77 protein-coding genes and 6 tRNA genes (1 of these 83 only partly in view) are annotated in these 103,352 nt (G+C 70.5%); 32 read left to right on the forward strand and 51 right to left on the reverse strand.

The annotated features are described in order from the left end of the window. From KRR26_RS21085 to KRR26_RS21105, 5 genes are all read left to right on the forward strand, one after another. Positions 1–844, forward strand: the 3' portion of a protein-coding gene (locus tag KRR26_RS21085; protein WP_217080661.1) for an alanyl-tRNA editing protein. Its footprint begins 359 nt before the window's first position; the window shows 844 of its 1,203 coding nt (coding positions 360–1,203); its start codon lies off the left edge, out of view; the stop codon is at positions 842–844. A 276-nt stretch (positions 845–1,120) separates the two neighbouring features. Further along, positions 1,121–1,558: an RNA polymerase sigma factor gene (locus KRR26_RS21090; RefSeq protein WP_120209279.1), complete on the forward strand. Its 438-nt coding sequence runs from the start codon at positions 1,121–1,123 to the stop codon at positions 1,556–1,558. Positions 1,559–1,725: 167 nt separating this feature from the next. Then, a complete protein-coding gene (locus tag KRR26_RS21095; RefSeq protein WP_120209280.1) occupies positions 1,726–2,304 on the forward strand; it encodes a sigma-70 family RNA polymerase sigma factor in 579 nt (192 codons plus the stop codon). Beyond that, a complete protein-coding gene (locus KRR26_RS21100; RefSeq protein ID WP_217080662.1) occupies positions 2,301–5,231 on the forward strand; it encodes a CHAT domain-containing protein in 2,931 nt (976 codons plus the stop codon). The genes KRR26_RS21095 and KRR26_RS21100 overlap by 4 nt, the downstream gene beginning before the upstream one ends. A 27-nt stretch (positions 5,232–5,258) precedes the next feature. After that, a complete protein-coding gene (locus KRR26_RS21105; protein WP_217080663.1) occupies positions 5,259–5,777 on the forward strand; it encodes a hypothetical protein in 519 nt (172 codons plus the stop codon). 131 nt (positions 5,778–5,908) lie between these two features. Here KRR26_RS21105 and KRR26_RS21110 read toward each other — a convergent pair whose 3' ends face one another. Both KRR26_RS21110 and KRR26_RS21115 read right to left on the reverse strand, forming a co-directional pair. Then, positions 5,909–9,712, reverse strand: a complete 3,804-nt coding sequence (locus KRR26_RS21110; RefSeq protein ID WP_236068924.1) for an AAA family ATPase — start codon at positions 9,710–9,712, stop codon at positions 5,909–5,911. 144 nt (positions 9,713–9,856) lie between these two features. Beyond that, complete coding sequence (locus KRR26_RS21115) at positions 9,857–10,996, reverse strand: hypothetical protein (protein WP_236068926.1); 1,140 nt, start codon at positions 10,994–10,996, stop codon at positions 9,857–9,859. A 304-nt stretch (positions 10,997–11,300) separates the two neighbouring features. Here KRR26_RS21115 and KRR26_RS21120 point away from each other — a divergent pair, with 304 nt between their 5' ends. The 10 genes from KRR26_RS21120 to KRR26_RS21165 all read left to right on the forward strand — a co-directional run bounded on the left by KRR26_RS21120 (position 11,301) and on the right by KRR26_RS21165 (position 23,519). Next, positions 11,301–13,316, forward strand: a complete 2,016-nt coding sequence (locus tag KRR26_RS21120; protein ID WP_120209283.1) for a YgiQ family radical SAM protein — start codon at positions 11,301–11,303, stop codon at positions 13,314–13,316. 161 nt (positions 13,317–13,477) lie between these two features. Beyond that, entirely contained in the window at positions 13,478–13,966 is a 489-nt protein-coding gene (locus KRR26_RS21125; RefSeq protein ID WP_217080664.1) for a hypothetical protein, read from the forward strand. Between the two features lie 59 nt (positions 13,967–14,025). Further along, positions 14,026–15,018, forward strand: coding sequence for a ChaN family lipoprotein (locus KRR26_RS21130; RefSeq protein WP_217080665.1), 993 nt, complete (start codon positions 14,026–14,028; stop codon positions 15,016–15,018). Between the two features lie 553 nt (positions 15,019–15,571). Beyond that, on the forward strand, positions 15,572–16,504 hold the full coding sequence (locus tag KRR26_RS21135) for a hypothetical protein (RefSeq protein ID WP_120209286.1): 933 nt from the start codon (positions 15,572–15,574) through the stop codon (positions 16,502–16,504). Positions 16,505–16,597: 93 nt separating this feature from the next. Continuing rightward, entirely contained in the window at positions 16,598–17,380 is a 783-nt protein-coding gene (locus KRR26_RS21140) for a hypothetical protein (protein ID WP_217080666.1), read from the forward strand. 92 nt (positions 17,381–17,472) lie between these two features. Further along, the gene (locus KRR26_RS21145) at positions 17,473–19,059 is read left to right on the forward strand and encodes a S8 family serine peptidase (RefSeq protein ID WP_120209288.1); all 1,587 of its coding nucleotides are present in this window, start codon (positions 17,473–17,475) and stop codon (positions 19,057–19,059) included. A gap of 121 nt (positions 19,060–19,180) precedes the next feature. Then, positions 19,181–19,999, forward strand: a complete 819-nt coding sequence (locus KRR26_RS21150) for a hypothetical protein (RefSeq protein ID WP_217080667.1) — start codon at positions 19,181–19,183, stop codon at positions 19,997–19,999. Between the two features lie 11 nt (positions 20,000–20,010). After that, on the forward strand, positions 20,011–21,339 hold the full coding sequence (locus tag KRR26_RS21155) for an SBBP repeat-containing protein (protein WP_120209290.1): 1,329 nt from the start codon (positions 20,011–20,013) through the stop codon (positions 21,337–21,339). A gap of 35 nt (positions 21,340–21,374) precedes the next feature. Continuing rightward, positions 21,375–22,322, forward strand: coding sequence for a Hint domain-containing protein (locus KRR26_RS21160; RefSeq protein ID WP_120209291.1), 948 nt, complete (start codon positions 21,375–21,377; stop codon positions 22,320–22,322). Positions 22,323–22,409: 87 nt separating this feature from the next. Next, complete coding sequence (locus tag KRR26_RS21165) at positions 22,410–23,519, forward strand: Hint domain-containing protein (protein WP_217080668.1); 1,110 nt, start codon at positions 22,410–22,412, stop codon at positions 23,517–23,519. A 94-nt stretch (positions 23,520–23,613) separates the two neighbouring features. On the opposite strand, the gene KRR26_RS21170 is transcribed toward KRR26_RS21165, so the two are convergent. Beyond that, positions 23,614–24,795 carry a hypothetical protein gene (locus KRR26_RS21170; RefSeq protein WP_120209293.1) on the reverse strand — a complete coding sequence of 394 codons (1,182 nt, stop codon included), beginning with the start codon at positions 24,793–24,795 and terminating at the stop codon, positions 23,614–23,616. Between the two features lie 253 nt (positions 24,796–25,048). Between KRR26_RS21170 and KRR26_RS21175 the strand changes: the two genes are divergently transcribed. After that, positions 25,049–27,010, forward strand: a complete 1,962-nt coding sequence (locus tag KRR26_RS21175; RefSeq protein WP_217080669.1) for a HEAT repeat domain-containing protein — start codon at positions 25,049–25,051, stop codon at positions 27,008–27,010. A gap of 49 nt (positions 27,011–27,059) precedes the next feature. Continuing rightward, on the forward strand, positions 27,060–28,295 hold the full coding sequence (locus KRR26_RS21180) for an MFS transporter (RefSeq protein ID WP_120209295.1): 1,236 nt from the start codon (positions 27,060–27,062) through the stop codon (positions 28,293–28,295). Positions 28,296–28,298: 3 nt separating this feature from the next. Here KRR26_RS21180 and KRR26_RS21185 read toward each other — a convergent pair whose 3' ends face one another. From KRR26_RS21185 to KRR26_RS21230, 10 genes are read right to left on the reverse strand one after another with little or no spacing between them, the layout of a single operon-like run. Beyond that, positions 28,299–29,378: a M20/M25/M40 family metallo-hydrolase gene (locus KRR26_RS21185; RefSeq protein ID WP_120209296.1), complete on the reverse strand. Its 1,080-nt coding sequence runs from the start codon at positions 29,376–29,378 to the stop codon at positions 28,299–28,301. Next, positions 29,365–30,231: a [LysW]-aminoadipate kinase gene (locus tag KRR26_RS21190; protein ID WP_120209297.1), complete on the reverse strand. Its 867-nt coding sequence runs from the start codon at positions 30,229–30,231 to the stop codon at positions 29,365–29,367. Before KRR26_RS21190 ends, KRR26_RS21185 begins: the two co-directional genes overlap by 14 nt. Beyond that, a complete protein-coding gene (locus KRR26_RS21195; protein ID WP_120209298.1) occupies positions 30,228–31,001 on the reverse strand; it encodes an SDR family oxidoreductase in 774 nt (257 codons plus the stop codon). The genes KRR26_RS21190 and KRR26_RS21195 overlap by 4 nt, the downstream gene beginning before the upstream one ends. Beyond that, positions 30,979–31,926, reverse strand: coding sequence for a sulfotransferase (locus KRR26_RS21200; protein WP_120209299.1), 948 nt, complete (start codon positions 31,924–31,926; stop codon positions 30,979–30,981). The genes KRR26_RS21195 and KRR26_RS21200 overlap by 23 nt, the downstream gene beginning before the upstream one ends. Before the next feature lie 2 nt (positions 31,927–31,928). Beyond that, complete coding sequence (locus KRR26_RS21205; protein ID WP_120209300.1) at positions 31,929–32,786, reverse strand: family 3 encapsulin nanocompartment shell protein; 858 nt, start codon at positions 32,784–32,786, stop codon at positions 31,929–31,931. A gap of 12 nt (positions 32,787–32,798) precedes the next feature. Continuing rightward, the gene (gene argC / locus KRR26_RS21210; protein WP_217080670.1) at positions 32,799–33,839 is read right to left on the reverse strand and encodes an N-acetyl-gamma-glutamyl-phosphate reductase; all 1,041 of its coding nucleotides are present in this window, start codon (positions 33,837–33,839) and stop codon (positions 32,799–32,801) included. Next, positions 33,836–34,678 (reverse strand): RimK family alpha-L-glutamate ligase, encoded by an 843-nt coding sequence (locus KRR26_RS21215; RefSeq protein WP_120209302.1) that lies wholly within the window; start codon positions 34,676–34,678, stop codon positions 33,836–33,838. Before KRR26_RS21215 ends, argC begins: the two co-directional genes overlap by 4 nt. Before the next feature lie 7 nt (positions 34,679–34,685). Continuing rightward, complete coding sequence (lysW, locus tag KRR26_RS21220) at positions 34,686–34,880, reverse strand: lysine biosynthesis protein LysW (RefSeq protein ID WP_199723886.1); 195 nt, start codon at positions 34,878–34,880, stop codon at positions 34,686–34,688. Then, positions 34,881–35,918 (reverse strand): transketolase family protein, encoded by a 1,038-nt coding sequence (locus KRR26_RS21225; RefSeq protein WP_120209303.1) that lies wholly within the window; start codon positions 35,916–35,918, stop codon positions 34,881–34,883. Continuing rightward, positions 35,915–36,742 carry a 1-deoxy-D-xylulose-5-phosphate synthase N-terminal domain-containing protein gene (locus tag KRR26_RS21230; RefSeq protein ID WP_120209304.1) on the reverse strand — a complete coding sequence of 276 codons (828 nt, stop codon included), beginning with the start codon at positions 36,740–36,742 and terminating at the stop codon, positions 35,915–35,917. Before KRR26_RS21230 ends, KRR26_RS21225 begins: the two co-directional genes overlap by 4 nt. A gap of 196 nt (positions 36,743–36,938) precedes the next feature. On the opposite strand from KRR26_RS21230, the gene KRR26_RS21235 reads away from it, so the two are divergent. The 6 genes from KRR26_RS21235 to KRR26_RS21260 all read left to right on the forward strand — a co-directional run bounded on the left by KRR26_RS21235 (position 36,939) and on the right by KRR26_RS21260 (position 59,606). After that, positions 36,939–38,618, forward strand: a complete 1,680-nt coding sequence (locus KRR26_RS21235; protein WP_217080671.1) for an AMP-binding protein — start codon at positions 36,939–36,941, stop codon at positions 38,616–38,618. 46 nt (positions 38,619–38,664) lie between these two features. Continuing rightward, a complete protein-coding gene (locus KRR26_RS21240) occupies positions 38,665–42,657 on the forward strand; it encodes a non-ribosomal peptide synthetase (protein ID WP_217080672.1) in 3,993 nt (1,330 codons plus the stop codon). 41 nt (positions 42,658–42,698) lie between these two features. Then, positions 42,699–42,968: a phosphopantetheine-binding protein gene (locus tag KRR26_RS21245; RefSeq protein ID WP_217080673.1), complete on the forward strand. Its 270-nt coding sequence runs from the start codon at positions 42,699–42,701 to the stop codon at positions 42,966–42,968. 77 nt (positions 42,969–43,045) lie between these two features. Beyond that, positions 43,046–56,671 (forward strand): amino acid adenylation domain-containing protein, encoded by a 13,626-nt coding sequence (locus KRR26_RS21250; RefSeq protein ID WP_217080674.1) that lies wholly within the window; start codon positions 43,046–43,048, stop codon positions 56,669–56,671. 9 nt (positions 56,672–56,680) lie between these two features. Continuing rightward, positions 56,681–58,306, forward strand: coding sequence for a DHA2 family efflux MFS transporter permease subunit (locus KRR26_RS21255; RefSeq protein ID WP_120209308.1), 1,626 nt, complete (start codon positions 56,681–56,683; stop codon positions 58,304–58,306). Positions 58,307–58,310: 4 nt separating this feature from the next. Then, on the forward strand, positions 58,311–59,606 hold the full coding sequence (locus tag KRR26_RS21260) for an HlyD family secretion protein (RefSeq protein ID WP_217080675.1): 1,296 nt from the start codon (positions 58,311–58,313) through the stop codon (positions 59,604–59,606). 10 nt (positions 59,607–59,616) lie between these two features. Here the strand turns inward: KRR26_RS21260 and KRR26_RS21265 are convergent, their stop codons facing one another. Continuing rightward, positions 59,617–62,322 carry a M1 family metallopeptidase gene (locus KRR26_RS21265; RefSeq protein WP_217080676.1) on the reverse strand — a complete coding sequence of 902 codons (2,706 nt, stop codon included), beginning with the start codon at positions 62,320–62,322 and terminating at the stop codon, positions 59,617–59,619. Between the two features lie 196 nt (positions 62,323–62,518). On the opposite strand from KRR26_RS21265, the gene KRR26_RS21270 reads away from it, so the two are divergent. Further along, entirely contained in the window at positions 62,519–62,704 is a 186-nt protein-coding gene (locus KRR26_RS21270) for a hypothetical protein (protein ID WP_120209311.1), read from the forward strand. Positions 62,705–62,719: 15 nt separating this feature from the next. Here KRR26_RS21270 and KRR26_RS21275 read toward each other — a convergent pair whose 3' ends face one another. Beyond that, a complete protein-coding gene (locus KRR26_RS21275; protein WP_120209312.1) occupies positions 62,720–65,176 on the reverse strand; it encodes an ABC transporter permease in 2,457 nt (818 codons plus the stop codon). Between the two features lie 230 nt (positions 65,177–65,406). Here KRR26_RS21275 and KRR26_RS21280 point away from each other — a divergent pair, with 230 nt between their 5' ends. Then, positions 65,407–67,029 (forward strand): sigma 54-interacting transcriptional regulator, encoded by a 1,623-nt coding sequence (locus tag KRR26_RS21280; protein WP_217080677.1) that lies wholly within the window; start codon positions 65,407–65,409, stop codon positions 67,027–67,029. Here KRR26_RS21280 and KRR26_RS21285 read toward each other — a convergent pair. After that, positions 67,001–67,369, reverse strand: coding sequence for a hypothetical protein (locus tag KRR26_RS21285; protein WP_217080678.1), 369 nt, complete (start codon positions 67,367–67,369; stop codon positions 67,001–67,003). The two genes, KRR26_RS21280 and KRR26_RS21285, sit on opposite strands and share 29 nt — an antisense overlap. 192 nt (positions 67,370–67,561) lie before the next feature. Here KRR26_RS21285 and KRR26_RS21290 point away from each other — a divergent pair, with 192 nt between their 5' ends. Further along, the gene (locus KRR26_RS21290; protein ID WP_120209315.1) at positions 67,562–68,164 is read left to right on the forward strand and encodes a 2,3-bisphosphoglycerate-dependent phosphoglycerate mutase; all 603 of its coding nucleotides are present in this window, start codon (positions 67,562–67,564) and stop codon (positions 68,162–68,164) included. Between the two features lie 144 nt (positions 68,165–68,308). Then, positions 68,309–69,097, forward strand: a complete 789-nt coding sequence (locus KRR26_RS21295) for a DUF4476 domain-containing protein (protein ID WP_217080679.1) — start codon at positions 68,309–68,311, stop codon at positions 69,095–69,097. A gap of 65 nt (positions 69,098–69,162) precedes the next feature. Here KRR26_RS21295 and KRR26_RS21300 read toward each other — a convergent pair whose 3' ends face one another. From KRR26_RS21300 to KRR26_RS21315, 4 genes are all read right to left on the reverse strand, one after another. Next, positions 69,163–69,690 carry a hypothetical protein gene (locus KRR26_RS21300; RefSeq protein WP_217080681.1) on the reverse strand — a complete coding sequence of 176 codons (528 nt, stop codon included), beginning with the start codon at positions 69,688–69,690 and terminating at the stop codon, positions 69,163–69,165. 114 nt (positions 69,691–69,804) lie between these two features. Next, on the reverse strand, positions 69,805–70,200 hold the full coding sequence (locus KRR26_RS21305; protein WP_120209318.1) for a hypothetical protein: 396 nt from the start codon (positions 70,198–70,200) through the stop codon (positions 69,805–69,807). A 38-nt stretch (positions 70,201–70,238) separates the two neighbouring features. Then, positions 70,239–71,348 (reverse strand): cytochrome-c peroxidase, encoded by a 1,110-nt coding sequence (locus tag KRR26_RS21310; protein ID WP_120209319.1) that lies wholly within the window; start codon positions 71,346–71,348, stop codon positions 70,239–70,241. Positions 71,349–71,474: 126 nt separating this feature from the next. Continuing rightward, positions 71,475–72,044, reverse strand: a complete 570-nt coding sequence (locus KRR26_RS21315; protein ID WP_120209320.1) for a hypothetical protein — start codon at positions 72,042–72,044, stop codon at positions 71,475–71,477. Between the two features lie 127 nt (positions 72,045–72,171). Between KRR26_RS21315 and KRR26_RS21320 the strand changes: the two genes are divergently transcribed. Continuing rightward, positions 72,172–73,269: an acyltransferase family protein gene (locus KRR26_RS21320; RefSeq protein WP_233577370.1), complete on the forward strand. Its 1,098-nt coding sequence runs from the start codon at positions 72,172–72,174 to the stop codon at positions 73,267–73,269. A 15-nt stretch (positions 73,270–73,284) separates the two neighbouring features. Here KRR26_RS21320 and KRR26_RS21325 read toward each other — a convergent pair whose 3' ends face one another. Continuing rightward, on the reverse strand, positions 73,285–74,469 hold the full coding sequence (locus KRR26_RS21325) for a tRNA-uridine aminocarboxypropyltransferase (RefSeq protein WP_217080682.1): 1,185 nt from the start codon (positions 74,467–74,469) through the stop codon (positions 73,285–73,287). A 155-nt stretch (positions 74,470–74,624) separates the two neighbouring features. Here KRR26_RS21325 and KRR26_RS21330 point away from each other — a divergent pair, with 155 nt between their 5' ends. Next, entirely contained in the window at positions 74,625–75,371 is a 747-nt protein-coding gene (locus KRR26_RS21330; protein WP_217080683.1) for a 16S rRNA (uracil(1498)-N(3))-methyltransferase, read from the forward strand. 52 nt (positions 75,372–75,423) lie between these two features. Continuing rightward, positions 75,424–76,968 carry an aminopeptidase P family protein gene (locus KRR26_RS21335; protein ID WP_217080684.1) on the forward strand — a complete coding sequence of 515 codons (1,545 nt, stop codon included), beginning with the start codon at positions 75,424–75,426 and terminating at the stop codon, positions 76,966–76,968. A 13-nt stretch (positions 76,969–76,981) separates the two neighbouring features. Here the strand turns inward: KRR26_RS21335 and KRR26_RS21340 are convergent, their stop codons facing one another. The 15 genes from KRR26_RS21340 to KRR26_RS21410 all read right to left on the reverse strand — a co-directional run bounded on the left by KRR26_RS21340 (position 76,982) and on the right by KRR26_RS21410 (position 92,619). Beyond that, positions 76,982–78,385, reverse strand: coding sequence for a DUF2914 domain-containing protein (locus KRR26_RS21340; RefSeq protein ID WP_217080685.1), 1,404 nt, complete (start codon positions 78,383–78,385; stop codon positions 76,982–76,984). Between the two features lie 64 nt (positions 78,386–78,449). Beyond that, positions 78,450–78,770, reverse strand: coding sequence for a Grx4 family monothiol glutaredoxin (gene grxD / locus KRR26_RS21345; RefSeq protein WP_120209324.1), 321 nt, complete (start codon positions 78,768–78,770; stop codon positions 78,450–78,452). 18 nt (positions 78,771–78,788) lie between these two features. Then, on the reverse strand, positions 78,789–79,046 hold the full coding sequence (locus KRR26_RS21350; RefSeq protein WP_120209325.1) for a BolA family protein: 258 nt from the start codon (positions 79,044–79,046) through the stop codon (positions 78,789–78,791). Further along, positions 79,046–79,591 (reverse strand): YqgE/AlgH family protein, encoded by a 546-nt coding sequence (locus KRR26_RS21355; RefSeq protein ID WP_120209326.1) that lies wholly within the window; start codon positions 79,589–79,591, stop codon positions 79,046–79,048. The genes KRR26_RS21350 and KRR26_RS21355 overlap by 1 nt, the downstream gene beginning before the upstream one ends. Positions 79,592–79,636: 45 nt before the next feature. Further along, positions 79,637–80,095: a response regulator gene (locus tag KRR26_RS21360; RefSeq protein ID WP_120209327.1), complete on the reverse strand. Its 459-nt coding sequence runs from the start codon at positions 80,093–80,095 to the stop codon at positions 79,637–79,639. 91 nt (positions 80,096–80,186) lie between these two features. Further along, positions 80,187–81,008 (reverse strand): ABC transporter permease, encoded by an 822-nt coding sequence (locus KRR26_RS21365; RefSeq protein WP_120209409.1) that lies wholly within the window; start codon positions 81,006–81,008, stop codon positions 80,187–80,189. Further along, on the reverse strand, positions 81,005–81,889 hold the full coding sequence (locus KRR26_RS21370) for an ABC transporter permease subunit (protein WP_120209328.1): 885 nt from the start codon (positions 81,887–81,889) through the stop codon (positions 81,005–81,007). The genes KRR26_RS21365 and KRR26_RS21370 overlap by 4 nt, the downstream gene beginning before the upstream one ends. 3 nt (positions 81,890–81,892) lie before the next feature. Then, positions 81,893–83,563: a peptide ABC transporter substrate-binding protein gene (locus KRR26_RS21375; RefSeq protein WP_217080686.1), complete on the reverse strand. Its 1,671-nt coding sequence runs from the start codon at positions 83,561–83,563 to the stop codon at positions 81,893–81,895. A gap of 156 nt (positions 83,564–83,719) precedes the next feature. Next, positions 83,720–86,176 carry an endopeptidase La gene (gene lon / locus KRR26_RS21380; protein WP_120209329.1) on the reverse strand — a complete coding sequence of 819 codons (2,457 nt, stop codon included), beginning with the start codon at positions 86,174–86,176 and terminating at the stop codon, positions 83,720–83,722. A gap of 195 nt (positions 86,177–86,371) precedes the next feature. After that, positions 86,372–88,558 carry a prolyl oligopeptidase family serine peptidase gene (locus KRR26_RS21385; protein ID WP_120209411.1) on the reverse strand — a complete coding sequence of 729 codons (2,187 nt, stop codon included), beginning with the start codon at positions 88,556–88,558 and terminating at the stop codon, positions 86,372–86,374. Positions 88,559–88,779: 221 nt separating this feature from the next. Next, positions 88,780–90,060: an ATP-dependent Clp protease ATP-binding subunit ClpX gene (gene clpX, locus KRR26_RS21390; protein ID WP_120209330.1), complete on the reverse strand. Its 1,281-nt coding sequence runs from the start codon at positions 90,058–90,060 to the stop codon at positions 88,780–88,782. Positions 90,061–90,285: 225 nt separating this feature from the next. Then, on the reverse strand, positions 90,286–90,903 hold the full coding sequence (clpP, locus tag KRR26_RS21395; protein ID WP_120209331.1) for an ATP-dependent Clp endopeptidase proteolytic subunit ClpP: 618 nt from the start codon (positions 90,901–90,903) through the stop codon (positions 90,286–90,288). A 36-nt stretch (positions 90,904–90,939) separates the two neighbouring features. After that, a complete protein-coding gene (gene tig / locus KRR26_RS21400) occupies positions 90,940–92,217 on the reverse strand; it encodes a trigger factor (RefSeq protein WP_120209332.1) in 1,278 nt (425 codons plus the stop codon). 102 nt (positions 92,218–92,319) lie between these two features. Continuing rightward, positions 92,320–92,401 (reverse strand) — tRNA-Leu (locus KRR26_RS21405). 145 nt (positions 92,402–92,546) lie between these two features. Continuing rightward, positions 92,547–92,619, reverse strand: a tRNA-Lys gene (locus KRR26_RS21410). Positions 92,620–92,954: 335 nt separating this feature from the next. Here KRR26_RS21410 and bet point away from each other — a divergent pair. After that, positions 92,955–93,983, forward strand: a complete 1,029-nt coding sequence (gene bet / locus KRR26_RS21415) for a phage recombination protein Bet (RefSeq protein ID WP_217080687.1) — start codon at positions 92,955–92,957, stop codon at positions 93,981–93,983. Positions 93,984–94,201: 218 nt separating this feature from the next. Here the strand turns inward: bet and KRR26_RS21420 are convergent. The 14 genes from KRR26_RS21420 to KRR26_RS21480 form a co-directional block, all read right to left on the reverse strand. Then, positions 94,202–94,275 (reverse strand) — tRNA-Arg (locus tag KRR26_RS21420). 21 nt (positions 94,276–94,296) lie between these two features. Then, positions 94,297–94,370, reverse strand: a tRNA-His gene (locus KRR26_RS21425). Positions 94,371–95,029: 659 nt separating this feature from the next. After that, positions 95,030–95,103: transfer RNA gene (locus KRR26_RS21430), tRNA-Arg, on the reverse strand. 39 nt (positions 95,104–95,142) lie between these two features. Continuing rightward, positions 95,143–95,216 (reverse strand) — tRNA-Pro (locus KRR26_RS21435). 72 nt (positions 95,217–95,288) lie between these two features. After that, the gene (gene rdgB / locus KRR26_RS21440; protein WP_120209334.1) at positions 95,289–95,879 is read right to left on the reverse strand and encodes an RdgB/HAM1 family non-canonical purine NTP pyrophosphatase; all 591 of its coding nucleotides are present in this window, start codon (positions 95,877–95,879) and stop codon (positions 95,289–95,291) included. Continuing rightward, positions 95,876–96,589, reverse strand: coding sequence for a ribonuclease PH (gene rph / locus KRR26_RS21445; protein WP_120209335.1), 714 nt, complete (start codon positions 96,587–96,589; stop codon positions 95,876–95,878). The genes rdgB and rph overlap by 4 nt, the downstream gene beginning before the upstream one ends. A gap of 48 nt (positions 96,590–96,637) precedes the next feature. Then, entirely contained in the window at positions 96,638–97,447 is an 810-nt protein-coding gene (locus KRR26_RS21450; protein WP_217080688.1) for an N-acetylmuramoyl-L-alanine amidase family protein, read from the reverse strand. An 86-nt stretch (positions 97,448–97,533) separates the two neighbouring features. Continuing rightward, positions 97,534–98,592 (reverse strand): selenide, water dikinase SelD, encoded by a 1,059-nt coding sequence (gene selD / locus KRR26_RS21455; RefSeq protein WP_120209337.1) that lies wholly within the window; start codon positions 98,590–98,592, stop codon positions 97,534–97,536. A gap of 11 nt (positions 98,593–98,603) precedes the next feature. Beyond that, a complete protein-coding gene (locus KRR26_RS21460; RefSeq protein WP_120209338.1) occupies positions 98,604–99,551 on the reverse strand; it encodes a DUF4388 domain-containing protein in 948 nt (315 codons plus the stop codon). Between the two features lie 37 nt (positions 99,552–99,588). Then, positions 99,589–100,311: a tetratricopeptide repeat protein gene (locus KRR26_RS21465; RefSeq protein ID WP_120209339.1), complete on the reverse strand. Its 723-nt coding sequence runs from the start codon at positions 100,309–100,311 to the stop codon at positions 99,589–99,591. A gap of 38 nt (positions 100,312–100,349) precedes the next feature. Beyond that, positions 100,350–101,075 (reverse strand): hypothetical protein, encoded by a 726-nt coding sequence (locus tag KRR26_RS21470; protein ID WP_217080689.1) that lies wholly within the window; start codon positions 101,073–101,075, stop codon positions 100,350–100,352. Next, on the reverse strand, positions 101,072–101,848 hold the full coding sequence (gene bamD, locus KRR26_RS21475; RefSeq protein WP_120209341.1) for an outer membrane protein assembly factor BamD: 777 nt from the start codon (positions 101,846–101,848) through the stop codon (positions 101,072–101,074). The genes KRR26_RS21470 and bamD overlap by 4 nt, the downstream gene beginning before the upstream one ends. A 15-nt stretch (positions 101,849–101,863) precedes the next feature. Then, positions 101,864–101,998, reverse strand: a complete 135-nt coding sequence (locus KRR26_RS37850) for a hypothetical protein (protein WP_407931729.1) — start codon at positions 101,996–101,998, stop codon at positions 101,864–101,866. 3 nt (positions 101,999–102,001) lie between these two features. Continuing rightward, positions 102,002–102,370, reverse strand: coding sequence for a regulatory protein RecX (locus tag KRR26_RS21480; RefSeq protein ID WP_328707184.1), 369 nt, complete (start codon positions 102,368–102,370; stop codon positions 102,002–102,004). 35 nt (positions 102,371–102,405) lie between these two features. Between KRR26_RS21480 and KRR26_RS21485 the strand changes: the two genes are divergently transcribed. Continuing rightward, positions 102,406–103,143 carry a hypothetical protein gene (locus KRR26_RS21485; RefSeq protein WP_120209343.1) on the forward strand — a complete coding sequence of 246 codons (738 nt, stop codon included), beginning with the start codon at positions 102,406–102,408 and terminating at the stop codon, positions 103,141–103,143. Positions 103,144–103,146: 3 nt separating this feature from the next. Here the strand turns inward: KRR26_RS21485 and KRR26_RS21490 are convergent. Continuing rightward, a partial coding sequence (locus KRR26_RS21490; protein WP_217080690.1) for a hypothetical protein occupies positions 103,147–103,352 on the reverse strand: 206 nt, incomplete at its 5' end.

Below are 103,352 nucleotides of genomic sequence, written 5' to 3' on the forward strand. Positions count from 1 at the left end.
CGCGGCCACGGTGTCCTCGCGGCTGGGCGAGACGCTGTGCACCCTCGACACGGACCTGGACGCGCTCGATGAGCGGCGAGTGGCCGAGGCCGAGGCGCTCGTCAACGCGGTCATCGACGACGACGTGCGGATTCGCGCCTTCTTCCCCACCCCGGAGGAGCTGGCCGCGCTGCCGCTGCGCCGGGCGCCCAAGGTGAGCGCCTCCATCCGCATCATCCAGATTGGCGACTTCGACGTGTCCCCCTGCGGCGGGACCCACTGCACGGGCTCGGCGCAGGTGGGGCTCGTGCGCGTGCTGGGCGTGGAGCGCTACAAGGGCAAGGGGCGCGTCCTCTTCTCCGCGGGGCCACGCGCGCGCCGCGAGCTGTGGGAGGAGGCCGGCGTCCTCAGGAGCCTGGGCCGCGCCTTCAGCTGCGGCCCCGCCGAGGTCCCCACCGTGGTGGACAAGCTCCAGCGCGACCTCACCACCGCCCGCGAGGCCCTGGGCGCGGCCCGCGCGCGGCAGGCCGAGCACACCGCCCGGCAGTTGGCGGAGCAACTGGCGCGCGCCGACGATGCCCGCGTGGTCGCGGTGCTGGACACCGCCGGCCCGGAGGAGCTGCGCGCCGTGGCCGCCCGCCTCCTCTCCCACCCCAAGGCCGTGGTGCTCCTGGCGGGGCGCACGCCCGAGGGCATGCCGGTGCTGGTGGCCCGAGGCCCCCAGTCCACCTTCGCCTGCGGGGCCTTCCTCAAGCGCGCCGCCGAGGCCGCGGGAGGCCGGGGCGGCGGACGCCCCGAGCACGCGGAGGGTCGCCTGCCCCTCACCACCGACTGGCCCGCGCTCGTCGCCAGACTCTGGGAGTGAGGGTTTCGCAGCCTGCCAGCGCAACGCCGGAGGTGGATTCGCGAAAATGTTTCATCCACCTGATTCATCGTCTCACAGGGTGGGAGGACTTCACCCCATGGCGGGTTCAGACCCACCCAGGTTTCCCTCTGAGAGCGCGGGTAATTTGACTCTTCGCACCATGTGTTTTGATCCAAGATTCAGCATGGTGAGCGTTGTATCGGACGCGACCCCAGCAGGTGCGTCAGGGCTGGAGCGTAATGTGCACGGCATCAAGAAGGGGCTGGGGGGACTTGGATGAAGTTGAACGGCCGTTTGAATGCCTTTGGTGATTTCGTCCGTGAGTACCGACCGGACCTGGAGCGCCTGGCCGCGCGGTTGTGCGCGGGCAGCAAGTTCGATCCGGAAGACCTGGTGAGCGAGACCCTGGAGCAGGCCCTGCACGTCTTCGAGACGCTGGAGGACCGGAACGCCAGCGCCGTGCGCGGCTGGCTGCTCACCACGATGCACCAGTGCTTCCTGGAGCAGTGCAGCCGGCAGGTCTCGGACGCGCGCCCGGTGGCGCCGCCCGTGCCGCTGGAGCTGGCCCGGCTGTCCGCGCCGGCGCTGGATGAGGGCGTCAAGAAGACCCTCGAGATGCTGCGCGCCCGCTTCCGCGAGGTGTACGCGAAGCCCGCCTCCGCCACGGAGCCTTCCCCCCTGCCGAGCGGTGGCGCCACGCACTGGCGGATGTAACGAAGACAGCGGCCTCCCCACACCCGAGCACGGGCACAGCCCCCCAGGGCCGCCCAGAGCCGGTGTGGGTGGTGAGGCCCCGGCCCCTGGGCCGTGACGCGTCCTGGACTTTCCCGCGAAGAGACTTCACGTTCGGCGTTCATACGGCCGGAGGGGGCACTCCAAGCTTGGACCGACGCGAATTCAGGGAGACGAAGAACGGGCCTGCCGCCCCGCCAGTCGACCGTCGTCGGTTCGAGGCGTTCGCGCGTGCGCGGCGGCCGGGCCTGCTGCGCATGGCCATGCGGCTGTGCACGGGCGGCGGCATCGACGCGGAGGACCTGGTGCAGGAGACCCTGGAGCGCGCCTATCGGCATTTCGACCAGTTGGAGGGAGAACCCGTCGGCGCGATCGCCGTCTGGCTGAGTACCACCCTGAGCAACCGCTTCCTGGACCACTGCCGTCGCCGGCGCACCGAGGCGCTGGGCCAGCCCGCCCTGCGCGTGGTGCAGCTCGCCGAGACCTCCTCCGAGCCCACGCCCCATGAGCAGTGGGAGCGCGTCTCCCGCGAGGACTTCGAGCGCGCCATCGAGGCGCTCCCCGAGCCCCAACGCACCGCCTACCGCCTGCACGCCTCCGGCCTGCGCTACCGCGCCATCTCCCGCCAGTTGGAAGGCGTCCCGGAAGGCACCGTGGGGCGCTGGCTGACCGAGGCGCGCCAGTCCCTGCGCCTCCAGCTGTCCGCCGACGACGGGTCCACGCCATGAGCGCCCCCTGCGACAAGCTGGAGTCCTTCGTCGATGGGGAGCTGCCCCCGGTGGACGCGGAGAACTTCCGCCACCACCTGGCCCAGTGCGGCACATGTCCACCGCGCATGCAGGAGCTGCTCGCCCTGGAGCTGCTGGCGGATGACGTCCTGCACCCCGCCGAGGTCAAGGAGCCCCCGAGGCCGCTGCGCGCTCGCGCCCGTTGGGCGTGGGTGGCGGCGCCGCTGGCGCTCGCGGCCAGCCTCGCGGTGGTGATGGTCGTCTCCCGCCGCGCGGACGAGCGGGCGGGCTCCGCGCTGTGGCTCGCCCAGGCCCCCACGCGCTCGCTGGAGGCGCGCCTGACGCACCCGGGGGCGGACCGCCACCGGCCCTACGAGGTGATGCGCGGCGCCCCCGACGCATCCCAAGCGCTGTCCCTGCGAGAGCTGGCCCGCTTGGAGGACGCGGGAGACAAGCGGGGCATCGCGGCCGCCTACCTGCTGCGCGGCGAGTTGGTCCAGGCGGCGCCCTTCCTCGACGCGCTGGCGCCTTCGCCCGACGCGAGCAGCGACCGGGCCGTGCTGGCCCTCGCGCGCGGCGCGCCAGAGGAGGCGCTGGCGCTCGCGGAGCAGGCCCTCAAGGAGCGGCCTCAGCATCCCCAGGCCCTGTGGAACCGCGGGCTCGCGCTGCGCGCCCTGGGCCTGTTCATGACGGCGGCCGGGGCCTTCGAGCAGGTGGCCGCCCTCAAGGAGCCCGGGTGGAGCGACGAGGCCGCGCGGCGCGCCGTGGAGCTGCGCACGCGGGCCCAAGAGGAGAAGAAGTCCTGGGAGGGCGCGTGGGAGTCCTGCCGCCGCATGGTGACGGGCGGCACGCCCATGTCCGTCCAGGAAGCGCGGACGGTCCCCGGCATGGCGCGGCTGTGCCTCTATGACGGCCTGCGCACCGCGGACTCGCCCGAGCGCGCCGAGGCGCTGCGCGAGCTGGCCGCGGCGCTGGACGCGCATGACGGCGGCTCGGACCTGGAGGACGCCGTGCGCCGCACCGCGTCCCGGCGCGACTTCGCCATCCGGCGTCCCCTGGCCCAGGCCTATGCCCAGCTGTCCGTGGGGACCCTGCCCCCCGGCGAGCTGACCGCGCTGCTCCCCCGCCTGCGCGAGGCCCGGCAGGAGGATCAGCTCCTGGGCGCGCTCGTGTTCGTGCAGGATGCGCGCACCCACCTGGCGGAGTACCAGGCGCTGGCCCGCGAGGCCCGGGACCCGTGGTTCACCTTGCTGGCGCTGGAGCGACGGACGCGGGCCGCGGTGATGGCGGGCGAGCCCAGGCGCGCCCAGGCGCTCACGCCCGAGGTGCTGCGCGCGTGTGGCGAGGATGCGCGGCCCGCGTACCGCTGCATCACGCTCTTGCGCGAGCTGGCGCTCTTGGAGGGAAACCTGCACCACCTCGTGGAGGCGCACGCCCACGCGCTCTCCGCGCTTCAGCGAGCCCGCGCGGGCCACGAGTGGGGCCAGGAGCTGCGCCTGCTCCAGGAGCTGGGGCAGACCGCGCGCATGCGGGGCGAGCTGGCCCTGGCGCACGCGTACACCGAGGAGGCCATCCAGCGCTCCCCGGACAACTGCGCCTACACGGAGCTGGCGTACACCGGGCTCGCCACGGCGTTCCACCGCGCGCTGGACTTCCCCGCCGCGCGCGCGCAGCTCGACCGCGCGGCCCGCTGCGACACCCCGCCCTCGCTCGCGCGGCTCTTTGTCCTGGCGGACCTGGCGCGCACGCCGCTGCGCCGCCCCGAGGACGAGGCCCTCCTGCGCAAGGCCCTGGACGCGCTGCGGACTCCTGGCGCGCTGGACGCGGGCGAGGACCTCCTCTTGCGCCACATCGAGGGGCGCTTCTTCCTGGAGCTGGACCGCGCCCGTGGACAGGCCCTGCTGCGTCAGACGCTGACCGAGTCCGCGCCCCTGCTGGCCACGACGCCCAACGCCCGCAAGGCGCGCGTCTACACGTACACCTCGCTCATCCTGGACGCGGCCCGCCACGGCGAGTTCGAGCAGGGAATGGCCCTCATCGCCGAGGAGCTGGGGCTGTCCACCGCGGACCGCTGCCTGCTGGGCGTGACGGTGGATGACGAGCGCACCTTCGTGGCGGCGCTCGGCGCGGACGGCCGCAGGGTGGCGCACTACGACGACCGCCGGCGCACGCCGCTCTCCGACGTGACGGGGCTCATTCCGCCGGACGTGCTGGCGGCGCTGCGCGACTGCCCGAGCATCCAGGTGGTGGCGCGCCCGCCCGTGCAAGGCCAGGCGGGCCTGCTGCCCTCGGAGTTCGCGTGGTCCTACCAGCTGGGCCCACCCCAACCTTTTGCGCCCGCCGTCGCGCCGCGCCGGTTGGTGGTGTCGGACGTGGTGCCTCCGGCGGAGCTGCGCCTGCCCGAGCTTCAGCCGTGGCACGACGCCGCGACCGAGGGAGACGCGCCCATCGTGCTGCGCGGCCCGGCCGCCACGCCCTCGCGCGTGCTGGAGGCGATGCGGGATGCCACCGAGGTTCAAATCCACGCGCACGGGCTCATCGACCCGGGCATGTCGGACGCCTCGGTGCTGGTGCTGTCCCCCGAGTCCGAGGGCGGGCGCTTCGCCCTGACGGCCGCGGACGTCCAGGCGTCTCCACTCCGTGGCCATCCGGTGGTGGTGCTCGCGGCCTGCCACGCGGCGCACGCCACGGCCTATATCCACGAGAACTTCGGCCTTCCGTTGGCCTTTGTCACGGCCGGCGCCCGCGCGGTACTGGCCGCGACGCAGGTGATTCCCGACAGCGAGGCCTCGGCGTTCTTCACGCCGGTCCTCTCGCGCATCCGAGCCGGAGAGCCTGCCGCCCCGGTGCTGCGCGACGCGCGGCGGACCTGGCTTGTGGCCCACCCTGGCGCCACCTGGGTCGAGCAGGTCTTGTTGTTCGAGTAGTCCCACCCCCACGACGAGCTACGAACCATGAAGAAGCATCTGCTGCTGCTGCCGCTGCTGCTGCTGGCGGTCTCCGGCTGTTTCTCCCGTTCCATCGAGCCAGACCGAATCCTGCCCAAGGACATCCCGGCGGGGATGGTCGTCACGGTCGTCGCCAGCAGCCCCCAGAACCCGGACCTCTACGTGGGCTACGTCGTGGACGCCAACACCGCCGCTGTTCTCCTCCAGCGCGAGTCCAGCAGCCTCGACGAGTTGGCCGTCTGGCTGCGCCGCTCGACCGGCAACACGCCGAGACTTCAAGCGCAGGCGCAGGCGCAGCACACCGCGTCCGGTGCCTCCGCGCCGTCCGCCGTGGCGACCTGCATCGACGCGGCGGGCAAGCCCTGCTCGCTCATCGCCAACGCGGGTGACGTCCCCGGCAAGGGCGGCGGCCCAGGCCCCACAGGCACCGAGTGGAGGAGGTACATCTACCAGCTCTCGCGCTTCATCATCTCCAACAACCTGCCCTACAAGACCCTGGAGCAGGTGACGCACGTCGCGAAGTAGCGCGAAAGAAAGCCCCCGGTGCCAGCGTGACACCGGGGGCTTGGGCAGGGCCGTGGTAGGGGCACTCGAAAGCGCCACGGCCCACCGCCCACAAGAACGAGGCGCGCCGCACTCCTTCGCCAGGTTCGCCGTCACTCCGTCGCGGCGCGCCCCTGGGTGAGCGCCTCGACGTAGGCCGTGGCCACCGCGAGGAACCGCCCGCCCCGCACGCCCGTCAGGTACTGGCGCTTCATGGCGCGCGTGGCCCCCACGTAGAACATGGCGCGGCGGATCCGCTCGTTCTCCCGCGCGCCGCGCTGGCGGGCCCCGGCCATCCACGCCTCGATGGCGTCCAGCGCCTCCAACCCCGCGAAGAAGACGACGGGGCACTCGTGGCCCTTGCACGAGAAGACCGTGGTGGCGCGCACATGGTCCACGCCCGTGACGCGGAAGTCCGCCGCGTCTCGGCCCCCCTTGCCACCGTAGGCCTCGGCCGGAACGCCCGCGCGCTGGAGCGCCTGGGTGAAGGTGGCCGGCATCACCGGCGCCACCACGAGGATGTCTCCCGGCTTCACGCCCTCCTCGCGCACCAGCCGCGCCACCTCCTTGGCCACCCAGCGCGCCTCGCTCGTCGTGGAGGCGAAGCCGCGCACGGTGGGCACCACGCCGCCGCGCTCGGTGGACTGCACGCGGTAGAGCCCTTCCAGCGTCTCCTCGGGGAGCCACACGAGCCCCTCGCGCGCCAATTCCCCCACCTTCATGTACTCGCGCATCCCGGGGTCACCCACGGCGTGCTGGCGCAAGGGGTCCAGCACCACGTTGAAGGCCACGTCGAGGATGTCGCGCGTGGCGCGGAACGTCTCCTTCAGCACGCGGGTGCGGCCTCGGAAGGACAGGCCCTCCGGGAGCTGCTCCTTGAGCAACTCGATGGGCACCTGGCCGTAGACGTTCTGCGAGTCATCCATGAAGAGCTGGAAGCAGCGCGCCTCCTTCCCGTCCTCGGTGAGGTGCGGGCGCACGAGCCCGTAGAGCGTGGCCAGCGCCTTGGCGTCCATGTCCTGCGCCTCGTCCACGAAGACGGCGTCGAAGCTGCCGGGCTCGGGCCGGCGCAGCGCGCCCACGTGCCGCACCGTCACCTGGGTGCGCAGCTCGCGCACCCGCTCCGCTCCCGCGCGCTGCGTGAGCGCCTCCTTCAACAGCACCTCCACCAGCGGCGCCAGCGAGCGGTTGTAGAAGGACACCAGCACACGCGCGCGGGGGTGTTCGAGCAGGTAGCGCGCCACCCAGTTCGTCAGCACGTACGTCTTGCCGCTGCCCGCCACGCCGCGCACCAGGTGGTGGCCTCCGTCGAAGTTGCGCTCGAAGAGGGACACCTGCTCCTGCGTGAAGAGCGGCTGCGAGCCCTTGGCGCCTTCAATCTCTCCCCCCAGGCCCGAGGGGACGAGGGGCGGCGGTGGAGGCGGTGGAGGACGCGGCTGCGGGGCGAGCGGCTCCAGGCGCGGCACGTCGCCGGGGTGCACGCGCACGCGAGGCAGGAGCGACAGAAAGCGCGTGGCCACGGGAGAGGCGCGGGCCTCGGCGCGAGACGCCAGCACGAGGAGATAGTCCTGCGCGCGGCTGGCGGCCACGTTGAGGATGGGCACCAGCGCGTGCGCCGGAAACGGACGCCCACCGGCCACCGTGTCCACCATCACCACGTCGTACTGGGTGCCCTGCTGCCGGTGGATGGTGGAGGCGCTGAAGACGTCCGAGCGCAGCCCCGCGGCCGTCCCCAACCGACGCAGCAGCGCGGCCTGGGCGCGATACGGCGTCACGCACAACACCGTGAGGCCCGAGCGCACCGCCTGCCGAGCCAGGGACACGGCAAGGTCCGCGGACAGCTCGCGCTGATAACCCGAGCCCGTCTCGCCGCGTCCGTGCGTGAGGCGGCGCGCGTCTCGGGTGAGGCCGTCCAACACCAGCCACGCGGCGCGCAGCGGGAAGGCAGGCACCGGCGCGGGACGCTCCGCGCGCTGACGCACGAGCTCACCATCCTCCAAGGCGCCGCCGTAACAGAACTGGCTCACGACGCGGGCAATCTCGGGGTGCATGCGGTGCTGCGTGCGCAGCAGCATCACGTCCGAGCGCGCCGCGTCTCGCACCGCGTCCTCCAGGTGCGACAGGCCGCTGGCGCGCAGCCAGCGCTGCGTGCCCTTGCCCACGCCCTCGGCCGCGCGGCTCACGGGGCCAATCTGCTTGGGGTCTCCGGCCAGCGTCACCTGACGGGCCAGCGGCGCCATGAGCGCGGTGGCCGCGCGCGTCACCATGCCGGCCTCGTCCACCACCAGCCGCGCGAAGGTCTCCGCGCCCTCCAGCTCCGACACGAGCCGCAGCGCGCGGTGCACCGTGAGCACCATGAGGGGGCTCTCGCCCTTCTCGGCCTCGCGCAGCGTGGGGTCCTTCACCCGACCGCGAAGCAGCCGCAGCTCCGCCTGCATCCGGGCCAGCTCGTCGGCGGGGCCGCCTCGGGTGCGCTCCCGTGTCAGCTCGCGCTCGCGCTCCTGGATGGAGCTGCGCAGCTTGCTCGCCTTGGCCTCCTCCAGCGCCACGGTGGGCAGCTTCGAGAGCGCCTCGCTCGCGCCGGTGCCGCCGCGGAAGATGGTGCGCGCCAACGGGCGCAGGGGGATGGGCTCGCGCTCGAGGAGCGCGCTGACGCGCATCACCAGCTCGTCCGCGGCGCGGTTGGTGGGCGCCACCGCGAGGATGCGCTCGTTCGGGAAGGAGCGCATCGCGCGGGCGATGAGGTCCGCCACCGCCGTCGTCTTGCCTGTACCGGGTGGGCCCCAGATGCTGCCCCAGGGCTGACGCCACAGCCGGTCCGCGGGCGTCCACTCCGCGTCACGGGGCGAGGGCGGCGCGGAGGGCTCCTCGCCACAGGCACGGCGCAGGGCCTGCGCCAGCGCGGGCTGACGGTCCGCGTACGCGGTCGCGGCCGTGCAGAGGGCCTCGGCGAAGTCGTAGGGCCGGTAGCACCAACGCTCCGCGACGAGCGCGCGGCGGTCCAGGTCCTCGCCCGAGTCCGACGCGGCGAACACGCGCCCCGACTCGAAGTCCAAATGGACGATGTTACCGGCGAAGACGAGCTCCTCGCCCACGAAGCCGAGCAACGAGCCGCCCGTCCAATCCGGGTCCGCCGCGGGCACGGGCTGGAGGCCCACCACGCCCGGCCCGGCCAGTCCCACGTCGCGTGCGTCCTGGATGCGCTGGGCTCGGTACTGGCTGCGCTCGGCGGCCAGGGCCTCGGCCAGTTCGGGGGGCAGGTACTCGGGCGGGTTCCACGCATCGCGGCGCCGGCCCGCGCCCACGGCCGCCTGCATCGCCTCCCGCTCGGCGCGCGTGGAGTCCACGGGGGCCGCGAGGTTCCGATCCACCTCGCGAATCTCAGGCGCCGTCACGCCCGCGTCCGGCTGGGGGAGCCTGAGAGGGCCCGTGGGCAGGCGCGGAGCACCAGACGCCTCGGCGTCGACCGCCTCTGGCTCCGCCAGCCTCCCGCCCCCACGCATCTCCGCGGACTCGCGCGGCGCAGCGGCCTCCGCGTCGAACGTCTCGGGCTCCGCCGCACGCGCTCCGGGCGCGGCGACTCCCCGCTGCCGCGCCGTGGCTCGCGGCGTGGGGACCTCGGGGTCCGTCGAGTTCTCGTCGTGCCGGGCGCCTCCGCGCGCTGTCGCGGGCGCTCGCGGAGCGGCGGGCAAATCTACGTCGAACGTCTCCGCCGAGTTCGCCTGCCGGTGCGGACCGACGTGGTCGCGTGGGACGCGGGGCTCGGCCTTGGGGCGCACGCGCAGCACGGGCGCACCGGACGGCGAGGTCGGGTCCGCGTCGTACTCGACGCGCAACACGGGCACGGCGTCATCGGGAGCGCGCTCGTCCCGGGGCGCCTCCGGATGGGCTGGGTCCTCGTGCGTACGGCGCATCATGCGGAGCTGCCTTCGGCGCCGCCCATCCGCTCGGGCGGAATCACCGGGGCGCGAAGCGAGCCAAGGTAGGGGACCCGAGGATCCCCGTCAACGCTCGTTCCGGGCGCACCGCGAGTCCCGGCGCGCCCGCCCCAACCTCGCGCCCTACAGCAGCTTGCACAGCAGGCCACCGCCCGTGTTCGGCGGACAGCCCGTGCCTCGGCAGTACACCGCCCCCGAGTTCGTGCTCGTCCCCCCCAGCGGCGACGGGATGGACACCTCGCAGGTGCTCGTGGCCACGTTGCCCGACGCGTCCCGCACCTCGTAGGTGAACGTGTAGACGCGGCCGTCTCCCAGCAGCGCCGACTCCGCCCGCACGCGCGCGGACTTCCGGTCCGCGCTGAGCTGAATGTCGTCGCAGGTGACGAGCCGCAGGACGGACAGCGCGTCCTCGGCTTCGTCCGAGGACACCCGCACAATCGTCCCCGTCTGCGCCAAGGACAGCGTCCCTCCACAGTTGTCCACCGCCGGCAGCGCGCAGTCCGCCAGCGTGACGACGCGGTAGTCAGAGGCTGGGCTGCCCGGAAGCACCACGTGCCGGCTCGCGCCCGGCACCGGGGGCAGCACATCCGTCACCGTGACCGTGGCCGAACACGCGCTGGACGCCTCGCCATCCGACACCGTGAGCTCCACCGGGGTGGTGCCCAACACGAAGGGCCCCGGCGGGTCCTGGGTCACCGAGAGCAGGCCCGGCCGCTCGTCGGGGTCAAACGAGCCCTGGTCAATGGACGCCATCGCCCGGCACGACGCATCCGCGTTGACCGTGACCGCGTGACACATCGCCGTGGGCGCCTGGTTGCTCAGGCACGCACCACTCAGCGACGCCGACGCGACGTTGTTCGTCTCATCCACCTCTGGGAAGCGCCGGTCGTCGTCCGCCACCACGAACACCTGCGTCGTGCCGGGCGGCAGCGTGACCTCCACCTGGAACGCGCGGCGCTCCTGGCCCACCAGGAAGGGAATCGACACGCTCGCCAGCCGGAGCCCGAGCGCGGGGTCGCCCGCGTACACCCCGACGGTGGAGGCATCCACGCCGCTCACGAACTCGTTGACCACCACGGCGGACACGCGCTGCGTGCCGCCCTCGCAGGTGACGACGACCTCGGACGCGCTGAAGTCCAACCCGGAGGACGCGAGCGCCGAGACGCGCAGGCCCGGCTCCGCATCGGGGGGTTCGACACCGCAGCCTCCCAAGAGCAGCAGGAGAGAGGAGGGAATCCAACGGAGGGCTCGGCGATGGCGCATGTTCGGCGTTCCTGGTGTGAGGGAATCCATCCGGACCAGGGCTCGCGGCCGGCCTCACGCCGCGCGGCCGGGCCCTGCCCCGGGGCGACCGTGTCTGGGTCCGCCCGACATTCCATCCGACTCGCGCCGAAGGCGATGGCACCCCAGTCGTAGACACCGTGCGCCGGGCTTCGCTCCGATAGGACTCTCGGGCCGGGTGAGTCGCACCCCGCCGGAATCCAGGAAACGCGGGAGCCTGGAGGGCCGCCCCCACCCAATGGGTTTGCGTCACGCCACGCCGGGGGTTTAGGAGGGGGTCCCCCCCATGGCAACTCCCGCCCGCCACGCCCACCCGTTCCTCCCCATCTCTCGCGCCGACATGAAGGCTCGGGGCTGGGAGCAGTGCGACATCATCATCGTCACGGGGGACGCCTACGTGGACCACCCGGCCTTCGGGCCGGTGCTCATCGCTCGCTTCCTGGAGGGCCGGGGCTTCAAGGTGGGCCTCATCCCCCAGCCGGACTGGCACTCGGCCGAGCCCTTCCGCGCGCTCGGGCCGCCGCGCCTGTTCTTCGGGGTCGCCGCGGGCAACCTCGACTCCATGCTCAACCGGCTGACGGCGCAGAAGAAGAACCGCTCCGAGGACCAGTACAGCCCGGGCGGGCGCACCAGCTGCCGGCCGGACCGCGCCACCATCGTCTACGCGCAGCGCTGCCGCGAGGCGTACCCCGACGTGCCCATCGTGCTGGGCGGCATCGAGGCGAGCCTGCGCCGCATCGCGCACTACGACTACTGGAGCGACAAGGTGCGCCGCTCCATCCTCTTCGACGCCAAGGCGGACCTGCTCGTCTTCGGCATGGGCGAGCGCCCCATCTGGGAGATCGCGGACCGGCTGCGCAACGGCGAGCGCGTGGAGGACCTGCGCGACATCCGCGGCACCGCGTACCTCATCAACGACGAGGCGATGCGCGCGCTGGAAGCAGACCCCGCCCGGCGCGCCGCGGACGACAAGGTCGTCGTGCTCCCCTCCTACGAAGAGGTGACGCAAGACGCGCGCGCCTTCGCGGTGATGAGCCGCGACTTCCAGATGGAGACCAACCCGGGCAACGCGCGCCCGCTCGCGCAGCGCCATGGCAACCGCGCCATCTACATCAACCGGCCCGCGCGCCCGCTGGAGGACGGCACCGGCCTGCGCCCCGGCGAGCCGAGCACCGTGGCCATGGATGAGCTGTACGACCTGGCCTTCAACCGCGTGCCGCACCCGATGTACTCCGAGCGCATCCCCGCCTACGAGACGGTGAAGCACTCCGTCGTGCTGATGCGCGGCTGCTTCGGCGGCTGCACCTTCTGCTCCATCACCGAGCACGAAGGCCGCGTCATCCAGAGCCGCTCCGCGGAGAGCGTGCTGCGCGAGGTGCGGGCGCTGCGGCGCATGGGCGACTTCCGCGGCACCATCACCGACCTCGGCGGCCCCACGGCCAACATGTACAAGCTCAAGTGCAAGAGCGAGGACATCGAGCGCCGCTGCCGGAAGCTGTCCTGTGTGCACCCGGGCGTCTGCGAGAACCTGCAGACGGACCACGGCCCGCTCATCGACGTGATGAAGCAGGTGCGCGCCGAGGCCGGCGTGAAGCACGTCTTCATCGCCAGCGGCGTGCGCTACGACCTGGCCGAGCGCTCCCCCGAGTACGTGAAGGAGCTGGCCGCGCACCACGTGGGCGGACAGCTCTCCGTGGCCCCCGAGCACGTATCGCCGCGCGTGCTGGAGAAGATGAAGAAGCCCGGCATCGAGAGCTTCGAGCGCTTCCAGCACATGTTCGCGTGCGCGAGCGAGGACGCGGGCAAGGAGCAGTACGACATCCCCTACTTCATCAGCGGCCACCCGGGCTCCACGCTGGAGGACATGGTGGAGCTGGCGCTCTGGCTGAAGGAGAAGGGCAAGCGCCCGCGGCAGGTGCAGGACTTCATCCCCACGCCCATGGCCGTGGCGACGGCGATGTACCACACGGGCTTGGACCCGCTGAAGATGGAGCCCGTGTACACGGCGAAGGGCCTGCGCGAGAAGCGGCTCCAGAAGGCGCTGCTCCTCTACTGGAACCCGGAGCACTGGCCGCTGGCGCGCGAGGCCCTGAGGCAGGCGCGGCGCGAGGACCTCATCGGACGCGGGCCCCACGCGCTCGTTCCCCCGGAGTCTCCCGCCGAGGCCGCGCGTCGCCAGCGCACCGAGGCCGCCGAGGCGCGCGACGCGGGCGAGGACCTGCCTCGCGCGGCGTATCCCCGCCCCGTGCAGCCGCGTCCCTCCGCGGGACGTCCCGCGCGTCCAGGTCCCCGCTCGCGCTGAGCGCACCCGCGTCCTCCCGCGCGCCACGGACACCGTGACGTCGGGGAGGGCCCGGTTCTCGGGGCGTGGGGGCGGCGGAAGGGCGCGGCGCACCTTCCTCAAGGCGGAGGGCTCGGCTACGGTGCGCCGCCCAACTTCCCCCACATCGAGGACACACCCCCATGGCCAGGACCTCCCAGGAGCAGACGCAGGAGCGCCACGCGTTCCTCATCGACCTCTTCCGCACCCAGCCGGAACTCTCCCGGAATGAAGCGATGGACGCCTACAAGGACAAGTTCGGCGCCAGCATCAACCTGAAGACGTTCAGCCAGCTGCGCGACCAGATTCAGAAGGAGCTCGCGGAGATGGCCGCCGCCGAGACCGCCGAGCCGGAGACGACGGAGGAGACGCCGACGCCCGCCATCCACGACCCCGCGGCCGACCTGAAGTCCGCCGCCAGCTCCGACTCGCTCGGCGCCGCCAACGCCGCGCCCGCGAAGAAGCCCAAGGCCAAGGGCCCGGGCTCGCGCAACGTGTTCGTGGACGCGCCGCAGGAGCACCTGGTGTTCCTGGAGCGCATCGTGAACCAGCTCCAGGAGGCCGGCGCCTCCAACCTGCGCATCGACCACTCCACCGACCGATGGATGGTGCTCGTCGTCGACGCGAAGTAGTCATCAGCCGCCCGGCCCGCGGGCTGCCACCGGCGCTGTCCCTGGTGTCAGATGGGTGCATGTCACGCACCCTCCTCGCGGGCCTCCTCTTGCTGTCCTCGTCGTGCGCCCATCACGCGGCCGCCCCTTCCTCGAGCGCCGCGCCCCCGAGCGCGCCCCGTGCGTGGCAGGCCCCGCTCTACCGCGACCATCCGCTGGTGGGCCGCATCTGGGACGTGGCCCAGGGCCGCTTCGTGGACGAGCCCACCCTGCGCGAGTCGCTGCGCGCCGCCCGCTTCGTCCTCCTGGGCGAGCGGCATGATCAACCCGACCACCATCAACTCCAGGCCGAGCTCGTGCGTGCCCTCGCGAAGGACGCGCGCCCCGCGCTCGCCTTCGAGATGCTGGACACCGCCCAGGCCCCCGCGGTGGCGGACGCGCTCGCCCACGCCCCGGGCGACGCGGACGCCCTGGCGCGGGCCGTGGACTGGGAGCGCAGCGGCTGGCCTGCCTGGAGCCTCTACCGCCCCGTCTTCGTCGCGGGACTGGAGGCGAAGCTGCCCATCGTCGCCGCGAACCTGCCGCGCGCCCAGGTGCGCCAGCTCGTGAAGGAAGGCCCCACCGCCCTGGAGCCCGCGCTGCGCGAGCGCCTGGGCCTGGACACGCCCGTGCCCGAGGACGAGGAGCGAGCGGTGAGGGCGGAGCTGGACCGCTCGCACTGCGGACAGCTCCCCGAAGCGATGATGGGCCCCATGGCGCTCGCCCAGCGCGCCCGGGACGCCTTCATGGCGGACCGCGTGCTCGCCGCCGCGACCGAGGCAGGCGCGGTGCTCATCACCGGCAATGGCCACGCACGCACCGACCGAGGCGTCCCCGCGCACCTCGCGCGCCGCGCGCCGCGCACGGCGGTGCGCAGCGTGGGCCTGGTGGAGGTCTCTCCTGACGCGCGTCATCCCCAGGACTACGCGCCCCTCTTCGACACGGCGCGCATTCCTTATGACTATGTCTGGTTCACCCCCGCCGTGCCGGAGGACGATCCGTGCGCGCCCCTGCGCAAAGCACGTCCTCAGTGAAAGGACACCCCACTCCGCCCACGCTGCAAAGCTTCACAAAAACAAGGTCTGCCATCAAATAACGCAAGAGCAACAATTTCAGAAATCCAAGAAACCGCCTTGCGCGCGTCTTCACTCCATGTATTATAAATCATACGGAGTGAGGGAATCGCCTTGCCGCGGCCCGTCACTCTCCCTGAGGGGGGAATTCATGACTCGGTGGAAGTCGCGCCCCGGCGCCGATTCACACGGAGTGAAGTCTAGCCAGACCCGGCCCTGTGTACCCGGGCGGGCTCCTGGAAAGGCAGACCCAGGCATTTCTCAGTTCAGCGGCCCCTGACGCCAGTCCTGGCGACTCGGCCTCGAGCGCGGGCGGCCCCCCGCAAATCCAGACATCCCGCAGACGTCGACCTGCCTCCGCCGGAGGCGTGGTCAATGACATCCCATGCCTGAGGACGCACGACGCGCACCGGACCCACCGGGGCCGTGGCGCCCCGGCGCGGGCGACGCTCCCTGTCGTCCTCACGTTCTTTGGCGACAGGGAACGTGGAACACCAAAACCGCAGGAGGAAGCATGCACAAGCTGTCTCTGCCGACCCTCGTTGTCGCCCTGGGCCTTGCCGCGCCGGCCATGGCGGCGTGGGCTCCGAGCTACTACCGCTGCACGTTCGATCAACTCAACAGCGATCAGGCCAAGGGCCGCCAGCAGTGGGCCAAGAAGTGGGCGGACGCGGATCCGTACAACATCTCCACGGGTAAGGATCAGCGCTTCTGGGCCACCGTGTATGACACGGATGCGCGCGACGCGCTGAACACCTATCAGACCTGGCTGTACCCGGTGTTCGTGGACCCCAACAACAACTACGAGCCGTGGAAGGGGCCGGGAGCTCCGGGCACCACGACCGCGGGCTTCACGGGCGATCAGATCTTCGCGCTCAACTTCAACTCCAAGCCGGTGCAGATCCTCATGGACGGCGTCTGTGAGCCGGGCTGCTACACCCCGGACCAGCAGGTGCTCTTCCAGAGCGGCGCGCTGCCCATCGAGAAGGCCCAGGCGGGCGGCGTGGATGACCTGGTCACCCTGTCCAAGGACGCCTCCATGGACAAGGTGACGCTCGCGCCCAACACCGTGGAGCGCTACACGGTGGACAAGAACGCGGAGCGCCAGGAGATCCTCCGCTTCCGCATGGCGTCCGGCGGCAAGCTGTCCGTCACGCTCGAGCACCCGCTCGTCACCACGGACGGCACGCTCAAGAAGGCCAAGGAGTTCGTCATCGGTGAGCGCCTGGTCCGCCAGGACGGCACCCCGGACGAGATTGTCTCCATCCAGGGCGAGACCTGGTTCGGCAAGGCGTACAACCTGCGCCCCACCAGCACGGACCTGACCTCCAACATCCTGGTCGCCGAGGGCTACCTCAACGGCTCCGCTCGGTTCCAGAGCGAGTACGTGGAGGAGCTCAACCGCCTCATCCTCCGCACCAACGTTCCGGACGCGCTCATCCCGTAGTCCCGGCCGCTGTCTGACTCACGCTGATCCGGACGGCTCCCGCGCTCCCCGCGGGGGTCCGTCCGCCCATTCCCAGCCATCCGAGGCCTCGCCATGGCACGCCGTGCCCGCTCGAAGTCCGTGCTGTCCTTGATTGCCTGCGCGCTGGCCGTGGCCGCGGGCTTCGCCTGGCTGCGCCTCCGCGCTCCCGAGCCCGTGCCGCCCCCCGTCGCCGTCGCCCAGACGCCCGCGCCTCGGCTGCCTTTGCCCTCGTTCGAGGGGCCCTCGCCCACCGTGCCGGGCCGCCCCCTGGACACCCCCCATCCCGTGGTCGTGGGCACGCCGCTCGAAACCCAGACACCCACGCCGCAAGCCCTGGCACGTCCCGGCTCGCCGCTGGATTCCATGCGCCAGCGCGTCATGGCCCAGAACCCGGACCTCGCCCGCTTCCGCCAATTGCAGCGCAAGGTGCTGCGCCGCGCGGACGAGACGCAATCCCTCCAGGCGCTCTACCAGGATCGCAAGGTCATCGAGGCGGCGAAGAAGGACCTGCTGTCCGAAGGACAGACGCGCTTCGATGACGACGCCCAGTTCCGCCGGCTCTATCAGGTCGAGTACCTGGGCATGAGCATCGAGTGGAAGGACAACCCCGAGCGCCCCGCGCTGATGAAGGACGTCGAGGAGCTCATCCTCGCCCAGAACATCAAGCCCGACATGGACCTGGAGCTGCGGCGCTCGCTCGCGGGCGACAAGGTCGAGCTGTTCATGGTCATGCTGCACAACGACCGGCCCCGGGCCGAGGCGCTCCTCGCGCAGGCGCAGGGCACCCGGCTGGCGCCGCTGTTGGAGAACGCCCGCGTCCGCTTCGACGCGCTGTGGGCGCTCGCGAACAAGTAGCGCCCATCCCTTTTCCCCACCCCACACCCCGACCTCGGGCCCTTCAGGGCCCGGGGCGACGGACGGCTGTAGTCACCCCAGGAGGCTGTTTCATGCAAGCAAGGACGTCGAAGAAGAGTGTCGCTTCCCGCCGGCTGATGATGGCGCTCGCCATGTCGCTGGCCCTTCCCGCCGCCGCCGCGGACACGCGCGGCACGGGCGAGCTGGCCCCCCGGCTCCTGCCGCGCAAGGGGCTGCATGACCTGCGCGCCGACGTGGCCATTCCCCGCGTCGTGGTGAAGTTCCATGAGGGCACCCACGTGCGCGTGCGCGATGGCCGCCTCTCCCAGTTCGCCGCCGAGCGCAGCGCGCGCGAGGGCAACCAGCTCACCGCCCGCGGTCTGTCCGCCTTCCAGGTCCAGTCGGACGTGGACGCGCTGGTGCGTCTGGCCGGGGACGAGCCCCGCGCGCTCGGCATGGATCGCCTGTTCAAGGCCGAGGAGCGCCTGCTGGACGCGCGCCGCAGCGAGGGCGAGCTGCGCGGTGGCCAGGAGCTGGCCGACCTGAACCTCTACGTGGAGCTGCCCATGCGCGCGGGCACCACCTTCGCGGACGTGCAGGCCCTGGTGGCCCGCCTGGACGCGCTGCCCAGCGTGGAGACGGCGTACGCCGAGCCCGTCACCGAGCCCGCGGCCCTCACCGGGCCCACGACCGCGGCGCCCTTCAGCTTCAGCGCGGTGGGCAACCTCCAGGGCAGCCAGGGCTACCTGGGCGCGGCGCCCAACGGCGTCGAGGCGCTCTACGCCTGGACCGTGGCCGGTGGCACCGCCGCGGGCGTCAACATCGTGGACGTGGAAGGCGCCTGGCGCACCACGCACGAGGACCTGCCGGCCTTCTTCCACATGGGCGGCACGCAGTTCAATGACCCGGCGTGGCGCAACCACGGCACCGCGGTGATGGGTGAGATGGTGGGCCGCAACAACGGCGTGGGCGTGACGGGCATCGCCCACGGCGCCTCGCCGGGCTTCGAGGCCATTGGCGCCCAGAGCGCCGCGAGCGCCATCGCCAACGCCGCCGTCGCGGCGGGCCCGGGCAACGTCGTCCTCATCGAGCTGCACCGCCAGGGCCCCGCGGACGCCACGCCCTGCACCTGCAACTTCGGCCAGTGCAACTACATCGCCATGGAGTACTGGCAGGCCGAGTTCGACGCCATCAGCCAGGCCACCTTGAACGGCACGTCCGTGGTGGAGGCCGCGGGCAACGGCAGCGTGAACATGGATGACCCGGCGTACGGCGGCCTCTTCAACCGCGACACGCGCGACTCCGGCGCCATCGTCGTGGCCGCCGGCTCCGCCAATGGCCGCGTGCCCATGTGCTGGACCAACTTCGGCGGTCGCCCGGACGTGAACGGCTGGGGCGAGAACGTCGTCTCCACCGGCTACGGCGACCTCTACAACGGCGGCACCGAGGACAGCTGGTACACCGGCACGTTCAGCGGCACGTCCAGCGCGTCCCCCATCGTCACGGGCACCGTGGCGGTCATCCAGGGCGCCCTGCGTGGCCACGGCCGCTTCCCGCTGAGCCCGCTCGCGCTGCGTGACGTGCTCTCCAGCACGGGCAGCGCCCAGGCCGCGGACGCGCGCCGCATTGGCAACCGCCCCAACCTGCGCGCCGCGCTCACCCGCCTCAACCTCTTCTAGTCGCTCCACGCCCCGGCGCCCCCACGCCGGGGCGTGAAGGCGGCGGCGGCCCTGCTCCCTCTCTTCCGGAACGGGGCCGCCGCCTCCCCGTCGTCCGTCCCCTGTTTCACCCGAGCCGACCATGTCCCTTCCCACCCAGCCGCCACAGAAGAAGAAGACACTCTTGGGCGTGGGGGCCGCGGGCCTTCTCGCCGCCGCGGGCTTCGCCGCGTGGAGCCTGCTGCATCCGGCCCCGCCGCCGCCCGCGCCCGAAGTGGCCACCGCCCAGGCTCCGGCTCCCGCCACGCCCAGCCCCGCGCCGCGCACGAGCCCGCGCAGCGCGCCCGAGCAGCAGCCCTCGGCCGTGGTCATCACCGAGCCGCGCCACGCGGGCGACAGCGCGGACAAGGGCCGCCCGCGCATGTTCGTGGATGACCTGCGCGACAAGATGATGGAGCGGCACCCGGACCTCGCGGAGTTCCGCACGCTCCAGCGCAAGGTGCTCCAGACGCCCGCCGAGCGCGAGCGACTCCACGCGGTCTACCGAGACCGCGAGCAGCTCGACGCGGCCAAGAAGGACCTCCTGGCCGAGTCGGAGACCACCTTCAACGACGACAACCAATTCCTGCGCCTGTACCGCACCGAGTACCTGGGCATGGCGCTCGAATGGGCCGAGAACCCCGAGCGCGCGCACGTGCTCGACACGGTCGAGTCGCTGGTGACGGCGCAGAACCTCAACGCCACCCAGGACCAGGCCCTGCGACGCTCGCTGTCCGGGGACAAGGTGGAGTTGATGATGATCCTCCTCCACAACGACCGCCCGCGCGCCGAGCAGCTCATCGCCCAGGCCCAGGCCCAGGGCAGTGAGTACGCGAACCTCCTCGTCTATGCCCGGACGCGTTTCGACGCGCTCTGGGCCCTGGCGAGGCAGCAGCAGCAACAACCGCAACCCAACCCATGAGGCGTCTCCGAATGTCTTTCAATCAGCGGTGGTGGCTTTCCTTCGGCATCCTGTGCCTCGGCACGTCGTGCGGACCGGCGTCCGAGGACGTGCAGCAATCCCTCGCACCCGTCGTCCACAGCCAGGAGCTCGGCGACGGCGTGCTGCTCCAGTTTGGCACCACCGGCACGGACCGCCCGTCGGCCGTCACCCAGGCCCCCGACGGGAGCCTCTACCTCGTGGGCAACACCGACGGCGCGCTCGGCGAGCCGTCCGAGCAGAGCGCCGGGCAGGACATCTTCATCGCCAAGCTGGCCAGCAACCTCCTGTTCACCTGGGCCCACCAGCTCGGCTCGCGCGGGGACGACTCCGCGTGGGACGTCGTCGCGGCCAGCGACGGCTCGGCCTACGTGGTGGGCCTCACCTCGGACTCGATGCCCGGACAGATGACCGCGGGCGGCTCGGACATCTTCGCCACCCGCTATGACGCCAATGGCAACCGCGCGTGGATCTTCCAGCGAGGCACCGCGGGCGAGGACTACGCGCTGAGCGCGACGCTGCGCCCCAATGACAACCTCCTGATGGCGGGGGCGGCGCAGAACGCGGAGAACTACGACTTCGACGTGGTGATGGATGAGCTGAACCTCTCGGGCCAGCCGGTGGGCCGCGCCGCGTTCGGCTCCTCCAACTTCGCCAATGACCGCGGCGAGGGCGTGTGCACGCGCGCGGACGGCGCGTCCTGGGTGGTGGGCTCCACCCAGGGCTCCATGGGCTCGAACACCGCCGCGGGCTCCACGGACGTCTTCGTCCGCCAACTCGACGGCAGCTTCGCCACCCTGTGGACCCGCCAGAAGGGCACGCCCGACATCGACGCGGCCCTGGAGGTCGCGCGTGACGGCTCCGATCGCATCTACGTGCTGGCCATGTCCTACAGCAACCTGGAGACGGGCCAGTCGGAGAACGACGGCATCCCCAATGCCTTCCTCATGCGCTACGACGCCAACAACGGCGACCTGAAGTGGGTCAAGCGCATTGGCGCGGCCAACAAGATGAGCCTCGCCACCGGCCTCGTCGTGGACGCGCAGGGCTACGCGTACGTCGCCGGCTGGACCACGGGGCAGATGACGCTCGACGCCAACCACGGCGGCACGGACGCCTTCGTCGCCAAGTTCGATCGCTATGGCAACCGCGTGCGCGCCTGGCAGTGGGGCACGAGCGCGGACGATGACGCGCGCGACATCGTGCTGACGAGCGCGACCACGGCGGTGGCGGTGGGAACGACCAGCGGAGAACTCGCCGGCCCGGGCTCCAACTCGGGCGGCCAGGACGTGTTCGCCGTGAAGTTCGCGACGACACCGTAGCAGCGCAACACCAACCAGATAGGGGAGTAGACACGATGAAGAAACTCACCGCAGTCCTCGGGGCGTTGGTGCTGTCCACGCCCGCGTTCGCAGCCTGGGCGCCCTCCAACTACCGGTGTACTTTCGATCAGCTCAACTCGGATCAAGCCTATGGCCGGCAGAAGTGGGCCAAGCGCTGGCAGCAGCAGAACCCGTACGCCACCACGCAGTGGAACGGGCTCGACATGCGCTACTGGCACTCGTCCTACTCGCAGGAGGCCAACGAGGCCGCCGGCATGGCGACGCCGGTGTGGCTGTACCCCATCTACGTCGACCCCAACAACATGTACTCGCCCTGGAAGGGCCCGGGCGCGTACGGCAGCACCACGGCCGCCTACACGGGGATGCAGATCCAACAGGACGTGCCCTACACGTTCAAGCCCGCCGCCATCCAGATGGACGGCCTCTGCGAGCCCGGGTGCTACGCCCCGGACCAGGAGATCCTCCTGTCCAGCGGCCCCATGGGCATCCAGAGCGCGCTCGAGTCCGGCCAGATGGACCTGGTGACGCTCACCCCTGACGCCACGTTCTCCGCGCTGACGTTCATGGACAACACGGTCGAGCACTACACGCTGGACCGTGACGCGGCCGACCAGGAGCTCGTCACCTTCCACACCGAGTCCGGCGGCGTGCTGCGCGTCACCACCGAGCACCCGCTCGTCGTCCCCGAGGGCAACCTCAAGCGGGCGCGCGAGCTGGGCGTGGGGGACCGCCTGGTGAACCAGGATGGCAAGTTCGAAGTCATCGTCTCGGTGGAGAAGTCCATCGAGCGCACGCGCGTGTACAACGTGCGCCCGGTCACCACGGACTACACCTCCAACATCGTCGTCGCGCAGGGCTTCCTCAGCGGCTCGCAGCGCTTCCAGAGCGAGTACGTGGAGGAGATGAACCGCCTCATCCTCCGCGACAACGTCCCGGACTCCGTCATCCCGTTCACGCCCTGAGCGCCTGTCATTGAAGGCCGGGGCGCGCCCGCGCGGGCGCTCCGGTCGCTGAACCAGACCGGGCACCGCCGTGGAGCTCCACGCGCGGTGCCCGGTCGCGTCCTGTCGTGGCACTCCCTGTCGCACCCGCCCGTCGTCCTCACCGAGGAAGCCATGCGCAATGCCTTGTCACCATCGCTGCTCATCCTGACCCTGGGTGGCTCGCTCACCGCCGCCGCCGTCGAAGCCCCTCCGCAGTCCGACCTCCCCCAAGCCTTGCTGATGCAGAGCGACCCCAACGATCCGGGAGGCGGGGGCGGCGGGGGCGGCGGCGGCACCTGGGTCCCCTACAACTACCGATGCACGTACGATCAGCTCAACATCGACCAGGGCAATGGGCGGCAGAAGTGGGCCAAGCGCTGGCAGCAGGGCAATCCCTACGGCCTCACGCAGTGGGGGGGCCTGGACATGCGGTTCTGGGACTCCGCCTTCTCGATGGAGGCGAACAACGCCGCGCTGGCGGGCACCTGGCTGTATCCGGTGTACGTGGACCCCAACAACACCTACGCCCCCTGGCCCGGGCCCGGCGCCCCGGGCTCCGCGACGGCGGGCTACAGCGGCGCGCAGATCCAGAACCTGGCCGGCACCTACAAGCCCGTCGCCGTGCAGATGGACGCCCTCTGCGAGCCCGGCTGCTACACGCCGGACCAGGAGGTGCTCCTGTCCACCGGGCCCCTGCCCATTGGCGAGGCCCTGGCCACCGGCCGGCGTGACCTGGTGACGCTCACGCCCGACGCCACCTTCGCGTCGCTCACCTTCATGGACAACCCGGTGGAGCACTACACGCTGGATCAGCGAATCTCCGAGCAGGAGATCGTCACCTTCCACACCGGGTCCGGCGGCGTGCTGCGCGTCACCACCGAGCACCCGCTCGTCGTCCCCGAGGGCAACCTCAAGAAGGCGCGCGAGCTGGGCGTGGGCGACGCGCTCGTCACCCAGAGCGGCAAGTCCGACGCCATCGTCTCCGTGGAGAAGTCACTCGAGTGGGTCCGCGCGCACAACGTGCGCCCCGTCACCGCCGACCCCACGTCCAACATCCTCGTGGCCCAGGGATTCCTCAGCGGCTCGCAGCGCTTCCAGAGCGAGTATGTGAATGAGCTGAACCGGCTGCTCCTGCGAGCCAACGTCCCGGATTCTGTCCTCCCCGCCCGCCCCTAGACATCGCCAGCATTCACCTCAAGTGCGTCAATAATTACCCTGAGACACGGCCCGGAATGACACCTTCCGGGCCGTGAAAGGACTCACCCGGGCGTCACATGCCCATGGGGTCCATGCCCAGGATCAGCGAGCCGTTGTTCGTGTACAGGTTGTAGCTCTGGTTGATACCGCCCCAGCTGGCGATGGTCAGCCACCAGGTCTTCTTGAAGATCCAGAAGCCAATCCGGACATACAGCTTGAGGGTACCGGCCAGGGCGTTCAGGTTGAGCGTGGCCTTCAAGGTCCAGTCGAGGGAGTAGAAGGGCCAGAACAGCTCGGCGTAGGCCGGCAGGTTGATGTTGATGAGGGTCAGGCTGCCCTCGACACCAAAGCCCGCGATGATGATGTCCACGCCCGCGGAGGCCGTGACGTTCGCCCAGCCACCCGGGGTGGCGGTCAGGCGGGCCACGGTGGGGCCAATCTGGCCCGTCACGGTCAGCTTCACGCCGCCGCTGACGGACGCCGCGACGCGCACGGGAACGGGGCCGACCATGAACGTCTTCGAGGCGGAGAAGAACGTGCGGCTCCAGTTGATGGGCGTGATTTCGAAGCTGTAGAAGAGGTTGCCGGACCAGATCTGCTGGCCCATGGCGTACACCTTCGCGGTGCCGCTGTTGTTGCCGCCCTGCTGGCCGGAAATCTCAGCGCGCCCTCGGACAATCTCCTTCTGGAAGCTGAACGCGGTGGCCGTCACCTTGCCTTCGGCATAGGCCTCCACGCGCTTCTCGCCCACGCCCGTGGACGGCGTGGCCGTCATGGACGCGTCGATGACATAGCCCGCGCCGAACAGGCTGTTGCCCAGGCCCTCGTTGCGGAAATAGCTCTTGGTGAAGGGCTGGTTGCCCGTGGGCAGCGACGCGCTGTCGTTGGTGACCGTCACCGCCGGCTGGACGTTCTGCGTGTTGGCCTCGGGGATGACCCCTTGGTCAATCGAGATGTTCGGCTTGCCATCCGCCGGGTCGGTGCCCAGCGTGCCGTGGGTCAGCGAGACCTCCTGATTGATGATGAGCTGCTGCTCGGACGCCGTGTAGTTGGGCGAGAACGGGTACGAGGACTTCCAGGGATAGTTGTTGTCCAGCTGGTAGCCAGACGGATACGTCGTCGCCGGGAACGCGCCGGTGTCCACCGTATAGACAACCGGATCGGAATACGACGGCACCTGCGCCAGCGCGACCTGAGGAACCACGACGGCACAAACCGCCGCGGCGACGCCGGATAACAGACGCAACTTATGCATGGGACCCCCTCCTGCTTGGTTTTGTCTCCGCTTACATTGCAAAACGCGGAAACAATGCGGGTCATACTTTCGCAACGCATGAAGTGTCAATTCGATTTCACTAAGAGTGCGTCAGTTTTATGGCGCTCCTGACAGATTTTTAAACCCTGACCGGGGCCCTCTCCTGGCATGACACCCCGCAAAAACTCGCATGAATCTTTCGAGACGCACTAGGCGTGAGGCCGGCGAGCATGCTAGCGATTGGGGCATGCGCATGCCCTGGAAGCGTCATCACAGCCTCCTGTTGTTGCTCGCCGTGGTGCTGGGAATCGTGGGCTGGTGGGGAGCGAGCCGCGCGGACGAGGACTCCGGGACTCCGCCCGTGGCGGATGCCCGGCCCACCGCGCGGCCGCCGCGGCCCGCGGCCTCACCGGATGAGCCCGAGCCCACGCGCACGCCCGATGGCACGCGCGCGTGGGTGCCGGGCCAGCAGTTCCGTTACGCGGTGGACACCACGCAGCAGGTGACGTTCGTGGCGTCGCAGGCGGGCGCCCAGGTGCCACCGGGGATGCGCTTCCATGTGCAGGGCGAGTGGCGCGTGGGCATCACCGGAGCGCGGGACACGGGGGTCGAGGCGCGGGCGGCGCTGCTGCTGACGGACCTATCCGTGACGGTGGAGGGGCGAGACGCGCTGGAGCCGCAGATGCGCGCCGCGCTGACGACGAGCCTGGCGCTGCCCATCTTCCTGACGATGGAGCGCACGGGCGCGGTGCGGACCGTCCACGTGGAGCCGGGGCTGGACGTGCTCGCCCAGGGCATCCTGCGCTCGCTGGTGGCCTCCACCCAGTTCGTGGTGGCGGGCGCGCCGAAAGAGAGCTGGGAGAGCGACGAGCAGGACGCGACGGGGCTCTACCGGGCCGCGTACCGCCGCCTGGGCGCGAAGCGCTTCGAGAAGTCGAAGCGGGGCTACACGCACGTGGCCACCTCGCAGGGACTCCAAGAGGTGGACGCGAGCAAGTTGCGCCTGGATGCGCGCACCCGCGCCGTCATCGACGTGGGTGACGACGTGTGGCCCGAGCTGCTGGAGGGCGACGAGCAGCTCGGCGTGGATGCGGGCGACGGCATGCCCAAGGTGAGCCACTCGCTGCACGTGAGCCTGAAGCTGCTGGAGCGCGGGCGCGACTCGACGCTGGTGGGCCTGTTGGACCGGGAGCGCTCGCGGTTGACCGCGGTGCCGCTCGCCAGCTTCCAGTCCGCGCCGCAGGATCCCAAGGAGCAGTACCGCCGGCTGCTCGCGGGCAAGCGCTTCGACGACCTGGTGAAGGACCTGCGCTCGCTGCCCAAGGACGAGAAGGAGCGCGACGACGCGCGCACGCACGCGCTGGAGCAGTTGCGCGCCCTGTTCCTCCTGGAGCCCAAGGAGGCGGCCAAGGTGCCCGGCCTCTTGCATGAGGGGATGGAGCCGCTGGCGGCCAGCCCGATGCTGGGCGCGCTGTCCGCGGCGAGCACCCCCGAGGCCCTGAGCGCGCTGTCCAAGGTGGTGGATGACGCCGCCGTGGGCGTGCCGGTGCGCACGGACGCGGTGGCCGCGCTCGGCATGGCGGAGACGCCGTCCACCGAGGGCATCCAGGCGTTGAGGGACCTGGGCAACGACACGCACCCGGAGCTGCGCGACACGGCGGCGCTGGCGCTGGGCAACTCCGCCTTCCAGCTGCGCGACGACGACGCGAGTGGCGCGGACGCACTGTCCCGCGAGCTGGGCACGCGCTACCGCGCGGCGAAGTCCCCCGAGGACCAGGCGCTCCTCCTGCGCGCGCTGGGCAACACGCGTGACCCGGGGGCGCTGACCACCCTCCGGGAGGCGCTGGCTTCGCCCTCCGTCCCCGTGCGACAGGCGGCGGTGGAAGCGCTGCGGCTGGTGCCCGAGGCGGAGGCGGACCGCCTGCTCGCCTCGCGCATGCTGGAGGACCCTTCGCCGGACGTGCGCAAGAGCGCCGTGTTCGCCGCGAGCTTCCGCGCCCTGCCCCCCTTGCTGCCCACCCTGGGGACGGTGCTCCAGCGAGACACCGCGGACGCGGTGCGGGCCGCGGTCGTCGGCCTCCTGGGCGCGAACCTGGGCGCGCTGCCCCAGGCGCTCCCCCTGCTGACCTGGACGAGCCAGCACGACACCAACCCCAACATCCGCCAGTCCGCGCTCGGCTTCCTGGGGGCGCTGGCGAGCGCGCAGCATCCCTGACGTTCCTGTCACGAGCGGGCGCGAGGCGGCTGCGTTAGAAGGGAGCCCCGTGTCCGCTCCTTCCTCGCCGCGCTTCGCCTCGTTCCGGGCCTTCTCGCACCGCGACTACGCGGCCATCTGGACGGGCACCCTGGTGTCCAACATCGGCACGTGGATGGAGTCCATCGCGCTGGGCGTCCACGTCACCCAGGTGACGGGCGAGGCGGCCTGGACGGGCGCGGTCGCGTCGCTGACGTACCTGCCGTCCCTCGTGTTGTCCCCGCTGGGCGGCGTGCTGGCGGACCGGTTCGACCGGCGCGCGTTCCTCTCCGTGTGCGTGGGTGCGCAGGCGTTGCTCGCGGCGTTGCTCGCGGCGCTGGCCTACACGGACCACCTCACCGTGCCGGCCATCGCCATCGTGTCGCTGCTCAATGGCAGCCTCAACAGCATCTTCGTCCCGGCGGCCACGGGCCTCATCGCCGCGGTCGTCCCCGCCGAGGACCTGCACAGCGCGCTGAGCCTGGACTCGGCGCAGTTCAACCTGGGCCGCATCGTGGGGCCCGCGCTGGCGGCGCTGGTGCTGGCCGCGGGCGGCATCACCTGGGCGCTGCTCATCAACGCGCTGTCCTTTGGCGCGGTGCTGCTGGCCATGACGCGCGTGCGCGGCGGCGCGCTCCCCGCGGCCACGCGCCGCGAGCCCCTGTGGCGAGGCCTGGCGGACGGCGCGCGACTGGCCTGGGAGGACCCGGGCATCTTCCTCGCGCTGCTCGCGGTGCTGGGGGTGGGCCTGCTCATCACCCCGTTCATCGGGCTGGTGCCCGTCTTCGCGCTGCGCGTGCTGAACCTGGGCAGCTCGGCCACCGCGATGCTGGTGACGGCGCAGGGCACGGGCGCGGTCATCGCGGCCTTCCTCGCCAGCGCGGCGGCGAGACGCATCGGACAGCGCAGGCTCCTGGAGGGCGCGCTCGTGGTGCTGGGGCCGGCGACCGCGCTCTACTGGCTGTCCCCCACCCTGCCCATGGCGACCGCGGCCCTGTTCGTCCTGGGCGCGGTGTACCTGTTGACGTTCAGCGGCTTGAAGACGGTGTGTCAGGCGCGCGCGCCGCTCGCGCTCCAGGCGCGCATCAGCAGCCTGTTCACCGTGTTCATCAACCTGGGCTACACGGTGGGCGTCGCGGGGCAGGCGGAGCTGGCGGACCGGCTGGGCGTGCGCCTCGTCACCGCCACCGCGGCGCTCGGCTTCTTCGTCCTGGTGCTGACCACGCGCGCGCTCAGCCCCCGGGGCCTGGCGTCCCTGGGCACCTGAGCCTCACGTGGGGGACGGTGTCCCCTTCGGGGGCAGCAGGGCCAGCACGCGCGTCAGCACCGCCACGCCCTCCTCGTACTCGGGCACGGTGATGTGCTCGTGAGGCGTGTGGTCCAGCGAGGAGTCCCCAGGGCCGTACGCCACGATGGGGACGTTCCACGCGGACGCCACGGTGTTCCAGTCCGAGGTGCCGGTCTTCAACCGCAGCGTGGGCCGCGCGTTCCGCTCGCGGATGGCCTGCTTGAAGGCGCGTGACAGCGCATCGTGGCCCGCCGTGGAGACCGCGGCCTTGCGCGACACCGTCCGCACGGTGACCGAGGGCACCTCGCTCAACAGCGCGAGGAGTTGCTCCACGTCGGTGGAAGGCCCCGTGCGGATGCTGACCGCGGCGGTGGCCCACTCCTCCTCGTCCGTGGCCCCGGTGTGGAAGGCGTTGAGCGAGGGGAGGTGCTGCTCGAACAAGGACGTGCGCTCGCGGTTCCACGCGTCGCACGCGCGCCTGAGCAGATTCCAGGCCTCCACCACGTGCTCGGCGGACGCGCGGTAGTCCCGACTGGCCGTGTGCCGCCGCGCCGCGCGGTGCTCCAGGTCCAAGCGCAACAGGCCCTTGTAGCCAATCGTCACCGCATGCGCGCCGCTCGGCTCGCCGTTGATGACGTAATCAGGTGCGTAGCGCTCCTTCACGTGGAAGGCGCCCCGGGTGATGGCCACCTCTTCCTCCACGCAGCCCAGGAGCAGGAACCTCTTCCCGGCGCGCTCGGACGCCGTCAGCGACTCCACCGCCTCGACGAACGCGGCGATGGCGCCCTTCGCGTCCACCGCGCCCCGGCCATAGAGCGTGTCACCGTCCATGCGGACGGGCACCTCGCCGGGAACGGTGTCGATGTGGCCCAGGAGCGCGATGACGGTGTCCCCCTCCCCGTGGCTCGCGATGGCGTTGCCCACCTCGTCGGTGTGCGCGCGCCAGCCCTGGCGGCCCAGCCGCTCGACGAGGGCGCGCGAGAAGGCCTGCTCGTGATGGCTCGGGCTGTAGTGCTCGACCATCCACCGCAACAACGCGATGCTCGGCTCACGCGCCTGCATCCGCCACCGCCCTTCCCGGCTGGGTGAACCGCGTGCCCCCCAGTCCCTCCAGCGCGCAGAACACGGGCCGCGCCGCGCGAGCGGCGCTGACATGCACCACGGGCACCCCGCCCTCCAGCGCTCGCGCCGCGGCCTCCAACTTGTAGCGCATCCGCCCACGCGCCAGCCGCATGCTGCCGCGCGCATCGTCGCTCTCGCGCACCAGCGAGGAGGGCTCCGCGGGGTCCGCCAGGAGCCCGGGCACGTTGGACAGCATCACCAGCGCCCGCGCGCCCAGCCTCACCGCGAGCGCGGCGGCCACCTGATCCGCGTCCACGTTCACCAGCACATGGTCCGCAGTGACCGCCGGGGGACAGATGACGGGCACCTGCCCCACGGACGCGAGCGCGTCGAGCAACGCGACGTTGATGTCGGTCACCTCCCCGGCCAGATGCTCCCGGTCGATGCGCACGCGCCCCTCCTCTTGGAGCTTCAGCGGAGCGCGCCGATTCGCGGTCAGCACCCGGCCGTCCGCGCCACACAACCCCACCGCGGATACGCCCCGAGCGAGCAGCGCGAGGACCACGGCCTTGTTCACCTCGCCCACCCACGCCATGGTGAGCGCGCGCAGGGTGGGCGCGTCGGTGAGGCGCACCACGTTGCCGCTCACCGTCGTCGCCTCGCGGCGCGCGAGCCCCAGCGAGGACAAGAGCCGCTCGCCCGCGTCCGAGCCCCCGTTGACGACGACCACGCGCTCGCCTCGCCGGGTCAGCTCGGCGATGTCCTCGCAGGCGCCGTCCAGGTCCACGCCCGCGGCCCCGCCAATCTTCACCACCACGGGAGGACCCGCGTGGCCAACGGACGTGGCGCTCATCCCATCACGCTCGCGCCACCATCCACGAGTTGCACCGTGCCCGTGATGAAGGACGCGCGCTCGCTGGCGAGGAACACGGCCGCGGCGGCGAACTCGTCCGCGCGCCCCACGCGCTTCATGGGGATGTGCGCGGCCATGGCGCGCAGCCCCGCGTCCAGGTCGCCCGAGGCGCCCGCGGTGCGCTCCACCGGCGGCGTGCGCGTGTAGCCGGGCGCCAGCACGTTGACGGTGATGCCCGAGTCGCCCAGCTCCTGCACCAGCGCCTGGGCGAACGCGACGATGCCCGAGCGCGCGAAGCCGGACAGCGCGAACCGGGCCACCGGGCGCACCACCGTCTCGGAGGTGATGAAGAGCAAGCGCCCCCAGCCCGCCCGCTTCATGTACGGCAGCGCCGCGAGCGCCAACCCGATGGGCGGCAGGAGCACCGCGTTCGTCGCGTCGCGGTAGTCGTCCACGTCGAAGCCCGTGGCGGGTCCCGGCGGGGGTCCCCCGCTGTTCGTCACCACGATGTGCGGGCCGCCCAGCTTGCCGGACACCAGCTCCACCCAGCGGCGCATGGCCGCCCCGTCCCGGACATCCATGGGAGAGGCGAGCACCCGACCTCGGCCCACCGCGGTGAGCATGCGCTCCGCGCGCGCGAGGCGCTCGGGGTCACGCGCCGCGATGGCCACGTGCGCGCCTTCCTTCACCAGCTCTTCGGCCACCGCGAGCCCCAGACCGCTGGAGCCTCCGGCGACGAGCGCGACCTTATTGGCGAGTCCCAGTTCCAAGCACGTCCCTCCTGGAGTCGGCGACGGGGGCGGCGCCGGAGAAGTAGCCGTAGCGCGCCATCAGCGGCCAGGCCATGGCCAGCGTGGTGGCGCGGGCCGAGGCGGACAGCTCGCCCCGCCATGCATCGTCTTCGCCGCGCAGCAACGTGGGGCCGCTGCGGAAGCGGTCCGGATTGCCGGTGACGGTGTGATTCGTTCCCAGCACCACCGTGCGCCCATCCACCGGATTGCGCGCGCGGTCCACGCCCATCCGGTCGAGCAGCGTGTCCACCGTCGCGCCCGGCGCCGCGATGAAGTCCTCGTAGCGAAGGAAGACGGACGCGCTCGGGTGGCGGCGCGTCACCTCCTCCGACGCGACGTTGAAGCCCACCCAGTACGCGGTGCTGCGGGCCGCGGACATGGGGACGACGTACTGCTTCGTCTTCGTCCACGAGTGCGTCACCGCGCGCGGGTCGCGCACCAGGTGCAGGTACAGCGGGCGAATGCCTTCCACGTGCGGGAGCAGCGCCGCCTCGGAGGGGAACTTGCCGCTGTCCACCAGCACCGTGCTGCCCGTCGCGTCCGCGATGGTGCGGTAGGTCCGCGCGAGGAAGGCCGCGTGCTCGCGCAGTGGCGTGGACTCGCCCGCCTCGTCCAGGACGCGCCACGTGTGTCGGGTGCGCACGGCGGCCTGCTGCCGCTTCACCACGTCCGCCGCGCGCGCGGGCCCCTCGAGGACGGCCTTCCAGATGGCGCAGTCCACCAACTGCGTGCCGCAGCCGCACAAGGTGTTGGAGCCGTGGCCGTACGCGTTCTTCCAGAGGAAGCTCAGCTCGCCCACGTGGAAGGCGCCCGGCAGCTCATTGAGCACGTTGCCGAGGATGGTGCTGCCGCTGCGGCACCAGCCGGTGATGTAGAGGACCGTGAGCACGGGCGCGTCCGCCATCGTCACACCAACGCGGTGACGAAGAAGTGGGTGGGCAGGTGCACCGTGAGGGCCGTGTAGACCTCGCCGTACGCGGCCAGCCCCTCGCGCGGGAAGATGCCCGGCGGCGGCTGCGCGAAGCGGATGACCGAGCGGCCGCTGTCGAACAACGTGGCTGCGGCGGTGAAGTCCCCCACGATGACGGTGCCCGGGCTCACCATGCGCGTGCGGCAGATGCGAACCCCCATGCTGGCCAGGTCACCCAGGAGCCCGTTCTGGCCCACGAGGTGCGCGTAGAAGTCGAGCGAGTTGATGATGATGCCGTCCGCGGAGCCGCCCATCTGCTCCACCTCGGCGCACGCCGCCAGGAGCGAGGCCACGGGCGTCTTGCGCGGCGGCAGGCGGCGGATGCCCGGCGTCTCCAGCAGGCCCCGCACGCGCTCGCCGCCCTTGCCGATGCACAGCGCCTGGTTCTCCGCGGTGTTGAGACGCACGAGCAGGCGGAAGTCGATGAACTGCGCCAGCGCCTCGCGGTCCTCCAACAGCGGCCGAGGCACCTGGATCCACGCGGTGGTGGGCTTCAGGGCCATCTGGTCCTGATGGAACTCGAAGGCCGCCTCGGGACGCAGCTCCACGTCCTCCACCTTCACGGTGGGCGCGGTGCGCGGGTGCGTCTCGTACCAATAGGGCACGGGGTCCTTCTCCGCGCGCGCCACCTTGAACATGCCGCGCACCGCGATGCGCGGGCGGCGTTTGAAGCCGGGGAAGGCGTCGGTGATGGTCGTGTTGAACGAGACGGACGCCTGCGCGCCTTGCTGGTGGCACGCCTCCGCGAAGGCCCTGCCGGGAGACACGTCCGCCGTCGTGACAAGCGAGCTCATGGGATTCCTTTCCTAGAGGGGATGCAGCCCCCGGAAGCCGAGTCCCTCGGTCTCCGGACGCCCGAGCATGAGGTTGAGCGCGTGCACCGCCGTGCCTGACGCGCCCTTCACCAGGTTGTCGATGGCGGCGTTGACCACGATGCGTCCGCGCTCGGCATCCACGGACACCGCGAGGTCGCAGTGGTTGGTGCCGGTCAGCGGGCCCGGCTCCGGGAACGGCGACGCGGCGGAGTTGGGGCGCAAGAGCCGCACGAACGGCTTGTCCCGGTAGGCCATGGCGAGCACGCGCGCCACCTCGGCCTCGTCCACGGGGCGCGATGCGAACGCATGCACGGTGGCCAGGATGCCGCGCACGGCCGGCACGGCGGTGGCGCTGAAGTGGACGGTGGGCCGCACGCCCGTGACGCGCGAGACGACGTCCTCCAGCTCGCCCGTGTGCCGATGCCCCACGGGCCGGAAGCAGCGCAGCGCATTGGCGCGCTCGGGATGATGCGAGGAGCGCCCCGGCGTGGAGCCGCCGCCCGACGAGCCCGTCTTCGCGTCCACCACGACCTCGGGCTTCACCACGCCCGCGCGAATCAACGGGATGAGGGCCAGGAGCCCCGCGTGCGCCATGCACCCCGGGATGCAGACGAAGCGCGCGCCCGCGAGCGACTCGCCCATCCACTCTGGCAGCCCATACACGAACGTGGGCAGGCCCGGGGGGCGCGTGTTCTGCGGGTACCAGCGCGCATGCCCCTCGGCGTCCAGGCGGAAGTCCGCGCTCAGGTCCACCACGCGCTCGGCCAGGGGGGCCACGCGCGCCCAGCGCTGGAGCAGCTCGCCCGAGGGCAGACAGCTCACCAGCACGTCGCACGGCTCCAGCGCGTCATGGGGCGCGTAGCGCAGCGCGCTCATCCCCCGGAGGTGCGGGTGCGGGAAGTCCAACCGCTTGCCCGCGAACTGGCCGGAGGTGGCCTGCACCACCTCCACGGCCGGATGCGCCAGCAAGAGGCGCAGCACCTCGCCGCCGGTGTAGCCCGCCGCGCCCAGTACCGCCACGCGCACCGTCATCGCCGGACTCCCAGCACGTGCTCGGCGATGAGGTCCGGCAGCGGGATGCCCGTCTGCTCGATGCTCCGACCGAACTCCACGCAGTGGTTCAGCTCGTTGACGTAGACCTCGCCCTCGCGCGTCTCCAGCAGGTCCACCGCAACGATGTCGCCGCCCACCGCCGCCGCGGCCTCTTCTGCCAGCTTCGCGTGCGCGGCGGGGACCTCGTAGCGCTCCGGCACCGCGCCGCGCGCCGTGTTGGTGATCCAATGCTCGGAGCGTCGGCGCATGCCGCCCACCGCGCGCCCCATCACGTACACGCGCAAGTCATAGCCCGGCTTGTCGATGTACTGCTGCACGAGCGCCACGTGGTCCTGCGCGCCGCCCGTGCCGAAGCGCGTGGACAGGATTCCCTCGGCGGCGCTGCGCGAGTCGATGCGCGCCACCATGCGACCCCACGAGCCCAGCACCGGCTTCGTCACCACGGGGTAGCCCCGCCGCTCGATCTCCGCGAGGCACGCTTCCTCATCGAAGGCCACGAACGACCAGGGCTGCCGCACGCCGCGCGCCGCCAGCGCCGCGGACGTCAGGGCCTTGTCTCCGCAAGTGGAGATGGCGCGCGCGCTGTTGAGCACGCGTGCCCCCTTCACCTCCAGGAAGGTGGCCAGGTAGCGCGCCCGCGTGAAGGACATGCTGCGCATGAGCACCGTGTCGCTCTCGGACCAGGGCCGTTTGTCCAACGACAGCACGAGGTCCGCGTCCTGGTGCATGTGCACGACGCAGTCCCGCCGGCGGAGGGCGTCGTGAATCAGCCGCTCCTCGGCGCGCAGGCGCGTGTAGACGAGGTCGATCGTCGCCATGGGCCGACTACTCGCCCCAGTCTTCCTCGACCTCGGGCGCCTCGGCCAGACGCAGTGGATTGAGCCCCACCACCTCCAGCTCCGCGTCGCAGCCCTCGCACGTCACGACCTCGCCCATCATCCGGTTCCCCCCCGGGACATCCAGCGCACACAGGGGACACGGGCTGCCACTCAGGGCGTCCATCTGCTTTTGCGGCTGCATTCAACTCCTCCTCGTGACTGGTCCAACCGCCGCCATCCGGGGACGCGGCAGCGCGCTCAACACGCGCTCCGCCACCTGCGCCCCCTCCAAACCGTGTCCGGCCAGCAACGACTCGTGCGAGCCGGCCGTCGCGTCGTAGCGGTCCTGAAGCCCCACGCGCACCACGCGCCGGCCCAGGCCCACCGCGCCCACCGTCTCGCAGACCGCGCCCCCCAGGCCGCCCAGGACGTTGTGCTCCTCCACCGTCACCAGCAGCCGCGTGCGCTCCGCCGTCTCCAGCACCGCCGCCTCATCCAGCGGCTTGAGCGTGTGCACGTTCAACACGCGCGCCGACACACCTCGCGCCTCCAACAGTCGCGCCGACTCCAGCGCCACCGCCACGCCCACCTCGCCGTGCGCCAGGAGGCCCACGTCCTCGCCCTCGCGCAGGCACTGCGCGCGTCCCAGCTCGAAGGGACCGCGGGGCACGTCGTGCCGCGTGACGCGGTTGCGCCCCAGGCGCAGGTACACCGGGCCGTCGTGCTGAAGCATCGCGCGCGTGGCCTGCACCGTCTCCAGGCCGTCCATGGGGGACACCACCGTCATCCCCGGCATGGCCCGGAGGATGGCCAGGTCCTCCACCGCGTGGTGCGTGGGCCCGAAGAACGCGCCCGCCACGCCGCCGTAATCACACACGAGCTTCACGTTCGCGCGCCCGTACGCCATGCCCAGGCGCACCTGCTCGCACGCCCGCATCACCCCGAACGGCGCGAACGAGTGGGCGATCACCACGTGGCCCACGCGCGCCATACCGCACGCCACGTCCACGAGCGTCGCCTCGCAGATGCCCAGGTTGAAGTAGCGACCCGGGTGCCGAGACTCGAAAGGGTCCGCGCCGCCGCCCAGGTCCGCCTCCAGGAAGACGATGCGCGGGTCCAGCTCCGCGAAGCGCGCCGCCGCGTGGCGGAACACGAGCCGCGAGGCCAGCTCCGGGTGCTCGCGAAGCCACACCTCGGGCGTCTCCGCCAGGTCCGCGCCGGGCCGTGACGCCGAGCTCATGACGCCTCCTCGCCCACGGACGCGAGCGCCCGGCGCAGGTGCTCTGGTGAGAACACCGCGTAGTGCGGGCCCTTGCCGCGCAGCATGGGGACGCCCGCGCCCTTCTGCGTATGCGCCACGAGGGCCCGAGGCCGCTCGCCCCCCGACTCCCGCAACGCGGCGCTCAGCGCGGTCAGGTCGTGCCCGTCCACCTCGGCCGTCTGGAAGCCAAACGCCTCCAGCCGCCGCGCCAGCGCGGCCTGCGACAGGATGGACTCCGTGGGCCCGTCGTTCTGTCCACCGTTGCGATCCACGACGAGCGTCAGCGCGGAGAGCCGATGGTGCGCGGCCACTTGCAGCGCTTCCCAGTTGGAGCCCTCGCCCATCTCTCCGTCGCCGCACACCACGAAGGTCCGATTGGGCTCGCCCTTCAGCTGGTGCCCCAGCGTGAGCCCCACGCCCAATCCCAGCCCGTGCCCCAGGCTCCCCGTGGCGAACTCCACGCCCGGCACCGCCGCGTTGACGTGGCCCGTGTAGGGACTGCCCTCCGCGTTGTAGCGGCGCACCAGCTCCTCGGCGTCGAGGAAGCCGAACTCCGCCAGCGCCGCGTACATCCCCGCGGCCGCGTGGCCCTTGGACAGGATGAGGTGGTCTCGCGCCGGGGAGAGGGGCGCGCGCGGATCCACCCGCATCACCTCTCCCAGCAACACCACCAACAGCTCCACCACGGACAGCGAGCCCCCCAGATGACAGCCAGACGGCGTGGCCGCCAGCCTCAAAATGAGCCGCCGCACCCGCCGGGCTCGCCGCTCCAATTGGGATGCATTCGCCGAGAGAGGAATCATGCCCGTTGCGTCGCTGGCGTCAGCCCTTGGCTCCGGCTGTGTGCTGGCACCCTAGGAAATCGCATCGTGTTACGTCAACGCGGATTTTCTCAATATTCGGATGTGCGAGAAAAACCTGCCTTTACCGGTGACAACGCCATCACTACCGTGCCGCTTCCCGCGCCGCGATACGTCAATTCCTGCGAGGAGATTCCAGATGGGACAGCGATTCCAGAACCCAGCGGCCCAGACGCACGGCGCCCGCTATCGGCGGCGCGGTTGGTGGCGTGACGCCACGATTGTGGATGACCTTCGGCGCGCCGTGCAATCCCATCCAGGGAAGACAGCCATCATTGCCGCACGGTATTTTTCCAAGGATGTGACACGTCTGACCTTTGCGGACCTGAGCCGTTATATGGATCGCTTCGCCGGGGCGTTGCTGTCACTGGGGGTGGGTCGCGAGGACATCGTCGCGGTGCAGCTCCCCAATGGGTGGCAGTTCTCCGCGCTGGCGCTGGCGTGCGCGCGCGTGGGCGCGGTCATCGCGCCCATTCCTCCGGACTACCGCCGGCGTGAGGTGGAGTTCATCCTCGGGCGCACCGAGGCGTCCGTGTACATCGGGCCGCAGGCATGGGCGGGCTACACGCATCGCGACATGGCGCGGGACATCGCGGGGGTGCTGCCCTCACTGCGGCACCGCGTGTTCCTGGGCGCCGAGGGCGCGCTGGCGCCGGGGGAGCTGGACTTCGACGCCACCTTCGTCGCGCGCGCCTGGGAGGAGGAGCGGCCCGCCGCGGAGCTGGACGCGCGCGAGGCCCGCGCGGACGAGGTCTGCAATGTCCTCTACACGTCCGGCACCACGGGGGAACCCAAGGGCGTCATCCACTCGCACAACACCAACTACGGCATCACCCGGGCCCTGGGGGAAACGCTGTCACTGACGGGCGACGACGTCTTCTGCCTCCCCTCCCTGCTCACCGCCTCCACGGGATTCACCTATCTGTTCCAGCTCCCGGTGCAGCTGGGCGCCACGGCCGTCTACATGGACGTGGGTGACCCCGAGCTGACCCTCAAGCTCATCGAGGAGCACCGCGTCACCTTCTCGTATGGCATTCCCACCTACCTGATGAATGTCATCGCGACGCAGCGCAAGCGTCCGCGCGACACCTCCTCGTTGCGAAAGCTGGCGACGGGCTCCATCCCCGTCCCGCCCCACCTCATCGCGGCCGTGAGGGAAATGTTCGGCATTCAACTGCACACACTGTGGGGAATGACCGAGAACGGCGCGGTCACCCTCACCCGTCAGGATGACCCGCCCGACTGGCCAGCCCACAGCGATGGCCGCCCCGTGGAGTGGATGGATGTCAGGATTGCCCCCGCCGTGGCCGAGGACGGGACGCCCTATCCAGACGGCACCGGCCGCTTGTTGGTGCGCGGTGCCAGCCAATGTCTGAGCTATTTCAAGCGTGACGACATCTATGCCGCCAGCGTGGACGCCGAGGGCTGGTTCGACACAGGCGACCTCGCCCGCGACGACGGCCGGGGTGGCATCCGCATCGTCGGTCGCCTCAAGGATGTCATCTTTCGATATGGCTATAAGATTCCCGTCGTGGAAGTGGAGTCCGCGCTGTATTCCCATTCCAAGGTGAAGGAAGTCGCGGTGGTCGCGCACTCGGATGACACGATTGGCGGAGAGCGTGTCTGTGCCGTCGTCGTGACGCGAGAGGGCGAGGGCACGCCCACCCTGGACGAGCTGCGCCAGCATCTGAAGCAGCAGGGCATGTCCAATCAGTACTGGCCGGACCGGCTGGAGCTGGTGGACGAGATGCCCAAGACGGCCACCGGCAAGGTGCGCAAACACCTCTTGCGTGAGCAGCTCAAGGCGCGCGCGCGTTAGGACAAAACGACATTCAAAGACATCCTGTTAAGGTTCGGCGGGCGCCATGACCCTCTCATCCCCCTCCGAGGCTTGGGACGTGCAGGACTCCGATGGGACACGGACGCGCGCCGCGCGCGCGCGCCGGGCCCCGCCCCTGACGGTGATTCCGCGCGAAGGGCCGCTGCGCCAGTCCTTCGCGCAGGAGCGTCTGTGGTTCCTCTCGCGGCTGGACGCGGGCGGCTTCTCCTACAACATCGCGTTCTTCGCGCGACTGGTGGGGCCACTGGACGCGGACGCCCTGGAGCAGGCCTTGCGCGCGCTGTGGCTGCGCCACGAGTCGCTGCGCACCACGTTCGGCGAGGAGGGCGGCCAGCCCGTGCAGCGCGTGGCGCCTGTGCCGGATACGGTGCTCGTCACGGAGACGCTGTCCGAGTACGCGAGCCCCGAGGCCCTGCGCGAGCGCGCCGAGCAGGAGGCCCAGCGCCCCTTCGACCTGGAGCGCGGCCCGGTGTTCCGCGCCACGCTCGTGAAGCTCGCACCGGACGCGCACGCGCTGCTCCTGGCCCAGCACCACATCGTGGGAGATGCGTGGTCCCTGGGCGTGCTCGCCCGCGAACTGGCCGCGCTCTATGGCGCGCTCACCCAAGGTGCCGAGCCGCGGCTCGCGCCGCTTCCGGTGCAGTACGCGGACTTTGCGCGGTGGCAGCGGGACTGGCTGGAGGCCGGCGCGCGGGACGAGCAGCTGTCCTGGTGGATCCAACGACTGGCCGGCGTGTCTCCCGTGCTCGCGCTCCCCACGGACCGCCGCCGCCCTCCGGTGCAGACCTTCCGCGGCGCCAGCTTCCGCACGCACCTGCCCGCGGGGCTCACCGAGGCCCTCCAGCGGTGCGCCCGCGCGGAGGGTGTCACGCTGTTCATGACGCTGCTCGCGGCCTACCAGGTGCTGCTGGCGCGCTACAGCGGGCAGGAGGACATCATCGTCGGCTCGCCCATCTCCGGCCGCGTGCGCCGCGAGCTGGAGGGCCTCATTGGCTTCTTCGTCAACACGCTGCCGCTGCACACGCGCGTCGCGCCCCAGGACACCTTCCACACCCTGCTGGGCCGCGTGCGTGAGCACTGCCTCGGCGCGTTCGCGAACCAGGACGTGCCCTTCGAGCACATCGTGGACGCGGTGCAGCCCACGCGTGACCTGAGCCGCACCCCGCTGTTCCAGGCGATGCTCACCCTCCAGCTCGGCTTCCCGGAGCTGACGCTCCCAGGGCTCGCCTCGGAGGAACTGGACTTCGAACCGGGCTTCGCCAAGTTCGACCTCACCCTGTTCATGCGCGAGACGCCGCAGGGGCTGGTGAACTTCTGGGAGTACAACACCGCCCTCTTCGACGAGGACACGGTGCGCCGCATGGCGGCCAACCACGTGCGGCTCCTGGAGGCCGTGGTGGCCCATCCCGAGGCGCGACTGGGCACGCTGCCCCTCTTGTCGGACGCCGAGCGGCATCGGCTGCTCGTCGAGTGGGCCTCGCGGCGCGACGACTCGTTCGCCCCGGACCTCATCCACCACTGGGTCCAGGCGCAGGTCCTCCGCACGCCGCACGCCGAGGCCGTCACCGACGGCACGCACACCCTCACCTACGCGCAGCTCGACGCGCGCGCCAACCAGCTCGCGTGGCACCTGCGCGCGCTGGGCGTTCCTCCGCTGGGCACCGTGGGGCTCTGCCTGGAGCGCGCAAGCCTGGACATGCCCGTCGCGGTGCTGGCGACGATGAAGGCGGGGGCCGCGTTCCTCCCGTTGGACCCCAACCTCCCTGGGGAGCGGCTCGCGCTCATGCTGGAGGACACCGGCGCGCCCGTGGTGCTCGCGCACGCCGGACCGGCGCGCGCCCTGCCCGCGACGCTGCAGGCCCGCGTGGTCCGCCTGGAGCGGGCGGCCGAGGAGCTCGCCACCCGGCCCGCGCGCACGCCCAGCGTGGACATCTCCCCCGAGGCCCCCTGCTACTTCGTCTACACCTCGGGCAGCACGGGCCGGCCCAAGGGCATCGTGATGTCCCACCGCGCGGTCGGGAACATGCTGGGCTGGCTGCTCCAGCGCGCGGTCAACCCCACGGCCACCACGCTCCAGTTCGCCTCGCTCAACTTCGATGTCTCCTTCCAGGAGATGTTCGGCACCTGGTGCTTGGGGGGCCGCGTCCTGCTCGTCTCCACCGAGACGCGGCGCGACCCCACCGCGCTGCTCCACCACCTGCTGCGCCACGGCGTGGAGCGCCTCTTCCTGCCCTTCGTCGCGCTCCAGTCACTCGCCGATGCCGCGCTGAGCGAGGAGCGCCTGCCTCCGCTCAACGAGGTCATCACCGCGGGCGAGCAACTCCAGGTGACGCCCGCGCTCGTGTCGCTCTTCGAGCGGCTCCCAGGCTGCGTGCTGGAGAACCAGTACGGCCCCTCGGAGGCGCACGTCGTCACCGCGTGGCGGGCCCGCGGCGCGCCGAGCACGTGGCCCTCGCTGCCGCCCATCGGCGAGCCCATCCCCAACCTCCAGGTGCTGGTGCTCGATGACCACGGGCAGCTCAGCCCCATCGGCGTCCCCGGCGAGGTGCACGTGGGCGGCGCCAGCCTCGCGCACGGCTATCACGGGCGGCCGGACCTCACCGCCGACCGCTTCGTCCCCTCGCGCTTCGGCACCACGCCGGGCGCGCGGCTGTACCGCACGGGAGACCAGGCGCGCTGGCTCGCGGACGGCACGCTGGAGTTCCTCGGCCGCCGTGATGGGCAGGTGAAGCTGCGCGGCTTCCGCATCGAGCTGGGCGAGGTGGAGGCCGTGCTGCGCGCCCAGCCGGGCGTGAAGGACGCCATCGTCGTGGTGCGCGAAGACTCGCCCGGAGCCCGCCGACTCGTGGGCTACGTCGTCCTGCCCGCGTCCGCATGGGAGCCCGAGTCCTTGCGCGCGGCCCTCGCGCGGCGCCTGCCCGAGTACATGCTGCCCTCGGCCTTGGTGCGACTGGATGTCCTGCCGCTCATGCCCACCGGGAAGGTGGACCGCAAGGGCCTGCCCGTTCCTGCTCTGAGCCAGTCCCTCGGGGGCACCCACGTCGCGCCACGCACGGAGCTGGAGCAACGGCTCACGCAGGTGTGGGAGGAGGTGCTGGGCACGCGGCCCATCGGCGTGACGGATTCGTTCTTCGCCTTGGGCGGCCACTCGCTGTCCGCGCTGCGCCTGCTGTCACGCATCCGAGGGCTGACGGGCCGAGCGCTGCCGGTGGCCACCCTCTTCGAGCACCCCACCGTCGAGACGCTCGCTGCGCACTTGCGGCACGCCTCGCGCGAGGTGTCTCCGCTCGTGGAGCTGCGCGGCGGCGCGGCGCACCCGCCCTTCTTCTGCGTCCACCCCGTGGGCGGCACCGTGCTCAGCTACGCGGAGCTGGTGCGCGCGCTCGGCCCCGAGCGGCCTCTCTATGGTCTCCAGGCACGCGGCCTGGAGGGCGAGGCCGCGCCGCTGCTCACGATTCCAGCGATGGCCGAGCACTACCTCTCCGCGGTGCGCGCACGCCAGCCCCATGGCCCGTACCTGCTCGGCGGTTGGTCCATGGGGGGCTCCATCGCGTGGGAGATGGCCACGCGGCTCACCCAACAAGGAGAGCAGGTCGCGCTGCTCGCGCTCATCGACACCTATGCGCGACCTTTCGCCGAGGGACAGACGCCCGACTTGGAGCGGGAGCGCAGCCGCTTCGGCGCGCTCTTCTACGAGGACCTGCTGCGCGCCACCGGGCGCTCGCCCAGCGACACCGAACCGCTCCAGTCCCTGCGCCATGTCTTCGAGGCGAACCTCATGGCCGCGTGGACCTACGAGACGCCGACGTACTCCGGCCCCGTGCTGTCGTTGGAGTCCAGCGCGTCACCGCGCCCCCACGAGTGGGAGCACGTGGCCACGGGCCCGCTGGAGGTCCACGTCATCCCCGGCGACCACTACTCCATCCTCCAGCCCGGGAGCGTGGAGGTGCTCGCGGCGCATCTGCGCGCGGCCTTCCCACGCGCCTTCCTCTCGCGGAATAAACGAGATAATTCTTAAATTCGTAACATTCAGACATCCGTGCACTCAAGGAGCAACCCGTGAGTACCGACACCGTCCTCCGCACGTCCATGGAGCAGAAGCTGGCCGATTACTGGCGCGACTCATTGGGGGTGGAGGTGGTGAGGCCGACGGACCACTTCCTGGAGATTGGCGGCAACTCGTTGCTCGCCACCATGTTGGCCAACCGCATCGAGGACGAGCTGGGCGTGCAGGTCTCCATGGTGGACCTGTTCAACACGCTGGAGCACGTGGCCTCGCTCTGCGAGCAGCTCCTGCAGGAACAGGGCGGCTCGGCCCCCGCGGCCTGAGCACGCGAGCGCGCCGGAGGCACCTCTCGCGCGCCTGACCGTCCCTCTCCCCTCTCTTCCACATCCCGAGCCGCGCCATGAACGAGCACCCTGGGTCCCCGCTCCCGCGAGACACGCAGTCGGCTGGCGCGCTCGCGCCGGCGGCGCCCCCGCCCAAGCCCGCGCGTCGAGCCCCGCCCGTCGTCCCGGTGTCCCGCCAGGGCACGTTGCCGTTGTCGTTCGCGCAGCTCCGGCTGTGGTTCATCGATCAGCTCGCGCCGGAGAACTCCTCGTACAACGTCTCGTACTTCATGCGGCTCACGGGCCCGCTGAACGCGCCCGCGCTGGAGCGAGCCTTCGTCGCGTGGGTCCAGCGACACGAGGCCCTGCGCACCCACTTCGAGGAGGTGGATGGCCGTCCCGAGCAGCGCATCGCGCCGCACCTGGACGTGGCGCTGCCCGTGGAGGCGCTCGACGCGACCGGGGCCGAGGACGCGGCCATCGCGCTGCGTCGGTTGGCCGAGGCGGAGGTTCGCCGGCCCTTCCAGCTGAAGCAGGGCCCGATGTTCCGTGCGCGGCTGATCCAACTGGCGCCGCAGGTGCACGCGCTGCTCTTCACCGTTCACCACATCATCTGCGACGTCTGGTCGCTGGGCTTGATGGAGCGCGAGCTGAAGGCGCTCTACGTGGCCGCGCTCGCGGGCGCCGAGCCCACGCTCCCACCGCTCACCGTGCAGTACGCGGACTATGTCGCGTGGCAGCGCGAGTGGATGCGTGGGGACGTGTTGGAGGGGCAGCTCGCCTGGTGGAAGGCGCAGCTCGCGGGCGCGCCGGCCTCGCTCGACCTGCCCACGGATCGCCCGCGACCTCCAGTGCAGTCCTCGCGCGGTGCGCGCTACCGCGTGGCCCTGCCCGCCACTCTGTCCACCGACCTCCAGACGCTGAGCCGCAAGGAGGGAGTCACCTCCTTCATGACGCTGCTCGCGGGCTTCCAGGCCCTGCTCGCGCGCTACAGTGGCCAGTCGGACATCGTGGTGGGCACGCCCATCGCGGCGCGAGGCCGGCGCGAGTTGGAGGGCGTCTTCGGCTTCTTCGCCAACACGCTGGCGCTGCGCGTGGAGGTCTCCGGCGAGCAGGACTTCCGCACCCTGCTGGCGCAGGTGCGCAAGGTCTGCCTCGGGGCCTACGCGCATCCGGATGTCCCGCTGGAGCAGTTGGTGGAGGCGCTCCAGCCCGTGCGCGACCTGAGCCGCACGCCGCTGTTCCAGGTCATGTTCATCCAGGAGAGCGGTGCGTCCGCGCTCCAGCTCCCCGGCGTGGCCGTGGAGGAGTTGGAGTTCGAGCCGGGCGTGTCGCGCTTCGACCTCGCCGTCTTCATGCGCGAGACGCCGGACGGAATCCGGAGCTGGTGGGAGTACAACACCGACCTCTTCGACGAGGCGACCGTGGCGCGCATGGCCGCGCACTACGCCCGGCTGCTGGAGGGCGCGGTCGCGCAGCCGTCGCGTCCGCTGGCCTCGCTGCCGCTGCTCTCCGAGGCAGAGCGTCACCAGCTCCTCGTCGAGTGGAATGACTCGGCGGTGTCCGTGCCTCCCGCGCCGGGCGCGCACTCCCTCTTCGAGGAAGCGGTGCGCCGCGCCCCGGGCGCCATCGCGGTCCGCTTCGAGGAGACCACCCTCACCTACGACGCGCTCAATCAGCACGCCAACCGACTGGCGCACCTGCTGCGCGAGCATGGCGTGGGCCCGGACGCGCCCGTCGCGCTGTGCGTCGAGCGCTCGCTCTCGCTGCCCATCGCGCTGCTCGCCATCCTCAAGGCCGGTGGCGCGTATTGTCCGCTCGACCCGGCCTATCCGCCCGAGCGACTGGCCCTCATGCTCCAGTCCTCGCGCGCGAAGCTGCTCCTCACGCAGCGACACCTGGAGCCTTCGCTCCCGCGCGACGTGGCGCCGGTGCTCCTGCTGGACGATGACGCCCCGGCACTCGCCGCGCAGCCGGGCACCAACCCGGCGCCCATCTCGGGCCCGGATCACCTCGCCTACGTCATCTTCACCAGCGGCTCCACGGGCGTGCCCAAGGCCGTGGCCATGCCGCACCGCCAGCTCCTCAACCTCATCCACTGGCAGAACCTGCGCTCCACCGCGCCGCGCGCACGGACGCTCCAGTTCTCCGCGCTCAGCTTCGACGTCTGCTTCCAGGAGCTGCTCCCCACGCTCGTGGCGGGGGGCGAGGTCGTCCTCCTCACTGACGACGTCCGCCGCGATACCCACGCGCTGCTGCACCTGCTGCGCGAGCGCGCCGTGGAGCGCCTCTTCCTCCCCTTCGTCGCACTCCAGCACCTCGCGGAGGTGAGCGCGGAAGAGGGCCTGCTGCCGCTGCACCTGCTCGAAATCAACACGGCCGGCGAGCAGCTCCGCCTCACGCCCGCGCTGCGGCGGATGCTCCGCGCGCTGCCCGCGTGCGCCCTGGACAATCACTACGGCCCCACCGAGACGCACGCGGGCACCGCCTTCATGCTGCGCGGCGCGCCCGAGTCGTGGCCGGACCTGCCGCCCATTGGCAAGCCCATCACCAACGCGCGCATCTACCTGTTGGACGCGTACCTCCAGCCCGTGCCCCTCGGCGTCCCGGGCGAGCTGTACATCGGCGGCAAGCAGCTCGCGCGCGGCTATCTCCACCGGCCCGACCTCACCGCCGAGCGCTTCCTCCCGGACTGCCACGCGCCCACGCCCGGCGAGCGCATGTACCGCACGGGTGACTTCGCCCGCTTCCTCCCGTCCGGGGACATCGAGTTCCTCGGCCGCCGCGACGCGCAGGTGAAGGTGCGCGGCTATCGCGTGGAGCTTCACGAAGTGGAGGCCGCCCTCTCCGCGGTGGAGGGAGTCCAGGACGTGGCTGTCGTCGCCCGCGACGAGGCGGGCCTGGGCAAGCAGCTCTTCGCCTACGTCGTCCCGAAGCCCGGCATCACGCTCGACACCGCGACGCTGCGCTCGGCGCTCAAGGGCCGCCTGCCCGAGTACATGGTGCCGGCGGCCTTCACGACCCTGGCCGCCTTCCCTCTCACGCCCAGCGGCAAGCTGGATCGCAAGGCGCTCCCCACACCGGTCCTCGCCTCGGACGAGGAGTCCTTCGTCGCGCCGCGCACGCCCGTGGAAACTGCGGTCGCGTCGCTCTGGGCCCAGCTGCTGCACCTGCCGCGCGTGGGCGTCAGCGACAACTTCTTCGAGCGCGGCGGACACTCGCTGCTCGCCACCCAGGTGGTGTCGCGGCTGCGCACGCGCTTCCTCGTCGACCTGCCCCTGCGCGCCCTCTTCGAGCACCCCACCGTCGAGGAGCTGGCCCACCATCTCCAGTCCCTGGTGGGTCCGCAGGCGTCTGCTTCAACGTTGCCGCCCGCGCCCCCCCTCGTCGCGAAGCCGCGCACGGGTCCCCTCCCGTTGTCCTTCGCGCAGCAGCGCCTCTGGTTCATCCACCAGTTCGACACCGCGTCATTCGCGTACAACCTCCCGCTGTTCCTCCAGCTGCGAGGCCCGCTGGACGTTGGCGCCCTGGAGCAGGGCTTCTCCTCGCTGATTCAGCGCCACGAGGCCCTGCGCACCACGTTCACCCAGGTCGACAGTCGCCCCGTCCAGGTCCTCTCTCCCGTCGTCGACTTCGTCCTTGCGTCGCGGCGCATCGACTCTTTGGACGAAGCGCTCCGGCTCGCGGAGGAGGAGGTCCGCCGCCCGTTCGACTTGCGCCAGGGACCGCTCGTTCGCGCGTCGCTGCTCCAGGTCGAGCCGCACCACCACGTCCTGCTGATCACGCTGCATCACATCGTCTGTGACGGCTGGTCGCTCGATGTCCTCCAGCGCGAACTGGCCGCCTTCTACACCGCGTTCTCCCAGGGCCAGCCGGCCCCCGTCCTCCCTTCGCTGTCCGTCCAGTACGCCGACTTCTCCCGGTGGCAGCGCGAGTGGTTGACGGGGACCGTCCTCGACTCGCTCCTCGCCAGTTGGAAGCAGCGCCTCGCGGGAGCACCTCCCGCGCTGGAGCTGCCCACGGACCTGCCTCGCCCGCCCGTCCAGTCCTTCCGAGGCGCGCACCTGCCCGTCTCGCTCCCGCCTGAGCTGTCGGGCGCGCTGGATGCGCTGTGCCGCCAGCACGGCGTCACGCCCTTCATGGCACTGCTCGCGTCCTTCCACGCGCTGCTCTCGCGCTATTCGGGCCAGGACGACATCGTGGTGGGCGCGCCCATCGCGGGGCGCACCCAACCGGAGCTGGAGCCGCTCATCGGCTTCTTCGCCAACACCGTCCCGCTTCGGCTCCACCTGCCGAACGGCACGACCTTCGCGCAGCTGCTCGGCCGCGCCCGCGAGGCCTCGCTCGCCGCGTTCGCGCATCAGGAGCTTCCCTTCGAGCAGCTCGTGGACGCGCTCGGACTGGAGCGGGACCTCAGCCGCACGCCGCTGTTCCAGGTGATGTTCGTGCTCCAGAACGCGGCCACCGCCACGCTGGAGCTGCCCGGCATCACCGCTTCGACGCTCGACGTGGAGACGGGGATGTCGAAGTTCGACCTCACCCTCTTCGCGCAGCCGACGCCCACGGGCCTCTCCTTCCTCTGGGAGTACAACCTCGACCTCTTCACGCGAACGACCGTCGAGCGCATGGCCGACCACCATGCGCGACTCCTCGCCAGCGCGCTCGCCCGGCCCGACAGCCGCATCAGCGACCTGCCCTTGCTGTCCGAGGCCGAGCGCCACCAACTCCTGGTCGAGTGGAATCGCAACGAGGCCGACTTCCCGCGCGACGCCACGCTGCACGGCCTGGTGGAAGCCCAGGTGCGGCGCACGCCGGACGCCGTCGCCGTCATCAGCACGGAGAAGCGGCTCACCTACCGCGAGCTGGACGCGCGGGCGAATCAGCTCGCGCATCGGCTGCGCGGAATGGGCGTGGGCCCAGAGGTCCGAGTGGGCCTGTGCGTGGAGCGCACCGCGGACATGGTGGTGGGCGTCCTCGGCATCTTGAAGGCGGGCGGCGCGTACGTCCCGCTCGATCCGAACTACCCCAAGGAGCGACTGGCATGGCTGCTCCAGGACGCTCGCGGCCCCGCGCTGGTGGCGCACTCGCGCCTGCTGGCCACGCTGCCCGAGCACCCCGCGCCCGCCGTCTGCCTGGACACCGACCCCGAGCTGCCACACCAGCCCGAGCACGCGCCCGACGTGGAGGTGCTGCCAGAGAACCTCTCGTACCTCATCTACACATCGGGCAGCACGGGCCGGCCCAAGGGCGTGGCCATCGCGCACCGCAACGCGGTGGCTGTCATTCAATGGTCCCTGGACACCTATGACCGCGCCGCGCTGCAAGGCGTGCTCGCCTCCACCAGCCTGAACTTCGACATGTCGGTGTTCGAGCTGTTCGCACCCTTGTCGTGCGGCGGCAGCGTGGTGGTGGCGCGCAATGCGTTGCACCTCGCCGAGCTGCCCGCGGCCCACGAGGTCACCCTCATCGACACGGTGCCCTCGGCGATGGCGCTGCTCGTCCAACAGGGCGCGGTGCCACCCCACGCGCACATCGTGAACCTGGGAGGCGAAGCCATTCCCGGCACGCTCGCGCGCCTCGTGTACAGCGTGCCCACGGTGCACAAGCTGTACAACCTCTACGGCCCCTCGGAGGACACCACCTTCTCCACGGTGTCGCGGGTAGGCGTGGAACGAGAGCCCGACATCGGGCGACCGCTGTCGAACACGCGCGCCTACCTGCTCGATGCCCAGCTCCAGCCCGTGCCCGTGGGCGTCGTGGGAGAGTTGTACCTCGCGGGCGAGGGCACCACGCGCGGCTACCTCCTGCGGCCCGACCTGACCGCGGAGCGGTACATCCCCGCGCCCTACGGGCCGCCGGGCAGCCGCATGTACCGCACGGGCGACCGCGTGAAGTACCGAGCCGACGGCGTGCTCGAGTACCTGGGCCGCGCGGACTTCCAGGTGAAGATTCGCGGCTTCCGCGTCGAGTTGGGAGAGATTGAGACCGCGCTCCGCGCCCACGACGCGGTGAAGGACGTGGTCGTCGTCGCCGTGGATGAAGGCGTGGGCAAGCGACTGGTCGGCTACGTCGCGCCCAAGCCTGGGCACACGCTCGACGCGGCCGACCTGAAGACGCGGCTGCGGCAATCGCTGCCCGAGTACATGGTCCCCGGCGCGCTCATCGTCCTGGACGCCCTGCCGCTCAACCCCAACGGCAAGGTGGACCGCAAGGCCCTGCCCGCGCCGGAAGCCGCCCTCGACACCCGCGAGTTCGTGGCCCCCCGCACGCCGCTGGAGCAGGTGGTGGCCGACATCTGGGCGCCCCTGCTGGGACTGTCGCGACTGGGCGCGGAGGACAACTTCTTCGACCTGGGTGGCCACTCGCTCATGGCCACCCAAGCCGCCTCGCGCCTGCGGGAGACGCTGTCGATCGACTTCCCCGTGCGCCTCCTCTTCGAGGCTCGCACTGTCGAGGCGCTCGCCACTCGACTGGAGGACGTGCGCCACGAGAACCAGCCCGCGCGCCTGCCGCCGCTCGTGCCGATGAAGCGCAGCCAGCGCTCACCGCAGTCCTTCGCGCAGCAGCGCTTGTGGTTCATCGCGCAGATCGACGCCACGGGCCACGCGTACCACGTCCCCATGTTCTCGCGGCTGCGGGGCCCGATTGACGACACCGCGCTGGAGAAGTCGATCGCGCTGATCGTGCAGCGGCACGGCGTGCTGCGCACCGTCTTCACCGAGGAGAACGGGCAACCCCTCCAGCACGTCCTGCCCGCGATGTCCGTCGCGCTCCAGCGTGAGACGTTGAGCCTCGCGGAGGGCCAGGATGTGCCCCAGGCCATCCGCGCCCGTGCCGAGCGAGCGATTCGCCAGCCGTTCGACCTGCGCCAGGGCCCGCTGCTGCGGGCCATTCTCGTCCGCGTGGACGCGGAGGACCATGTCCTCCTGTTCGCGTTCCACCACATCATCTTCGATGGCTGGTCCATCGACGTGCTCTCGAAGGAGCTGAGCGCCGCGTACACCCACTTCGCGAACGGAGCAGAGCCCTCGCTTCCGCCGCTGCCCATCCAGTACGCCGACTATGCGCAATGGCAGCGCTCCTGGCTCCAGGGCGACGCGCTCGACTCCGACATCGCCTGGTGGAAGCACCAGCTCGCCGGCGCCCCTCCCATCCTGGAGCTGCCCACCGACAGGCCCAGGCCTCCAGTCCACTCCTTCCACGGCGCCAACATCCGCGTCCCGCTTCCCTCTCCCCTCCACTCCTCCCTTCTCCACCTCGCGAGGCAAGAGGGCTCCACCCTCTTCATGTCTCTCCTCGCCGGCTTCCAGCTCCTCCTCTCGCGCTACTCCGGCCAGGACGATGTCGTCGTCGGCTCGCCCATCTCCGGCCGCAATCGTCGCGAGGTCGAGGGCCTCCTCGGCTTCTTCGTCAACACCCTCGCCCTTCGTGCGCAACCGGCCCCGGACTCGTCCTTCCGCCTCTTCCTGCGCCACGTCCGCGAAGCCTGCCTCGGAGCCTTCGCACATCAGGACATCCCCTTCGAGCAGCTCGTCGATGCGCTCAAACCACCTCGCGACCTGAGCCGCACCCCGCTGTTCCAGGTCATGTTCGTCCTCCAGGGCGCGGCTTCACCGCTCTCCCTGCCGGGTGCCCCGGGCGAGGAGTTCGCCTTCCAGACCGGCGTCTCTCGCTTCGACTTGATGCTCTACGTCCGCGAGACGCCTCGGGGCCTGGAGGCGTTCTGGGAGTTCAACACCGCCCTCTTCGACGAGGCCACGGTGCGCCGCATGGCGGACCACTACGTCCGCCTCCTCGAAGCCGCGACCACCCAGCCCGACTCGCCCCTCTCCCGCCTCACGCTCCTCTCCCAGCAGGAGCGCCACCAGCTCCTCGTCGACTGGAACGATGCCCGTCCGGAGGCTCCGCGCCTCATCCACCACCTCGTGGAAGCCCAGGCCGCGCGCACGCCCGACGCCGTCGCGGTCACCCACGGCTCGGACTCCCTCACCTACGCGCAGCTCGATGCCCGCGCCAATCAGCTCGCGCACCACCTGCGTGCGCTCGGCGTCTCGCCTCTCGACACCGTCGGCCTCTGCCTGGAGCGCTCCAGCCTCGACATGCCCGTCGCCGTCCTCGCCTCCCTCAAGGCTGGCGCCGCCTATCTCCCGCTCGACCCGTCCTATCCCGCCGAGCGCCTCGCCTTCATGCTCGAGGACACGTCCGCGCCGATGGTCCTCGCGCACACCCTCTTCGCCGCGTCACTCCCGTCCTCGACGCAGGCCCGCATCGTTCGCCTCGACGAGCACGCGGCGGACATCGCTCGCTGCCCCACGCATTCGCTCGCGTTGGAGCTGTCCGCCGAGATGCCCTGCTACGTCATCTACACGTCGGGCAGCACCGGCAAGCCCAAGGGCATCGTCATGCCTCACCGGGCCGCGTCGAACATGCTGACGTGGCAGCTGCCGCGCAGCCGGCAGCCCACGGGCACCACGCTTCAGTTCGCCTCGCTCAACTTCGACGTCTCGTTCCAGGAGCTGTTCGGCACCTGGGGCTGCGGCGGCACCCTGCTGCTCATCACATCCGAGCTGCGGAGGGATCCGCCGGCCTTGCTGCGCCACATGGCGCGGCATCAGGTGACCCGCCTGTTCGCGCCCTTCGTCGCGCTCCAGGCCCTCTGCGACGCCGCCACGCACGAGGCGGAGCTGCCGCCGCTCACCGAGCTCATCACCGCCGGTGAGCAACTCCAAGTGACGCCCGCGCTCGTCGCCGTCTTCGAGCGATTGCCCGAGTGCAGCCTGGAGAACCAATACGGTCCCTCGGAGACCCACGTCGCCACCGCGTGGCTCGCGAAGGGCGCACCGAGAACGTGGCCCGCGCTGCCCCCCGTGGGCGTGCCCATCACGACCCTCTCGGTGTACATCCTCGACGCCTCGGGCGAGCCCAGCCCCATCGGCGTGCCGGGAGAAGTCTTCATCGGCGGAGAGAGCCTGGCCCTGGGCTATCACGCGCGGCCGGACCTCACCGCGGAGCGCTTCGTCCCGTCAGCGCTGGGCACCAAGCCAGGAGCTCGCCTCTATCGCACGGGAGACAAGGCGCGCTGGTTGGCCCACCAGAACATCGAGTTCCTCGGACGACTCGATGGACAGGTGAAGCTGCGCGGCTTCCGCATCGAACTGGGCGAGGTGGAGTCCGCCCTGCGCGCCCTGCCCCATGTCCAGGACGCGGTGGCCGTGGTGCGCGAGGACATCCCAGGTCGTCGGCAGCTCGTCGGCTACGTCATGGGTCCCGCCACCGAATGGGACACGGACCGCGCGCGTCGAACCCTGGCTCGGCAGCTCCCCGAGTACATGGTTCCCGCCGCGCTCGTCCGGCTGGACGCACTGCCACTGCTGCCCAGCGGGAAGGTGCACCGAGGCGGCTTGCCCGCGGTCAGCGGTGACGGGCTGGCAGCGCGCGCCTTCGTTCCAGCCCGCACCGCGTTGGAGAAGGTCATCGCGGACATCTGGGCGCCGCTGCTGGGCGTCTCGGAGGTTGGCGCGAGAGACCACTTCTTCGAGCTGGGTGGACACTCGCTGCTGGCCACCCAGGTGGCATCGCGGCTGAGAGAGGCCCTCCAGACGGACTTCCCCATCCGACTCCTCTTCGAGCTGCCCAACCTCTCGGACCTCGCGGCGCGGCTCGAAACGTTGCGACAAGATGCTCCCGGCGTTCGCGCGCCCGCGCCCATCGCGGTGCCACGCGACGTCGTCGTGCCGCAGTCGTTCGCGCAGCAGCGCCTGTGGTTCATCGCGCAGATCGACCGGACGGGCCACTCGTACAACGTGCCCATCTTCACGCGGCTCAAGGGCACCCTGAATGTCCAGGCCCTGGAGCGCACCCTGCGCGAGCTGATCCGCCGACACGAAGTCCTCCGCACCACCTTCGCGGAGGTGGATGGGCAGCCCGTCCAGTGCATCGCGCCCGACCTGCCCTTCTCGCTGGTCGTGAAACCGCTCGCGGAGGATGACCGCGACGACAACGCCATCCGAGCCCACGCGGAGCACGAAGTCCGCCAGCCGTTCGACTTGCGCCACGGCCCACTCTTCCGAGCCTCCGTGCTGCGCGTCCACGAAGACGACCACGTCGTCCTGCTCAACTTCCACCACACCATCTTCGATGGCTGGTCCATCGACGTGCTCTCGAAGGAGCTGAGCGCCGCGTACACCCACTTCGCGAACGGAGCAGAGCCCTCGCTTCCGCCGCTGCCCATCCAGTACGCCGACTATGCGCAATGGCAGCGCTCCTGGCTCCAGGGCGACGCGCTCGACTCCGACATTGCCTGGTGGAAGCACCAGCTCGCCGGCGCCCCTCCCATCCTGGAGCTGCCCACCGACAGGCCCAGGCCTCCGGTCCACTCCTTCCACGGCGCCAACATCCGCGTCCCGCTTCCCTCTCCCCTCCACTCCTCCCTTCTCCACCTCGCGAGGCAAGAGGGCTCCACCCTCTTCATGTCTCTCCTCGCCGGCTTCCAGCTCCTCCTCTCGCGCTACTCCGGCCAGGACGATGTCGTCGTCGGCTCGCCCATCTCCGGCCGCAATCGTCGCGAGGTCGAGGGCCTCCTCGGCTTCTTCGTCAACACCCTCGCCCTTCGCGCGCAACCGGCCCCGGACTCGTCCTTCCGCCTCTTCCTGCGCCACGTCCGCGAAGCCTGCCTCGGAGCCTTCGCACATCAGGACATCCCCTTCGAACAGCTCGTCGATGCGCTCAAACCACCTCGCGACCTGAGCCGCACCCCGCTGTTCCAGGTCATGTTCGTCCTCCAGGGCGCGGCTTCACCGCTCTCCCTGCCGGGGCTGCCCGGAGAAGAGATCTCCTTCCAGACCGGCGTCTCTCGCTTCGACCTCATGCTCTTCATGAGAGAGACCCGAAAGGGCCTGGAGGCGTTCTGGGAGTTCAACACCGCCCTCTTCGACGAGGCCACGGTGCGCCGCATGGCGGACCACTACGTCCGCCTCCTCGAAGCCGCGACCGCCCAGCCCGACTCGCCCCTCTCCCGCCTCACGCTCCTCTCCCAGCAGGAGCGCCACCAGCTCCTCGTCGACTGGAACGACACGCGCGTCACCTCCGCGTCACCGCACCTCATCCACCAGCTCGTGGAAGCCCAGGCCGCGCGCACGCCCGACGCCGTCGCGGTCACCCACGGCTCGGACTCCCTCACCTACGCGCAGCTCGATGCCCGCGCCAATCAGCTCGCGCACCACCTGCGCTCGCTCGGCGTCTCGCCTCTCGACACCGTCGGCCTCTGCCTGGAGCGCTCCAGCCTCGACATGCCCGTCGCCGTCCTCGCCTCTCTCAAGGCTGGCGCCGCCTATCTCCCGCTCGACCCCTCCTATCCCGCCGAGCGCCTCGCCTTCATGCTCGAGGACACGTCCGCGCCGATGGTCCTCGCGCACACCCTCTTCGCCGCGTCACTCCCGTCCTCGACGCAGGCCCGCATCGTTCGTCTCGACGAGCACGCGGCGGACATCGCCCACTGCCCCACGCATTCGCTCGCGTTGGAGCTGTCCCCCGAGACGCCCTGCTACTTCGTCTACACGTCGGGCAGCACCGGCAAGCCCAAGGGCATCGTCATGTCCCACCGCGCGGTGGGCTACATGCTCGACTGGCTCACCCCGCGCCACGTCCTGCCCACGGGCACCACGCTTCAGTTCGCCTCGCTCAACTTCGACGTCTCGTTCCAGGAGCTGTTCGGCACCTGGCGCCTGGGGGGGCGCGTGTTGCTCGTGACGAGCACGCTGCGCCAGGACCCCGTGGAAATGCTGCGGTACATGGTGCGCCACCAGGTGGATCGCCTGTATCTGCCCTTCGTCGCGCTCCAAGCGCTCTGCGACGCCGCCGCGCACGAGCCCGAGCTTCCACCGCTCGTCGAGGTCATCACCGCCGGGGAGCAACTCCAGGTGACGCCCGCGCTCGTCGCCTTCTTCGAGCGACTGCCCGGCTGCATCCTGGAGAATCAATACGGCCCCTCGGAGGCACACGCCGTCTCTACCTGGAGGGCCTCGGGTCCGCCGAGCACATGGCCCGCGCTGCCGCCCGTCGGCGTGCCCATGCCGCGCGTGCAGCTCTACGTCTTGGATACGCGAGGGGAGCCCTGCCCCATCGGCGTCCCCGGCGAGATCTTCGTCGGCGGAGAGACCCTCGCCCACGGCTATCACGCGCGGCCCGACCTCACCGCGGACCGGTTCATTCCCTCGCACCTGGACAGCACACCGGGAGCACGGCTCTACCGCACCGGAGACAAGGCCCGCTGGCTGGCCAACGGGAACCTCGAGTTCCTCGGGCGCCTCGATGGACAGGTGAAGCTGCGCGGCTTCCGCATCGAACTGGGTGAGGTGGAGTCCGCCCTGCGCGCAGCAGCCGGCGTGAAGGACGCCATCGTCGTCGTGCGCGAGGACACGCCCGGCGTCCGCCGCCTCGTGGGCTACCTCATCCTGTCCCCCGAGACGCCCTGGGAGCCCGAGGCCCTGCGCACATCGCTGGCGCGCAGACTCCCCGAGTACATGGTGCCCGCCGCGCTCGTCCGGCTGGACACCCTGCCGCTCATGCCCAGCGGAAAGGTGAACCGAGGCGCCCTTCCACCACCCGACGCGAGTCAGGACAGCAGCCTCCAGCGGATGGCCCCGCGCACCGCCTTGGAACTCCAGCTCGCGCGCATCTTCGAGGAAGTGCTCGGAGTCTCATCCCTCGGCGTGCGCGACAGCTTCTTCGAGCTGGGCGGCCACTCTCTCCTCGCCGTGCGGCTCTTGGCCCGCGTGCGCGAGGCGACCGGCCGCGCGCTCCCCGTCGCCACCCTCTTCCAGAACGCCAACGTGGAGTCGCTCGCCGCGGTGCTGCGTCAGGCCGCGGAGGGCCCGCGCGCGGACGGGTCTCCGCTCGTGGAGTTCCGAGGCGGCAAGCAACAGCGCCCCTTCTTCTGCGTCCATGCCGTCGGGGGCAATGTCCTCAGCTACATCGAGCTGGCCCGAGCCCTGGGAGACACGCAGCCCTTCTACGGACTCCAGGCGCGCGGACTGGAGGGCGACGTACCGCCCTGCCAGAGCATCCCGGAGATGGCCACCCTCTATCTCGCCGCGATACGCGCCGTGCAGCCCCAGGGGCCGTATCTGCTCGGCGGCTGGTCGCTCGGAGGCTCCATCGCGCTGGAGATGGCGCAGCAACTCCGTGAGCAAGGTGAAGAGGTCGAGCTGCTCGTCCTCATCGACACCTACGCGCGGCTCATCCCCAAGGGAGAGACACCGAACCTCCAGGTCGAGGCCACGCGAGCGAGCACGCTGTTCTACCAAGACCTCTTGCGCGCGGCCGGTCACGCGCTGCCGCTGCCCGACGCGGAGCTGGAGCAACTGGAGCCCTCGCGCCGACTCCAGCTCCTCGAGGAAGCCAGCCGAGCCACCGCCGGGCAGCCGCTCCAGGCCCTGCGAGACGTCTTCCAGACCCACCTGCTGCTGGGCTGGACGTACGAGCCACGCGCATATCAGGGACGCGTCCTGCTCCTCGAAGCGAGTGAACCCGCCCGCACGCGAGGCTGGGAGGAGTTCATCACCGGTCCGTTGGAGATCCAGACCATCCCCGGCGACCACTACTCCATCCTGCGAGGCGCACGCGTCCAGCAACTCGCCACCGCGCTGCGCACGGCCCTGGAGAAAGCCCGAGCCCCCCGACCGGAGCAGGCCCGCTCGGCCTGAGGCGCCACCATGTCCACGGCTCCCGCGCCCACCTATCCCGCGAACAAGTGGCTCATCACCGCGTCGGTGTCCTTCGGCACGTTGATGGCGGCCATCGACGCGTCCATCGTCAACGTGGCGCTGTCCCAGATTCGCGCCTCGGTGGGCGCCACCACGCAGGAAATCACCTGGGCCTCCACCAGCTACTCCATCGCCACGGTGATGGTGATGCCGCTGTCGGCCTTCCTCGGGCGCATGTTTGGACAGAAGCGCTCGTACCTCACGTGCCTCGCCCTCTTTATCGGCGGCTCGTTCCTCTGCGGCCTCGCGTGGAGCCTGCCGGTGCTCATCCTCTTCCGCTTCATCCAGGGGCTGGGCGCGGGCGCGCTCCCGCCCACCGAGCAAGCCATCCTCCGGCAGACCTTCCCACCCGAGGAGCAGGCCATGGCCATGGCCATCTTCACCATGGTCATCACCGTGGGCCCGGCGGTGGGCCCCACGCTCGGCGGCTACATCGTCGACAACTTCCATTGGTCGTGGATCTTCTTCATCAACCTGCCCCTGGGCTTCATCGGGCTGTTGATGGTGGGCCGCTTCGTGGAAGAGCCCGAGGACGTGCGCCTCGCGCTGCGCACCGCCGCCGAGGAGCAGCGCCGCAACATGGACTGGTCCGGAATCATCCTCATGTGCGTGGGGATGGCCTCGCTCCAGTTCGTCTTCGAGGAGGGCCAGAGCCACGACTGGTTCGAGTCCCCTGAAATCGTCGCCGTGGCCCTGGTCGCCGCCGTGACCCTGCCCGCCTTCGTGCTGCGTGAACTCACCGCGCCGGTGCCCGCCGTCAACCTGCGCCTGTTCAAGGACCCTGTCTTCACCTCGGGCACGGTGCTCGGCGGACTGATGTTCTTCATCCTCGTGTCGAGCATGTTCCTGCTGCCGCTCTTCATGCAGGAGCTGCTGGGCTTCACCGCGATGCAATCCGGCCTGGCGCTCATGCCACGCACGCTGGTGATGATCGTCACCATGCCCCTGGTAGGACGGCTGTACTCACGCGTCCCGCCGCAGGTGCTCATCAGCTCGGGGCTGCTCATCGCGGGCCTGGGCGTGTACCGCTGCGCCAGCTTCACCTTGGACACCGGCGCCCTGGACATCGTCACCGCCATCTTCCTCCAGGGGCTCGGCACCAGCTTGCTCTTCGTGCCGCTCAACACCGTCGCGTTCGATGGCATCCCTCGACCCAAGCTCGCGGACGCCTCGGGGCTCAACACGCTCTTGCGTCAGCTCTCCAGCTCCGTGGGGTTGGCGGTGTTCGCCGCGCTCCTGGCGCGCTACACGGCGCAGGCGCACGTGGGCGTCTCCGCGCAGCTCGCCTCGGACCGCATCGAGGTCATCGAGCGCGTGGCGCAATACAAGGCCAGCTTCATGGCCAAGGGCATGGACGCGCTCAGCGCGCACGAGGCCAGCCTGCGCCTCCTGGCGGGCTCCGCGCTGAGGCAGGCCACGGTGCTCGCCTTCGACAAGCTGTTCCTCCTGGGCGCGCTGCTGTTCCTGCTGGCCGTGCCCCTCATGCTCTTCCTTCGGACCGCGCCCAAGGTCGCCGCCAGCGTCCCGGCGCCGACCCCCGCGCCGCCGAAGGCTCACGTGGACGTGGAGATTTGACGCGATGACCGCGAAACCCAGGCTGGTCGAGAACGAAGGCAAGGGCACGGCGGAAGGCGGGGGCGCGGCGCCCACGCGCAAGGGACGCCAGGGCGCGCTCGCCCTCGGTGTCCTCACGAGCGCCATGCTCCTGGGCCTGGGCGGCTACAAGCTGCTCACGCTCGGCCAGGAGTCCACCGACAACGCGCAGGTCGAAGCGGACGTGGTGCCGGTGCACGCCCGCGTCGCCGGACAGGTGCTGCGCGTGCGCGTGGCCGACAACAGCCACGTCTCCCAAGGCGATGTCCTGGTGGAGTTGGATCCCGCGGACCTTACGCTCGCCGAGCGACAAGCCGAGGCCGAGCTGGAGTCCGCGCGCGCCCAAGCAGACGCGGCCCAAGCCCAGGTCACCGTCGCCGAGGCCGGCGCCCGCGGAGGCCACTCCACCGCGCGCGCCCAGGTATCGGCCTCTGCCGCCGAGGTGAACCGAGCCGAGTCGCTGGTCGCCGTCGCCCGAGCCCAGCTCGCCCGCGCGGAGGCCGACGCCGGACGCGCCAGCGTGGAGCTGGAGCGCGTGGGAACCCTCAAGTCCGATGGTGCCTTGTCCCAAGCGGAGCTGGACGATGCCCACGCCGCGCAAGCCTCGGCACAGGCCGCGCTGGATGCGGCGCGCGCACAGCTCGCCTCTGCGGAGCAGGCCCGAGTCGCCGCCACCAGCCACGTGGCGGAGGCCCAGGGTCAGCTCGACCAGAGCGCCCCCGTGGACGCGAAGATCGCCGTCGCCCGCGCGAGCGCCGCGCTGACCCAGGCCCGGATGCGCTCCGCCGAGGCCACGCTCGCCCAGGCCCGGCTCCAGGTCGAGCGCACGCGCATCCTCGCCCCAGCGGACGGCGTGGTGTCTCGGCTGGGCGCGCGCGTGGGTCAGCTCGTGTCCGCGGGACAGGCCGTGGCCCAGCTCGTCCCGACGCGCACCTACGTCGTGGCCAACTTCAAGGAGACGCAGGTGGGCCGCATGCGCGCCGGCCAGCGCGCGGAGGTGACGGTGGATGCCTTCTCCGGCCACAAGCTGGTGGGCCGCGTGGAGAGCCTCTCGGGGGGCACCGGCGCGCGCTTCGCCCTGCTGCCCCCGGACAACGCCTCCGGGAACTTCGTGAAGGTGGTGCAGCGCGTGCCCGTGCGCATCGCGTGGGACGCGGCCCCCGAGGACCTCACCTTGCGCGCGGGCCTCTCCGTGGAGGTCACCGTGTTCACCGACAGCGCCACGCCCCCGGCCTCACCGCCACGGGAGGCGCGGGGCGTGAGCGCCACGACGCCTCCCTGATGCAGCACCTTCAGGGCTGGCGCGGCTGGGCCAGGAAGGCGGACGTGCTCGCCTGCTGCGTGTTCCGGAACGCGATGCACAGGTCCATCGCCTCCAGGATTTTCGCCAGCGACCGCGCCCCGCCCTCGGCGTGCTGGCTGCGCTCCCGGTAGAAGGCGCTCACCTCGGCGCGGTGCTCGGCGTCGCAGTACCCATCCGTGACGAAGAAGAGCCCACGCACCAGCTCACCGGGGAGTCTCGCCGCGAGCGCGTCGTAGTGCTCCTTCACGAACGCATAGACGGTGTCGCGCGTGCGGTAGTCGGAGGAGGTCTGCGCCACGACAGAGAAGATCGTCTCTCGCGGGTCGAACTCGTCGGAGAGCAGCAACAGCGGGAGCTGCGTGCGGATCAACTCCGGACGCGTGATGCGCCCCAGCGCGGTGAGGAGCCTGTCGCGCACCGCCCAGTCCTTCTCCGTGCGCAGCGCCTGGAGCAGTTGGGCCTGCCACGCCGCGTCCGCGTTCACCGAGGCAATCGACAGCACCGTCTCCACCATGTCGGCCGCCACCGCGCCATGGTCCGCCATCCACTTCTGCGCCAGCACCCGCGCCTGCGCGCCGAGCACCGGGTCCTCGCCCACGCGGCCCACCAGTTGGGTGAGCTGCACGCGCAGCAAACGGACGTCCTCCGAATCATCCTTCCCCGGCACCAGCCCCAGCTTGCGCGCCCGCGCGCCGTACAGCTCGCGCACCAGCCGGACCCGCGCCTCGCGCTCGGCGTCCGTGCGCAACACGATGGGGCGCGCGAGGTCCAGCAGCGACTGCGACGTCATCACCTCCATCCGGTCCGAATCCTTGAAGCGCGACAACAGCCCGAGCGCCTCCGCCGTGGGCAGCACCCCCGCCTCCGCCAGGGCCTGCGCATCGCCGAGCAGCGCCATGCGTTCGGTGCGCGTCAGGTGCTTCAGCCCCTCGGCCTTGAGCCCCTCCCACGCCTTGCCCGTCACATGGGCGCGCAAGTACCCCGCGCCCTCCGCGTTGGGATAGACCCAGCCCGGACACGCCGTGGCCCCTGGCAGCGGCAGCGTGGCCTCCTCGGACTCCAGCACCGTGCAGGTCCGCAGCGTCTGGTCCTTCACGCCGTACTTGAGGCACAGCGGCACCTTCCAGGACTGCGCGGCGGCCCCGGTCGAGCCCAGGGGCAGGTAGCGCTGCTGCCGCAGCGTCACGCGCGGCGCGGGCCCCGTGCAGTCCAGCGAGACGCTCACCAACGGCGCTCCGCCCTGGTCCATGAACGAGCCCAACACCGGACCCACGTCGCGGCCCGCCGCCGCGGACAGCGCGGACAAGAAGTCCCCCGACGTCGCGGTCCCGCCCGCATGCGCGCGCACATAGCGCTGGATGCCCTGCCGGAACGTGTCGCGCCCCAGCCACTCCTCCGCCATGGTGAGCACCGAGCTGCCCTTGCCATACGTGATGCCGTCGAACGCGCTCGAGATGTCATCCACGGACGCGATGGGCTGACGCAGATGCCGCGCGGCCACCAACCGGTCGCTGTTGAGGGCGCGGCCCCGGACCTTCATCTGCTCCAGCGGCGCCTGCCACGACGGCTGCCACCCATCCACGATGCGCAGGGAGATCCACGACGCAAAGGACTCGTTGAGCCACAGGTCATCCCACCAACTCGGGGTCACGAGGTTGCCGAACCACTGATGCCCCAGCTCGTGCGCCTGGATGATGGCGAACGAGCGCTGCCGGTCGATGCTGTCGGCGCCCGGCGGCGCCAGCATGAGGGCCGACTGGAAGGTGATGAGCCCCGGGTGCTCCATCGCGCCCGAGTGGTGCGCCACCGACAGCACATCCAGCTTCTCGTACGGATAGGGCATCCCGAAGTAGTCCTCGATGCGCGCGAGCAGTTCGGGCGTCACCTTCGCCGCGTACTCGGCCTCCGCCACTCGGCCCCTCGGGGTGATGACCCGCGTCCGCACGTGCTTCTGGCCTGCCGGTCCAGCCTCCGCGACCTGGAACGGCCCCACGCCAAAGGCAATCAAGTAGCTGGGCAAGGGCTGCGTCCGCGCGAAGCGCACGACCTTGCCGCCTCCGGCCTCCTCGGACTCCGCTTCCACGTCCGTGTTCGACACCGCCATGACGCCCGCGGGCACGTGGAGCGTGAGCTGCCAGGGCACCTTGAAGCCCGGCTCATCGAAGGAGGGGAACACGCGGCGCGCGCCCAGCGGCTCGAACTGGGTATAGACATACCAATCACCGCCCTCCTCCACGCGAAAGGCGCCATGCGTCTCCGAGGAGGAGGCGGCGCCCTGATAGACAATGTGCATCCGCGCGGCTCCCGGCGCGAGCGGACGCCCGAGCGAGAACCCCAACCACGGCGCCTCGGCCCGGCCCAGCGTCACGGGGATGGATTGCCCCGCTTGCTCCAGCGAGGCGGACTTCACCGTGAGCGCCTCGCCGTGCAGCCACACCACGGACGCAGGCGCGGACACCTCCAACGCGATGTCCACCACGCCCTCGAAGGTGGGCGACTTGGGGTCCACCGTCAGCTCCGCCGCGTAGCCCGTGGGACGGACGCCCTCGGGAATGCGCAGGGCCGGCGCCGGAGGAAACTCGGCCTTCGCCACGACCGCGCGCGAGGACGGGGCCTCATTCGACGCGAGGCCCGAGCGCTGGGGAGCGCCACAGGCGACGAGCACGGAACACAGCAGGAGCAAGCGTCTGGACATCGGAATGGTCCTCTCGGCGACGGACAAGGCACGGCGGGTTGAACAGCGTTCGAGCATGGCTCCGCCAGGCCCACGGGCAGCGGGGCAGCAGAGGCAAGGCAATGACAGACAGCTCAGCCGCGGGGCACGCCCCCAGGGCGGGTGGCTATCTTTGAATCAAGAAGTCTGAATCAAGAAAAAGGAGGTCGCAGACACCATGCCCGACATCCCAGAAAGAGCGCCCCAGCCACCGAGCGAAGAAGAGCGCGAGCTCCAAGCCGGGGCCCTGGAGGAGGTCCCCGGCCACACGCCCCACGTGGCCGAGGGAGACGACGAGGATGCCCCCCAGCGGGAGCATCGCTATCCAGACCCCGACAAGACACCGGGCCGAGCGGAGGGCTGAAGGCCCGCCCGCCGCTCAGTCTGCGCGCATGGCCAACAGCGGGTCCACCTGCGTGGCGCGCAGCGCGGGGATCCACGTGGCCAGGAGCGACACGCCCGTCACGACCAACGCCAGCCCCCCGAAGACGAGCGGATCCGTCGTGCTCACGCCAAAGAGCAGACTGGAGAGGACTCGCGTCGACGCCCAGGCGCCCACGAGCCCCACCGCCACGCCCAGCAACGCCAGACGCATGCCCTGCCCCACCACCAACCGCCGCACGTCCGCCGGGCGCGCCCCCAACGCCATGCGGATGCCCATCTCCCGCGTGCGCTGGCGCGCCATGGAGGCCATGACGCCAAAGAGCCCCACGGCCGCCAGCAACAAGGACATGCCCGCGAACATCCCCACCAGCAGCGACACGAAGCGAGGCCGAGAGGTCGCCTCCTCCACCCGCTGCGCCATCGTCCGGACCTCTCCCACGGCCAGCCCCTTGTCCAACTCGGCCACGGCGGCGCGCACCCCGGGCGCCAGGGCCCAGACATCTCCGCGCGCCCGCGCCGCGAAGGACATGAAGTAGAACGTGCGCTGCAGCGCGGGCACATAGACCTCGGGCCGACTGTCATTCCCCAGCCCGTCGTAGCGAACGTCCGCCACCACGCCCACCACCGTGAGCCAGGGGGTGGACTCGCCTCCCAAGCGGATGCGCTGCCCCACGGGATTCACGCCCCCCCAGAACCGGCGCACCGCGACCTCATTGACCAGCACCACCGGCTGCGTCTGCGCGGTGTCGGAGGTCGCGATGTCGCGCCCCTGGCGCAGTGGGATGCCCAGCGTCGTCAGATAACCCGGCGTGACGCTCTGGAATCCCACCGAGGGAATGTCCGCGGGAGATGCGACCGGGCGACCGTCGAGCTCCAATCCCTCTCGGATCCCCGCGCCACCGAGGGGCAGGTCCGTCACGGCCCCCACGCTCATCACGCCAGGAAGGGCGGCCACCTGCTGGCGGACCTGCTCGAAGAACTCCGCCTGCCGCGCGGAGGAGTACTTGTCCGCGGGGAGCGAGAGCTTCCACGTGAGCAACGAGCCCACCTGGAAGCCCGGGTCCACCGCCTGCAAGCGCATCAGGCTGCGCATGAGGAGTCCCGCGCTGATGAGCAGCACCACCGCGAGCGCCACCTCGGCCACCACGAGCGCGTTGCGGGAGCGGCTCCGCGCCTCGGTCGCACGCCCATTGCCTCCGCGCCGGAGCACGAGGTTCAACTCGGGGGTGGACGCCTGGAGCGCAGGCATGACACCAAACAGCAACCCCGTCAGCAGCGCCACGCCCGACGTAAAGGCAAGCACCCGCCCATCCATCCGCACCTCGCCCACTCGCAGCAGGTCGGGCGGCATGATGTGCAGCAAGCCATCCAGTCCCCACATCGCCAGCAACAACCCGACCCCTCCGGCCACCAGCGACAACAGCAGGCTCTCCAGCAACAGCTGCCGCACCAGCCGCCCTCGTCCAGCGCCCAGCGCCGTGCGCACCGCCAGCTCCTGGCTCCGCGACGCGGCACGCACGAGGAAGAGGCTGGCCACGTTCGCGCAAGCAATGGCCAGCACCAACCCCACCGCGCACAGCAGCACCCAGAGCACCGGCTGCGAGTCCCCCACCAGTTGCTCACGCAACGTCACGAGCACGATGCCCGAGCGCGTGTTCTCGTCCGGATGGTCGCGCTCCAGCCGCGCCGCCAGGGTGGACATGACGCTCGCGGCCCGCTCAGGCGTCACGCCGGGCTTCAAGCGCCCCAGCACGCGCAGGAATGACGTGCCGCGCCGCTCGCTGAGGTCCTGCGCGCTCCCCAGCTCCAACTGGGGGATGTCCTTGATGAGCGCGGGCACCCACAGCTCGGGGGACGCCGAGCCCACGCCCTGCGGCACGATGGCCGGCAAGCCAAAATCAGGGGGCATCACCCCGAGGACCTCGTAGCTGCGCCCATCGAGCCGCACCGAACGACCGATGACTCCCGGGTCCCCACCAAAGCGCCGCACCCACAACCCATGGCTGAGCACCACCTCCAGCCGCGGCCCCTCCGCATCCGTGCGGGCCTGGAACGTGGTGCCCAGGAGCGGCGAGCGGCCCAGCACCTGGAAGTAGTTGGTGGACACGCTGGCCGCCGTCAACCGCTCGGGCGTGCCCTCCTCCGCGAGGCTCACCGGCAGCGAGGTGAAGGCCGCGAGCCCCTCGAAGACGTCGTTCTGCTCGCGCCAGTCCCGGAAGTTGGCGGGCGACACCGACGTCCGCCCCTCCTCCGGGAAGTGGCTCCACAACACCATCAACCGCTCCGCCGAGGGGTAAGGCAGGGGCGCCAGGAGCACCGCGTTCACGACGCTGAACATGCCGGTGTTCGCCGCAATCCCCAGCGCCAGGGTCAGCACCGCCACCGCCGTGAACATCGGCTGACGCAACAGCGAACGCGCCGCGTGACGAACTTCCTGGATGACGTCCCACATCAAAACCTCCTCGCAAGCCCACCGGACCCAGCCCGCCACAGCAAGGGCCAGGCCAAGGTGGGAGCGCGCGGCAAGTCACCGGAATCCCTTCGCCAGACAGGGCCGGGACATGCCAGCCATGGGAACCCACTTCCCAGTTCCGAACAAGCGGGCGCCGCCCCGCCACGAATCTGGAGGCCCCCGGACTCCTGCCACGCTTGGACAACCCGGACATCTCGTAGAGTGCGCGCGTGGCGAGACTCGTGGCGATGTTTGGACCGTGCAGGGGCGTGGCGCGGAGGCTGGACGCGGCGCTGGTGATTGGCCGCGCCTGCGAGGGCGGCTGGCGGCTGAGGGATGAGCAGGTGAGCCGCGAGCACTGCGCCGTCGAGCCCAATGGCTCGGGGCACACGCTGCGCGACCTGGACTCCAGCCATGGCACCTGGCTCAACGGGCAGCGGCTCCTAGCCCCCGCGCGACTGCGCCCCGGAGACCAGGTCTCGGTGGGCGAGAGCATCCTCGTCTACGAGCCCACCTTCGACGCCCTGCGCGCGAGCGACGGCGAGTCCACGGTGGTGCTCACCCGGAGCAAGCCCACGGCCCCCCAGCGCGCGCCCCCTCCGGGTCCCGAGGTCCTCGCGAGGGCGGGCGAGCTGGCCCTTCGCATCGCGAGGCTCGGCACACCGGACGCGCTCGCGGACATGGCCTTCGAGGCCCTCGAGTCCGCGCTCCAGCCCACCGCCCTGGTCCTGCTGCGCTTCAGTCCCCGAGGCCCGCGCCCCCTCCAGACCTGGCCCACGGGCGCCCACCTCACGGTGAGCCGAGAACTGGTGGGCGGGGTGCTCAAGGAGGGCTGTGCGCTCGCGATGACGGAGCCCCAGTTTCGCGCCGAGCCCGAGGCGCGTCACGCCCGGCTGGCCCAGCGCGCCGCCCACGTGCTCTGCGCTCCGATGTACGCCGGAGGCGCGCCCGTGGGCGTGCTCTGCGCGGTCCGCGACGAGCCCTTCCAGGCCGAGGAACTGGCCCTGGCGGGAGCGCTCGCGGGGGTGGTGGGCACTGCCTTTTCGTCACTCGTTCCGCCCACGCCCGCCGCGCCATCCCCGCCCTTGGTGGCGACCAGCGCGACCCTGCGCGACGTCTTGCGCGCGGTGGATGCCGCCGCGCGACTCCACACGCCCGTGCTCCTGTCGGGCGAGCGGGGCACGGGCAAGCAATCCCTGGCACGAGCGCTCCACGCCCAAGGCCCCCGCGCGAGCGGCCCCTACGTGGCGCTGCGCTGTGGCGCCGACACCTCGGAGCGCGCGCTGCTGGACGCGCTCATCCAAGCCGAGGGCGGCACGCTGCTCCTCGCGGACGTGACCGCGCTGCCCGCGCCACTCCAGGAGCAGCTCGCGCGGGTGCTCAGAGAACAGGTCCTCCATCACGCGAGCGCTCGCGCGAGCACCCCGGTGGACGTGCGCGTCGTCGCGACGACCCGCGAGCCCGCGCGCGAGGCGGTCCGCGCGGGAGCGCTGCGCGAAGACCTCCACCAGGGCCTCACCGCCACGGCCCTGCACGTTCCCCCGCTGCGAGAGCGCCCCGACGACGTGCTCCCCTTGGCCGAGCACTTCCTGTCGCGGCTCGCCCCTTCGTTGGGCCACACCCCGCGCGGCTTCACGGACGAGGCCCGCGCGGCGTTGCGTGCCTTTGCGTGGCCCGGCAACGCGCGCCAGGTCGCCAACGTCATCGAGCGGGCGCTGCTGCTCCTGCCTGGGACCTCGGCCTCCATCGGCGAGCGAGACCTCTTCCCAGAGGCACCCGCCCGCGAGCGCGCGCACGGGACGAAGGGCGAGGCGCGCGGAAGCTTCAGCTCGCCGCCGGCCACCGCGCGGTAACCCGCGCCCGACGCGGCGGCCGGTACGCGCCCGAGGGCCGACGCTTCGACTTCTGCCGCAGGAACCGCGTGACGTGCCGGCGGCGGTAACACGTCATCAATCGGTCTTCGTCGTTGAGCAGGAGAATCCACCCGCGTGACTGCCTCGCCAGGGAGGAGCCGCGCAGGTGCGCGGGCAGGTCTCGCTCCAGCACGGTCAGATGGGTGGCGCCACACGCGCGCGCGGGCGAGCCAAACTCGAGGATGAAGGCAACCACCTCCTCGCGGAGCCTCCACCGCGCGCACTGCTCGAGGAAGAGCTGGGTGAGGGAGAACATGGATGACGCGTGGCTCTGGCGCATGTCGACGACCTCCTGCCCTCCCCCACTACACATGCCGTTCCAACCCACGCGGCCCACGGATTCCGCACCCTTGCGAGGGCTTCCGACCCCCGTGAGAGACATTCCGTCAATCGCTTGCCCCATTCCCCCTGCCAGCAAGACACCGGCCCCCCCCGTGGACGCCGTCACCCCGGTTGGGCTAGCAGGAGCCCCATGCCGACGCTCGCCCTGGTCCGCCACGGCCAATCCCTCTGGAACCTCGAGAACCGCTTCACGGGCTCCGTGGATGTCCCGCTCACCGACCAGGGCCGCAAGGAGGCCCAACAGGCCGCGACGGCACTCCAAGGCATCACCTTCGACGTCGCGTACACCTCCGCGCTCAGCCGCGCGCAGGAGTCCCTCATCCTGCTGCTGGAGAGGCTGGGCCAGCTGCCCCCCATCATCCGGGACGCGGCCCTCAACGAGCGCAACTACGGCGACCTCCAGGGTCTGAACAAGGCGGACGCGGCGCGGCACTTTGGTGAGCCCCAAATCAAGCTGTGGCGCCGCTCCTACGACGTGCCACCGCCCAACGGTGAGTCCCTGCAGATGACCGCGGCGCGCGTGCTGCCCTTCTACGAGCGCGCCATCGCGGGCGACCTGCGCCTGGGCAAGAACGTGCTCGTGGTGGCGCATGGCAACTCCAATCGCTCGCTCATCATGAAGTTGGATGGACTGACGGGAGAGCAGGTCGTGGGCCTGGAGCTGGCCACGGGCAAGCCCGTCATCTACGAGATGTCGGTCGACGCGGCTGTCGTCGCCAAGCGGGTCCCTTAGTTTCCAAGAAGCACGACGGGCCTTGCGCCCGGCCTGGCCCCTGCTGGGGCCTCCGCCAGGAAGGGGCCTGCCCTCCTCGGGGATTGAATGAGCAGGCCGCCTGCCCGTCTGACGCAGCGAGTACACGAAAACAAGGACGCCGCCATGAAGGCCCTCACCCTCGCAGTTGTGATGCTCACCTCCGCCGCAGCCCTCGCGCAGCAGGCCCCGACCGTCGCGACGGGCACGCCCGCCCCCGCCGCGAAGTCCGCCGCGCCCACGGCTCCGGCCACCGCCGCCGCGAAGTCCGCCGCCCCCGCGGCCCCCGCCGCGCAGGCCCAGGGCTTCGGCCCGGACTCGGAGCTGATGCGCCGCCCGCCTCCTCCGGGTCGCCCCATCCCGGACGCGCCGGACTACCGCGAGGGCGAGAACGAGCGCTACCGGGGACGTGGGCTCGTGGTGGTGGATCGCGACGCCGTGGGCCGCAAGCTGGCGCGCCTGGAGGAGCTGCTCGATGACGCGATGGATCGCCGCGACGGCCAGGCGGCACGCAAGGCCCTGCGCCGCGCCCAGGATGAGCTGGAGGAGCTCCAGGAGATGCTCGCCAACGCGGCGCCCATCAGCACGAACGGCCCGACCCGGCCGATCCCGCCGCCGCCCCCGGTCGTGCAGCCCATGCCGGACGCCTCCTTCCAGCGCCTCACCGCGGCCATGGCGCGCGAGTCCTTCGCGGAGGACAAGATGCGCATCCTCACCAGCGCGACGTCGCGTGAGCACTTCGTGGTCGCCCAGGTGCTGCAGGTGCTCAACCAGTTCAGCTTCTCGCAGGACAAGCTCGAGGTGGTCCGCGCGATGAAGCCGGGCCTGCTGGACATGCAGAACAGCTACCAGCTCTACAACGCGTTCACGTTCTCCCCGGACAAGAAGCGCCTCCAGGAGATCCTCAACAACTGACGGACGCGCCCGCGGGCCGTCCTCCCGGGCGTCGCGGAGTCACCTCCGCGGCGCCCGTCGTGTTTTCAGCGTCCGTGCAGCGCGGTCCAGATGGCACGGGACTCCGGCGCGCTCACGGGGGCATGGAGGCTGGCCATCACCCGCCCCTCGGCATCGAGCGCGAGCACATAGGGCGTGCGACTGACAGGCAACTCCAGGCGCCGCGCCATGTCACCGTTCTTGTCCATCCAGGTGTCTGTCCAATACTGCGGCGGCACCTGTTTCCTCGCCCGTCCGCGCGCCGCGCCATCGCTCACGAAGAAGGGCGCTCGCACGGTGATGAGCGAGGCGCGATGGACCGTGGCGGGGACATGCGTCTGGGCGGTGTCGAACCAGGCGCGCATCGCCGGCCCCGCGTCCTTGTCCGTGATGATGACGACCAGGGTGGGCCGCCCCTCCAGTTCGCGGCTGTCATGCGGCTGGCTCCGCAAATCCCGGGAGGGAAACTCCGGCAGCTGCTGGCCCAACGAGGGGAGCGCCTGCACGGCGGGCGTCAGGGCGAGCGCGATGAGCACCACGCCCCGACGCCATCCTCCTGGGATTCCACGCCCCATCGAGCACCCGCTCCCGGCCCACAGGAGGGCCTCGACGGGAGCGTGCGCACTCGACAGTCCCCGCTCCAGTCCGGGCGGGCCGAGCAGCGCGGCGCTCGCACGCCGGAGCGTGGCTCAGAAGGCGGTGGACATGAACACGCCGCGCCCGATGGCCATGATGCCCCCGACAATGAACAGCAGGGACACGATGACCCCGGCCATCGGCAGCGCATAGCCCGGCGGCGTGCGGCGGCGGTTCATGGACATGCACACCTGCGCGACCACGGCCGCCAGCACCATCATCACGATGTGGCCGATGAGCGCCGGGTAATAGACGCGCGTGATGAGCACGCAGATGCCCACCAACACCTGCGTGTGCAGCAGCCCCGCGTAGGACGCGCCCAGGATGCGCCCCACCTTGTCGAAGGGACGCTGCGTCGCCAGGCCGAAGGCGAAGTACGCGACGGCGAGGACTCCCGCGAGCAGCACCAGGTAGCGCAGGCCGGAATGCAGATGGAAGAAGAAGGTCATGGGCGCTGCTTAGCAATCCGCGAGGCGAGACGCAGCGACTACGAGGGGTCCGCCTTCGGGGTCTTCTTCGTGCTGGCCGGCAACGCGGGCGCCGAGATGACCTCCGTCGGGGGCAACGCTCCCGTGAGGCTCTTCAGGAACGACACCAGGTCATCCACCTCGGGGTCCGTCAGGACGCGGCCCAACTGGTGCCGCCCCATCAGCCGCACCATGGTGGGCAGGTCCGTCACGCTGCCGTCGTGGAGGTACGGCCCCGTCTTCTCCACGTTGCGCAGCCCCGGCACCCGGAACTTGCCCAGGTCATCCTCTTCGTGCGTCACCTCGAAGCGCCCCGGGTCCTTGAGGCCCGGGAACGCCTCGACCAGCCCGAGCTTCTGGAACGACGTCCCGCCCACCGCCGGGCCGTTGTGACACGTGGTGCAGCCCGCGGACACGAAGGTCTCCAGGCCGCGCCGCTCCTGCTCGGACAGAGCACCGTGCTCGCCCATCAGGAAGCGGTCGAAGCGCGAGGCCGTGATGAGCTGGCGCTCGAACGCGGCGATGGCCCGCGCGGTGTTGTCGAGCGACACGGGCTTCGACTCACCGGGGAAGGCGGTGCGGAAGCGCGCCGTGTACTCGGGGATGGAGGACAGCGTGGCCACGACGCGCGCTGCGTCCGGCATGGCCATCTCCACCGGGTTGAGCATGGGCCCCTTCGCCTGCGCCTCCAGCGTGTCGGCGCGGCCATCCCAGAACTGCGCCACGTGGTGCGCGGCGTCGTAGACGGTGGGCGAGTTGCGCGTGCCCTTCTGCCCCCGGTGCCCCTCGGACAGCGCCTTGTTGTCCACGCCGTACGTGTCGAGCCCGTGGCAGGTGTTGCAGGACACGTCCTGGTTCTTCGACAAGCGCGTCTCGAAGAAGAGCATCCGGCCCAGCGACACCTGGGCCTCGGTGTCCTGGATGGTGGGATAGCCCCCCTTGGGAGGCTGGAACGCGGCCACCAGCTTCGCGGGCTCCAGGCGCGGGCGCGCCACGGCCTTGGGTGCCTCGGGCTTCACGCCGGCGACCGCTGGCTTCGCGGGCTCGCCCGAGCGCTCACAGCCCGCCAGTGACCCCACCCCCACCGCGGACAGCGTGAGCAAAGACAGCAACTGGCGTCGCGACCGCATGGAACATCCCTCCGCAGGGCTGGGTGTGGGCGGCCAGGGTAACAGCCCCCCGCGGCGCACCGCTTCCCGTGCCCCGGCGCCACGTGACGCCTGCTTCCCGCAGCCATCAGTGCCCCACGCGACGCCTCAAGGGACGCGCAGCGGCGCGTCACGCCACGCCGCGGGGCCTGCGGCCCTGGGAACAGCGCTCACCGACGCGGAGCCGGCAGGCCCGCCCGCCCTCGCGACGCTGGGGGACCGAGGCAGCGCGGCGAGCTGGGCATCCAGCACCGCGAGCGGTCCCCGCGCCCGTCCGGAGCGCACCGCCACCACGCCCGGTGCACGCGCAGGCTCGGCGGGGCGGCTCAACGCGGTGACGACCTGGTCCACGAGGAACGAGGCCAGCAGGCCCGTGGCCGTCCCCGCGGTGTCCCACGCCAGGTCCTTCAACGAGAACGTCTTGCCGCGCGCCAGGTCATACAGCTCCTTGCCCACGCCCGCGCCCAGCCCCGCGCCCGCGCCCGTGAGCCATCGCGCGGACGGCTCGTCGAAGAGGAGGGCCCCGGCGCCATAGCCCGCGCCGGTGAATGCCAGACATGCGCCGAAGTGCCTGGGCTTGTCCGAGCCGAACCAATCATCTCCCGAGGCCGCGAACACCGGGGACGCGAGCATCAAGGACAGCAGCAGCAAGCAGGACGGGCGCATGATTCCAGGCATGTAGCACCTCGCCGCCGGACTGAAACCCTCGACTGGGGGTGAAACCCACGAGGTCGCATCCGCCTGGATGAACACGCCTCGTGCGTTTTCGAGACGTGGCCGCCAGACGGGCCTATGCTCCGCCAACGTGAATCGACTGGACGCCTCGTTCACCTTCCGGCAGACGCGCCACCCCGCGCTCGACGGCGCGAGGGGACTGGCCGTGCTCGCCATGGTGATGGGGCACGCGCTGGACGCCCTCCTGTCGCCCGCGGTCCGCGACACGCCCTGGGTGCAGCGCTATTGGGAGCTTCGCGGCATCACCGCCCCGCTCTTCCTCGTGGTGAGCGGCTGGGCCGTGGTGATGGCGCTGGGCACCAAGCCCGGAGCCGCCCGCGAGTCCTTCGGCCGCCGCTTCCGCCGCGCCCTGCTGCTCTTGTTCCTCGGCTACTTCCTGCACTGGCCCGGCTGGGGCGCGGTGCGAGACCTGGGCTGGACTCCGGCCATGCTCTCGCAGGTGTTCATGTTCGATGCCCTCCAGTGCATCGGCTCGTCCCTGCTCCTGGGCGCCGTGCTGCTGGTGCTGACGCCCAACCGCTGGGCGCGCCTGGGGGTCCTCTTGGCGCTCGCCGTGGGCATTCCCCTGGTGAGCCCGACCATGTGGGGCCTGGGCGAGCACCTGCCCGCGCCCGTGCAGCAGTTCATCGGCAACGGCGAGGGCAGCCGCTTCCCCTTCTTCCCGTGGGCGGGCTTCTTCTTCGCCGGCGCCGTCACCGCACATGTCCTCGGACTCTTGCGTCCAGGTTGGCCGCAGGGCCTGGCGCTGCTCGCCGTGGGCGGCGCGCTGGTGTGGCTGACGCGCTTCTCGCCCGGCGAGTGGACGGCCACCAGCGCCATCATGGTGCAGTACCGCGTCGGCCAGGGCTTGCTGGTGCTCGGCGGCGTGAACCTGGTGCCGCAGCGCTTGAGCGCGCTGCTCGCGCCCCTCGGCCGGCTGTCGCTGTGGATCTACGTGCTGCACTTGCCGGTGGTGTACGGCTGGGCCGGCATCCCCGGGCTCTCGGGCCGGGTGGGACCCACGCTCGGGGTCCCCGCGGCGCTTGGCGTGGGGGCGGCGCTGCTGCTCGTCTGCTACCTGCTCGCGCGGTTCCTGAGCTGGGGGCGCCGCCAGGCGCTGCCCTGGCGCTCGGGCTCCACCACGCTGAATGCCAGCCTGAGCTCGAGTCGGGCCAGCCAGCGCATCTGAGGCGCGCGGCGGCGCTCAGCCGTCCGTGCCGGTGCGGGGCAACTTCGCGGGCGGCGACGTCGCGTTGCCCCGGTCCACCAGCTCGCGCACCACGGACTCCAGGGCGCGGATGCGGCGCCCGGCCCGGCCGCGCGCCCAACTCGCCACGTCAGGCGCGCCGAGCATCTCCACCGCCTGCTCCACGCCCCCCGCCTTTCCTTTCAGCGCGCGGGCCGTGGCCAGCCGGACGTTGCGCGCCGCCTTGCGCGACAGCCCGCCGCTCCACAGCAGGTCCAACGCGAACGTGGTCCACACCGTCAGCGCGTCGTCCGGGCGCAGGAAGGCCTCGAACCGAGCGAGCGCCTGGGCCCGTGACTCACCCGCGCGGAGCACGTCCTCGGCCAGCTCCACGTGCAGCGGTGTGCTGTACGCCAGGGGCTGCTCGGGCGCGATGATGGCCTCGAAGGACTCGCCCGTGGACAGGCGCCGGGCCACCAGGTGCACCAGCTCGGGGGGGATGTTCGCCTCGGCCGGGTGCGCGTTGGCCTCCGCGTAGAAGAGGACCAGCCGCTCGGCGTCATCCGCCAGCGAGCGCAGCTCCGCGGGCGGACGCCACGCGCCTCGGTAGATGCGGCGCCGGTTCGGAGACGTGCGGCTCGACTGCCGATCGAGCTGCGTGTCCACCATGAACTCGAACGCCTTCAGCATGCGATCGAACCGCTCCGGGTCTCCCTCCAACTGCCCCAGCAACTCCACCACCGCCTCGATGGTGGAGACGCAGTGGTCGGCTGGCTCGGCGCGGATGCGGTAGTTGCTCGGGCGGCGCGGCACGAAGCCGATGCGCGGTAGCCCCGCCAGGAGCGGGTTGCGCATCACCACCTTCTTCGCCTGCGGCCACGTGCCATCCACCACGATGACCGTGTCCAAGTCGGCGGCGCGCGCCTCGTCCACGGTGATGGCGTTCTCGCCCGGGAAGAGCACCGCCACGCGCTCACGCCGCTGAGCCAGCTCCTCCAGGCGCGCGTGTCCGGTGAAGTCCACGCCCTGGTACAGCTCCGAGTTGGGCAGCGACAGGTGCGCCATGCGCGCGGTGCCAATGGCCACCCGCCGCTCTCGTGGATGCTGCAGGAACACCACGCGGGTGCGCGTCTCCAACTGGGGCAGGTGCGCGCAGTAGCACGCGCTCTCGGGGCGGAAGCAACGCAGACAGAGGGAACGCACGCTGCGGCTTTATGGCACGCCGCCGGGAGGGGCAAGCCCGAGCGACCGTCCGTGCCCCCAGGAGCCGAGGAAACGACGCCCCCGCTCCCCCGCCCGTCCTCCGGTCGATGTCCCTCCCCCGCCGGGCCCCGGACGGGCTAGACACGCGCCCCAGCGTGAACCTGCTCCTGTTGCTCGACGAGGACTTCCTGCCGGACGGCACCGCCCGGCTCACGGGCCGCCGCGCCCAGCATGCCCGCGAGGTGCTCCGCGCCGAGCCCGGCGAGGTGCTCCGCGTGGGCCACCTGGGCGGCCTCACCGGCACGGGCGAGGTGCTGGAGAACAGCCCCGGCACCCTCCACCTGCGCGTGTCCCTCACCGCGCCGCCCCCGCCCCGCGCGGGCGTGGACCTGCTGCTCGCCATCCCCCGCCCCAAGGCGCTCAAGAAGGTGCTGCCGGCGGCGGCCTCGCTCGGGGTGGACCGGGTGGTGCTCGTCAACGCGGCCCGCGTGGAGAAGAGCTACTTCGACTCGAAGGTGCTGGACGGCGAGTTCGTCCGAGAGCTGCTCCTCCAGGGCCTGGAGCAGGCCCGGGACACGCGCCTGCCCGAGGTCCTCGTCCGCGAGCGCTTCCGCCCCTTAGTCGAGGACGAGCTGGACACCGTCTTCGGCCCCAATGCACTGCGCCTGCTTCCCCACCCTCCGGCGCGCCAGCCCCTGCGGGCCCTGGGCGCGGACACCGCCGAGCGCGTGGTGCTCGCCATCGGTCCGGACGGCGGGTGGGTGCCGTTCGAGGCGCAACTGTTGGAATCCCACGGGTTCCACCCGTTCTCGCTGGGGCCGCGCATCCTCCGCGTGGAGACCGCCGTGCCCGTACTGCTCGGACAAGTGGCGCTTCTGCGAGAAGACATCCCGAGGACGTGACGGCGCGAGCGGACTTGAAGGCGCGCGGGCGCCTGATGAAGAGTGGCGCGCCATGGCCACTCAACCGTCCCAAGCCGCCGCCACGTCCGAGGCCGAGCCGCAGAAGCCGGCCACCTCCGCCCCCCAGCCCGTCACGTCCGAGCCGCAGGCGAAGCCCGCCAGCCACGACACGGTGCCTCCGCCCGCGCTGCTCGACTTCATGATGAAGCACTGGAAGCCGCAGGCGCGAAAGCTCCCGCCCAAGCTCAAGCACGCGGACGCCTTCCGCGCCCGCCGCCAAGCGCTGTCCAAGCTCTTCCCCGGCGAGACGCTCGTCATCCCCACGGGCCACGAGAAGGTCCGCGCCAACGACACGTACTACCGCTTCCGGCCGGGCAGCGACTTCTACTACCTCACCGGCAACACCGAGCCGGACTGCGTGCTGGTGCTCCAGGCCAAGGCCGGCGGGGGCCACACGGACATCCTCTTCGTGGAGCCCAACCCGGGCCGCTCCGACTCCACCTTCTTCACCGACCGCGTGAAGGGCGAGCTGTGGGTGGGCCCGCGCCTGGGCGTCAAGGAGAGCCAGGCCCGCTTCGCCATCGAGCACGCGCGCGGACTCGACGAGCTGCCCGCCTTCCTCACCGGCCTGAAGGACGCGCCCACCCGCGTGCTGCGCGGCTTCTCGCCCAAGGTGGATGGCGCGCTCAGCGCCGCGGCGGACAAGGACAAGGCCCTGGCCCAGGCGCTCTCCGAGCTGCGCCTGCTCAAGGACGCGCAGGAGCTGCGCGAGCTCCAAATCTCCATCGACGCCACCCAGCGCGGCTTCGAGGACGTCATCCGCGACCTCAAGGTCGCGAAGACGGAGCGCCACGTGGAGGGCATCTTCAACCTCCGCGCCCGCGTGGAAGGCAATGACGTGGGCTACGGCACCATCGCGGCCAGCGGCTCGCACGCGTGCGTGCTGCACTGGACGCGCAATGACGGCCCCCTGAAGCCCGGCGAGCTGCTGCTCCTGGACGCGGGCGTGGAGGGCCACACGCTCTACACGGCGGACATCACCCGCACGCTGCCCATCAACGGGAAGTTCTCCAAGGAGCAGCGCGACATCTATGAGCTGGTGCTCGACGCGCAGCTCCAGGCCATCCAGGCCGTGAAGCCCGGCAACGACTTCATGGAGCCCAACCGCGTGGCCATGCGCGTGCTGGCCGAGGGGCTCCACCGCCTGGGCATCCTCCGCACCCCGCCCGCCGAGGCGCTCAAGGACGAGAACCAGTTCTACAAGCGCTACTCGTTGCACAACGTCAGCCACATGCTGGGCCTGGACGTGCACGACTGCGCGCAGGCGCGGCTGGAGGCCTACAAGTACGGCAAGCTGAAGTCCGGCATGGTCCTCACCGTGGAGCCCGGCCTGTACTTCCAGGCGGATGACCTCACGGTGCCCGCGCGCTACCGCGGCATCGGCGTGCGCATCGAGGACGACGTCGTCGTCACCGCGCGCGGCTGCAAGGTCCTCTCGGACGGCATCCCGCGCCAGGTGAAGGACGTGGAGGCGTGGATGAAGTCCGTGTGGAAGGGCGCGAAGCCCCCGAAGAAGAAGGCAGCCAAGAAGCGCTAGGCCGCCGTCGTGGCTACGGCCCGGTCTCGCTGGCTTGCGGGACCGGGGCCTCACCGGAAGGCGCGGGCGCCGCTTCCGCGGGCTTCACGGCCTGCGGATAGGCCTGCTGCCACGCCTCCAGCGGCATGGGCTCGATGCGATTGAGCACGGACATCTCCTGCGCCAGGACGCGCGGCTCCGTGCGGGCATCGGCCTCGACGGTGAAGGACAGGCGGTTGATTTCGTGCCCGTCCTCCGTCTCCACCACCACGCGCCAGTTCCCCGGCTTGAGCGGCGCGCCCGGGCGCGCCATGGAGCGATAGCCGCCTTCGGCGCCGTTGGCCTTCACGCTCGCCAGCCACCCGCTGCCCAGCGACGTCCAGCCCTTGTCGGGATGGTCGAAGAACCAGCGCACCCGCACCTTGTAGGCCGCGAAGTTGCTCGGCGCGAAGATGCGGAAGAAGTACTGCGGCTGCTCCCCTGCGCGCGCGAGGAAGTGCTGGTTGCCGTGGTGCCAGAACTGCCAGAAGGGGCGCTCCTCGTAGGAGAGCTGGTAGACGCCCGGGCTCACCTTCTTCACCTCGTGGTAGAGCCCGCTGTACTGCACCGCCAGCGGCACGGGGGGGATGAGGCCCAGCAGGTAGCACCCGAGCAGCGCCACCTGCGTGCCGAACCCCGGCACCGCCACGTTGCGCACGAGGAAGCGCATGTCCGGGCGCCACCGGCGGATGACGCGCAAGAGCCCGTAGATGCTCCCGCAGCCCAACAGCACCGCGAGCGTGAAGACCCACCAGCCCATGCGCCCGAGCAGCACCGGCACCAGGTAGGCGAAGTACAGCGTCACGCACAGGCTGAAGAGCACCACGCGGATGACGGGGCCCAGCTGCCGGAAGCGCGGCAGCTCGTTGGCCACCAGCAGGCCGAACATCGCCAGCAAGAAGAAGAACGGCGTGAAGCCCGAGGTGCTCTTGAAGAGGAACAGCGTGAATGAGCTGAGCAGGCTGCCGAAGAAGAAGTGCAGCCCGTCCTCGCGGAAGCGCCACACGCGCGCGAGCAGCTTCGGCGGCTCGGTGCCCTCGGGGAAGCGCTGCTCCAAGAGCAACAGCCCCGCGAGGACGCACAGGTAAGCGAACGACTGCGCCAGGCTGAAGCCGTCGTCGATGGGGCTGAGCGTGAGGATGTCGTAGAGGAAGCCCGCGAAGAAGAAGAGGGCCATCTCCTCCTTCTCGTAGCGGGACCGGAAGGCCTGCACGCGGTCGATGAGCGTGGGCGTCTTCGCGGTGGCCACCAGGTCATCCGGCTCCACCGCCGCACCGGGGCTCGGCGGCGCGTGGCCCGTGTTCGACTCGGCGGTGGGCGCCCCGCCCAGGGGGGCCGGCGCCTCGGGTGTCTCGTCCTGCGGTGTCTGTCCTGGCTTGGGCGGCGTCGCGTTCAACACGGCATTCCCCTCGGGCAACGCCGCCCACTCTATGCGCAGGAGCCGGGCGAGGTCTCGGCCGGGCTCAGGCGGGCGACTTGCCGGCCACCAGGTCGGCCAGCTCGCCCCGCTCGGACAGCTCCATCAGGATGTCCGAGCCCCCCACGAACTTCCCGTTGATGAAGATCTGCGGAATCGTGGGCCAGTTCGTGTACTCCTTGATGCCGTTGCGCACCTCGGCGTCCGCGAGCACGTCCACGGTGTGCACCGCGCCGAACGGCCGGAGCAGCTCCAGCGCGCGCGCGGAGAAACCGCACTGCGGAAACAGGGCGTTGCCCTTCATGTAGAGGACGATGGCGTGGCCCTTCGTCTCGGCGTCGAAGCGGGCCTTGAGCTGGTCGTTCATGGGTCGTTCTCCTTCTGGCTAGCGAGGTCCGAGCTTCTTCCACTGCTCGGGCGAATAGGTCTTCAGGGCGAGCGCGTGCAGCTCCCCCGTCTTCAGCCACGCCTGGAGCGGCGCGTACACGAGCTGGTGCTGCTCGACCATTGTCCGGCCCGCGAACGCCGGGCTCACGATGCGCGCCTCGAAGTGGTCTCCCGTTCCGGTGGTGTCTCGCAACTCCACCTCGGAACCGGGCAGCGCCTCCAGCAGGCGCTGGCGAAGCATTTCGGCATCCAACATCAGTTCATCCCCTTTCCCATCACCAGCATGGCGGGGTCCACCCCCATGCCTCGCAGCGTGGCGTCCCACAACTTGTCGGGCTCCTGCCCCAGCACCGCATCCGCCGTGGCCTCTGCGAACAGCCACGAGCCCGCGGCAATCTCACCCTCCAACTGCTTGGGGCCCCAGCCCGCGTAGCCCAGGCAGAAGCGCAGGCGCGGCGCGGGGTTCTGCAACAGCGGGCCCAGCGCGTCCAGCGTCACGCTCAGGTACAGGCCCGGGAGCACGGGGAGCTTCTCGGTCTGCTCCGCGTCGTCATGCAGGACGAAGCCACGCTGGGGCTCCACGGGGCCGCCCACGAACACCGCCTCGGGCATGCGCGCGGAGGCGATGTCCATGGACTGCCCGCGCGCCAGCTCGCCCAGCGTCAGCGCCGCCCCGCGGTTCACGACGAGCCCCATGGAGCCCGTCGCACCGTGCTCAATCATCAGGATGACCGACCGCTGGAAGTTCGGATCCCCGAGCTGGGGCATGGCCAGCAGGAAACCGGGAGCAAGGTTCTTCACACCCGGAGCATCGGGCGTTCACGCGGACCACGCAACCGGAACCCGTCAGTGCCAGCTCGTGTGACGGGACTGGAGCGCCTTCGCGAGTTGCTCGGGGCTGAGCGGCTTGCCGATGAACAAGTCGGCGCCGAGCCCCTTGCACTTGCGCGCCATGGTCGCGTCGCTCATCGCGCTCACGCCAATGAGCACTGCCTGCGGGAAGCGCTCGCGCAGCCGGGACATGAGCGTGGTGCCGCTGCGACCCGGCAGGAACACGTCGATGACGGCCGCGTCCATGCGCTTGTTGCGCACGGCGAACTCGGCCTCCTCCGCGCTCCCCACGGGCAGCGGCTCATAGCCCCAACCCGCCAGCATCTCCACGAGGATCTCCCGGTGAGTCGGGTCATCCTCCACCACGAGCACCGCCCCGCGGACGGGCTCCAGCTTGAGCTCGTCTTCGCGCTGGAGTCGCTCGCGCGCGTCCTGGCCGGTGAGGGAGAGCGTGTCTTCGGTCGAAAGGGACATGGAGGCACCGGTGGAAAGGGGTTCGTGTGAGAGGAACCCACCCCTCGCGGAAGGGAATTCCTTCCGCCCCACGCGCTGAACCCGCTCGCCCTCAGCGACCTCGGGGCGCCTGGCCGGCACCTCGCGTCAACGCCTGGGAGGCCAGCGAGGCGCCGAGCACCAGCAACACCAGCAGCCCCCAGGCCGGCAGCACCACGCGCGAGCCACCCTCGTAGACGAGCGCCGCGTAGGACGTCCCCAGGTAGCGGCCCAGCGACATGGGCTCCATGCGCGCGATGCCGAAGAAGCTCACGGTGGACTCGGTGAGGATGGCGGTGGGCAGGCGGCTGAGGAACACCGCCAGCACGAAGGGCCGCAGCGCCGGCCACAGGTGCACCCGCAGCACATGGGCCCGGCCGCCCCCCAGCGCCCGAGCCGCCGCCACGTACTCCTGCGACTCCAGCGTCAGCAGCCGGTCCCGGAACATCCGCGCCGGCCCCGCCCACCCCACCAGCGCCAGCGACGTCACCATGAGGCCAAACGGGCCGAGCCCCGCCCCCTGCCCCGAATCCACCAGCGACTGGCCCGCCAGTTGGAGCACCATGACCACCAACACGTCCGGCAACGCGAACACGGCGTCCACGCCGCGCAGCACCGCCTGCTCCACCGCACCACCGAGCAGGCGGGCCACCGCCGCCACGCCCAACCCCAGCAGCGTGGACAGCGCGCCCGCCGTGAGCCCCACCGCCAGGGACACCCACAGCCCGCCGAACGCCAGCTCGCACACCGTGCGGTCCGGCCGCTGCAGGTCCATTCCGAGCGGACACGTGCCCGCCAGCGCCTCGGGGAACAGGCGCCCCGCCGCGAGGCTCAGACCTCCGAGCCCCAGCAGCAACGCCAGCCCCACCCAGGCCCGCACGGGAGCCCGGCTCACGCGCGCACCTCGCGGCTCCGAGGGTCCAGCCACCACCGCATCCACTCCACCGCCAGGCTCACCAGGACGAGCACCCCGGCGAACGTGGTGGTCGCGACCACGACCACGGCCACCTGCTTGTTGAGGACGGCCAGCACATAGAGCTGACCGAAGTACGGCAGCCCAAACACGCGCTCCGCCGCGAACGAGCCCGCGAGCAGCGCGGTGGCCACGGGCGTCACCGCGTCCAGCAGCGCGGGCCACACGTTGGGCAGCACGTGGCGGCGCAGCACCGCGCCCGCCCCCAGACCCTTGGCGCGCGCGGTGCGCACATAGTCGCGCGACAGCTCCGCCTCCAGCGCGTCGCCCACCAGCGTGCCCAGGAAGATGCCGGGCCAGACCGAGATGACGAGCGCCGCGCTCAGCTCGGGCAACAGGCTCCCTCGCTCCACCACGGCCGGCGCGAGCAGGAGCGCGGGGATGAACACCGGCGTGCCGAACGCGAGCGCCGGCACCGCGTCGCCCAGCACGGCCCAGCGCCCGCGACGCCAGCGCGTGCGGAGCAGCGCGAAGCCCAACGCCCACGTCAACGCGAGCGGCAGCGCCACCAGCCCCACGCCCACGCTGCCGGACAGCTTGCGCAGCAGCTCGTCGCCCGTCACGCCCTGCGCGCTCGTACCGAGCCGCTCTCCACGCCAGAGCTTCTCCCAGGGACGCAGGAAGCCCCACGGCTCCCCCAGGCCCAGGTCGCGCCGGTAGGACGCGGCCAGCTCGGCAGACACCTGCCGCTTCGCGTCGCTCTCCTGCGTGAGCGGCAGCGCCGCCATGAGGAAGTACGACGCGCAGGCCACCACCGGCACCAGCACGAGCTGCCGCAACAATCGAGAGACCACCGGCGACATGCGCTAGCGCCCTCCCCGCGCGTCAGCGGCGACCGCGCCCGACTCACTCCCCAGGCGCAGCGCGGGCAGCGCGAGGAAGTTGAATGGATCCACGTCCAGTCCATGCAATCGGGCACGCACTCGGAAGTAGCGATCCGGATGGTAGAGCGGCGCGATGACGGCCTGCTCCCCCACGAGCACGTCCTGAGCCTGAACGTAGAGCGCCCGCGCACGCGATGAGTCCGCCTCCGCGTCGGCCTCTTCCAAGAGTCGCTCGAAGCGAGCCATGGGCTCGCCACCGGCTTGCGTCTCCCAGCCGGTCTGGTGATTGCCCTCGCGCTCGAAGAGCGTGAAGAACGTGTTGGGGTGCGCGTAGTCCGCGCCCAACCGCCGCACGTACATGTCATAGGCGCGCGGGCCCTCCGACGTCCGCCGCGCCACCTCCGCGGAGAAGTCCGAGCGCACATCCACCACCACCTGAACGCCCACGCGCCCCAGCTGCGCGGCGATGCGCTCGGCCAGCGCCTCCTCCGGCACGAACGAGTCCCCCGCCTTCACCACCAACCGCAACGGACGCGCCACCCCACCCGCGCGAGCCAGCTCCTCACGAGCCCGCGCCTCGTCATGAGAAGGCAACCGCGCGGCCTCCTCGGGCGACGCGGACGCGGGCAACTCGGCCGGCAGCAGCACGTTGGACACACGCGCCACGGGCAACAGGCCCGCCAACAGCGCCTCCCGGTCCAGCGCGTAAGCCAGCGCCCGGCGAACCTCGGGCTTGTCCAACGGCGGGCGCTGCGTGTTGAAGGCCAGGAAGTAGGTGGACAAGAGCGGCTCGCGCTGAAGGTCCGCGGGCGCGCGGGTCCGCAAGGCCGCGGCGCTGTCCACGAAGACGAAGTCCACCCGGCCCCGCTCATAGAGCGCGGGTCCAATCTCTGACTTCATCAACGTGAGCACCGGCGCCGGTGACTCGCCCGGACCCAGCGGCGGAGGGAACGCGGTGCGCGGGTTGTAGACGAGCCGCACGCGCTCACCCGCGCGGTCCCACGCCTCCACGCGATACGGCCCCAGCGCGAGCGGTCGTCCATCGCGAGGCCTGTCGAAGTAGTCGCGCACCGCCTCGGCCGACTTGCCCTCCAGGTCCGCCGCGGGCGCGGGGAAGAAGAGGTACACGTTGGCCAGACGCGACAGGAAGTAGCTGCGCGGGCGAGCCAGCGTCACCCGCAAGGTGCGCGCATCCACCGCCTCCACGCCCACGCGGTCGAGCGCCGCCACCACGTCCGCCTCGGGAGCCCCCTCCTCCTGGAGCGCCAGCGCCCGCACGGCGCCCTCCAGGTCCGCCATCTCGCCCCGCTCCCGGCCCCGCAGCGCGCGCCGCCAGCCGAAGACGAAGTCGCGCGCGGTGAGCGCCGAGCCATCCGACCAGCGCACGTCCCCACGCAGGTGGAAGGTGTAGACCTCACGGCCCTGCGCGTCCCGCACGCGCTCCCAACGCTCGGCAAGCCCAGGCCCCACCGCATGGTCCGCGCCCAGCGAGGTGAGCCCCTTCTGCGTGGCGAGCATCACCGGATAGTTCGCCCAGCTCGCCGGGTCCGAGAAGCTCCAATCCAACGTGGTGGGCATGGCCGGCACCACGACCTTGACGCCGGCCTCCGGCTGGAAGCCGCACGGCCCGCAGGCCCCGAGGGCCACGGCCATGAGCAGCAAGGACCTCCAGAGTCGCGCGCGGGGAGCCACCGAGCCCCGTTGTACCGCGACCCGCCCCAGAAAAGAGAGAAGCCAGGAGGCCGGCGACTCCTGGTCGGCCGGCTCCCTGGCTTGTCACGTCTTCAGACGTCTACCCGCGCGCCGGACTCAGGCGGGGGCGCCGGCCGGCGAGGACGGCGCCTCGGAGGCACCGCCCTGCGGCTTCACGCCGTCGCCCACCGGCTTGCGGCCGAACTCCTCGGGCTTCTCCAGCACGAGCGCCTCGCGCAGCACCTCGTCCACGAACTCCACCGGGACGATGCGCAGCTGCTTGCGAATCTTCAGCGGGATGTCGCGCAGGTCCTTCTTGTTCGACTTGGGGATGAGGACCGTCTTGATGCCCGCCCGGTGCGCCGCCAGCGTCTTCTCCTTCAGACCGCCGATGGGCAGCACCCGACCGCGCAGGGTGATTTCACCCGTCATCGCCACATCGCGCCGGATGGGCACGCGCGTCAGCGCGCTCACCAGGGCGGTGCAGATGGTGACGCCCGCGGACGGACCATCCTTGGGGATGGCGCCTTCCGGCAGGTGCACGTGGATGTCGAAGTTCTCGAACGCCTTCTTGTCGATGCCGAAGCGCTCCGCCCGGCTGCGCACGTAGGACATGGCCGCCTGCGCGGACTCCTGCATCACCTCACCCAACTTGCCGGTGATGATGAGCTTGCCCTTGCCCGGCATCGTGGTGGCCTCGGTGGTGAGAATCTCACCGCCCAGCTCCGTCCACGCCAGCCCCGTGACGATGCCCACCTGGTCCTCCTGCTCCGCCACGCCGTAGCGGAAGCGCGGAGTGCCCAGGAACTTCATCGCCGTGCGCCGGTCCACCTCGATGTCCCGCTTGCCGTTCTTCAGCACGTCGCGGGCAATCTTGCGGAACACGCCGCCAATCTCACGCTCCAGCGAGCGCACGCCCGACTCGCGCGTGTAGCGGTGGATGATGGTCCGGAGCGCCTCGTGGGAGAAGTCCACCTTGAGGTCCGTCAGCCCGTTGGCCTCCTGCTCCTTCGGGATGAGGTAGCGCCGCGCGATGGAGAGCTTCTCCGGCTCGGTGTACCCCGCGATGCGGATGACCTCCATGCGGTCCTGCAGCGGACCGGGGATGTTGTGCATCGTGTTCGCGGTGCAGATGAACATGACCTTGGACAGGTCATAGTCCAGGTCCAGGTAGTGGTCGTTGAAGGTGTGGTTCTGCTCGGGGTCCAGCACCTCCAGCAACGCCGCGCTCGGGTCGCCACGGAAGTCCGTGGACATCTTGTCGATTTCGTCGAGCAGGAAGACCGGGTTGTTGCTGCCCGCCTTCTTCAGCGACTGGATGAGCTTGCCCGGCATCGCGCCAATGTACGTGCGCCGGTGGCCGCGAATCTCGGCCTCGTCGCGCACGCCGCCCAAGCTCAAGCGCACGAACTTGCGCCCCGTGGCCCGCGCGATGGAGCGCGCCAGCGACGTCTTGCCCACGCCCGGCGGCCCCACGAAGCACAGCACGGGGCCCTTGAGCTTCTTCACCAACTGCTGCACCGCGAGGTACTCGAGGATGCGCTCCTTCGGCTTCTTCAAGCCGTAGTGGTCCTCGTTCAGCACCCGCTCGGCCTCGGTGACGTCCAGCCGGTCCTGCGTCTCCTCGTACCAGGGGAGACTGATGATCCAGTCGATGTAGTTGCGGACGACGGTGGCCTCGGCGCTCATCGGGCTCATCATCCGGAGCTTCTTCAGCTCCTTCTTGACCTTGAGCGTGGCCTCCTTGCTCATCCGCTTGTTCTTCAGCTTCTCTTCAATCTCTTGGATCTCGTTCTTGAACTCGTCGCGCTCACCCAGTTCCTTCTGAATGGCCTGCATCTGCTCATTCAGGTAGTACTCCTTCTGGGTCTTCTCCATCTGCTTCTTGACGCGCGTGCGGATCTTCTTCTCCACCTGGAGAATCTCGATCTCACCCTGCATCAGCTCGTAGAGCTTCTCCAGCCGCTTGGCGGGAGACTCCGTCTCGAGCAGCGCCTGCTTGTCATTCAGCTTCAATGACAGGTGCGCGACGATGGTGTCCGACAAGCGCGCGGGCTCGTCGATGCTCGCCACCTGCATGAGCATCTCGGGCGGGATGCGCTTGTTGAGTTTGACGAAGGCCTCGAACACGGAGTGGACGCTGCGAACGAGCGCCTCCAACTCCACGCTCTTCTCCGTCTGCTCCTCGACCTCGTCCACCTCCACCATGAAGAAGGCGTCGTTCGGGTGGAACTTCTTCACCCGAGCCCGGCGCACGCCCTCCACCAGCACCTTCAGCGTCCCGTCCGGCAGCCCCAGCAACTGGATGACATGCCCGATGGTCCCGAAGTGGAAGATGTCGTCGGGGGTGGGGTCATTCGTCTTGGCCTTCTTCTGCGCGGCCATGAGGATGACGGCCTTGTCGTCCGGCCCCTTGTGGGCCATCGCGTCCTTGAGGGCAGCGATGGACTTCTCCCGGCCGACGAACAGCGGCACCACCATGTGCGGGAACACGATGATGTCCCGAAGGGGCAAGAGCGGGACGGTGAGTCCCCGCTTCTGGGCTTCCTTCTTGTCGTCACGTCCGAAGAACATGTATCCGCCACCTGCTGGCCTGCCGTACGGGCAAGCCCTTCAAGAGTTACCCGCACTCACGCCGGGCGCGAGTGCGAGGTGAAACACGGCTCTATAACACGGCAGTTCGAGCCCCCGTTCCCCGCGTGAAGATGGGGGGAGCCACTGCTGCCTTCAAGGGAACACCTGAGCACCGCCGGGCGCCTGCCCGGGGCCTCAGTGGCCCTCCACCGCCACCCCGGCAGCCGGCGCCTTCACGCCCAGGGCCTGGAAGAGGAACGCGTACATGTCGGCGCTGGACTCAATGGCCTTGGCCACCTGGTCCGAGCCCTGGTGGCCCGAGTTCGCCTCGATGCGCAGCAGCACCGGCGACGTGTTGCCTGGGGCCGCCTGCATGGCCGCGACGAACTTGCGCGCGTGCAGCGGGTCCACGCGGTCGTCATGGTCCGCGCTCATCATCAGCAGCGCGGGGTAGCGCACGTCCGGCCGCACGTGGTGATAGGGCGAGTAGGCATACAGCGTCTTGAACTGCGCCGCGTCCTCCGCCGAGCCGTACTCCGGCGTCCACGTGCGCCCGCTGCCGAAGAGGTGATAGCGCACCATGTCCAGGAGCGGCACCGCGCACACCGCCGCGCCATACAGCTCCGGGCGCTGCGTCATGGCCGCGCCCACCAGGAGGCCGCCGTTGCTGCCGCCGTAGATGGCCAGCTTGCTCGGCTGCGTGTAGTGCTCGCGCGCCAGGTACTCGGCCGCCGCGTGGAAGTCGTCGAACACGTTCTGCTTGTTCGCCAGCCGGCCCGCGTCATGCCACGCCTTGCCGTACTCGCCCCCACCGCGCAGGTTGGCCACCGCGTACACGCCGCCCGCGTCCAGCCAGGGCAGGATGTTGGAGCGGAAGGCGGGCTGCATGCTCACGAAGAAGCCGCCGTACCCGTACAGGAGCGTGGGCGCGGTGCCGTCGCGCTTCAGGCCCTTGCGGTACACCACGAACATGGGCACCCGCGTACCATCCTTGGATGGGTAGAAGACCTGCTCCACCGTGTACGCGTCCGGGTCCATGGGCATCTCCACCCGCGACCACAGGCTCACCTTCCCGCTCGCGACGGACGTCTTGTAGACCTGCCGCGGCGTGGTGAAGGAGCTGAAGGAGAAGTACGCCTCGTCCGAGTCCTCCTGCCCCAGCAGGTTGGACGCGGCCCCCACGCCGGGCAGTTGCACCGTGCGCACGGGCTTGCCCTCCAGCGTGGCCAGGCGGACCTCCGTCGCGGCGTCGCGCAGGTACTCGAGCGTCAGGTGCCCGCCGACAATCGCGGTGCTCTCCAGAGAGGCCGCCGGGTCCTCGGCGACCAGCTCGCGCCACGCGGCGCGCTCGGGCTTGGTCGGATTCACGACGAACACGCGCTGGCGCGGGGCGCCCTCGTCCGTGGTGACGTAGAAGCGGTCCTTCCACGCCAGCACGGTGTACTTGGCGCCCTGCCCCTTCACGAGCAGCCGCCAGTCCTTCTCACCCGGGTGCTTCCAGTAGACGTCGTTCTCGCTCCACCCGCGGATGACGTAGGCGAAGAGGAACTTGCCGTCACGGCTCAGGTCGCCCTGGAGGAACGTGGTGGGGTCACCCGTGCGCGGGTGCACCAGCGCGTCGTTCTTGGGGTCCTGGCCCAACTGGTGGAAGCGCAGCGTGGTGTAGCCGGGGCGCGCGTCCACGGGGATGCTCGGGTCGGTGGGCAGCCACTCGTAATAGAAGCCCTTGCCGTCGGGCGTCCAATGCGGCCCGGCGTACTTGGCGCCCTCGATGACGTCGACCTTGGACCACTCGCCCGAGTCCACGTCGAGCACGTGCAGCACGGCCTCGTCCGCGGCGTTGGGCCGCTGCGCGAACACCACGCGCTTGCCATCCCACGAGGGCACCCACGTGCCCAGGGACACGGTGCCGTCCTTGCTCCAGCCGTTCGGGTCGAGGAGCACCTTCTCCGCGCCGGCCTCGCCGTCGCGCCAGTAGAGGATGGCCTTCTCCTTGTCCTTGTGGGTGCGGAAGTAGAAGTACCGGTTGGCCCGCCGCAGCGGCGCGGTCATCGAGTCCACGTAGTACAGCTCGCGGAAGCGCCGGGCGAGCGCGTCACGGCCCGGCATCTGGGCCAGCGCGGCGCGGGCCTGCTCATTCTCGGCCTTCATCCACGCCTGCACCTCGGGCGACTTCTCGTCCTCGAGCCAGCGATAGGGGTCCGCCACCTGCACGCCGTGCACGGTGTCCACGATGGGTTGGGACGGGGTGTGGGGATAAGCCATCCGGGAGACCTCCTCCGAACGAGCCGCGGCGACCGCGGGCCGGGCATCCGCCGAGGCGGACGCGGGAACGGCCTCGCGCGCGGCCTCCTGCGTGGTGGCGCACGCCGCGAGGGACATCAGGGCGGGAACGAGCAGCTTTCGCATGGGCCGAAGCAGATACAGAAAGCCAACGGCCCGTCCCACAAAAAGTGAGCCCCGCGACAAGGCCCGCCTGCCCTCCCGTCGCGGGGTACTTGAGAACACCCGGGGCGCGTCCGAGTCGCTGGCTTCGCGACCGCGTGACGCGCCCCGTCAGACTGCGCTCCTCCTCGAGGGAGTCACCCCGGGGGAAGCGAGACTCAGGCCGATTCCTTCTTCGGCTCGGCGGCGTCCTTCTCTTGCGCGTGAAGGATGACGGGGTCGCTCTTCTTGAGGATGACCTCCTCGGAGATGACCACCTCGCGCACCGTCTTGCGGGACGGGATTTCGTACATCACGTCCAGCATGGCCGTCTCCAGGATGGAGCGCAGGCCGCGCGCGCCCGCCTTGCGGCGGATGGCCTCCGAGGCGATGGCCTTGAGCGCGCCATCCGTGAACTTCAGCGCCACGCCGTCCAGCTCGAAGAGCTTGCGGTACTGCTTGGTGAGCGCGTTCTTGGGCTGGCCCAGGATGTTCACCAGCGCCGGCTCGTCCAGCTCCTCGAGCGCGGTGATGATGGGCAGACGGCCGATGAACTCCGGAATCATGCCGAACTTGAGCAGGTCCTCCGGCTCCACGTGCTTGAGCAGCTCGGAGAGGTTGCGCTGCTTCTTCGACTGGATCTCCGCGCCGAAGCCCAGGCTGCGTCCACCCAGACGCCGCTCGATGATCTGCTCCAGGCCGCCGAAGGCGCCGCCGCAGATGAAGAGGATGTTGGTGGTGTCCACCTGCAGGAACTCCTGCTGGGGGTGCTTGCGTCCACCCTTGGGCGGAACGTTGGCCACCGTGCCCTCGATGATCTTCAACAGCGCCTGCTGCACGCCCTCACCGCTCACGTCGCGGGTGATGGACGGGTTCTCCGACTTGCGGGCGATCTTGTCGATCTCATCGATGTAGACGATGCCGCGCTGGGCCCGTTCGATGTCGTGGTCGGCCGCCTGCAACAGGTTGACGATGATGTTCTCCACGTCCTCGCCCACGTAGCCCGCCTCGGTGAGGCACGTGGCGTCCGCGATGGTGAACGGAACGTTGAGAATGCGCGCGAGCGTCTGCGCCAGCAGCGTCTTTCCAGACCCGGTGGGACCGAGCAGCAGGATGTTGCTCTTCTGCAGCTCCACGTCGTCCATCGCGATCTTGGACTCGATGCGCTTGTAATGGTTGTGCACCGCCACGGAGAGCGTCTTCTTGGCGCGCTCCTGACCCACCACGTACTCATCCAGCACGGCCTTGATCTCGCTCGGCCGAGGGATGCGCAGCTTGGTGTCCTTGGTCTCCTCGCGGTCAATCTCCTCCGCGATGATGTCGTTGCACAGCCCGATGCACTCGTCGCAGATGTAGACCGTTGGGCCCGCGATGAGCTTCTTCACTTCCTTCTGGGACTTGCCGCAGAAGGAGCAGCAGAGGGTCTGGTTGTCTCGCTTCTCCACGTTCTTGCCCGCCATGAATTCCCTCGCTGCGCCGGTAAAGCCCCTACCCCGTTAAACGCCCCGCACCTGGAAACCCTGATTCAATCTAGTCAGCCCCTGTCCAGGGCGTCCACGGAGCTTCCAGGTACTTAACAAGCAGCGGCAACGCGGCGCAGAAAGCAGAAAGCCGGAGGCGCGGGCCATCATTCCCCGCAGCCTCCGGCCGCTAGAGCGAGGCCCGTCGAGGGCCCCGGCGCCTGCCTACTTCTTCTCTTCCTTGCCAGCCACCGACTTCCGGGGGTCCTGGATGGCGTCGATGATGCCGTACGCCTTCGCCTCCGACGCCCCCATGAAGTAGTCGCGGTCGGTGTCCTTCTCCACGCGCTCGATGGACTGGCCCGTGTGCTTGACGATGAGCTCGTTGAGCCGGGCCTTCATGCGGAGGATTTCCCGCGCCTGGATCTCGATGTCCGTCGCCTGACCGCGCGCGCCGCCGAGCGGCTGGTGAATCATGATGCGACTGGAGGGCAAGGTGAAGCGCTTGCCCTTCGCGCCGGCGAGCAGCAGCACCGCGCCCATGGACGCGGCCTGCCCCACGCAGATGGTGGACACCGGCGACTTGACGTACTGCATCGTGTCGTAGATGGCCAACCCGGCGGTCACCGACCCGCCCGGCGAGTTGATGTAGAGGTTGATGTCCTTGTCCGGGTCCTCGGACTCGAGGAACAGGAGCTGCGCGACGATGACGTTCGCGACGTCATCGTCGATCTCCGTCCCGAGCATCACGATGCGGTCCTTCAGGAGCCGGCTGTAGATGTCGTACGAGCGCTCACCCCGATGGGTCTGCTCGATGACGTAGGGAACGGGCATGAAGGGCATGACGTGGACCTCGCAAGGGGACTCGGCGGAAAGACCTCAGGAATACTTCGCTCGGCCCTTCAGGAATTCAATCGTCTTTTCCTCTCGGAGTCGCAGAGACAACCCCAGCCGCTCGTCCTCGCCCTTGAAGTACTTCTTCACCTGGGCCACGGGCTGGTTCGCCTCGGCGGCGAGTTCCTCGATGCGCTTCTCGACGTCCGCGTCGGTCGACTGGATGCTCTCCTTCTGGGCAACCGCCTCGAAGAGCAACGTCCCCTTCACTTCCTGGACGGCCTTCTCGCGCATCTCGTCGCGCAGGCGGTTGAAGTCCAGGTTGAGGCGGCGCGGATCGATTCCCTGGCGCGCCATCTGGCGCAGGGCACCGTCCAGCATGGAGTCGATGGCGCGCTCGACCATGGCGCGCGGAACCTCGAAGGCGTTGCGCTCGATGAGGACCTTGATGAGCGCCTCGCGCTCGTCCTGCTGAGCCTGCGCCTTGCGGGCCTTCTCCATGTCCGCGCGCAGCTTCGTGCGCAGCTCCTCCGCCGTCTGCGCCATGCCCGTGCCCTGGGCGAACGCGTCGTCCAGCGCCGGGAGGACCATCTTCTGCAGCGCCTTGACGGTGATGTGGAAGCGCGCCGACTTCCCGCGCACCTCCTCCGCCTGGTAGTCGGCCGGGAAGGTGTAGTCGATGTCCTTCGACTCGCCGACCTTCACGCCCGCGAGCGCCTCGATGCTGCCCTGGATGAGCTCACCGGGACGCACCTGCACGCCAATGCCCTCGGCCTTGCTGCCCTCGAAGGCATTGCCATCCACCGTCGCCTCGAAGTCGATGGTGACCTGATCGCCCGCGGCGGCCACGTCGCGATCCGTGACGGCCTCCACGCGGCCCTGCGACTGGCGCATGCGCTCGAGCTGCTCGTCCACCTGCGCGTCGGACACGGCGGTGTCCACCTTGGCGAGCGGAAGGGCGTCGTACTCCTTCGCCTCCACCTTGGGCTTCACCTCGACGCGCGCCTCGTAGGCGAACGGCGCGTCCGGCTTGAGGCCGGAGTTGGTGACCTGCGGCGAGGAGACGGCCTCCACCTTGTGCGCGCGCACGGCCTCCAGATACGAGGTCTGCACCACGCGCTGGATGACGTCGTCCTCCACCTGCTCCCGGAAGCGCTGCTCCAGGATGCGACGGGGAACCTTGCCCGGGCGGAAGCCGGGCAGCTTCACCTGCCGGCCGAGCGCGGTATATGCGCGGGTGAGCTCTTCCGCCACGCGGGCGGTGTCGACCTCGATGGAGAGCTTCTTCTCGATGGGAGAGAGCTCCTCGACCTGGACCTTCATACGGGCCTCGCTCGCCGCCGTGCTGGGCATCAAACCCCTGACGGCGCCGGATAAGTGGGACGTGCGCGTTTAGGGGATAGGCACGAGCGGGTCAACGCGAAATGGGCGAGGAGGGACTCGAACCCTCACACCTTGCGGTACCAGATCCTAAGTCTGGTGCGTCTACCAGTTTCGCCACCCGCCCGACGGTCCCCGCGTGCGCTTCTCGTCTTACCGCGAAACACTGACACCAGGGCAGTCCTTCGCGCGGCGCTGGCTGACGCGCGACCACCCGGAACCTGGTGCTGAAAAACAAACGGGGCCCCTTCATCGCTGAAGGGGCCCCGTGATGAGAGCGGAGGGAATCGAACCCACAACCTATGGATTAAGAGTCCATTGCTCTGCCAATTGAGCTACGCTCCCGGACCTGCGCTCGGTGTGTCGCGTTCGCGACGTCCAAGTGGCGGCGTAACTACCGTGGCCTGTGCGCGCTGTCAAAGCGTTTTCGCACGTCCCTGCTTCATTCTTTCTGTTCGCGGCTGGACGGCCGAGTTCCGGCCTGGCTCCGCGCTGCCGCCCCGCGCACGTGAAGCCCCCGTCGGCACGGGCTGTTGCTCCTCGCCGCGGCCCGCATTCCGTCCTCGGAGCAAGAGCAGTCACGCACCGAGAGCGAAGCGCGGGCGGCCCCAGCCACGAACGAGGCGGCGCCATGCGGGCGGACGGGGGTCGTCCGCCCTTTTCGAGCAGCAAGGCAGGAGATGACCGTGACGGAAGCGAATGCGAAGACGGAGGCCTCGGTGGCCTCAGGCAATCCGTGGAGCCGGGAGCGCGTGGAGCTGATCAAGCGCACCATCTGCCCACGGGGCATTGGCGAGGACGAGTTCGCCCTCTTCATCGAGCAGTGCAAGCGCAGCGGGTTGGATCCGCTGCTCAAGGAGGCCTTCTGCGTGGCGCGCCGGCAGAACACCGGCACCCGTGAGCGGCCCAACTGGACGACCAAGTACGAGTTCCAGCCGTCCGAGGCCGGCATGCTCGCCCGCGCCGAGCGCTTCCCGGATTTCAAGGGCATCCAGGCGAGCGCCGTGTTCGCCGAGGATGAAATCATCGTCGACCAGGGCAAGGGCGAGGTGGTGCACCGCTTCAACCCGGCCAAGCGCAAGGGCGCGCTCGTGGGCGCCTGGTCTCGCGTCGTGCGTGACGCGAAGCTTCCTGTCGTGGTGTGGCTCGATTTCTCCGGCTACGTGCAGCAGACACCGCTGTGGGCGCGCATCCCGACGACGATGATCGAGAAGTGCGCCCGCGTGGCGGTGCTCCGAAAGGCGTACCCCGAGGCCTTCGGCGGCCTGTACGTCCGAGAGGAGATGCCCGCCGACGAGTTCGAGTCCCTGCACGACGAACCGGCGCCCGCGACGGGGGCCTATGAGGTGCTCGGAGCGAAGCCGGGGCCCGTGAAGGCTTCGTTCTCTCCCCTGCCGATGGCACCGCCAACGAAGGACGAGGCAGAGGCCGCGCGACTCTCCGTGGATGTGCCGTTGGCGCCAGCGGCGGACCGGACCCACTCCGTGCTGGTGGCGTTCGGTCCCCACAAGGGCAAGACGACCACTGAGCTGACCGACTCCGAGCTGACCGAGACCATCGACCTGGCCCACGAAAAGCTGATGGAGCAGCCCAAGGCGCGCTGGGCCAAGGCGATGCGTGAGAACCTCACGGCGCTAGAGGCCGAGACGGAGCTGCGCTTCCACGGCCCCACGCCAAAGGGAACGAGCGCGAGCGCGCAGGACGCCTGAGACACGCGGCACGGCCCTTCCCGGAGGAACGCATGCTTCTGGGAGGGGCATTCTCGCGCGAGCCAGCAACGTCGCGAGCTGCGCACGTGGACAACGCGCAGAGAAGAACCGAGGTGCGGTGAGGTGTCTCGGGTGAGCGCTGGGAGGCTCGCTCAACTTGCGTTGACGAGCGCTCGACCAACACCCGAGTCCCAAGCTGCATCCGGGACTTCGAGAAGCGCGCCCAGAGGGACTTGAACCCCCAACCCCTGGCTTCGAAGGCCAGTGCTCTATCCAGTTGAGCTATGGACGCAGGGCAAGGCGGGCGAAACAGGGCGGCCAACCGGGATCGAACCGGTAACCTCCGGAGTCACAGTCCGGCGCTCTAACCAGTTGAGCTATGGCCGCCGTCACCACGAAAACGCCGGCTTCCCTACCTCGGAACCCGGGCCTGTTCAAGGTCCAAATGTGCGATCGCGCGCGCGCACCTTCCGGATCCCTCGCGCCAGAACTTGCCGCTGCGCGCAACCCCTTGGAATCCGATGGATTCTCCACCCCGAGGGGGGTCGCGCCTCATTCTAGCGAAGCCAGCCTTTCCCCGTCGTGGATGTCGCGCCCAGGCAGAAGCCGAGGCTGCGAGCGACACAGAGCGCACGCAGACTGGAGGACTCCTCACGAAAGGCGTCCCGCATGATTCGGAGTCTTGCGACCGCAGCAATCCTCGCCATTGGCCTGCTCGGCTGTGGCGGCCCCACCCCGGATGCCGAACCGGCCGCGGCGCTCGCACCGGAGACACAGACGTCTCCCCTCGATGGACACGTGGGCCAATGCGGCCCCACCCCACAGGGCCAGCACTGCACGACCTGCTGCTTGGATTCGACGGGACATGTCGCGTCCTGCGCAGGCCCGGCCGGGTGCGGCTCCGGAGGACCTGCACTGGCGAACTGACTCGTACGCCGCAGGCATCCCACAGGACAGACACCGCATCGAGCGAGAAGAAGCCGGGTCCTGCTCCCGCCCACCGAGGCGGGAGCAGTGTCCTCGAGAATCTTTGACGCCGGGTCGAGCGCCCCAGGCAGGACTCGAACCTGCGACCCCCGGCTTAGAAGGCCGGTGCTCTATCCAGCTGAGCTACTGGAGCTGGCCGCGAAATCCCTCTTCGCTACGGCTTCACTTCAAATCGGGGCGAGAGGATTCGAACCTCCGACCCCCTGCGCCCAAGGCAGGTGCGCTACCAGGCTGCGCTACGCCCCGAGAAGTGCGGGCATTCTTGGCCCATCGTGGATGCACACGCAAGGGTGCAATGACGAACGCCCGTCACCTTCCTCACAGCGCCAGCAGCGCGGGCCGCATCTTCGCGAACGCCCGAGCACGGTGCGACACCGCCGTCTTTTCGTCCGGGGTCATCTCCGCCATCGCGCGCCCGCCCAGCCCCTCCGCCAGGAACACCGGCTGGTATCCGAAGCCGTGCGTCCCCCGAGGAACGTGGCCGATGTGCCCATCACAGCGCCCGTGCTCGAGGCGCACCGCGCCCGAGGGCGTCACCAGCGCGAGCACGCACACGAAGGACGCCGTGCGCTTCTCATCCGGAACGCCCTTCAGCTCCGCGAGCAGCTTCTCGTAACGGTCCTTGTCGCTGCCCGGCGCGTAGCGCGCGGACAACACCCCGGGCCGCCCATCCAGCGCATCCACGCAGAGCCCCGAGTCGTCCGCGAGCGCGGGCATCCCCGTCGCCTCCGAGTACGCCCGCGCCTTCTTCAGCGCGTTGCCCTCGAAGGTGTCCGAGTCCTCCACCGGCTCCGGGATGGGCGGCAGGTCCGCCAGGGACACCACGTCCACGGCGTCCCCCACCAGCTTGCGCAACTCGGCGAGCTTCCCCGCGTTCGTCGTGGCGAAGAGCAACCGCGCCTTCGTCATCCCAGCACCTTGGCCTGCGCCGCTGCGAGCTGCCGAATGGCCGCCATGCCCCCATCGAGCATCGCGTCCAGCGTCTTGCGCTCGAAGAGCTTGTGCTCGGCCGTGCCCTGCACCTCGACGATGCGGCCGTCCTCGGTGGCCACGAGGTTCAAGTCCACCTCCGCCGACGAGTCCTCCTCATAGTCCAGGTCCACCCGAACCTCGCCGTTCACCACGCCCACGGACACCGCGGCCAACGGCGTCAGCTTGGGCAGCTTCGACAGCGAGCCCTGCTTGTGCAGCGCGCGCAGCGCCAGGGACAGCGCCACGTAGGCGCCCGTGATGGAGGCCGTGCGCGTCCCGCCATCCGCCTGGATGACGTCACAGTCCAGGGTGAGGGTCCGCACGCCCAGGGTGGTCAGGTCCACCGCCGCGCGCAGCGAACGCCCGATGAGCCGCTGGATCTCCATGGTGCGGCCCGCCTGCTTCCCCTTCGCCGCCTCGCGGTTGCTGCGCGTATGCGTGGAGCGAGGAAGCATCCCGTACTCGGCCGTCACCCAGCCGGAGCCCTTGCCCATCAAGTGGGGCGGCACCCGGTCCTCCACCGAGCAGGTGACGAGCACCTTGGTGTGGCCGAACTCGACCTGCACGGAGCCCTCGGCATAACGGTTCACGCCAGGGGTCAGGATGACGGGGCGAAGGTCCAGCGCACCGCGGTTGAAGGAACGCACGGGAAGCTCCTCTCGAATAGGGAGGGAAGAGTCGAAGCTCGCCGTTTATCAGGGTGCCGGTGTGCCGGCCATGGGTTCGGCATGGCTGGCGTCGCGCTTGCGCGTCTCGCGCAGGAACGCCAACACCCCGTCCGAGATGGCCGCGGCCAACTTGTCCTGGTACTCCCCGCGACTCAGGCGGACGCCCTCCTCGGGATGGGAGATGAAGCCCACCTCGACGAGCACCGCGGGGGCCTCCACGCCCATGAGGACGAAGAAGGGCGCCTGCTGCACGCCCCGGTCCCCTGCCCCGGTGCGAGCCACCAATCGCGGGTGAATGGCATAGGCCAACCGGGACGAGTCCGCGTGCGCCTCGGTGCGCACCAGGTCATCCAAGATGAAGGCCAGCGTCGAGCCGCCACGCGAGGCCTTCGCCGTGGGCGCCTCCGCGTTCTCGCGATCCGCCACCGCCCGCGCCGCCTCGCCGGACGCGTTGGCGGACAAGAAGTACGTCTCGATGCCACCCGTGCGCGCGCGCAGCCGCTTGGTGGGCATGGAGTTGGCGTGGATGGAGACGAACAGGTCCGGCTGGTGCTGATTGCTGAACTCCACCCGCGCGGACAGCGCGAGCAGCGCGTCGCTCTCTCGGGTGAGGAAGACCTCGGCCCCCGCCGCCTCCAGCTTGTCGCGCAGCTTCTGCGCGACCTGCAGCGCCATGTCCTTCTCGAGGAAGGTCCCCGGACCGTGGGCGCCTTCCTTCGCGCCGCCATGTCCAGGGTCGATGACGATGCGCGCGGCGCGCTCCTTCGCCCCCGCGAGGTCCGGGACGAGGCTCAGCCACAACAGCACGAGGAGGGAGACGGTACGGCGCGGCGACATACCCGCGCGAATGCTAGCGGACCCCGGAGCGTCGAGCGAACTTACGACCGGCTCCGGGTCCTTCAGCCGACACGTCCGGCAGCGGCTCAGCCGATGACGTCCACGCCGGGACGTCCCGCCTGGACCTCACCGATGAGGGCCGCGTCCACGCCCGCCTTCTCCAGCGCGGTCAGCGCCTTGAGGGCCTGGCGCGCCGGCACGCTCGCCAGCAGTCCGCCGTTGGTCTGCGCATCCGCGAGCACCCACTGGATGTGCTCGGGCAGGCCCTCGGGGAAGCGCACCTTCTTCTTCACGTGGGCCAGGTTGGACTTCGTCCCGCCGGGCACCACGCCCTGCTCGGCCAGCGCGGGCACGCCCGCGATGAGCGGGATGCGCTCCAGGTCCAGCACCGCGCGGGCCTTGGCCCCTGTCATCATCTCCAGCAGGTGCCCCAGCAGTCCGTAGCCCGTCACGTCCGTGAGCGCGTGCACCTTGAAGCGTCCGGACGCGAACACCTCGCCCGCCGCCTTGTTCAGCGTGGACATCAGCGCCACCACGCGCCGGGTCAGCTCGCGCGGGGCCTCGCCGCGCTTGATGGCCGTGGTCGCGATGCCCGAGCCCAGCGGCTTCGTCAGCAGCAGCACGTCGCCCGGCTTCGCTCCCGCGTTGGTCAGCACCTTCTTGGGGTGCACCACGCCGGTGACGGCCATGCCGTACTTCGGCTCGGGGTCCCGGATGCTGTGGCCTCCGAGGATGGGGATGCCCGCCTCGTCCGCCTTCGACTGGCCGCCCGCGAGGATGCGCGACAGGACCTTCATCGGCACGCCGTCCGGAAACCCGACGAGGTTGAGCGCGAACACGGGCCTGGCGCCCATGGCGTAGATGTCCGACAGCGCGTTCGCCGCGGCGATCGCACCAAACTGAAACGGGTCATCCACCACGGGCGGGAAGAAGTCGACCGTCTCCACCACGGCCAGGCCGGGCGTGAGGCGATAGACGGCCGCATCGTCGTGGGTGGAGAAACCCACCAGCGCTTGAGGAGTCTTCACAGTCTTCAGGTGGCGCAGGACCTGCGCCAGATCCGCGGGCCGCAGCTTCGCAGCTCAACCCGCGCAGTGACTCAATTCGGTGAGGCGCTTGGGCCCCACCGGCTTCGCGTCCGCCATGATGCCGTCCCCTACTCCGCGCGCACGTAGTCGCGCTTGATGAGCTGCACCACGGCCTCGGCCGTCACCACGTCGTCGCCATCCGAGTGGTCCAACACCCCGCTCAGCGAGCCGTGGTTGTGCACCAACTGGAGCACGTCCATCAGCTCGGGCGTGAGCTCCTTCAGCGGCGCGGTGAGGGGCTGCGGCAGCCGCAGCGGCGAGGCCAGGGCCGGCAGCTGTGACTGGATGCGCTTGAACTCGTCGAGCTGGCGCAGGGCGTCCATGAGGAGCGCCTCGGTGGACGAGTCCAACTCCACCATGAACTCCTGGCTGTCCGCGGCGCGCAGTTCGAAGTCGCCCTGCTCCCAGGTGACGATGCGGTTGAAGCTCTTCTGCGGCCCCAGGTTGTGGTTCTCGTCGATGACCGCGTAGTAGACGCGGCCCTGGCGCAGGTAGATCTTCCCCTCCTGCTGGTTCGTCACCACCAGCACGCCGTTCTTCTTGGACGTGTGGAAGAGCTGGAGCAGGTCCGGCAGGGGAATCTCCTCAATCTTCCCCGTCATCGAGCTGGCCTTGGTGGTGCGCGCGGCCTGGGCGGCGGCGGCCTCCTCCAGCTTCTTCATGGCCATCCCCTCGTCCACGCTGGCGCCCTCGGCGCCCTGGTGCACGAGCTTGAGGATGGACGTGCCGATGAGGATGCGGTCGCCTTCCTTCAGGCGCGCCTGCTTGACCTTCTCACCGTTGACGAAGGTCCCGTTGGTGGAGCCCAGGTCCTCGATGGTGATCTTCCCGTCGGAGAAGAGAATCTTCGCGTGCTTGCGCGAGACCATGTCCTCGACGAGGACCATGTCCAGCTCGCTGGACCGCCCCACGACGATCTGCTTGTCCAACTTCAGAGGGAACTCTCCGCCCTGGTACTTCCCGGAGATGAACTTGAGGGCGTAGGACTTCGCCGCCGAACCGCTCGGAGTGCTCACGGTGCCACGACCTCGATGAAGAGGGTTTCCATGGTCCTCAACCTACCTGCTCGGCCTTTCCCGGTTCCTTCACCAGGTTGAGGTACATCTGCGCGCTCTTGTTGCCAGGACTCCGCACCAGCACGTCCTGCCAGACCTGCACCGCCTCGTCGCGGCGCCCCGCGGAGTAGAGCGCAATCCCGTAGTTGATGCGACCTGGGATGTACGCCGGATTCTGGGCGATGACCTGCTCGTACTCGGCGAGCGCGGCGTCGTTGTCGCCCGCGTCCCGCAGGGCGTTGCCGAGCTTCAAGCGGATGTCGACGAACTCGGGGAACAGCGCGAGGGCACGACGGTACTCCTCGATGGCCCGCGCCCAGAACCCGCCGGAGGCGAACACGTCACCGATGTCGGCGTACATGTTCGCGACCTTCTTCATCACGTAGGGATCGAGGTCATCCGGGCTGCCCTTCTGCCGTGCGAGGGCGGCCTGATAGACCTCCTTCGCCTCGGCGTACTTGCCCATGTCGTTGTAGATGACCGCCAGGTTGAGCGCCGCCTCGGTGTAGGCCGGATTGAGCCTCAGCGCGGACTCGAACGCCCGCTGCGCCCGGGCGAACTGCCCCTGGTCGTGGTAGATGATGCCGAGCATGTTGTAGACGTCCGCAAACGTCGGATTCTGCTCGACGACCTTCGCGAGATACGGCTCGGCCTGCGCGTACTGCTTCTTCTCGAAGTAGCCGCGGCCGAGGGTCAATAGCTGCTTGAGGGCTTCTTCCATGACTCGGCCCAGCCGGGGCCTGCCTCCGCGGCGGTAGCCTACATGAGCCTGAGCGAAAACAAGAATTCATCCCCCACGCGAACGAGCGAAAGCTCTCGCGCGCCCCGGCTGTCCACCGGTCTATCGGGGAGCTCTCCTTCCAGGCGGTAGTGCTCCGTCACCACGGCCTCGTCGCGCTCCAGTCGCGCGTACCAGGACTCGACCCCATAGCGACGGTGGCGCACCGCGAGCAGGTCATCCCACTCCCGCCCGCCCCCCTCGACGACGCCTGGAGTCCCACCATCCCCCGCCGGGGACACCAGCCGCGCGAGGTCGTCCGCGCGGCCCGCCTCCATCGCCCGTCGGCGCGTCTCCAGCGCGGTGACGACGGCCACCAGCCGCGGGGCCTGCGAGGTCGCCGGCACCCAGTCCCCGTTGCGCAAGACGAAGGGCACGCGCTCCACGCCGGCCGTGCTGATGGTGGTGGCGCCCAGCGCCCCTTGGAAGTCCAGGGTCGCGTACGCCTCCGCGCTCTGGCCACCCGGGGCCACCGCCACGGTGATGCGGGAGAAGTGGTGCGTGCGCGAGGTCAGCGGCGCACCGGCGCCGGGGATGGGCAGCGTCAGGCCGTCCTTCTCCGTGCGCTTGAGGGCGGTGATGATCTCCACCTCGGGACCGCCCGCGAACCCCAGCAGGCGGGGCCCCAGCACCGCGAGCGCGACAGCGCCCGCGAGCGCGGCGATGAACAACCCACCCAGACGGCTCCAGTCCTGCGTGCTCCTCACGGCCCCAGCATACGCTGGGCCCGCTCCGCGGCGGGCGTGCCCGGCAGGCGCTTGACGACCTGGCGCAGCGTCTCCTGCGCGCGCGTGGCGTCGTTCATCTTCAGGTAGGCGTGGTGCAGGTCGAAGAGGGCCTGCTCCTCGTACTGCGTGCCCGGGTAGTTCTTCAGCATCCCTTCCAGGCGCTGCGCCACGGCGGGCCAGTGCTCCCGCTTCGCGTAGAACGCGGCCACGTACAGCTCATGCTCGGCCAGCCGCTTGCGGGCATCGTCCGCGGCGGCCTTCGCGTCCTTCGTGTAGGACGAGTCCGGGTACTGCCGCAGGAAGTCCGTCATCGCGGCGAGCGCGTCGTGGATGGACTTCTGGTCCTTCTCCTTCGACGGGGGCAGCGCGAAGAACTCGGAGGGGTACTCCTGCACGAACGTGAGCGCCGCGCGGTACGCCGCGTAGTCCACCTTGGCGTGCGTGGGGTGCAGCTTGATGAAGGCGTCGTACTTGTCGCGGGCCTCGGGGAACATCTCGCGAGCGAAGTCCACGTCCGCCAGCCGCAGCTCCGCCTCGCGGGCGGCCTCCAGGTAGGGGAACTTCGTGCGGACGTACTCGAAGTACTTCTCCGCCTTGAGGAGGTCCTTGTCCTCCATGGCCTTCTCGCCCAGGGCGAGGTTCGCATCCGCCTGGGTGGCGTAGTTCGGCTCGCCAGCGGGCCCCTGGGTGAGAGAGGCACAGCCGGAGGTCAGCAGCAACAGGGTGGTCAGACAGGCGACGACGGAGCGCATGGGGTCCTGCCCACGCTATTCGTCCAGCCCCGAGGGGTCCAGCGAAGGATGACCCAGCACCGCACGGATGACGTCTGGCGAAAAGCCCCGGCTGGTCAGGAGGCGTGCGGCCCGAGCCACCTCCTTCGCGTCCAGGGTGCGGCCGAGCAACCCTCACCGCGTCAGCACCTGCCGCGCGGTGGCCTCCGCGTCGAACGCCACTTCCCCGCGGGCGTCCCCCACCGCCCGGCGCGCGACCTCCGGCGCCAGCCCATGGGCCTGCAGTCGTTGGAGCACGGCCCGTGGCCCGAACTTGCCCCGCCCCAGCAGGGACGCGGCGCGCTCCCGGGCGAAGCGCTCGTCGTCCACGTACCCCAGCGCGAGAAGGCGCTCCAAGACCGCCTCCCTCACGGGCTCGGCGTAGCCCTTGCGCTCGAGCGCCAGCAACAGCTCGTGCCGGCTGCGCGCGCGAACCGACAGCAGCCGCAGGCACGCATCGGTGGCGCGGTTGACAGCCTCGGGACCCTCCAGCTCCGGAACCATCTTCCGCTCCCTACCATGTGGTAACAGGCCCGGCCATGCACCCTGTCCTCGCCCACTACCTCACCGCAGATGTCGCCAAGGAGACGCTCCGCAAGGAGAAGGCCGGAGAGCCTCTCTCGCCCGAGGAGCAGGCCTTCGTCGCCGCGGCCGCCGCGCACCCCAAGCAGCGCACGACCCTGCTGGGCGTGGGGGGACGCGTGCTCGCCTCGGACGCGCAGGCCGCGGTGGTGATGCTGGCCGCCCATGCCTCGGCGCGGGCGCTGCTGGATGACGCCGTGCTGGCCGAGCCCACCCGCAAGGCCCGCGAAGCCCTGGCCGAGGAGGGCGCCAGTGAAGAGGAGGCCGATGCCTTCATCGCCTCCATCCTCCTGGAGGAGGCCTTCGGCTACGAGCAGGAGGTGGACTCCTTCGACCGCGACTTCGTCCGGGAGGCCCTGGGCGAGGTGCCCGCGCTGGCGGCGCTCACCAAGGAGTCCGTCGACGCGCTCTTCCTCGCGTTCGTGAAGGGCACCGCGAACGAGGTGGACCGCAAGGCGCGCGAGCACATGGCCCGCGCGCTGTTCGACATCGCGTGGTCCGAGGGCCCCGCCCCCATCAACCCCGAGCACTTGGAAGCGCTGCTCGAGGCCGAGATTGTCGACAAGCCCGAGGAGGAGCAGGACGCGCGCGTGCGCGCCACCGTGCAGCTCCTACAGGCCCTGTCGAAGGAGGGCGTCGTCGGCCCCCTGCGGCTCACCCGGCTGCGTGCGCAGCTGGGGGATGACGACGCGTAGCGCTCAGAAGCGTTCGATCTGGAAGTCGTCGTCGCCTCCCGCGGCCGGCGCGGGGGCCGGCGCCGGCGTGGGGGGACGCGCGGTGGGCGGGGGCGCGGGAGGACGCGCCATGGGCGCACCTGGGGCAGCTCCTGGAGGACGGGCCACGGGGGCGCCTGGCGCGGCCACGGGCGGACGGGCCGCCGGCGGCGCTCCTGGGCGCGGGGCCT

Source organism: Citreicoccus inhibens (assembly GCF_019039035.1).
Taxonomy (GTDB): domain Bacteria; phylum Myxococcota; class Myxococcia; order Myxococcales; family Myxococcaceae; genus Citreicoccus; species Citreicoccus inhibens.

Coding starts and splice junctions, on each gene's coding strand:
- KRR26_RS21275 (WP_120209312.1), bottom strand. CDS start 65,176: ATGTGGGACGTCATCCAGGAAGTTCGTCACGCGGCGCGTTCGCTGTTG.
- KRR26_RS21265 (WP_217080676.1), bottom strand. CDS start 62,322: ATGTCCAGACGCTTGCTCCTGCTGTGTTCCGTGCTCGTCGCCTGTGGC.
- KRR26_RS21250 (WP_217080674.1), top strand. CDS start 43,046: ATGAACGAGCACCCTGGGTCCCCGCTCCCGCGAGACACGCAGTCGGCT.
- bamD (WP_120209341.1), bottom strand. CDS start 101,848: ATGCGCTCCGTCGTCGCCTGTCTGACCACCCTGTTGCTGCTGACCTCC.
- KRR26_RS21190 (WP_120209297.1), bottom strand. CDS start 30,231: ATGAGCGCCACGTCCGTTGGCCACGCGGGTCCTCCCGTGGTGGTGAAG.
- KRR26_RS21155 (WP_120209290.1), top strand. CDS start 20,011: ATGTCTTTCAATCAGCGGTGGTGGCTTTCCTTCGGCATCCTGTGCCTC.
- KRR26_RS21110 (WP_236068924.1), bottom strand. CDS start 9,712: ATGATGCGCCGTACGCACGAGGACCCAGCCCATCCGGAGGCGCCCCGG.
- KRR26_RS21370 (WP_120209328.1), bottom strand. CDS start 81,889: ATGTCGCCGGTGGTCTCTCGATTGTTGCGGCAGCTCGTGCTGGTGCCG.
- clpP (WP_120209331.1), bottom strand. CDS start 90,903: ATGCCCTTCATGCCCGTTCCCTACGTCATCGAGCAGACCCATCGGGGT.
- KRR26_RS21385 (WP_120209411.1), bottom strand. CDS start 88,558: ATGTCCCTCGCGGCGTGCGCCACCACGCAGGAGGCCGCGCGCGAGGCC.
- KRR26_RS21230 (WP_120209304.1), bottom strand. CDS start 36,742: ATGATTCCTCTCTCGGCGAATGCATCCCAATTGGAGCGGCGAGCCCGG.
- KRR26_RS21480 (WP_328707184.1), bottom strand. CDS start 102,370: ATGGTTCCGGAGCTGGAGGGTCCCGAGGCTGTCAACCGCGCCACCGAT.
- grxD (WP_120209324.1), bottom strand. CDS start 78,770: ATGAACGACCAGCTCAAGGCCCGCTTCGACGCCGAGACGAAGGGCCAC.
- KRR26_RS21090 (WP_120209279.1), top strand. CDS start 1,121: ATGAAGTTGAACGGCCGTTTGAATGCCTTTGGTGATTTCGTCCGTGAG.
- KRR26_RS21285 (WP_217080678.1), bottom strand. CDS start 67,369: ATGCGCCAGAGCCACGCGTCATCCATGTTCTCCCTCACCCAGCTCTTC.
- KRR26_RS21205 (WP_120209300.1), bottom strand. CDS start 32,786: ATGAGCTCGCTTGTCACGACGGCGGACGTGTCTCCCGGCAGGGCCTTC.
- KRR26_RS21235 (WP_217080671.1), top strand. CDS start 36,939: ATGGGACAGCGATTCCAGAACCCAGCGGCCCAGACGCACGGCGCCCGC.
- clpX (WP_120209330.1), bottom strand. CDS start 90,060: ATGGCGGGCAAGAACGTGGAGAAGCGAGACAACCAGACCCTCTGCTGC.
- KRR26_RS21335 (WP_217080684.1), top strand. CDS start 75,424: ATGGCCACTCAACCGTCCCAAGCCGCCGCCACGTCCGAGGCCGAGCCG.
- argC (WP_217080670.1), bottom strand. CDS start 33,839: ATGACGGTGCGCGTGGCGGTACTGGGCGCGGCGGGCTACACCGGCGGC.
- KRR26_RS21130 (WP_217080665.1), top strand. CDS start 14,026: ATGTCACGCACCCTCCTCGCGGGCCTCCTCTTGCTGTCCTCGTCGTGC.
- KRR26_RS21115 (WP_236068926.1), bottom strand. CDS start 10,996: ATGCGCCATCGCCGAGCCCTCCGTTGGATTCCCTCCTCTCTCCTGCTG.
- KRR26_RS21185 (WP_120209296.1), bottom strand. CDS start 29,378: ATGCAGGCGCGTGAGCCGAGCATCGCGTTGTTGCGGTGGATGGTCGAG.
- KRR26_RS21450 (WP_217080688.1), bottom strand. CDS start 97,447: ATGTCGCCGCGCCGTACCGTCTCCCTCCTCGTGCTGTTGTGGCTGAGC.
- KRR26_RS21300 (WP_217080681.1), bottom strand. CDS start 69,690: ATGGGGCGTGGAATCCCAGGAGGATGGCGTCGGGGCGTGGTGCTCATC.
- KRR26_RS21260 (WP_217080675.1), top strand. CDS start 58,311: ATGACCGCGAAACCCAGGCTGGTCGAGAACGAAGGCAAGGGCACGGCG.
- KRR26_RS21175 (WP_217080669.1), top strand. CDS start 25,049: ATGCCCTGGAAGCGTCATCACAGCCTCCTGTTGTTGCTCGCCGTGGTG.
- KRR26_RS21350 (WP_120209325.1), bottom strand. CDS start 79,046: ATGTTGGATGCCGAAATGCTTCGCCAGCGCCTGCTGGAGGCGCTGCCC.
- KRR26_RS21120 (WP_120209283.1), top strand. CDS start 11,301: ATGGCAACTCCCGCCCGCCACGCCCACCCGTTCCTCCCCATCTCTCGC.
- KRR26_RS21315 (WP_120209320.1), bottom strand. CDS start 72,044: ATGCCTGGAATCATGCGCCCGTCCTGCTTGCTGCTGCTGTCCTTGATG.
- KRR26_RS21160 (WP_120209291.1), top strand. CDS start 21,375: ATGAAGAAACTCACCGCAGTCCTCGGGGCGTTGGTGCTGTCCACGCCC.
- KRR26_RS21310 (WP_120209319.1), bottom strand. CDS start 71,348: ATGCGGTCGCGACGCCAGTTGCTGTCTTTGCTCACGCTGTCCGCGGTG.
- lon (WP_120209329.1), bottom strand. CDS start 86,176: ATGTTCTTCGGACGTGACGACAAGAAGGAAGCCCAGAAGCGGGGACTC.
- KRR26_RS21375 (WP_217080686.1), bottom strand. CDS start 83,563: ATGGCCGTGGCCCTCGGGGCCTGCGGGCCGTGCGGCTTCCAGCCGGAG.
- tig (WP_120209332.1), bottom strand. CDS start 92,217: ATGAAGGTCCAGGTCGAGGAGCTCTCTCCCATCGAGAAGAAGCTCTCC.
- KRR26_RS21465 (WP_120209339.1), bottom strand. CDS start 100,311: ATGGAAGAAGCCCTCAAGCAGCTATTGACCCTCGGCCGCGGCTACTTC.
- KRR26_RS21215 (WP_120209302.1), bottom strand. CDS start 34,678: ATGGCGACGATCGACCTCGTCTACACGCGCCTGCGCGCCGAGGAGCGG.
- KRR26_RS21150 (WP_217080667.1), top strand. CDS start 19,181: ATGTCCCTTCCCACCCAGCCGCCACAGAAGAAGAAGACACTCTTGGGC.
- KRR26_RS21240 (WP_217080672.1), top strand. CDS start 38,665: ATGACCCTCTCATCCCCCTCCGAGGCTTGGGACGTGCAGGACTCCGAT.
- KRR26_RS21270 (WP_120209311.1), top strand. CDS start 62,519: ATGCCCGACATCCCAGAAAGAGCGCCCCAGCCACCGAGCGAAGAAGAG.
- KRR26_RS21170 (WP_120209293.1), bottom strand. CDS start 24,795: ATGCATAAGTTGCGTCTGTTATCCGGCGTCGCCGCGGCGGTTTGTGCC.
- KRR26_RS21255 (WP_120209308.1), top strand. CDS start 56,681: ATGTCCACGGCTCCCGCGCCCACCTATCCCGCGAACAAGTGGCTCATC.
- KRR26_RS21290 (WP_120209315.1), top strand. CDS start 67,562: ATGCCGACGCTCGCCCTGGTCCGCCACGGCCAATCCCTCTGGAACCTC.
- KRR26_RS21135 (WP_120209286.1), top strand. CDS start 15,572: ATGCACAAGCTGTCTCTGCCGACCCTCGTTGTCGCCCTGGGCCTTGCC.
- KRR26_RS21485 (WP_120209343.1), top strand. CDS start 102,406: ATGCACCCTGTCCTCGCCCACTACCTCACCGCAGATGTCGCCAAGGAG.
- KRR26_RS21145 (WP_120209288.1), top strand. CDS start 17,473: ATGCAAGCAAGGACGTCGAAGAAGAGTGTCGCTTCCCGCCGGCTGATG.
- KRR26_RS21105 (WP_217080663.1), top strand. CDS start 5,259: ATGAAGAAGCATCTGCTGCTGCTGCCGCTGCTGCTGCTGGCGGTCTCC.
- KRR26_RS21100 (WP_217080662.1), top strand. CDS start 2,301: ATGAGCGCCCCCTGCGACAAGCTGGAGTCCTTCGTCGATGGGGAGCTG.
- KRR26_RS21295 (WP_217080679.1), top strand. CDS start 68,309: ATGAAGGCCCTCACCCTCGCAGTTGTGATGCTCACCTCCGCCGCAGCC.
- KRR26_RS21140 (WP_217080666.1), top strand. CDS start 16,598: ATGGCACGCCGTGCCCGCTCGAAGTCCGTGCTGTCCTTGATTGCCTGC.
- KRR26_RS21305 (WP_120209318.1), bottom strand. CDS start 70,200: ATGACCTTCTTCTTCCATCTGCATTCCGGCCTGCGCTACCTGGTGCTG.
- KRR26_RS21200 (WP_120209299.1), bottom strand. CDS start 31,926: ATGGCGGACGCGCCCGTGCTCACGGTCCTCTACATCACCGGCTGGTGC.
- bet (WP_217080687.1), top strand. CDS start 92,955: ATGACCGTGACGGAAGCGAATGCGAAGACGGAGGCCTCGGTGGCCTCA.
- rdgB (WP_120209334.1), bottom strand. CDS start 95,879: ATGACGAAGGCGCGGTTGCTCTTCGCCACGACGAACGCGGGGAAGCTC.
- KRR26_RS21125 (WP_217080664.1), top strand. CDS start 13,478: ATGGCCAGGACCTCCCAGGAGCAGACGCAGGAGCGCCACGCGTTCCTC.
- lysW (WP_199723886.1), bottom strand. CDS start 34,880: ATGCAGCCGCAAAAGCAGATGGACGCCCTGAGTGGCAGCCCGTGTCCC.
- KRR26_RS21225 (WP_120209303.1), bottom strand. CDS start 35,918: ATGAGCTCGGCGTCACGGCCCGGCGCGGACCTGGCGGAGACGCCCGAG.
- KRR26_RS21360 (WP_120209327.1), bottom strand. CDS start 80,095: ATGTCCCTTTCGACCGAAGACACGCTCTCCCTCACCGGCCAGGACGCG.